Origin of the sequence: Bradyrhizobium sp. 482_C4_N1_8 (genome assembly GCF_052075965.1) — a bacterium.
Lineage (GTDB): Bacteria > Pseudomonadota > Alphaproteobacteria > Rhizobiales > Xanthobacteraceae > Bradyrhizobium > Bradyrhizobium barranii.
On the sequence record NZ_CP197231.1, the window covers coordinates 4,494,287 to 4,603,462 of the forward strand.

General features: G+C 64.2%; 114 protein-coding genes, 1 tRNA gene and 2 pseudogenes (2 of these 117 only partly in view). 52 read left to right on the forward strand and 65 right to left on the reverse strand.

What is annotated here, in order from left to right:
• Positions 1-926: the 3' portion of a DNA gyrase subunit A gene (gene gyrA, locus AB7Z56_RS21445; RefSeq protein WP_166096653.1), read on the forward strand. It extends 1,813 nt beyond the left edge of the window; only the last 926 of its 2,739 coding nucleotides appear in the window; its start codon lies off the left edge, out of view; it ends in the stop codon at positions 924-926.
• An 88-nt stretch (positions 927-1,014) separates the two neighbouring features.
• On the opposite strand, the gene AB7Z56_RS21450 is transcribed toward gyrA, so the two are convergent.
• The 5 genes from AB7Z56_RS21450 to AB7Z56_RS21470 all read right to left on the reverse strand — a co-directional run bounded on the left by AB7Z56_RS21450 (position 1,015) and on the right by AB7Z56_RS21470 (position 7,449).
• Positions 1,015-1,209, reverse strand: coding sequence for a hypothetical protein (locus AB7Z56_RS21450; RefSeq protein ID WP_071913707.1), 195 nt, complete (start codon positions 1,207-1,209; stop codon positions 1,015-1,017).
• A complete protein-coding gene (locus AB7Z56_RS21455) occupies positions 1,206-2,369 on the reverse strand; it encodes a PepSY-associated TM helix domain-containing protein (RefSeq protein ID WP_166096651.1) in 1,164 nt (387 codons plus the stop codon). The genes AB7Z56_RS21450 and AB7Z56_RS21455 overlap by 4 nt, the downstream gene beginning before the upstream one ends.
• Positions 2,370-2,373: 4 nt before the next feature.
• Positions 2,374-4,389 carry a TonB-dependent siderophore receptor gene (locus tag AB7Z56_RS21460; RefSeq protein ID WP_354123744.1) on the reverse strand — a complete coding sequence of 672 codons (2,016 nt, stop codon included), beginning with the start codon at positions 4,387-4,389 and terminating at the stop codon, positions 2,374-2,376.
• A 756-nt stretch (positions 4,390-5,145) separates the two neighbouring features.
• A complete protein-coding gene (locus AB7Z56_RS21465; RefSeq protein ID WP_166096648.1) occupies positions 5,146-6,999 on the reverse strand; it encodes a potassium transporter Kup in 1,854 nt (617 codons plus the stop codon).
• 192 nt (positions 7,000-7,191) lie between these two features.
• A complete protein-coding gene (locus AB7Z56_RS21470) occupies positions 7,192-7,449 on the reverse strand; it encodes a hypothetical protein (RefSeq protein ID WP_135213706.1) in 258 nt (85 codons plus the stop codon).
• Between the two features lie 249 nt (positions 7,450-7,698).
• Between AB7Z56_RS21470 and coaD the strand changes: the two genes are divergently transcribed.
• The 5 genes from coaD (at position 7,699) to queA (ending at position 10,907) form a co-directional block, all read left to right on the forward strand.
• Complete coding sequence (coaD, locus tag AB7Z56_RS21475; RefSeq protein ID WP_085404698.1) at positions 7,699-8,196, forward strand: pantetheine-phosphate adenylyltransferase; 498 nt, start codon at positions 7,699-7,701, stop codon at positions 8,194-8,196.
• A 37-nt stretch (positions 8,197-8,233) separates the two neighbouring features.
• Positions 8,234-8,809 (forward strand): peptidylprolyl isomerase, encoded by a 576-nt coding sequence (locus tag AB7Z56_RS21480; RefSeq protein WP_063983168.1) that lies wholly within the window; start codon positions 8,234-8,236, stop codon positions 8,807-8,809.
• 9 nt (positions 8,810-8,818) lie between these two features.
• Positions 8,819-9,229 carry a hypothetical protein gene (locus AB7Z56_RS21485; protein WP_063983169.1) on the forward strand — a complete coding sequence of 137 codons (411 nt, stop codon included), beginning with the start codon at positions 8,819-8,821 and terminating at the stop codon, positions 9,227-9,229.
• Positions 9,226-9,690: a peptidylprolyl isomerase gene (locus AB7Z56_RS21490; RefSeq protein WP_071913717.1), complete on the forward strand. Its 465-nt coding sequence runs from the start codon at positions 9,226-9,228 to the stop codon at positions 9,688-9,690. The genes AB7Z56_RS21485 and AB7Z56_RS21490 overlap by 4 nt, the downstream gene beginning before the upstream one ends.
• 143 nt (positions 9,691-9,833) lie before the next feature.
• The gene (queA, locus tag AB7Z56_RS21495; RefSeq protein ID WP_354123745.1) at positions 9,834-10,907 is read left to right on the forward strand and encodes a tRNA preQ1(34) S-adenosylmethionine ribosyltransferase-isomerase QueA; all 1,074 of its coding nucleotides are present in this window, start codon (positions 9,834-9,836) and stop codon (positions 10,905-10,907) included.
• A 96-nt stretch (positions 10,908-11,003) separates the two neighbouring features.
• Here queA and AB7Z56_RS21500 read toward each other — a convergent pair whose 3' ends face one another.
• The 4 genes from AB7Z56_RS21500 to AB7Z56_RS21515 form a co-directional block, all read right to left on the reverse strand.
• Positions 11,004-12,041 carry an aspartate-semialdehyde dehydrogenase gene (locus AB7Z56_RS21500; protein WP_208071261.1) on the reverse strand — a complete coding sequence of 346 codons (1,038 nt, stop codon included), beginning with the start codon at positions 12,039-12,041 and terminating at the stop codon, positions 11,004-11,006.
• Positions 12,042-12,259: 218 nt separating this feature from the next.
• Complete coding sequence (locus AB7Z56_RS21505) at positions 12,260-12,862, reverse strand: PepSY domain-containing protein (RefSeq protein ID WP_208073857.1); 603 nt, start codon at positions 12,860-12,862, stop codon at positions 12,260-12,262.
• A gap of 251 nt (positions 12,863-13,113) precedes the next feature.
• Positions 13,114-13,860, reverse strand: a complete 747-nt coding sequence (locus AB7Z56_RS21510) for a TetR/AcrR family transcriptional regulator (protein WP_166105815.1) — start codon at positions 13,858-13,860, stop codon at positions 13,114-13,116.
• A 135-nt stretch (positions 13,861-13,995) separates the two neighbouring features.
• Positions 13,996-15,150, reverse strand: a complete 1,155-nt coding sequence (locus AB7Z56_RS21515) for a patatin-like phospholipase family protein (RefSeq protein WP_167767903.1) — start codon at positions 15,148-15,150, stop codon at positions 13,996-13,998.
• A gap of 243 nt (positions 15,151-15,393) precedes the next feature.
• Between AB7Z56_RS21515 and tgt the strand changes: the two genes are divergently transcribed.
• Positions 15,394-16,542: a tRNA guanosine(34) transglycosylase Tgt gene (tgt, locus tag AB7Z56_RS21520; protein ID WP_038932997.1), complete on the forward strand. Its 1,149-nt coding sequence runs from the start codon at positions 15,394-15,396 to the stop codon at positions 16,540-16,542.
• Here the strand turns inward: tgt and AB7Z56_RS21525 are convergent, their stop codons facing one another.
• A complete protein-coding gene (locus AB7Z56_RS21525) occupies positions 16,543-16,761 on the reverse strand; it encodes a hypothetical protein (RefSeq protein WP_028152106.1) in 219 nt (72 codons plus the stop codon).
• A 223-nt stretch (positions 16,762-16,984) separates the two neighbouring features.
• Here AB7Z56_RS21525 and cysK point away from each other — a divergent pair, with 223 nt between their 5' ends.
• Positions 16,985-17,962 carry a cysteine synthase A gene (cysK, locus tag AB7Z56_RS21530; protein ID WP_166096645.1) on the forward strand — a complete coding sequence of 326 codons (978 nt, stop codon included), beginning with the start codon at positions 16,985-16,987 and terminating at the stop codon, positions 17,960-17,962.
• A 3-nt stretch (positions 17,963-17,965) separates the two neighbouring features.
• Positions 17,966-18,205, forward strand: coding sequence for a BrnA antitoxin family protein (locus tag AB7Z56_RS21535; RefSeq protein ID WP_028152108.1), 240 nt, complete (start codon positions 17,966-17,968; stop codon positions 18,203-18,205).
• Positions 18,206-18,248: 43 nt separating this feature from the next.
• Here the strand turns inward: AB7Z56_RS21535 and AB7Z56_RS21540 are convergent, their stop codons facing one another.
• The 5 genes from AB7Z56_RS21540 to solA all read right to left on the reverse strand — a co-directional run bounded on the left by AB7Z56_RS21540 (position 18,249) and on the right by solA (position 22,752).
• Positions 18,249-19,001, reverse strand: coding sequence for an amino acid ABC transporter ATP-binding protein (locus AB7Z56_RS21540; protein WP_038955459.1), 753 nt, complete (start codon positions 18,999-19,001; stop codon positions 18,249-18,251).
• A gap of 11 nt (positions 19,002-19,012) precedes the next feature.
• Positions 19,013-19,855, reverse strand: coding sequence for an amino acid ABC transporter permease (locus AB7Z56_RS21545; RefSeq protein ID WP_166096644.1), 843 nt, complete (start codon positions 19,853-19,855; stop codon positions 19,013-19,015).
• Positions 19,852-20,595, reverse strand: coding sequence for an amino acid ABC transporter permease (locus AB7Z56_RS21550; protein ID WP_166096643.1), 744 nt, complete (start codon positions 20,593-20,595; stop codon positions 19,852-19,854). Before AB7Z56_RS21550 ends, AB7Z56_RS21545 begins: the two co-directional genes overlap by 4 nt.
• 98 nt (positions 20,596-20,693) lie before the next feature.
• Positions 20,694-21,506, reverse strand: a complete 813-nt coding sequence (locus AB7Z56_RS21555; RefSeq protein ID WP_135213698.1) for a transporter substrate-binding domain-containing protein — start codon at positions 21,504-21,506, stop codon at positions 20,694-20,696.
• A 76-nt stretch (positions 21,507-21,582) separates the two neighbouring features.
• Positions 21,583-22,752, reverse strand: coding sequence for an N-methyl-L-tryptophan oxidase (gene solA, locus AB7Z56_RS21560; RefSeq protein ID WP_166096642.1), 1,170 nt, complete (start codon positions 22,750-22,752; stop codon positions 21,583-21,585).
• 125 nt (positions 22,753-22,877) lie between these two features.
• Between solA and AB7Z56_RS21565 the strand changes: the two genes are divergently transcribed.
• Positions 22,878-23,837 (forward strand): LysR family transcriptional regulator, encoded by a 960-nt coding sequence (locus tag AB7Z56_RS21565; protein ID WP_354123746.1) that lies wholly within the window; start codon positions 22,878-22,880, stop codon positions 23,835-23,837.
• Positions 23,838-23,904: 67 nt separating this feature from the next.
• Here the strand turns inward: AB7Z56_RS21565 and AB7Z56_RS21570 are convergent, their stop codons facing one another.
• A complete protein-coding gene (locus tag AB7Z56_RS21570) occupies positions 23,905-25,332 on the reverse strand; it encodes a caspase family protein (protein ID WP_135213696.1) in 1,428 nt (475 codons plus the stop codon).
• Between the two features lie 205 nt (positions 25,333-25,537).
• Positions 25,538-26,413: a DMT family transporter gene (locus tag AB7Z56_RS21575; RefSeq protein ID WP_135213695.1), complete on the reverse strand. Its 876-nt coding sequence runs from the start codon at positions 26,411-26,413 to the stop codon at positions 25,538-25,540.
• Between the two features lie 147 nt (positions 26,414-26,560).
• Here AB7Z56_RS21575 and AB7Z56_RS21580 point away from each other — a divergent pair, with 147 nt between their 5' ends.
• Complete coding sequence (locus AB7Z56_RS21580) at positions 26,561-26,959, forward strand: RidA family protein (protein WP_071913733.1); 399 nt, start codon at positions 26,561-26,563, stop codon at positions 26,957-26,959.
• Between the two features lie 59 nt (positions 26,960-27,018).
• Here AB7Z56_RS21580 and AB7Z56_RS21585 read toward each other — a convergent pair whose 3' ends face one another.
• From AB7Z56_RS21585 to AB7Z56_RS21595, 3 genes are all read right to left on the reverse strand, one after another.
• Complete coding sequence (locus AB7Z56_RS21585) at positions 27,019-27,564, reverse strand: hypothetical protein (protein ID WP_167767902.1); 546 nt, start codon at positions 27,562-27,564, stop codon at positions 27,019-27,021.
• On the reverse strand, positions 27,509-27,853 hold the full coding sequence (locus AB7Z56_RS21590) for a hypothetical protein (protein WP_014495138.1): 345 nt from the start codon (positions 27,851-27,853) through the stop codon (positions 27,509-27,511). The genes AB7Z56_RS21585 and AB7Z56_RS21590 overlap by 56 nt, the downstream gene beginning before the upstream one ends.
• A 208-nt stretch (positions 27,854-28,061) precedes the next feature.
• Complete coding sequence (locus AB7Z56_RS21595) at positions 28,062-28,649, reverse strand: formyltransferase family protein (protein WP_063983185.1); 588 nt, start codon at positions 28,647-28,649, stop codon at positions 28,062-28,064.
• Positions 28,650-28,838: 189 nt separating this feature from the next.
• On the opposite strand from AB7Z56_RS21595, the gene AB7Z56_RS21600 reads away from it, so the two are divergent.
• Together AB7Z56_RS21600 and AB7Z56_RS21605 are read left to right on the forward strand one after the other, a co-directional pair.
• Positions 28,839-29,123: a hypothetical protein gene (locus AB7Z56_RS21600; protein WP_354123747.1), complete on the forward strand. Its 285-nt coding sequence runs from the start codon at positions 28,839-28,841 to the stop codon at positions 29,121-29,123.
• 335 nt (positions 29,124-29,458) lie between these two features.
• Positions 29,459-29,692 carry a hypothetical protein gene (locus AB7Z56_RS21605; protein WP_071917441.1) on the forward strand — a complete coding sequence of 78 codons (234 nt, stop codon included), beginning with the start codon at positions 29,459-29,461 and terminating at the stop codon, positions 29,690-29,692.
• 5 nt (positions 29,693-29,697) lie between these two features.
• On the opposite strand, the gene AB7Z56_RS21610 is transcribed toward AB7Z56_RS21605, so the two are convergent.
• On the reverse strand, positions 29,698-30,000 hold the full coding sequence (locus tag AB7Z56_RS21610) for a hypothetical protein (protein WP_063983186.1): 303 nt from the start codon (positions 29,998-30,000) through the stop codon (positions 29,698-29,700).
• 204 nt (positions 30,001-30,204) lie between these two features.
• Here AB7Z56_RS21610 and AB7Z56_RS21615 point away from each other — a divergent pair, with 204 nt between their 5' ends.
• Positions 30,205-30,420 (forward strand): hypothetical protein, encoded by a 216-nt coding sequence (locus AB7Z56_RS21615; RefSeq protein WP_245344255.1) that lies wholly within the window; start codon positions 30,205-30,207, stop codon positions 30,418-30,420.
• 6 nt (positions 30,421-30,426) lie between these two features.
• On the opposite strand, the pseudogene AB7Z56_RS21620 reads toward AB7Z56_RS21615, so the two are convergent.
• Positions 30,427-32,471, reverse strand: a pseudogene (locus AB7Z56_RS21620) (acetoacetate--CoA ligase).
• 204 nt (positions 32,472-32,675) lie between these two features.
• Here AB7Z56_RS21620 and AB7Z56_RS21625 point away from each other — a divergent pair.
• Positions 32,676-33,176, forward strand: a complete 501-nt coding sequence (locus tag AB7Z56_RS21625) for a hypothetical protein (RefSeq protein WP_354123748.1) — start codon at positions 32,676-32,678, stop codon at positions 33,174-33,176.
• 66 nt (positions 33,177-33,242) lie between these two features.
• On the opposite strand, the gene AB7Z56_RS21630 is transcribed toward AB7Z56_RS21625, so the two are convergent.
• The 3 genes from AB7Z56_RS21630 to AB7Z56_RS21640 all read right to left on the reverse strand — a co-directional run bounded on the left by AB7Z56_RS21630 (position 33,243) and on the right by AB7Z56_RS21640 (position 34,682).
• Entirely contained in the window at positions 33,243-33,470 is a 228-nt protein-coding gene (locus tag AB7Z56_RS21630; RefSeq protein ID WP_063983188.1) for a hypothetical protein, read from the reverse strand.
• 152 nt (positions 33,471-33,622) lie between these two features.
• A complete protein-coding gene (locus AB7Z56_RS21635) occupies positions 33,623-34,288 on the reverse strand; it encodes a hypothetical protein (RefSeq protein ID WP_231142044.1) in 666 nt (221 codons plus the stop codon).
• 4 nt (positions 34,289-34,292) lie between these two features.
• Positions 34,293-34,682 (reverse strand): hypothetical protein, encoded by a 390-nt coding sequence (locus AB7Z56_RS21640; protein WP_063983190.1) that lies wholly within the window; start codon positions 34,680-34,682, stop codon positions 34,293-34,295.
• Positions 34,683-34,911: 229 nt separating this feature from the next.
• Between AB7Z56_RS21640 and AB7Z56_RS21645 the strand changes: the two genes are divergently transcribed.
• The 3 genes from AB7Z56_RS21645 (at position 34,912) to AB7Z56_RS21655 (ending at position 37,403) form a co-directional block, all read left to right on the forward strand.
• Entirely contained in the window at positions 34,912-35,637 is a 726-nt protein-coding gene (locus AB7Z56_RS21645) for an outer membrane protein (RefSeq protein ID WP_354123749.1), read from the forward strand.
• A 190-nt stretch (positions 35,638-35,827) separates the two neighbouring features.
• Positions 35,828-36,913 carry an AI-2E family transporter gene (locus AB7Z56_RS21650; protein WP_063983192.1) on the forward strand — a complete coding sequence of 362 codons (1,086 nt, stop codon included), beginning with the start codon at positions 35,828-35,830 and terminating at the stop codon, positions 36,911-36,913.
• Positions 36,914-37,010: 97 nt separating this feature from the next.
• Positions 37,011-37,403: an NUDIX hydrolase gene (locus tag AB7Z56_RS21655; RefSeq protein WP_028152127.1), complete on the forward strand. Its 393-nt coding sequence runs from the start codon at positions 37,011-37,013 to the stop codon at positions 37,401-37,403.
• Positions 37,404-37,541: 138 nt separating this feature from the next.
• Here the strand turns inward: AB7Z56_RS21655 and AB7Z56_RS21660 are convergent, their stop codons facing one another.
• From AB7Z56_RS21660 to AB7Z56_RS21670, 3 genes are all read right to left on the reverse strand, one after another.
• Positions 37,542-37,781, reverse strand: a complete 240-nt coding sequence (locus tag AB7Z56_RS21660; protein ID WP_354123750.1) for a hypothetical protein — start codon at positions 37,779-37,781, stop codon at positions 37,542-37,544.
• A gap of 177 nt (positions 37,782-37,958) precedes the next feature.
• Entirely contained in the window at positions 37,959-38,201 is a 243-nt protein-coding gene (locus AB7Z56_RS21665) for a hypothetical protein (protein ID WP_208086959.1), read from the reverse strand.
• 673 nt (positions 38,202-38,874) lie between these two features.
• Complete coding sequence (locus AB7Z56_RS21670; RefSeq protein ID WP_167541702.1) at positions 38,875-39,045, reverse strand: hypothetical protein; 171 nt, start codon at positions 39,043-39,045, stop codon at positions 38,875-38,877.
• Positions 39,046-39,262: 217 nt separating this feature from the next.
• Here AB7Z56_RS21670 and AB7Z56_RS21675 point away from each other — a divergent pair, with 217 nt between their 5' ends.
• Positions 39,263-39,631, forward strand: coding sequence for a hypothetical protein (locus AB7Z56_RS21675; RefSeq protein ID WP_354123751.1), 369 nt, complete (start codon positions 39,263-39,265; stop codon positions 39,629-39,631).
• Positions 39,632-39,732: 101 nt separating this feature from the next.
• Here the strand turns inward: AB7Z56_RS21675 and AB7Z56_RS21680 are convergent, their stop codons facing one another.
• Positions 39,733-39,903, reverse strand: a complete 171-nt coding sequence (locus tag AB7Z56_RS21680; RefSeq protein ID WP_354123752.1) for a hypothetical protein — start codon at positions 39,901-39,903, stop codon at positions 39,733-39,735.
• A 271-nt stretch (positions 39,904-40,174) separates the two neighbouring features.
• On the opposite strand from AB7Z56_RS21680, the gene AB7Z56_RS21685 reads away from it, so the two are divergent.
• A complete protein-coding gene (locus AB7Z56_RS21685; protein ID WP_354123753.1) occupies positions 40,175-40,843 on the forward strand; it encodes a hypothetical protein in 669 nt (222 codons plus the stop codon).
• 421 nt (positions 40,844-41,264) lie between these two features.
• Here the strand turns inward: AB7Z56_RS21685 and AB7Z56_RS21690 are convergent, their stop codons facing one another.
• The 3 genes from AB7Z56_RS21690 to AB7Z56_RS21700 all read right to left on the reverse strand — a co-directional run bounded on the left by AB7Z56_RS21690 (position 41,265) and on the right by AB7Z56_RS21700 (position 42,594).
• Positions 41,265-41,423 carry a hypothetical protein gene (locus AB7Z56_RS21690; protein WP_244623041.1) on the reverse strand — a complete coding sequence of 53 codons (159 nt, stop codon included), beginning with the start codon at positions 41,421-41,423 and terminating at the stop codon, positions 41,265-41,267.
• 422 nt (positions 41,424-41,845) lie between these two features.
• Complete coding sequence (locus AB7Z56_RS21695; protein WP_166096631.1) at positions 41,846-42,133, reverse strand: hypothetical protein; 288 nt, start codon at positions 42,131-42,133, stop codon at positions 41,846-41,848.
• 188 nt (positions 42,134-42,321) lie between these two features.
• The gene (locus AB7Z56_RS21700; RefSeq protein ID WP_166096630.1) at positions 42,322-42,594 is read right to left on the reverse strand and encodes a hypothetical protein; all 273 of its coding nucleotides are present in this window, start codon (positions 42,592-42,594) and stop codon (positions 42,322-42,324) included.
• Positions 42,595-43,068: 474 nt separating this feature from the next.
• On the opposite strand from AB7Z56_RS21700, the gene AB7Z56_RS21705 reads away from it, so the two are divergent.
• Complete coding sequence (locus tag AB7Z56_RS21705) at positions 43,069-43,266, forward strand: hypothetical protein (protein WP_354123754.1); 198 nt, start codon at positions 43,069-43,071, stop codon at positions 43,264-43,266.
• Between the two features lie 14 nt (positions 43,267-43,280).
• On the opposite strand, the gene AB7Z56_RS21710 is transcribed toward AB7Z56_RS21705, so the two are convergent.
• The 4 genes from AB7Z56_RS21710 to AB7Z56_RS21725 all read right to left on the reverse strand — a co-directional run bounded on the left by AB7Z56_RS21710 (position 43,281) and on the right by AB7Z56_RS21725 (position 47,514).
• Positions 43,281-43,559, reverse strand: a complete 279-nt coding sequence (locus tag AB7Z56_RS21710; RefSeq protein ID WP_354123755.1) for a hypothetical protein — start codon at positions 43,557-43,559, stop codon at positions 43,281-43,283.
• 71 nt (positions 43,560-43,630) lie between these two features.
• A tRNA-Lys gene (locus AB7Z56_RS21715) sits at positions 43,631-43,706 on the reverse strand.
• Between the two features lie 327 nt (positions 43,707-44,033).
• Positions 44,034-46,703, reverse strand: a complete 2,670-nt coding sequence (locus AB7Z56_RS21720) for a glycosyltransferase (RefSeq protein ID WP_354112882.1) — start codon at positions 46,701-46,703, stop codon at positions 44,034-44,036.
• 214 nt (positions 46,704-46,917) lie between these two features.
• Positions 46,918-47,514: a beta-1-3, beta-1-6-glucan biosynthesis protein gene (locus tag AB7Z56_RS21725; protein ID WP_354096457.1), complete on the reverse strand. Its 597-nt coding sequence runs from the start codon at positions 47,512-47,514 to the stop codon at positions 46,918-46,920.
• A gap of 222 nt (positions 47,515-47,736) precedes the next feature.
• On the opposite strand from AB7Z56_RS21725, the gene AB7Z56_RS21730 reads away from it, so the two are divergent.
• A complete protein-coding gene (locus AB7Z56_RS21730; RefSeq protein ID WP_187387696.1) occupies positions 47,737-49,401 on the forward strand; it encodes a glycoside hydrolase family 17 protein in 1,665 nt (554 codons plus the stop codon).
• Here AB7Z56_RS21730 and AB7Z56_RS21735 read toward each other — a convergent pair.
• The 3 genes from AB7Z56_RS21735 to AB7Z56_RS21745 form a co-directional block, all read right to left on the reverse strand.
• On the reverse strand, positions 49,361-49,741 hold the full coding sequence (locus AB7Z56_RS21735) for a hypothetical protein (protein WP_028147889.1): 381 nt from the start codon (positions 49,739-49,741) through the stop codon (positions 49,361-49,363). The genes AB7Z56_RS21730 and AB7Z56_RS21735 overlap by 41 nt on opposite strands.
• 109 nt (positions 49,742-49,850) lie before the next feature.
• Positions 49,851-50,726: a hypothetical protein gene (locus AB7Z56_RS21740; RefSeq protein ID WP_063983206.1), complete on the reverse strand. Its 876-nt coding sequence runs from the start codon at positions 50,724-50,726 to the stop codon at positions 49,851-49,853.
• Positions 50,727-50,767: 41 nt separating this feature from the next.
• A complete protein-coding gene (locus AB7Z56_RS21745; protein ID WP_063983207.1) occupies positions 50,768-52,138 on the reverse strand; it encodes a hypothetical protein in 1,371 nt (456 codons plus the stop codon).
• A 171-nt stretch (positions 52,139-52,309) separates the two neighbouring features.
• On the opposite strand from AB7Z56_RS21745, the gene glmU reads away from it, so the two are divergent.
• The gene (gene glmU, locus AB7Z56_RS21750; RefSeq protein ID WP_063983208.1) at positions 52,310-53,677 is read left to right on the forward strand and encodes a bifunctional UDP-N-acetylglucosamine diphosphorylase/glucosamine-1-phosphate N-acetyltransferase GlmU; all 1,368 of its coding nucleotides are present in this window, start codon (positions 52,310-52,312) and stop codon (positions 53,675-53,677) included.
• A 12-nt stretch (positions 53,678-53,689) separates the two neighbouring features.
• Entirely contained in the window at positions 53,690-53,875 is a 186-nt protein-coding gene (locus AB7Z56_RS21755) for a hypothetical protein (protein ID WP_187387697.1), read from the forward strand.
• Between the two features lie 9 nt (positions 53,876-53,884).
• Here the strand turns inward: AB7Z56_RS21755 and AB7Z56_RS21760 are convergent, their stop codons facing one another.
• Complete coding sequence (locus tag AB7Z56_RS21760; protein ID WP_441256410.1) at positions 53,885-54,103, reverse strand: hypothetical protein; 219 nt, start codon at positions 54,101-54,103, stop codon at positions 53,885-53,887.
• A 219-nt stretch (positions 54,104-54,322) separates the two neighbouring features.
• On the opposite strand from AB7Z56_RS21760, the gene glmS reads away from it, so the two are divergent.
• From glmS to AB7Z56_RS21775, 3 genes are all read left to right on the forward strand, one after another.
• A complete protein-coding gene (glmS, locus tag AB7Z56_RS21765) occupies positions 54,323-56,149 on the forward strand; it encodes a glutamine--fructose-6-phosphate transaminase (isomerizing) (RefSeq protein WP_063983209.1) in 1,827 nt (608 codons plus the stop codon).
• Between the two features lie 89 nt (positions 56,150-56,238).
• A complete protein-coding gene (locus tag AB7Z56_RS21770) occupies positions 56,239-57,009 on the forward strand; it encodes a DUF502 domain-containing protein (protein WP_354123776.1) in 771 nt (256 codons plus the stop codon).
• Positions 57,010-57,114: 105 nt separating this feature from the next.
• Entirely contained in the window at positions 57,115-57,972 is an 858-nt protein-coding gene (locus tag AB7Z56_RS21775; RefSeq protein ID WP_354123777.1) for an NAD(P)-dependent oxidoreductase, read from the forward strand.
• Positions 57,973-58,000: 28 nt separating this feature from the next.
• Here AB7Z56_RS21775 and AB7Z56_RS21780 read toward each other — a convergent pair whose 3' ends face one another.
• On the reverse strand, positions 58,001-58,522 hold the full coding sequence (locus AB7Z56_RS21780; RefSeq protein WP_085404732.1) for an AAA family ATPase: 522 nt from the start codon (positions 58,520-58,522) through the stop codon (positions 58,001-58,003).
• 215 nt (positions 58,523-58,737) lie between these two features.
• Between AB7Z56_RS21780 and panE the strand changes: the two genes are divergently transcribed.
• Positions 58,738-59,667 carry a 2-dehydropantoate 2-reductase gene (panE, locus tag AB7Z56_RS21785; RefSeq protein ID WP_354123825.1) on the forward strand — a complete coding sequence of 310 codons (930 nt, stop codon included), beginning with the start codon at positions 58,738-58,740 and terminating at the stop codon, positions 59,665-59,667.
• Here panE and recG read toward each other — a convergent pair.
• Entirely contained in the window at positions 59,664-61,772 is a 2,109-nt protein-coding gene (recG, locus tag AB7Z56_RS21790; protein ID WP_135213676.1) for an ATP-dependent DNA helicase RecG, read from the reverse strand. The genes panE and recG overlap by 4 nt on opposite strands.
• A 185-nt stretch (positions 61,773-61,957) precedes the next feature.
• Between recG and AB7Z56_RS21795 the strand changes: the two genes are divergently transcribed.
• The 3 genes from AB7Z56_RS21795 (at position 61,958) to AB7Z56_RS21805 (ending at position 67,200) form a co-directional block, all read left to right on the forward strand.
• Complete coding sequence (locus AB7Z56_RS21795; RefSeq protein ID WP_028147879.1) at positions 61,958-62,248, forward strand: FAD assembly factor SdhE; 291 nt, start codon at positions 61,958-61,960, stop codon at positions 62,246-62,248.
• A complete protein-coding gene (mfd, locus tag AB7Z56_RS21800) occupies positions 62,245-65,763 on the forward strand; it encodes a transcription-repair coupling factor (RefSeq protein ID WP_166096624.1) in 3,519 nt (1,172 codons plus the stop codon). The genes AB7Z56_RS21795 and mfd overlap by 4 nt, the downstream gene beginning before the upstream one ends.
• Positions 65,764-66,069: 306 nt before the next feature.
• Complete coding sequence (locus AB7Z56_RS21805) at positions 66,070-67,200, forward strand: acyl-CoA desaturase (protein ID WP_354123826.1); 1,131 nt, start codon at positions 66,070-66,072, stop codon at positions 67,198-67,200.
• A gap of 55 nt (positions 67,201-67,255) precedes the next feature.
• On the opposite strand, the gene AB7Z56_RS21810 is transcribed toward AB7Z56_RS21805, so the two are convergent.
• The 3 genes from AB7Z56_RS21810 to AB7Z56_RS21820 form a co-directional block, all read right to left on the reverse strand.
• A complete protein-coding gene (locus AB7Z56_RS21810) occupies positions 67,256-68,479 on the reverse strand; it encodes a GGDEF domain-containing protein (RefSeq protein ID WP_354233586.1) in 1,224 nt (407 codons plus the stop codon).
• An 84-nt stretch (positions 68,480-68,563) separates the two neighbouring features.
• On the reverse strand, positions 68,564-70,066 hold the full coding sequence (locus AB7Z56_RS21815) for a class I adenylate-forming enzyme family protein (RefSeq protein ID WP_354123779.1): 1,503 nt from the start codon (positions 70,064-70,066) through the stop codon (positions 68,564-68,566).
• A 4-nt stretch (positions 70,067-70,070) separates the two neighbouring features.
• Positions 70,071-71,918, reverse strand: a complete 1,848-nt coding sequence (locus AB7Z56_RS21820; protein ID WP_354123780.1) for an extracellular solute-binding protein — start codon at positions 71,916-71,918, stop codon at positions 70,071-70,073.
• A 272-nt stretch (positions 71,919-72,190) separates the two neighbouring features.
• On the opposite strand from AB7Z56_RS21820, the gene AB7Z56_RS21825 reads away from it, so the two are divergent.
• A complete protein-coding gene (locus AB7Z56_RS21825; RefSeq protein WP_063983219.1) occupies positions 72,191-73,015 on the forward strand; it encodes an invasion associated locus B family protein in 825 nt (274 codons plus the stop codon).
• A 97-nt stretch (positions 73,016-73,112) separates the two neighbouring features.
• On the opposite strand, the gene hspQ is transcribed toward AB7Z56_RS21825, so the two are convergent.
• Positions 73,113-73,445: a heat shock protein HspQ gene (gene hspQ / locus AB7Z56_RS21830; protein WP_014495177.1), complete on the reverse strand. Its 333-nt coding sequence runs from the start codon at positions 73,443-73,445 to the stop codon at positions 73,113-73,115.
• A gap of 106 nt (positions 73,446-73,551) precedes the next feature.
• Between hspQ and AB7Z56_RS21835 the strand changes: the two genes are divergently transcribed.
• Positions 73,552-74,505, forward strand: a complete 954-nt coding sequence (locus tag AB7Z56_RS21835; RefSeq protein ID WP_354123781.1) for an AEC family transporter — start codon at positions 73,552-73,554, stop codon at positions 74,503-74,505.
• Positions 74,506-74,511: 6 nt separating this feature from the next.
• Here AB7Z56_RS21835 and AB7Z56_RS21840 read toward each other — a convergent pair whose 3' ends face one another.
• Positions 74,512-75,696 carry a UbiH/UbiF family hydroxylase gene (locus AB7Z56_RS21840; RefSeq protein ID WP_283016530.1) on the reverse strand — a complete coding sequence of 395 codons (1,185 nt, stop codon included), beginning with the start codon at positions 75,694-75,696 and terminating at the stop codon, positions 74,512-74,514.
• Positions 75,697-75,783: 87 nt separating this feature from the next.
• On the opposite strand from AB7Z56_RS21840, the gene pcsA reads away from it, so the two are divergent.
• The 3 genes from pcsA (at position 75,784) to AB7Z56_RS21855 (ending at position 78,338) form a co-directional block, all read left to right on the forward strand.
• A complete protein-coding gene (pcsA, locus tag AB7Z56_RS21845; RefSeq protein WP_283016529.1) occupies positions 75,784-76,551 on the forward strand; it encodes a phosphatidylcholine synthase in 768 nt (255 codons plus the stop codon).
• On the forward strand, positions 76,548-77,282 hold the full coding sequence (locus AB7Z56_RS21850) for a TerC family protein (protein WP_071913788.1): 735 nt from the start codon (positions 76,548-76,550) through the stop codon (positions 77,280-77,282). Before pcsA ends, AB7Z56_RS21850 begins: the two co-directional genes overlap by 4 nt.
• An 81-nt stretch (positions 77,283-77,363) precedes the next feature.
• On the forward strand, positions 77,364-78,338 hold the full coding sequence (locus AB7Z56_RS21855; RefSeq protein ID WP_014495182.1) for a quinone oxidoreductase family protein: 975 nt from the start codon (positions 77,364-77,366) through the stop codon (positions 78,336-78,338).
• 148 nt (positions 78,339-78,486) lie between these two features.
• Here AB7Z56_RS21855 and AB7Z56_RS21860 read toward each other — a convergent pair whose 3' ends face one another.
• Positions 78,487-79,677, reverse strand: a complete 1,191-nt coding sequence (locus AB7Z56_RS21860) for an acetylornithine transaminase (protein WP_283016528.1) — start codon at positions 79,675-79,677, stop codon at positions 78,487-78,489.
• 285 nt (positions 79,678-79,962) lie between these two features.
• Entirely contained in the window at positions 79,963-81,120 is a 1,158-nt protein-coding gene (locus AB7Z56_RS21865) for a tetratricopeptide repeat protein (RefSeq protein WP_441256411.1), read from the reverse strand.
• 115 nt (positions 81,121-81,235) lie between these two features.
• Here AB7Z56_RS21865 and AB7Z56_RS21870 point away from each other — a divergent pair, with 115 nt between their 5' ends.
• The 5 genes and pseudogenes from AB7Z56_RS21870 to AB7Z56_RS21890 form a co-directional block, all read left to right on the forward strand.
• Positions 81,236-82,186 (forward strand): hypothetical protein, encoded by a 951-nt coding sequence (locus tag AB7Z56_RS21870; RefSeq protein ID WP_225048847.1) that lies wholly within the window; start codon positions 81,236-81,238, stop codon positions 82,184-82,186.
• Between the two features lie 42 nt (positions 82,187-82,228).
• Positions 82,229-82,996 (forward strand): SH3 domain-containing protein, encoded by a 768-nt coding sequence (locus AB7Z56_RS21875; protein ID WP_166096616.1) that lies wholly within the window; start codon positions 82,229-82,231, stop codon positions 82,994-82,996.
• Between the two features lie 142 nt (positions 82,997-83,138).
• A complete protein-coding gene (locus AB7Z56_RS21880) occupies positions 83,139-83,570 on the forward strand; it encodes a MerR family transcriptional regulator (protein WP_283016527.1) in 432 nt (143 codons plus the stop codon).
• Positions 83,503-83,922: a carboxymuconolactone decarboxylase family protein gene (locus tag AB7Z56_RS21885; protein WP_014495189.1), complete on the forward strand. Its 420-nt coding sequence runs from the start codon at positions 83,503-83,505 to the stop codon at positions 83,920-83,922. The genes AB7Z56_RS21880 and AB7Z56_RS21885 overlap by 68 nt, the downstream gene beginning before the upstream one ends.
• Positions 83,919-84,044 (forward strand): annotated as a pseudogene (locus AB7Z56_RS21890) (hypothetical protein); the annotation flags it as partial. The gene AB7Z56_RS21885 and the pseudogene AB7Z56_RS21890, both read left to right, overlap by 4 nt.
• 206 nt (positions 84,045-84,250) lie before the next feature.
• On the opposite strand, the gene rimO reads toward AB7Z56_RS21890, so the two are convergent.
• Entirely contained in the window at positions 84,251-85,576 is a 1,326-nt protein-coding gene (gene rimO / locus AB7Z56_RS21895) for a 30S ribosomal protein S12 methylthiotransferase RimO (protein ID WP_283016526.1), read from the reverse strand.
• Between the two features lie 111 nt (positions 85,577-85,687).
• Between rimO and AB7Z56_RS21900 the strand changes: the two genes are divergently transcribed.
• The 5 genes from AB7Z56_RS21900 to AB7Z56_RS21920 all read left to right on the forward strand — a co-directional run bounded on the left by AB7Z56_RS21900 (position 85,688) and on the right by AB7Z56_RS21920 (position 91,642).
• Positions 85,688-86,278, forward strand: coding sequence for an ANTAR domain-containing response regulator (locus AB7Z56_RS21900; RefSeq protein WP_027536156.1), 591 nt, complete (start codon positions 85,688-85,690; stop codon positions 86,276-86,278).
• On the forward strand, positions 86,275-87,438 hold the full coding sequence (locus AB7Z56_RS21905; RefSeq protein WP_166096613.1) for a CmpA/NrtA family ABC transporter substrate-binding protein: 1,164 nt from the start codon (positions 86,275-86,277) through the stop codon (positions 87,436-87,438). Before AB7Z56_RS21900 ends, AB7Z56_RS21905 begins: the two co-directional genes overlap by 4 nt.
• A 333-nt stretch (positions 87,439-87,771) precedes the next feature.
• Positions 87,772-89,553, forward strand: coding sequence for a NirA family protein (locus AB7Z56_RS21910; RefSeq protein ID WP_283016525.1), 1,782 nt, complete (start codon positions 87,772-87,774; stop codon positions 89,551-89,553).
• Positions 89,550-91,157 carry a sulfite reductase subunit alpha gene (locus AB7Z56_RS21915; RefSeq protein ID WP_247309962.1) on the forward strand — a complete coding sequence of 536 codons (1,608 nt, stop codon included), beginning with the start codon at positions 89,550-89,552 and terminating at the stop codon, positions 91,155-91,157. The genes AB7Z56_RS21910 and AB7Z56_RS21915 overlap by 4 nt, the downstream gene beginning before the upstream one ends.
• Positions 91,158-91,489: 332 nt before the next feature.
• Positions 91,490-91,642: a hypothetical protein gene (locus tag AB7Z56_RS21920; protein WP_283016524.1), complete on the forward strand. Its 153-nt coding sequence runs from the start codon at positions 91,490-91,492 to the stop codon at positions 91,640-91,642.
• Here AB7Z56_RS21920 and AB7Z56_RS21925 read toward each other — a convergent pair whose 3' ends face one another.
• From AB7Z56_RS21925 to pxpB, 3 genes are read right to left on the reverse strand one after another with little or no spacing between them, the layout of a single operon-like run.
• The gene (locus AB7Z56_RS21925; RefSeq protein WP_039148406.1) at positions 91,643-92,413 is read right to left on the reverse strand and encodes a LamB/YcsF family protein; all 771 of its coding nucleotides are present in this window, start codon (positions 92,411-92,413) and stop codon (positions 91,643-91,645) included.
• A gap of 32 nt (positions 92,414-92,445) precedes the next feature.
• On the reverse strand, positions 92,446-93,483 hold the full coding sequence (locus AB7Z56_RS21930) for a biotin-dependent carboxyltransferase family protein (protein WP_283016523.1): 1,038 nt from the start codon (positions 93,481-93,483) through the stop codon (positions 92,446-92,448).
• Complete coding sequence (gene pxpB, locus AB7Z56_RS21935; protein WP_071913808.1) at positions 93,480-94,211, reverse strand: 5-oxoprolinase subunit PxpB; 732 nt, start codon at positions 94,209-94,211, stop codon at positions 93,480-93,482. Before pxpB ends, AB7Z56_RS21930 begins: the two co-directional genes overlap by 4 nt.
• Positions 94,212-94,469: 258 nt before the next feature.
• Between pxpB and AB7Z56_RS21940 the strand changes: the two genes are divergently transcribed.
• Both AB7Z56_RS21940 and AB7Z56_RS21945 read left to right on the forward strand, forming a co-directional pair.
• The gene (locus AB7Z56_RS21940) at positions 94,470-95,168 is read left to right on the forward strand and encodes a ribonuclease activity regulator RraA (RefSeq protein ID WP_071913810.1); all 699 of its coding nucleotides are present in this window, start codon (positions 94,470-94,472) and stop codon (positions 95,166-95,168) included.
• An 18-nt stretch (positions 95,169-95,186) separates the two neighbouring features.
• The gene (locus tag AB7Z56_RS21945) at positions 95,187-95,591 is read left to right on the forward strand and encodes a (R)-mandelonitrile lyase (protein ID WP_135213661.1); all 405 of its coding nucleotides are present in this window, start codon (positions 95,187-95,189) and stop codon (positions 95,589-95,591) included.
• Positions 95,592-95,734: 143 nt separating this feature from the next.
• On the opposite strand, the gene AB7Z56_RS21950 is transcribed toward AB7Z56_RS21945, so the two are convergent.
• Positions 95,735-96,091, reverse strand: a complete 357-nt coding sequence (locus AB7Z56_RS21950; protein ID WP_283016522.1) for a hypothetical protein — start codon at positions 96,089-96,091, stop codon at positions 95,735-95,737.
• 180 nt (positions 96,092-96,271) lie between these two features.
• Complete coding sequence (locus AB7Z56_RS21955) at positions 96,272-97,159, reverse strand: DUF2147 domain-containing protein (protein ID WP_283016521.1); 888 nt, start codon at positions 97,157-97,159, stop codon at positions 96,272-96,274.
• A 317-nt stretch (positions 97,160-97,476) separates the two neighbouring features.
• Here AB7Z56_RS21955 and AB7Z56_RS21960 point away from each other — a divergent pair, with 317 nt between their 5' ends.
• Positions 97,477-98,370, forward strand: a complete 894-nt coding sequence (locus AB7Z56_RS21960) for an alpha/beta hydrolase family protein (protein ID WP_354123783.1) — start codon at positions 97,477-97,479, stop codon at positions 98,368-98,370.
• 16 nt (positions 98,371-98,386) lie between these two features.
• Here AB7Z56_RS21960 and AB7Z56_RS21965 read toward each other — a convergent pair whose 3' ends face one another.
• On the reverse strand, positions 98,387-99,169 hold the full coding sequence (locus AB7Z56_RS21965) for a transporter substrate-binding domain-containing protein (RefSeq protein ID WP_283016519.1): 783 nt from the start codon (positions 99,167-99,169) through the stop codon (positions 98,387-98,389).
• Positions 99,170-99,282: 113 nt separating this feature from the next.
• On the opposite strand from AB7Z56_RS21965, the gene AB7Z56_RS21970 reads away from it, so the two are divergent.
• Positions 99,283-99,786: a DUF1993 domain-containing protein gene (locus tag AB7Z56_RS21970; protein WP_135213857.1), complete on the forward strand. Its 504-nt coding sequence runs from the start codon at positions 99,283-99,285 to the stop codon at positions 99,784-99,786.
• Here the strand turns inward: AB7Z56_RS21970 and AB7Z56_RS21975 are convergent.
• From AB7Z56_RS21975 to AB7Z56_RS22000, 6 genes are all read right to left on the reverse strand, one after another.
• Entirely contained in the window at positions 99,783-100,283 is a 501-nt protein-coding gene (locus AB7Z56_RS21975) for a hypothetical protein (RefSeq protein WP_283016518.1), read from the reverse strand. The two genes, AB7Z56_RS21970 and AB7Z56_RS21975, sit on opposite strands and share 4 nt — an antisense overlap.
• Before the next feature lie 168 nt (positions 100,284-100,451).
• Complete coding sequence (locus tag AB7Z56_RS21980) at positions 100,452-101,441, reverse strand: hydroxyacid dehydrogenase (protein ID WP_247309946.1); 990 nt, start codon at positions 101,439-101,441, stop codon at positions 100,452-100,454.
• 34 nt (positions 101,442-101,475) lie between these two features.
• Complete coding sequence (locus AB7Z56_RS21985; protein ID WP_283016517.1) at positions 101,476-102,576, reverse strand: ABC transporter ATP-binding protein; 1,101 nt, start codon at positions 102,574-102,576, stop codon at positions 101,476-101,478.
• A 6-nt stretch (positions 102,577-102,582) separates the two neighbouring features.
• Complete coding sequence (locus tag AB7Z56_RS21990) at positions 102,583-103,494, reverse strand: carbohydrate ABC transporter permease (protein WP_063983243.1); 912 nt, start codon at positions 103,492-103,494, stop codon at positions 102,583-102,585.
• A complete protein-coding gene (locus AB7Z56_RS21995) occupies positions 103,494-104,432 on the reverse strand; it encodes a carbohydrate ABC transporter permease (RefSeq protein WP_063983244.1) in 939 nt (312 codons plus the stop codon). Before AB7Z56_RS21995 ends, AB7Z56_RS21990 begins: the two co-directional genes overlap by 1 nt.
• A gap of 148 nt (positions 104,433-104,580) precedes the next feature.
• Positions 104,581-105,921 (reverse strand): ABC transporter substrate-binding protein, encoded by a 1,341-nt coding sequence (locus AB7Z56_RS22000; protein ID WP_283016516.1) that lies wholly within the window; start codon positions 105,919-105,921, stop codon positions 104,581-104,583.
• Between the two features lie 483 nt (positions 105,922-106,404).
• Here AB7Z56_RS22000 and AB7Z56_RS22005 point away from each other — a divergent pair, with 483 nt between their 5' ends.
• Positions 106,405-107,208 (forward strand): Spy/CpxP family protein refolding chaperone, encoded by an 804-nt coding sequence (locus AB7Z56_RS22005; protein ID WP_167767897.1) that lies wholly within the window; start codon positions 106,405-106,407, stop codon positions 107,206-107,208.
• 111 nt (positions 107,209-107,319) lie between these two features.
• Complete coding sequence (locus tag AB7Z56_RS22010; RefSeq protein ID WP_014495213.1) at positions 107,320-107,697, forward strand: response regulator; 378 nt, start codon at positions 107,320-107,322, stop codon at positions 107,695-107,697.
• Positions 107,698-107,791: 94 nt separating this feature from the next.
• On the opposite strand, the gene AB7Z56_RS22015 is transcribed toward AB7Z56_RS22010, so the two are convergent.
• From AB7Z56_RS22015 to glk, 3 genes are all read right to left on the reverse strand, one after another.
• On the reverse strand, positions 107,792-107,947 hold the full coding sequence (locus AB7Z56_RS22015; protein ID WP_259257549.1) for a hypothetical protein: 156 nt from the start codon (positions 107,945-107,947) through the stop codon (positions 107,792-107,794).
• Positions 107,948-108,093: 146 nt separating this feature from the next.
• Positions 108,094-108,297 carry a hypothetical protein gene (locus AB7Z56_RS22020; protein ID WP_014495215.1) on the reverse strand — a complete coding sequence of 68 codons (204 nt, stop codon included), beginning with the start codon at positions 108,295-108,297 and terminating at the stop codon, positions 108,094-108,096.
• A 139-nt stretch (positions 108,298-108,436) separates the two neighbouring features.
• Positions 108,437-109,176 carry the 3' portion of a glucokinase gene (glk, locus tag AB7Z56_RS22025; protein WP_354123784.1) on the reverse strand. It continues 247 nt past the right edge of the window, so only the last 740 of its 987 coding nucleotides appear in the window; its start codon lies beyond the right edge, outside the window; the stop codon is at positions 108,437-108,439.

Genomic DNA, 109,176 nt, shown 5'->3' on the forward strand with positions numbered 1-109,176 from the left:
TGTGGCGCCTGCCGATGGCCGCGCCGAACGCGCGCGGCAAGGCGCTGATCAACATCCTGCCGCTGGAGCAGGGCGAGCGCATCACCACCATCATGCCGCTGCCGGAGGATGAATCGACCTGGGGCAACCTGGACGTGATGTTCGCCACCACCGGCGGCAACGTCCGGCGCAACAAGCTGTCCGACTTCGTCGACGTCCGCCGCTCCGGCATCATCGCCATGAAGCTCGATGAGAATGAAGCGATCGTGGACGTGCAGATCTGCACCGAGCACGACGACGTGCTTTTGACCGGCGCCGGCGGCCAGTGCATCCGCTTCCCCGTCACCGACGTGCGCGTCTTCACCGGGCGCACCTCGATGGGTGTGCGCGGCATTGCGCTCGGCGAGGGCGACAAAGTGATCTCGCTGGCGATCCTGCGCCATGTCGAGACCTCTTCGGACGAACGCTCGGCCTATTTGAAGATGCGCCGCGCCGTCGCCGGCGAGGCCACGACCGAGGAGCCCGCAGTGGATGCCGAGGCCGAGGAGACTTCCGGCAGCTTCCAGCTTCCGCAGGAGCGCTATATCGAGATGTCGGCGGCCGAGCAGGTCGTGCTCACCGTCTCCGTCAACGGCTACGGCAAGCGGACCTCGTCCTACGAGTACCGCACCACCGGCCGTGGCGGCAAAGGTATCGTCGCCATGAGCGTCAACAACCGCAACGGCAATCTGGTGGCCTCCTTCCCCGTGGAAGACGCCGACCAGATCATGCTGGTCACCGACAAGGGCCAGCTCATCCGCTGCCCGGTCGAAGGCATCCGCGTCGCCGGCCGCTCGACCCAGGGCGTGATCGTGTTCGACACCGCCGAGGACGAGCACGTCGTCTCGGTCGAGCACATCACGGAAGAGGCCGAGAGCGGCAATGGCGAGAACGGGAACGGTTCGTAGATCGAGCCGATCCCGTCAGGTGTCGTCCCCGTTGACGGTTGCAATCAACCGGATAGGTCCGGCACGGCACAACGCGCCGGTGTCCGGCCTATGATCCTGGAAGATGCGGCTGGCGCGATGCCTTCCAGCCGAGCACGGCCAGCGGAATTGCCAGTGCTGCCCAGGACAGCGCGTCCCAGCCATCGTCGCCGAACAGCGCCGACGCCAGCCCGACAAGGATGAGCCCCCCGAGCAGGAGCGGCCAGCGAAAGATCTCGTCCATGGTGTGGCGCTCGCGCTTCATGGACGGATCCCGGATGTCGCTACGACAGGCGGCCCGTCCTGAGCGCGCGTGGGGACGCGAGGCGATTTGCGCTTGCCGAGCCAGAGATAGACGCCGCTGGCAAGCACGACGATGGCGGCAAGATCGAACAGCGCCCAGATGATCTTCAGCGGCAGGCTGCCGTAGTCCCCGAAATGAAGCGGGCGCGATACCTGCAACGCCCTGAGATACCACGGCAGGCCACGCGCGGTGACGAGCTGCCCGGTTTCGGCGTCGAGCATCGCGGGCGTGAACAGGCGCGAGGTGATCGGCGTCGTGCCCTTGGTCCAGACGATGAAGTGCCGTGGTGTCCCGAACCGTGCGACCGTCGGAACGATGATGCTGGCCGGCGTATTGCCGTCGAGCGCCCGACGTGCTGCGGCCATGACGTCGTCGACGTCGGCCCATTTCGCAAGCGGCGGCTTGCCCAGATGCGGCGCGATCAGCTCCGGCATCACCTCCGCGCGCCAGGCGGAGAACAGCGGCAACGATATCGTGTTGATGACACCGGTGACGCCGACGGCAAGCAGCCATATGAGAGTCACTCCGCCGATCAGATTGTGCAGGTCGAGCCATTTGACCCGCGACGCGCCGATACGACGCACCGTGCCGAAGTTGAGCCGGCGCATGAAGGGCGCGTAGAGCACGATGCCGGAAACGATCGCGATGACAAACAACAGGCCCATGACGCCGAGAAACAGTTCACCCGGCAACCCCAAGAACATGTCGCGGTGGAATATGCGGATGGCGCTCATCAGGCCACCCTGCTGCGTGTCTTCGCCGATCAGTTCCGCGGTCCTGGAATCGAATGACAGCTTCAGGAAACGTTGGCCGGGGGGAGCTTCGGGCGTAGCCGAGAGGAATACGTTGACGACGTTGGCGCGATCGTCGTCCCAGCCGAGCACCTGGAGGTAGCGCTGCGGATAGCGCGCCTTGGCGGCGTCGACCAGCCGGCTTAACGGAGCCTGCGGAGTATCCGCCGGGAGCTCTCGGGCCGAGGCTTCCGACTTGAAGAGCTCGTCGATCTCGTCATGAAAGATCAGCGGCAGCCCGGTGATGCAAAGCATCAGGAGGAATAGCGTGCAGACAAGGCTGGTCCATTTGTGGACCAGCGACCACCATTTGACTGACTGTGCTGTCATCCCCTCACCACCGGTAGGTCAGCGTCGCCAGCACCGTGCGCCCCAGCGCCCAGCGGCAGCCGCCGGCCGTGCATAACGAGACATAGGTCTTGTCGAACACGTTGTTGACGTTCACCGCCGCACTGAGGCCCTTCCACTGCTGATACCGCATCCCGAAATCATAGGACAGCACCGCATCGAACACCGTGCTGGCCGGCACCGTGGCGGCGGGCAGGAAGACGCCCGGCACGATGGTCGGAACCGTCAGATTGTTGGCGTTGGTCGTGTACATGTCGTGGACGTAGCGGACGCCGCCGCCGAAGCCGAAGCCGGTGGCAGGACCGCCCTGCACCAGATAGTTGGCCCAGAGCGAGGCGGTGTGCATCGGGACGTTGGCGAGCCGCTTGCCGAAATTGACGTCCTGGGGCGAACTGATCCGGTTGTCGAGATAGGAGTACTGCCCGCGCAGGCTCAGGCCGGGCAGGGGGCTGCCGACGACGGACCCTTCGAACCCGCGCGAGCTGACCTCGCCGACCTGCGCCGTGGTGTTGGCGGGAATACCGGGGCCACTGATGACGGTTGCGACGTTTTGCTGCTTGAGGTCGTAGACCGCGGCCGTGAACATCAGATTGGTCCCGACCGGCTGATACTTCACGCCGCCTTCGTACTGTTCGCCGGTGGTCGGCTTGAACGGCTGACCGTTGAGCAGCGTGCCGACCGAGGTCGGCTGGAACGAAGTCGAGTAGCTGACATAGGGCGCAATGCCGTTGTCGAAATTGTAGATCGCGCCAATGCGGCCGGTTGGCTTCTGGTCGTCGTTCAGGACGCGAACGCCGGTGTTCTGCGCCAGGGTATTACCCTCGGCCCAGTCGTAGCGGACTCCGCCGAGCACGGTGAGCCGGCCGAGCCTGGCCTCGTCCTGGACGTAGAGGCCGCGCTGCGACAGGTGCTGGTCGAGGTTCTGGAAGAGCGCCGTGGGGACGGCGATGTTCTGCGTGTAGTTCGGCGCCAGGATGTCGAGCGTGTTGGTGGCCGCGAAGCGGGCGAGATTGTTGAAGTCGAACCGCTGGTAGTCGAGGCCGGCGAGCACCGTGTGCTGCAGCGGTCCCATGTTGAACTTGGCCTGGAGCTGGTTGTCGGCAGCGAATGTGTCGAGGTTCTCGTTGGTCGAGAAGTAGCTCCGGTTGATCGTGCGGCCGTCGACCAGCCGGAGCGTGCCGCCCGCGCCCGTCGTCGTGAACCCGCCGGGCTGCACCTCGACATAGCTGAGCTCATTGTGCAGGTAGCGTACGTTCTGGCGCACCGTGAAGACGTCGTCGAAACGATGCTCGAACTCGTAGCCGGCGGTTGCCTGCTTGTATTTGAGAGTCTCGTAGTTGAGATCGCCGGCAAAGAAATTGCGCGGGATCTGCCCGAACGTCCCCGGCACCAGCGTGCCCTGGATCGGCAAGAGCGCGAAGGCACCACCCTTCGGGTCCTGCCGGTAGCTCGTCAGGAAGGTGATGGTGGTGTCGATACTCGGACGCCACGTCCAGGCCGGCGCGATCGAAAATCTTTGCTCGCCGATATTGTCGACCTGGGTGTCGGCGTTGAGGCCGATACCGGTGACGCGGTAGAGCAGCGTCTTGTCCTTGTCGACGGGGCCGCCGACATCGAAGGCGCCCTGGATCCGGTTGAACGAGCCGGTTTGCAGGGAGACTTCTCCGAACGGATTTTCAGTCGGGCGCTTGCTGACGAGGTTGAGGATGCCGCCGGGCGAGGCGGCGCCGTAGAGAATTGACGCCGGCCCGGTGATCACCTCGGCGCGCTCGAGCAAATAGGGATCGACCCGCGGCGCACCGAACGGTCCGCCCTGGAGCCGCAGCCCGTCCAGATATGTTTCGAGGCTGAAGCCGCGCGCGCTGACGTTCTGAAAGCGGAAATCGGTATCGTTGCTGAAATAGATTCCTGGCGCGTAGCGCAAGAGGTCGCGGACGCTCTGGGCGCGCCGCACGTCCATTTCTTCCCTTGTGATGACGGTAATGGACGCTGGCGTCGACATGATCGGTGAATCCGTCTTGGTCGCGCCCGAGGCGCGCGTTGCGACGGGTCCGTTCGTCCCGGCATTGACGCGCGCTGCTGTTCCCACCAGCGCTTGAGGCTCCGGCTGTACTGTCGAACGGTTGGCCTGTTGAGCGGACCGCTGGCTCGCACTGCGCCGCGCCGATGCGTTGCGCCGGACCTGGACCGGACGTTGCGCGCGCTGAACGGGTGCGTCGACCGTCACCGGCGGCAACGCGGATGCACCGGATTGGCCAGTGTTCTGCGCGTTCACCGGCGTGACGGCCATCAGCAAGCAGCCGAGCGTGAGTGCGCTGGCTGTGCTCTTGAAAGTGTTCCTTAAAAAATAGTCCGCACGACCACGCAGTCCGTGTCCATCGCATTCCATGTCAGCGCCCCATCCGGCGATCGCCGCGCCGGCGGGATGATCCTTCTGACCTCACGCGACTTCGCACCCGCGCGCGTGTTAGATGGCGACATTGCGAGCGTCGAGTTGGACGAATTTTGAATCACTCGAAACGTCATAATTGGAGACATTCTTAGAACTTCTAAAAAAGCGAAGCTAACTGATCGACAAAACATTGGAATTTGTTGCTGCGTATGTCTGGCGATGGGCCAGACAAGATTGAGGTGCGCGCGAATGTCGCACACTCCCGGGTAAGCGGGCGTGACGAGCTCTACCTGTCGGTGATCGGCATCTCATCGAGACGCGTGGTGCGAATCCTGCCTTGCCCTGAACGGGCGATCCACACGATGATCAGATCTCCAACTCGGTCCCGAACTCAACCACCTGCCTGGTTGGCACGCCGAAGAACGCGGCGGAGCGTTCGGCGTTGCGCTGGAGGAAGGCGAACAGGCCTTCGCGCCAGACCCACATGCCCGGAATGTCCTCGCTCGGGATGATGGTTTCGCGGCCGACATAGTAGGTGATGTCGGAGAGGTCGATGCCGGGCAGCTTGCCCTGGCGGCAGGCGAGCGTTAGGCCCGCATAGATCGTCGGGTTCTGCATGAAACCGTAATGCAGGACCACGCGGGTGATGCCGGGAACGATCTCGATCACCTCGGCACGGTCTTCATCGTTGATGTGCGGGGATTCCTCGATCAGCACGGTGACGAGGACGATGCGCTCATGCAGCACGTGGTTGTGCTTGACGAATTGCGTCAGCGCCAGCGGCACGCCGCGCGGCGCGGATGCCAGGAAGACGGCGGTCCCGGGCAGTCTGGCGCGGCACTTGTTGACCGCGGTCTCGATCAGGTCCTCCTCGGGCTGGCGCAGCTTCGCGCGCGCCGCCTCGACCAGCTTCACGCCGCTGCGCCAGGTCAGCATCATGAAGGCGACGAGGGCCGCGAGCAGCAGCGGAAACCAGCCGCCCTCGAACAGCTTGATCGAATTGGCCGAGAAGAAGATCACGTCGATCACGAAGAAGAAGCCGTTGACGGCGACCACGATCCACGGCGAATAGCCCCACTGGATCGCGACCAGGGCCGCGAGCAGCGTGGTGATCGCCATCAGCAGCGACACCGCGATGCCGTAGGCGCCGGCGAGCGCTTCCGAGGTGCCGAAGCTCAGGACCGCGCCGAGCGTTGCGGCAGCGAGCAGCCAGTTCACCAGCGGCACGTAGATCTGGCCCATCGCATGGCTCGTGGTGTGGCGGATCTGCATGCGCGGCAGGAAGCCGAGCTGGATCGATTGCTGGGTCAGCGAGAACACGCCGGAGATGATCGCCTGCGAGGCGATCACGGTCGCGAGCGCCGAGAAGGCGACCAGCGGATAGTGCAGGGCGTCCGGGCAGAGCTGAAAGAAGGGGTTCTCGATCATCGCGGGATCGGTGATCAGCAGCGCGGCCTGCCCAAAATAGTTCAGCACCAACGCGGGCAGGCAGATCGCGAACCAGGCGAGCCGGATCGGGAAGCGGCCGAAATGCCCCATGTCGGCGTACATGGCTTCGCCGCCGGTCACCGCCAGGAAGGCGGCGCCGAGGATCGCGAAGGAGATGTGGAAGTCCTGGTGGATCAGGAAGTTGAAGGCATAGAGCGGGCTCAGTGCCGCGAGCACGGCCGGGGCCTTGACGATGCCGTGGACGCCGAGCGCGGCCAGCACGAAGAACCAGGCCAGCATCACCGGCCCGAAGATGCGGCCGATGAAGCCCGTGCCCTGCTTCTGGATCATGAACAGCCCGATCAGGATGGCGACGGTGATGGGCACGACGACCGGCGCGAGCGAGGGCGCATCGACCTTGAGGCCTTCGATGGCTGAGAGCACCGAGATGGCCGGGGTGATCGCGCCGTCGCCATAGAGTAGGGCGGCGCCGACGAGGCCGACCACCAGGAGATGCGCGCGCCAGGTGCCGGACTGGGCGTGGCGGGCGTGGAGCAGCGCCAGCAGCGCGACGATGCCGCCTTCGCCGCGATTGTCCGCGCGCAGGATCAGAAGCGCATATTTCAGCGAGATGATCAGCAGCAGGGCCCAGAGGATCAGCGAGGCAACGCCCAGGACAGCGTCGGGAGTCAGCGTAGCGCCATGGGCGGCCGCCTTGGCGGCTTCCTTCAGGGCGTAGAGGGGGCTGGTGCCGATATCGCCATAGACCACCCCGAGGGCGCCCATGGTCATGGCAATTGGCAGAGGGTCAGGGTGATGGCCGGAAACGACTGCGGGCGTACTGGACAAGGTCGACCCCCCGATGGGATCGCGCCCGCCGGGCCATTCCGACGGGCGCGAATATCAGACAGTCTGCGACGGGACGTCGCAAATATCCATGGGATTTATCTCGGGGTCTATATGACGCGAAGCTGACAGGTTCGACTACGGGGTCCGGTCGGCGGTCACGAGACGCGCCTCGCGGATATTGGCCTTGGTGCCGGCCTGACGCAGGCAGGACGCCTCGAAGTTTGGCCAGGCCTGCTGCGAGCAGTCCTTGCCGACGGTGCGGATATCGAGGCGGTCGCTCTTGGCCAGCGGCTGCGGGACGCTCGCTTCGACGGACGGAGCGAAACCGGGAAGGACGGTGAGAGCGGCGGCAACAAACGCGGCAATAGCGACGGCCGAGATGGTCTTGATCATTGACGGTCCCCTGTGATGCGGCCGCTACGCCCAGTTGTGCGGCCCGTCATTCGTTGGGTGGATTAGTAACCATGGCCAGTTTCCGGACGTCTTCGCGGACGCCCGAAATGGTTTCGTTCGCACTTCGTTTTGTTTCATGGCCGTCCCGAGGACGAAACAATTCGGGGAATTCCGACTCGGCGCCGCCGAAAAACCGGCAGGGAACCCGTCTGGCTTGCCGGGCCGGGCCGGGCGCGGTAGGACGGGGACATGCCGCGTATCGCCTTCTATCCGGGTTCCTTTGACCCCATCACCAACGGCCATCTGGACGTGGTCCGGAACAGTGTACCCCTGTGCGATCGGCTCGTGGTCGCGATCGGGGTCCATCCCGGCAAGAAGCCGCTGTTCTCAACCGAGGAGCGGCTCAAGATGCTCCATGACGTCTGCGGGCCGGTCGCGGCCCAGGTCGGCTGTACGCTTGAGGCCGTGACCTACGACGATCTTGCGGTCACCGCGGCACGCAGGCACGGCGCGACTGTCATGATTCGGGGTCTGCGCGATGGCACCGACCTCGACTACGAGATGCAACTCGCCGGGATGAACGGCGCCATGGCGCCCGACGTCCAAACCGTGTTCCTGCCGGCCTCTCCGGCCGTCCGCCCAATTACCGGCACGTTGGTGCGTCAAATCGCGGCCATGGGCGGAGATATCTCGACCTTCGTGCCGCCGCTCGTCGCCAACCTGCTCAAGGCCAAATTCGCCGGATAACGGCGCAATTCTTCATCCTACCTGATCCGGAGTTCTCATGATCCGTCGTCTCGCAATTCTTGCCACGATCTTTGCCGCGCTCTTCAGCGCGGTCCCGGCGGTGGCGCAGCAATTGCCGGCCAATCTCGACAAGGCCAACGCCATCGTCATCGACACCACCAAGGGCCGCATCGTCATCAAGCTGCGGACCGACATTGCGCCTCAGCATGCCGAGCGCATCAAGCAGCTCGCGCGCGAGGGCTATTACAACAACGTGCCGTTCCATCGCGTCATGGACGGCTTCATGGCCCAGACCGGCGACGGCGAGAAATTCAACGGCACCGGCGGCTCGAAATATCCGAACCTGAAACAGGAATTCTCCAAGGTTCATTTCGCCCGCGGCATCGTCGGGATGGCGCGGCGCGGCGACAGCGTCGACAGTGCCAACTCGCAGTTCTTCATCATGTTCGCGGACGGCGGCAGCCTCGACAACCAGTACACCGTGATCGGCGAGGTCGTGCAGGGCATGGACGTCGTCGACAAGCTGAAGAAGGCACCGCCCGGTTCGGCCGGCGGTGCCGTCACCGATCCCGACAAGATGGTGAAGGTCCAGGTCGCTTCCGACATCAAATAGGATGGGGCCATGGCGCGCTATGGCAATAGGCTTCTGCTGGCTGCCGCGCTGCTGCTTTCAGGCGTTTCCGGCGCGGCCGCCGGAGACGCAGAGGTCAACACCATCCAGGACATCTTCCAGCACTTGCGGACCTGCTGGAAGCCGCCGCCGCCCAGCAAGGCTCGCCCTATCGACATCACCGTCGTCGTGAGCTTTAACCGGGCCGGAAACATTTTGGGCCATCCGAGGATTACCTATGAATCCGCGGAGGCCTCCGACAATGACCGGCTGCAATACCGGGTCGCCGTGATGGAGGCGCTGCAACGCTGCACGCCGATGCCATTTACCGATGCAATGGCCGGCGCCGCCGCGGGACGTCCATTCGCGATCCAGTTCCGTAACCGGAAGACTTCACCCCCAACGCAAGAGAGACGAGCATGAGCGTCACCGAAAACACCCTGATCCTCGAGACCACGCAGGGCCCCGTCACCATCGAGATGCGGCCCGATCTCGCGCCCGGCCACGTCGCGCGCATCAAGGAACTGGTCCGCGAGGGCTTTTACGACGGCATCGTGTTCCACCGCGTGATCGAGGGCTTCATGGCGCAGACCGGCTGCCCGCAGGGCACCGGCACCGGCGGCTCCGGCAAGAAGCTGAAGGCGGAATTCAACAAGGAACCGCATGTGCGCGGCACCACCTCGATGGCCCGCGCCGCCAGCCCCGATTCCGGCGACAGCCAGTTCTTCATCGTCTTCGACGACGCCCGCTTCCTCGACAACCAGTACACGGTGTGGGGCAAGGTCACCGAGGGCATGGAGAACGTCGACAAGATCAAGCGCGGCGAGCCCGTCCAGAACCCCGACAAGATCGTCAAGGCGCGGATGGCCGCGGACGCGGAGTAACCGCTCAACCCTCATCCTGAGGAGCGCGGAACGCGCGCCTCGAAGGATGAAGGCCCCGCTGTTGCAGCTCGGCCTTCATGGTTCGAGACGGCGCGACGCGCCTCCTCACCATGAGGGTCTGACTGCGTGGCGCTGAGCCCGACATGCGCACTGATCTCTTCGATTTCGATCTGCCCGCCGAGCGCATCGCGTTGCGCCCGGCGAGCCCGCGCGACTCCGCGAAGATGCTGGTCGTGGAAGGCGGCGCGCTGCGCGACCAGCTCATTTCCGAGCTGCCGCAATGGCTGAAGGCGGGCGACCAGCTCGTCGTCAACGACACCAAGGTGATTGCGGCGCAGCTCAAGGGCCGCCGCATCGGCCGCGAGACCGAGCCCAAGATCGAGGCGACGCTGATCAAGCGCCTCGACGGCTCGCGCTGGCAGGCACTGGTGAAGCCGGCAAAAAAGCTCGTGGCAGGCGACCGCATCCGCTTCGGCAACGAGGGCAAGGTTTGCCTGCTCGGCCATCTCGACGCCGAGGTCGAGGCCAAGGGCACCGATGGTGAAGTGACACTGTCATTCTCGTTTCACGGCCCGGCGCTGGATCAGGCGATCGAAGATCTCGGCAGCCCGCCGCTGCCGCCCTATATCGCCTCGAAGCGCACGCCCGACGATCAGGACCTCGCGGACTACCAGACCATGTTTGCTGCGAACGAAGGCGCCGTCGCGGCTCCCACCGCGGGCCTGCATTTCACCCCGGCGCTGGAGCAGGCGCTGCGCGACCGCGGCGTCGGCATCAATCGCGTCACGCTGCACGTCGGGGCAGGGACGTTCCTGCCGGTGAAGGTGGACGACACCGAAGGCCACAAGATGCATGCCGAGTGGGGGACGATCTCGGCCGAGACGGCGGAGCGGCTCAACACCGCACGGCAGAATGGCGGGCGCATCATCGCCGTCGGCACGACGTCACTGCGGCTGCTCGAAAGCGCGGCCAGCGAGGACGGCACCATCCAGCCGTTTGCGGCCCAGACGTCGATCTTCATCACCCCCGGCTATCGCTTCCGTGCCGTCGATGTCCTGCTGACCAATTTCCATTTGCCGAAGTCGACGCTGTTCATGCTGGTGTCGGCGTTCTCCGGGCTCGAAGCGATGCAGCAGGCGTATGCGCACGCGATCGCGAGTGGCTATCGGTTCTATTCGTACGGGGATGCGTGCTTGTTGTTTCGCGCCGAGCCGTAGGGTGGGCAAAGGCGCGTAGCGCCGTGCCCACCATCTATCCGCATATTTCAGGTCGATTGGTGGGCACGCTTCGCTTTGCCCACCCTACGACACCGGTTACGCCATCACACGCTGCGGCAACAGCTCCGCGATCTGCACCGCGTTCAGCGCGGCGCCCTTGAGCAGCTGGTCCGCTGCCACGAACATCGAGATCGAATGCCCTGAGGGATCGCTGAGATCCTTGCGGATGCGGCCGACCAGGACGTCGTCCTGGCCCGACGCGTCGATCGGCATCGGGAAGTAGTTCTTCACGCGGTCGTCGACGAGCTTCACGCCGGGCGCCTGCGCCATGATGGCACGGACCTGGTCCTCGCTGATCGGCTTCTCGCATTCGAAGGTGATGGCCTCGCAATGGGCGCGCAGCACCGGTACGCGGACGCAGGTGACGCCGATCGCGATCTTCTCGTCCTCGAAGATCTTGCGGGTTTCCTTGATGACCTTGGTCTCTTCGTCGTTGTAGCCGGTTTCAGGGTCGACGGCCGTGTTGTGATTGAAGAGATTGAAGGCGTAGGGGTGCGGCATCACCTTGGGCGTATAGACCTGCCCGTTGAGATTGGCGCGGGTGGACTCGACGAGCTCGTCCATCGCGGCGGCGCCGGCGCCCGAGGCCGCCTGGTAGGTCGAGATGATGACGCGCTTGATGCGGTTCTTCTGGTGGATCGGCCAGAGCGGCACCAGCGCGGTGATGGCGGCGCAATTCGGGTTCGCGATGATGCCCTTGTGGTCGCGGATGCGGTTCGCGTTGATCTCGGGGATCACCAGCGGCACGTTCGGGTCCATGCGGAAGGCGGAGGAGTTGTCGACCACGACGGCGCCGGCCTTGACCGCTACAGGCGCGAACTTCTTGGAGATGCTGCCGCCGGCGGAGAACAGCGCGATGTCGACGCCCTCGAAGGCGCGCTCGGTAAGCTCCTCGATGACGACGTCCTGCCCGCGGAACGATACCGTCTTGCCGGCCGAGCGGGCGCTTGCGAGCGCCTTGAGCTTACCGACGCGAAAGCCGCGCTTGTCCATGGTGGCGATGAATTCGGCGCCCACCGCACCGGTGACGCCGACAATCGCGACGACGGGATCGTTACTCACATTCTCCTCCATTGCATTGAGCTGAAGACAACAAAAAAGCCCCGGACCAGAGGTCGGAGCTTCGGTAGAGTGGATTGCGTTTAAGTCGACGACCTACGCGCGCACGCCTCCCCGGGCCCCGAAGGCCGTGGTGGTTTTAGTCGTGCGTTTGGTGGTCGTGAACATGGCGGCGACTTATGCGGGAGAGTTTCGCGCCCGTCAATGGCTTTTCGGCGGGATTGTGGCCGCCGCTATTTCGCCCGGGCGCCCGGCGGCTCCAGGATGACCTCCTTGAGGTTGTCGCCGCTGATGACGACGATCGCGAAATTCAGCCGGCCGCGTTCGCGCACCAGTCCGCCGCTGATCGCCTTGCCCGATGCCGCACGTTCGGCGACGTGCACGGCATCCGCAAGGCGGTGCTTGATGGCACCGAGCGCTGCGAGGTTGCTGCGGTCGTCGAGATCGAGTTCGGCGAGGGGGAGGGCGGCTTCGCCGCCGACGAACTCGCCGGTTGCGGCGTTGATGGTGTGGCGCCAGATGCGGTCGTTGTGCAGGGTCTTCACCCGGTAGACCGGCACGCCGGAGGCTCCGTCGAAACTCACATCCGCCGTCGTGGCACCGGCATGACGGGCTTCCGCAATCGCCATGGCCTGGCCGATCGAGATCGACGAGCTGCGGAATCGTTCGATTTCGCGGCTGACCGCTTGGCGGTCTGCTTCGGCATCACCATCTGTGTCGCCGTGAAGCGCGGTCGGCGTGCCCGTGGTGACGATCGCCCGCGCCGGCGCGGCAAGAAGCAGCGCGGGCAAGGCGATCGCAAGTAATCGCAAGGTCAATCGTTTGGCTGTCGTCATGCTCGAAACCCTCGGCCAGCGAGTGTGCCGGATGATCGTAAAGAATTCGCGGCCGACCTTGGGCATCGGCCGGCCGCGGAGCGTCGCAGCGGGCTGGACCCGGCACGGCGATCTTGGGCGGTACGGACCCCTTTGGGGCTGGTGAAAAAGCGGTCCGTATCGCTTATAACTAAACCATACCGTATCGTTTTGTTTTGGTCAACGACGCGGGCGTAACGTCGAAGGGGAAACGTCGCGACCTCACGGAATTGTCAGCGGGACGGGCGCCGCCGCTGTGTGCCCTTTGCGGGGCTCTGGATGCGGTCTGCTGGTCCCAGCGCACCGGCCAGGAACAGCTTGATCGCCGCGCGCATGCGCTTCTCGGCGGCCTTCAATTCCAGCGCCGTGCCGAACGTCGCCAGGCGGTGGGTGTGACCGACGACGACGTCGAGGAACACCTCTGCCGCGATCGTGGTGTCGTCGACGTCGAGTGCGCCCTGCGCCACCAGACGGTCGAAGAAGCGGGCCGTGGTGGCGACGGCCTTCAGCCAGCCTTCCTCCTTGCCGAGCTTGGCGATGTCGGGGAAGTTGATGGCCTGCGACGTCATCATACGGCTGAATGCGACGGCATCGGGCCCGCAGGTGAAGGTCAGCATCTCGCGCCCGATCTCGACCAGCCGCTGCTCGACGGAAATGTCCGAGGCGCTGGAGAGCTGCGTCTCGGCGGCTGCCGATAGCGGCGCAAGCCAGCGCGCGATTTCGCGCCTCAGCACGGCGGCAAACAGGCCGCGCTTGTCCCCGTAACGGGAATAGACGGTGGGTTTGCTGACCCGAGCGGCTTCCGCGACCGCGTCGAGCGAGGTCGCGTCGAAGCCGCGATCCAGGAACAGGCGGGTGGCGACCTCGATCAGCCGCTGATCGCGCTCGATCGCAGCGGTTTTCGTCGGGCGGCCGCCGCGTGATTTCGGCACCTCGCGCCGTGGCGTTGCCGGCTTTGTCCTGGTCGCAGTCAATCCCATGCCCAATGATTCCTGCGCGCTTCTAATCGTCGTCATTCGCTCTATATCGCGCAGGAGCGGGGGCGTCATCGCGAATCTGGCCGAATTGGCCGTATCGTCAACGGTTTCGGCACGGTCTCGTTCCGTCACGAGAGATCACGGCAGCTTCGAAGTCCAGGCCTGGCCGGAGGCAGCCTTCTCGTATCCGTACTGATACAGCGCCCGCATATAGGCGGTGTCGAACCCTTCCGAAGGCGGCGCGGGGTAATCGCGCGCGATGTAGGAGAGGTGGAAGCCGAGATTGTTGCGCTTGGCGAAATCATAGGTCGAGAAGATGATCGAGCGCGTCTGCGACTGGGTGATCGACGACAGGCTGCGCGAGGCGACGTCGATGGTGCTGTTGGACACGAGCTCGAAATTGCGTTCGATCTTCTTGTTGACGAGGATGTAGATGTTCATCCGCGCGTTGCCGGGCAGGCGGTCCTGGGAGAGCAGGGCTTCCGGCAGCGTCAGCACCGGCGCGGTCACGCCGCCGTCGACATGCATCTCCTGAAATCTGCGGCCCTGGCCTTCGGCGTCGATCATGATGGGCGGAAACACCAGGGGAATGCTGGCGGAAGCCGCCATCACGTCGCGAAACAGTTTTAGCGCCTCGGGTGTTCCGACCGCTGCGATCTTGCCCATGTCCCAGATGGCGGTCCGCTGGGTGTCGAGATCGGTGGTCACCACCAGCAGCTTTCGGCCCTTGGCATTTTCACGCGCGACCTGCGCCATGATCTCCGGCCCGACATAGCGGGCGACGAGCTCGCGCAGCCGCGTGTTGCCGAACAGGCCGGACCCGAACAGCACACGCATGATGCTGGGATCGTTCAGGAGGCTCTCCGCGATGCCGCTGGTGTAGACCTCCCTCAGCGTGTCATCATACTGCGAGCCGAGGAACGCAAAGGGCGCGATCAGGCCGCCGGTGCTCACGCCCGAGACGACCGAGAAGGTGGGACGGGTTCTGGCAGCGGTCCAGCCGCTCAGCACGCCGACGCCATAGGCGCCATCGGCGCCGCCGCCGGAAAGCGCCAGATAGGACTTCGTCGCGGTGCTGGTGTCCTTCTCGAAGCTGAATTTCGTGACGGGCTCGTCGGCGTAGCGGCGCAAGCCGTCGATATCGAGCACGCGCGACGTGCTGGCCTCAGCGGCCGTATAGGGCGTGCGGGGCAGGGAGGTGCAGGCGCCGAGTGCCAAGCTGCATACCAGAACCAGGAATCCGGTCAGGCGGACGCCTGTCTGTCTGATCCAGCCGCGCGAGGGGCCGGACATTTCGGTCGAACATGAAGCGGAGGGCATTGTCGGTGGCTGGCGATCACACAAATACTGCCGCCGGCAAAATTCACCGCGGCATCTCGTCCAGCCCCGCGCAAAAACTACACTGTATCGTTTTGTTTGGCAAGCGCGCCGGGCGATCAAGTCGGCGTCAAATGTGTCCCGCTCTGAGCCACAAGCCGGCTCTGGCGTGGTCCGAGCGGGTTGATCAGCCTCTTCCGACACGCAATAAGCACGACCATGAATCTTCCTGACACCGGTCTACCCAATCACTTCGAGCTGCTCGCCACCGATGGCGCCGCGCGCACCGGGCGCCTGACCACGCCGCATGGCGTGGTGCGGACGCCGGCCTTCATGCCGGTCGGAACCGCCGGCGCCATGAAGGGCATGCACTGGCGCGAGGTGCGCGAGGCCGGCGCCGACATCGTGCTCGGCAACACCTATCATCTGATGCTGCGTCCCGGCGCCGAGCGGATCTCGGCGCTCGGCGGCCTGCAGCGGTTCACCGGCTGGAACGGGCCGATGCTGACGGATTCCGGCGGCTTCCAGGTGATGTCGCTGTCGGACCTGCGCAAGGTCACCGAGAACGCCGTCACATTCCGTTCGCATATCGACGGCGCCAAGGTCGAGCTGTCACCGGAGCGCTCGATCGAGGTGCAGCGCTTCCTAGGCTCCGACATTGCCATGCAGATGGACGAATGCGTGCGGCTGCCGGCCGAGCGGGACGACATCGAACGGGCGATGCGGCTGTCGCTGCGCTGGGCCGAGCGAAGCAAGCGCGCCTTCGAGAGTGCGCCGGACGGCTACATGCTGTTCGGTATCGTGCAGGGCGGCGACGTGCCGCAGCTTCGTCACGCCAGCGCCGAAGGCCTCGTTGCAATCGGTTTCCACGGCTATGCGATCGGCGGTCTTGCCGTCGGCGAGCCACAGGCGGTCATGCTGGCGATGATCGACGAGACCGCACCGATGCTGCCGAGAGAGCGGCCGCGCTACCTGATGGGCGTCGGCACGCCCGATGACATCCTCGAAGCGGTCAAGCGCGGCATCGACATGTTCGATTGCGTGATGCCGACGCGCAATGGCCGTCATGGCGTTGCCTTCACGCGCTTCGGCCAGGTCAATTTGCGCAACGCGCGCCACGCCGACGATCCGCGTCCGCTCGACGAAGAGAGTTCCTGGCCGTCGGCGCGCAACTACGCGCGCGCCTACCTGCATCATCTCGTCAAGGCGGGCGAGACGCTGGGAGCCATGCTGCTCTCCGAGATCAATATCGCCTACTACCAGTTCCTGATGCAGGGCATCAGGGACGCGATCGCACACGGGACGTTCGACGAGTTCTACCAGCGTACGCGCCAGGACTGGGCGAGGGGCGACATCGCCCCGCGCTAGTCAGTTGCAGACGATCCGCTGCTTGACGGCGTGCTTGGTCACGAAGCCGTAGCCGCAATTGTCGCAGGTCCAGAGATAGCTGATCATATGGTCGGAGATGTAGGCGGATGCTTCGGCGGCGACCATCGAGTCGGCGCAGACGGCGCAGGTCGGCAACTCGCTGCAACGCGGGGCGCGGTGATGTGCGACGGTCGACAACACTTCAGCGACTGCTGACATCGTGGTGACCTCTCTGCTTTGAGACCTAAGTCTAACATAGACCGAATCAGTTGACGAGGTCGCAACACAAATGCGTTGGTTTTCTGATAATTACAGCTCACGCGATTTTGCGATGCAGCGTATTTAACATGTGCCGCATTGTCGCTTGCGTGTCGTCCCAAGCTGTCCGTTACTGCGCAAGAGACGCTGCAGAAACAGAAATTGTCGTCACAGGGAGTTCATCATGGACGCATCGTCCAACACGGGTGCAGCGCACCAGCCCGGCCGCGGCCGGATCTACTCTTCGATCGTCGAGGCCTTTGGCGACACGCCGATCGTGCGCTTGCAGCGGCTGCCGGGCATGCACGGCGTCAACGCGACGATTTTGGCAAAACTTGAATATTTCAATCCCGCCGCGAGCGTGAAGGATCGCATCGGCGCGGCCATGATCATCGCGATGGAGAAGGCCGGCATCGTCAAGCCTGACACCGTGCTGATCGAGCCGACCTCGGGTAACACCGGCATCGCGCTCGCCTTTGTCGCGGCCTCGCGCGGTTACCGGCTCAAGCTGGTGATGCCGGAATCGATGTCGATCGAGCGGCGCAAGATGCTCGCCTTTCTCGGCGCAGAGCTGGTGCTGACGCCGGCGGCACAGGGCATGAAGGGCGCGATCGCGACCGCCGAGGAGCTCCTGAAGACGACACCGAATTCGGTCATGCCGCAGCAGTTCAAGAACCTCGCCAATCCCGAGGTGCACCGCCGTACCACCGCCGAGGAGATCTGGAACGACACCGGCGGCAACGTCGATATCTTCGTCGCCGGCGTCGGCACCGGCGGTACCATCACCGGCGTCGGCCAGGTGCTCAAGCCACGCAAGCCGTCCTTGCGGGTGGTGGCGGTCGAGCCGGAGGAAAGCCCGGTGCTCTCAGGCGGCCAGCACACGCCGCACAAGATCCAGGGCATCGGCGCCGGCTTCGTGCCCGACATCCTCGACCGCTCGGTGATTGACGAGATCGTGAAGATCAACTCGACGACCGCGATCGAGACCACCCGGGCGCTGGCGCGGCATGAGGGCATTCCCGGCGGCATCTCCTCGGGCGCGGCGATCGCAGCTGCGCTCCAGATCGGCAAGCGGCCGGAAGCTGCGGGAAAAACCATTCTGGCTATAGTGCCGTCCTTCTCCGAGCGGTATCTTTCGACGGCTCTGTTTGAGGGAATCTAGGACATGACGGATCAACCGAGGCGGCCGCGCACGCTTGGCGATGCGCGGTCGGAGGCCGAGGCGGCGTTCAAGAAGGTGACCGCCAAGGTCGCCGTGGCGCCACCGAAGCCGAACGTGGCGCCGGGAATCAAGGAGCAGGTCACGCTGCGCATCGACCAGGACGTGCTGGAGTTCTTCCAGCAGGGCGGTCCCGGCTGGCAGGACCGCATCAACGAGGCGCTGCGCAAGGCGGCGGGGAAGTAGCGCCTCCTGCCCAGGGGCGCCGAAGGGCGGCGCGCCGGCGAACTCAGAGGACCTGCGACAGAAACCGCTGCGTTCGCTCGTCCTTGGCCGCCGTAAACAAGGCTTCCGGCGGCCCGTGCTCGACGATCACACCGCGGTCGGTGAAGTAGACGTGATCGGCGACCTCACGCGCGAAGTTCATCTCATGGGTGACGAGGAGGCATGTCATGCCATCCTCGGCAAGCTCCCGGATGGTGACCAGGACCTCCTTGACCGTTTCCGGATCGAGGGCGGCCGTAACTTCGTCGAACAGCATGATGTCCGGTCGCATCGCCAGCGAGCGGGCGATGGCCACGCGCTGCTGCTGTCCGCCGGAGAGCTCGCCGGGATAGGTATCCTCCTTCCCCGCGAGCCGAACCTTGGCAAGCAGCGCCCGGGCGCGCGCTTCGACCTCGGCACGCTTCTGGCCGAGAACATGGATCGGCGCCATCATCACGTTCTGGAGCGCGGTCTTGTGCGGGAAAAGATTGTACTGCTGGAAGACCATCCCGACCTTGCGGCGCAGCGCCAGCTTGTCGAGCCTGGGATCGGACACCTCGATGCCTTCGATCTGAATGCTGCCGGACGAGATCGGCTGAAGGGCATTGATGCAGCGGATCAGCGTGGATTTCCCTGATCCGGACGGGCCGATGATACAGATCACCTCGCTCTTTTTGACCGACAGGCTGATGCCTTTCAGGACCTCGAGAGCTCCGAACGACTTTCTGACGTCGACGCATTGGACGATGGGCTGATCCGGAGTCCAGCTCGTGGCCATGCACTGCTCCCTCAGCGTATGCGGAACCGACGCTCGAGACGCGCGGTCCAGAGGTTGATCGGATAACAGTAGAGAAAGAAACACAGCAGCGCGAAACCGTAGAGCGGAGCGAACAGCTCCGGCCTGCCGCCTTCGGCGGCATGCACCTGCGCAGTCAGGGTGAGCATTTCCGAAACACCGACGATCGATGCCAGCACCGTCGACATCGCGACCAGCGCATAGACGTTCATCCAGGGCGGCAGCATGCGCTTGATGCACTGTGGCAGCATGATCAGCCACATCGTCTGGCGCCGCGTGAACGAGAGCGATTCCGCCGCCTCCCATTGCGTCGACGGAATGGAGCGGACGGCACCGCGCACGACCTCGGCGACGTTCGCCATGACCGGCAATGCGAAGCCCACCGTCGCCTTGATCCAGTCCGGCAAGGGGATGGTCGTCTTGAAGAGGGTGACCTGGAAGGGCACCAGAAACATGACGAAGAACAGCAGCACCAGCCAGGGTGCGTTGCGGAAGAATTGAGTCAGGAGCCAGCTGACGGCGGCGAGCGGTCGAAACTCCGACAACAACCCCAGACCCAGGCCAAGCCCGGCGATGGTCCCCAGCAGCATGGCCAGCAGGGAGATCAGGATGTTGAAGGCGAACCCGCGCAGCAGCAGCGGCGACCACTTCACAATGACTTGCAGCGGGGACAGCACCGCCGGTCCGGTCTGCGCCCACGCGGTGGACGCGGCCATGATGGCGCAGAAACCGAGGATCGCGGCGGCCAGCGGGCCGATCCGAACGGACATCCGGGTCGGCACGGGACGATACGGCAGAAGGACGGCAAGCCTGTGCTCGGGCTGGGCGCCTTTCATCGGGCGTATCCCGGGATGCGCATCGCCCGCTCCCAGCGATGCATCAGCCAGACGAGGACGCCGACAAGGATGCCGTAGGTCGCCAGCAATACGACCATCATTTCGAAGACGTTCTGCGATTCCGACCAGACCTGCTTGACCGCATACAGCGTCTCGGGAACGGCGATCGCGTAGGCGAGGGTGGTCGTCTTGAGCAGGTTGACGAGGTTGTTGTTCAGTGCGGGAAGGCAGACGCGAATGGCCAGCGGAAGGACGATATGGACGTAAGCCTTAAGGCGCGTGTATCCGAGCGCCTCCGCGGCTTCCAGCGTCGTCCTCGGCACCGCCTCGATGCCTGAGCGGAAGATTTCGACGTTGAAGGCGCCCGCGAACAGCGACAGAGAAATGATGGCCCATTGGACGTTGCTCAGCAGCGGAACGCGCATGCCTGCCGCCTCGACGGCCGGGAGCATGGTGCCGAGGCCGAAATAGAAAAAGAAGATCTGGACCAGCGGCGGCGTGTTGCGGAACACCACCACGAAAGCATTGACGGGCAACCGCAGCAGCATGGACGGACTGCCTTGCAGCAAGGCGCCGACCGCGCCGATGATCAGGCTCAGCAGGATGGTCGTGACACTCAGAAGCAACGTCATCTTGAGCCCGCCGAAATAGCGGTCCCAATCGTAGGCATCGTAGAATACGGAGAAATTCAGCCCCGTCGTTTCGTAGAGCCGTTGAAACCAGTCGCCGATTTCGTGCATTTTGCGCGACACCAAACTGTTGAGGCGATGCCTCGTATCAGTGCATTGGCTCGACCTGTTCGGAGCGCAAGACGGATCTGGCGCTCCGCTCTGCGCGTCTATTTGTCCTTGTATTGCTCGTGCATGAGCAGCGAATACTCGGTCGGCGTAATGCCCCACTTCTTTTCCGCTGCCACGATGAAGCCGGTCTTCATCCAGTCCTTTGTCATATCTTCGAGCAGCTTCTGAAGGCTGGAATTATCGAGCGCGACAGCGATCATCCATGGCGATGGCAAAATACCTTTCAGGGGCAAGTCGTAGTCCGCCTTCCACTCGTCCTCGAGCAGCTTGCCTTGCAGGAAGGTCTGATCGTAGACATAGCCGATGCAGTTGCCCTGCTTCATGGCGAACAGAGGCTTCTCCGAGCCGTCAAACGCAACGATTTCGGGGCCGTAGGATTTGGCAACGTCCTTGTTGTACCAGGCCCCCGACGTTGCACAGACGGGTTTTCCCTTGAGCTCGGCCCAGTCCTTGATGCCGGACTTCTTGTTGAGAAGGATGTTCACATAGTCCGAATAGTACAGCGGCTCGATGGCTTGAACCACGCGACGGCGTTCCGGCCTGTCCGACATGGTCGCGATCAGCAGGTCGACCTTTCCCTGCTGAAGAAATTCGATCCTGTTGGAGGCCGCGACCGGAACGAGTTCGAGTTTGACGCCGAGGCGTTTGGCAATGTCTGCGGCGAGATCCGGCTCGATGCCGACCACGTTTCCCGTGGGATCGCGGAAGCCGAAGGGCTTGTAGTCAGCCTTGACGCCGACATTCAACGTGCCGCGCTGCTTGATGGCATCGACGCCATCGGCGGCTTGGGCACTGCCAAGCATCAGCAGCGCCGCGATGCCTGTCATCATGGAACGGACAATGTCTCTCATCGGATGACGCCTCCAGGATTGTGATCACGACGCGCGTTGAGCGCGCTTGTTCAAGATACAAGGCTCGTGCCAAACGTCACGAAAAACGGGAGATGGAGAATGGGCTGAGGTCGATCGCGCTTCGACCGCCGGTCACCATCCCGGCGACGACGTTGCCGATACCTGCCGAGTGCTTGAAGCCGTGGCCCGAGCACGCCGAGACGACACAAATCCGGTCCTGGTCGGGATGGCGGTCGATGATGAAGCCCCGATCGGGCGTCACCGTGTAGATGCAGGCAGCCGCCTGCGCGACGCGCGGCGTGGCGCCGGCGAGCCGCCCCGCGACGTGCTTCCGGTACATTTCAGCCGATTCCGCGGGATCGACGGTGCGGTCGATGGCGTCGGCCGTCGTGTTGGTCTCGTACTGCTCGGTCGCGACCTTGAGACGACGATCGCCAGGCAGCGGCGGGAAGCCGTAGAGGTAGTCGACATCCGTCGCGCCATGCATCCAGATGAACACAGGGGCGTCGGCGCGATACGCGCTGGTATCGTCGAGCTCGTACCAATGCAGCACCTGCCGCTTCACCGTGAGCACGCGATCAAACGGCGCGCCGAGCAGGTGGGAATTCCAGCCGCCTGCCGACACCACCACCTGGTCCGCCTCGAATGTGCCCGAGGACGTTTCCACCCGAACGGCGGGGCCGCGCTGCGCGATCGAGAGAACCTCGACTCCCGTGCGGATCGTTGCGCCGAGCTGCTCCGCGCGCGTCAGCTGCGCCTTGATGCAGCGCTCCGGAAAAACGTACCCTCCGCCGGGTTCGTAATAGGCCTTCTCGTTGCCCTGGAGATTCAGGAACTGCGGGAAGCGATGAGCCACCTCTCGCCCGTCGATCACTTCATGCGCGATGCCGAAGTCACGCGCGGCCCCAATCGAGCGCGCGACGAAATCCGGCTTGCCGTGGTGCGACGTCTCGCCGACACCGGGCGCTATGACGACGAGGCCGCATGGGTTCAGCAGCTCGGCAGACGTCTCGGCTTCGAGCTCACGCCAGATCCGGTGCGTATCCAGCACCAGGGGCACGTAATCGCGGCCTTCGCCGACCGCCTGCCGGGTGATGCGGGTTTCGCCGTGGCTGGATCCCATCGTGTGGGGCGGGGCAAAGCGATCGAGGCCAACCGCCTTTACCCCTCGCTTGGCCAGTTGATAGAGGGCCGCGCTGCCCATGGCACCGAGGCCGATCACCAGAATATCCGCTTGCTCGCTCATGGATCGGGACTGCTCAATTGTTAGGACGATCCGAAGTCTGCTTTCGGATGCGGCTCTCCTACAAGGATAATTCATATAATGAAGGCAATTTGCATGTTAATATGACTTCTGCTTAAGCTATGGATATGACGCCACCTGTTCCAGACTTGCGAAGCTTGCAGATTGTCGCTGCCGTCGCGGAGTCCGGCAGCATGCTTCAGGCGTCCCGTCAGTTCGGGATGACGCAATCAGCGGTTTCTCAGGCTGTGCGGCGGGCCGAGGCCTCGATCGGCGTCGCGTTCTTCAACCGTAGCCGGAGGCCGCTTACATTGACGCGGGCGGGTCGCATCCTTGCTGGCCGTGTTCGCGATCTGAATCGCGACTTTGACACGTTACTCAGCGCACTCCGGGACGCAGCGAAACTGCCTGAGCGTGTCGATCTGAGGCTCGGCCTCATCGACTCCTATGCCGCCACGGTCGGCGCACACCTCGTCAAGGAGCTCATGACGGGCGAGGTCGCACTGAGTCTGTCCGTTTGGTCGGGCCTTGCTCACTCGCATGCCGAGGCGCTGGTCCACCGAACGATCGACGCGGCGATCACATGCGATGCGATGGATGACCTGTATGATATCGAGCGCTTCCCGTTTTTCCGCGAGCCAAATCTGCTGGTGGTGCCGCGCGGATTGGAAGCCGAATTTGCTGACCTTGATTTGCGGGAGATCCTGACCCGGCATCGCCTGGTCCGGTACAGCGAACGCTCCTATGCAGGCGCTCAGGTCGAGCGCCACCTGAGCCGTTTGGGCATTCGCCCACCGCGGGCCTTTGAGTTTGACACCTCGGACAGCCTGGTCGCCATGGTCGCCACCGGGATGGGCGTAGCGATCACCACGCCGCTGTGTCTGTTGCAGGGGCTCGCTCACGCTGGTCAAGTCAGCGCTCTCCCTCTGCCGGGCCCCGGATTTTTTCGTGAGCTGCTTCTGGTGACCCGCCGTGGCGATCTCTCATCACTGGCGCCGCGCATCGCGGAGATGGCTCGGACGAGCATTACGATGCAGGCGATGCCGCGGATCCGGACGCTAGTGCCTTGGTTCACCCAAGATTACTAGCCATTGCCACCACGAAAAAGGCCCGGCTTTCGCCGGGCCTTTTTGCGTTTTGGAGCCGGGTCCCGCCTCAGCGGCGGAACATGCCGCCCATCATGCCGCCGACGACACCGCCGACGAAGGCCGCGCCGGCATCGCCGCCGCCGCTGTTGCGATGCTGAACCGGTGCGCCGCTCTGGGCCTGGGCCGGGGCAGCACGCCGGGCCGGCTTCGCGCTGTCGTCGCTCGCGGTGGCCGGCGCGGCCGCCACGATCTCGGACAGCAGGGCCTTGTGCTGGAGCTTGTTGAGGTAGCCGGTCGACGGATAGCCGCGGGCGGCCTGCCAGCGCTTCAGCACCGAGCGGGTCTCGTCGGTGAAGGCACCGGTCACCTTGGTGTCGAAGCCGAGCCCGGTCAGGCGGCGCTGCACGTCGCGGCGCTGGCCCTTGTCGAGGCCGATCTGGTCCTCGGTGAGCTGGGTGGAGTCGTCGGTGAAGGTGGCGGGATCGATCCCGGAGTTCAGATTGCGGGTCGCCGTGGACGGGCCGCTCTTGATCGCCGCAAGCCGCGCCAGCGCCAGCGCCTTGAACTGGCCGTTCGGATAGGCCGAGAGATAGGCGTTGAGCTCTTCCGGCTTGTTGGATTCCTTGACCGAGCGCCAGTACTCGAGCTCGACACCGTCGGAGCTGCTCGCTGCCGCCGGCACGTTTCCGGAAGCGGTCGGGGCTGCGTTGGCAACCTGCGTCTGCTGCGACGGGTTGAGATAGACCGCGCCGATCAGGTTGGTGTGGCCCCAGGGAAGCTGGCCCTTACGGGTCTCTTCGTTGACCTGGGCGCGCACCGACGTCATCGCCTGCTGGATCTCGACGCCGGGCTTGGTGATGTTGTCGATCAGTGCGCGTGTGAACGGGCTGTTGTTGCCCTCCTGGCCGTCGAGCGCGGTCTGGCCCGGGCCGGTGGCGAACGCGATCAGCGTGCCTTCGCCCGACTTCATCTCGGCAAGACCGCTCTGCACGTTGACGCTGCGCGTTGCCGAGTTCGACTTGATCTTGGCGGCGAACGGATTGTCGCGGCAGGCATCGAGGAAGACGAGCTTGACCTTGGCGTCGCCCATGGTCTGCTCGAGCGTCAGGTCGATATTGATGGCTGCGCCGAGCTTGACGTCCATCTCCGACTTGATGTCGGCGTCGACGGGCAGGAGGTAGTTGCTGCCGCTGACGGCGATGCCGTGGCCGGCGTAATAGAACACTGCGACATCGGAGCCTTGCGCCTTGCGGCCGAAGTCCAGGAGCTTCTCCGTCATCTGGTCGCGGGTGAGGTTGGATCCTTCGATCACCTCGAAGCCGACATTGCGCAGGGTCGCCGCCATCGCCTTGGCGTCGATCGGCGGGTTCGGCAATTGTGCGACGTTCTTGTAGGAGCCGTTGCCGACGACGAAGGCGACACGGCGGTCGGCCTTCGCGGCACTGACCGACAGTGCCATGCACATCAGCGAAACGAGCAGGGTGAGAGTGCGCATCTGAAATCCCCAACAGAATCGAATTGCAGGCAGCAACAAATTGGCAACGAACCTACACGAAGTGCCCGACTTCGCGCCACCAAAACGGCAGTACGTCGTATTCAACCCGCTGCTGTGTGGCCGAATGTGCACGATGGAAAGACCCTCCAACGTGATCCAGATCACACGGCCACTTCGTTTTTGTCGCGTGAGGCTGCGCGCGGGTTCACTGCGCGCGGGCGGGAACCGGGGCAGTCGGCTTCAGGTTCAGGAGATTGCCGCACAGGATCAGCGTCGCGCCGAGCACGGTCCAGGCGTCGAGCCGCTCCGAATACAGCAGCCAGCCGACAGTCGCGGTGAGCGGCACCCGCAGGAAGTCCATCGGCACCACGATGGTTGCATCCGCGTAGCGGAGCGCGCTGGCGAGGCAATAGTGCGAGAATGTGCCGCAGACCCCGATGACGAAGAGCCATCCCCAGAGAGTGGTTGACGGCCAGGTCCAGACATAGAGCGTCGGCAGCAGGCCCACGACCATCTGCACGACGATCATCCAGAACAGGATCGACAATGCGCTCTCGGTCCGGGTCAGCGATTTCGCCAAGATCATGGAAATGCTGAAGCCGATCGCGGCTCCGAGTGCGATCAACTGGCCCGGATTGATCTCGCCGGTGGCGGGCCGCACGATCATGACGACGCCGACGATGCCGAGCGCGATGGCGGCGATCTTCCAAACGGTCATGCGCTCGGACAGAAACGTTGCGGCCAGCACCGCAGTCCAGATCGGCATGGTGAATTCGATCGCGACGACCTGACCGATCCCGATCAGCGTCAGTGCGTAGAACCAGCCGAGCTGCGCGAAATAATGGACCCCGTTGCGCGCGAGGTGCTGGGGCAGGCGTTTGGTCGCGACCGCCTTGAAACCGCCGGCCCGGTAGATGATCGGCAGCAGCAGCGTGAAGCCGATCACCGAGCGCACTTCCATGATCTGGAAGACGTTCAGCTCGCGCGTGGTCTCGCGGCCGGCAACCGCCATGACCAGCATCAGCGCCAGCCAGCCGGCCATCCACAGTGCAGCCATCGTTTTGGACGGTGTCGCGGTCATCGTTGCTGGTGCGGGTGATCGAGCCCGAGGGGAGGGCCGGTATCGGCGACATCGCCGGCGTTTGCAACGGCCAAAACTGCGGATGCAGCGATGCAGGGCGGCGTGCTAAGGCATCATTGAACAACAAGAAAAGGGAGATCTTCGCTCATGCAAATCTTGCAGCCGGCCGAATGGAAGAAACCGCGGGGCTTTTCTCACGGCGTGGTGGCCGAAGGGCCGGGCCGCTGGGTGGTGCTGGCCGGGCAGACCGGCGGCGACGAGACCGGCAATTACGCGCCTGACATGGCGGCGCAGGTCGCAACCGCGCTGAAGCGGATCATCAAGCTCCTTGGCGAGGCCGGAGCCGGTCCGGAGCACATCGTCCGCCTGACCTGGTACCTGACCAGCCGCAGCGAATATGAGGCCGCGGGCGCCGGCATCGGCGCGGCCTGGAAGGAAACGCTGGGGCGCAATTTTCCGCCCTCGACGCTGCTCTACATCGGCGGTCTCGTGGACGAGCGCGCCAAGGTCGAAATCGAGGTCACGGCGTTCGTGCCGAACGTATAAAACGGATAAAAAAAGCCCCGGCGGAATCGCCGGGGCTTTTGGCTTGAACGCGGTCCGCCTTAGCGCGACAGCGAGATGTTGGCGCCGCGGAACTGGCTGTCCGCGCGCATCGTGACGCTCTGCTTGTTGCCGGACGTCTTCAGCGAGATGTTGGCGTTGAAGCCGGCGGTCGAGGCGACCAGGTCGTAGTTTCCGCCGGCGCCGCGGCCCTGGAGCGAGCCGGAGATGTTGCGGCTGGCCTCGGACCAGCTGCCGGCGATGGTGCCGCCTTCAGCCCTGACGTTGGCGCCGAGATTGAACTTGTAGGCGTCGCTGGCGCAGGTCAGCGACATCTCCATCGTCGGTCCGATCGGGGCGTATCTGGCCCGGCAGCGGATCCGCTCGGTCGAGCCGTCATCGAGCGTGACGGTGCCGGCACCGCTCCAGCTCCCCGCCAGCGGGGCGAACGGGCCGGACTGGGCCTTGCTCTCAGAGTTGGCGATCCCCGCCGCAAACAAAACGGCGGCCGCGATCAGCAGCCGCCGGCTTACGACGCTGATCCCGAATTTCTTACTGGCGCGATGCTTCCCACCGCCCGCTGCACGGTATGCCTGCAGATGCTCCATTCCACTTCCCCGATCCGGCGTTGCCGCTGAGTTGACCGTTGGCATATGCACCATTGATCGAAACTTTCACAAGTCCCCCGCTGCCGATGGTGCCGGAAACGTTAGCGCCGGGCGCGGTGATCTTGCCGTCGGCAACCGTCAGCATGGAGCTCGCGGTCGGCTCGCAGGTACCGCTCTTGGTCACGATGGTGACATGCCAGTTGCCGTCATAGGGGGTCTGGGCGAAAGCGGGAGCGGCGAGGGTGATAACTGAAGCGGCACAGAATGCCGTAATGCGACCAAAACGCATGAATTCCGTCCTTGAATCTGTCTGATATGCTGACGCTTATTCGGCCCAAATGTGACGGAAATTTGTTGCATTGCCAAAGCGAAAATTGTTCCAGTGGAAACAATAGTTTATTTGTGTTTCCGGCTCCAATTTTCGAAGCAGAATCAACGCGCCTTCACGTTAAGGGTAAACGTCAGGAGAGACTCAGGGGAAGGACTGCGGAAGGGACTCACGAAAGACTTGGCGCCAAGGTGGCGAACTGCTCGTCCTGAACCTTGGAGGGCAGCGCCTTGTGGACCTTGACGTAGTCGATCACGTCGGCCAGCAGCTTGAGGCCGAGCGGAGCGAGCGCACGCTCCCAGAGCTCGCGAGCCGTCTCGCCCTTCCTGACGAAGCACCAGTCCTGGGCGGCGATGGCGCCGGCGTCCATGCGGTCGGCAAGATGATAGATCGTGCCGCCGGCGATCGGATCGCCTTCCTTGATGGTCCATTCCACGGCGGCTTTGCCCCGATGACGCGGAAGCAGCGAGGGATGATAGCCGATCCCGCCGTACTTCGCGGCGGCCAGGGCGTCCTTGCCGATCCGGGCGTGGCTGTGGGCGGTGATGATCAGGTCGGTGTCGGGGCCGATTTCGGAGGCGACCACCAGCTTCGGATTGGCCTGGACTGTCACCTCGATGCCGGCCGCCTTGGCGCTCGCGGCGAGGCGATCCTCGGCGTCGGCCACGACGACCCGCACGATCGGGACGCCGTGCTCCCGGAGCATGTTCAGGGTGGTCACGCCGAAATGGCGGGAGCCGACGAGGGTAATGCGCATGGGTGTCCGATCCGTCTCGCAACTGCGTCATCCCCCGATAACACGTCGGTGCGTCCTGTCACCAGCCGCGGGCGGTTTGTGCCGGTTATCAACAATGCACCGGGCGCGGGGCGCGACGGACTCCGCGATTGCGCAGCCGGCCGTTCCGGTGCTTCCATGCGCGTATTGCACCGTTTCAGGAGCGAGCGCATGCGAAGTGCGTGGTTTTTCCTTCTCGCGGCACTGAGCGTAGCCACGCCCGCGCGCGCCGGCGGGCCGTACCCGGCGGTCCCGCCCGAGGTCGGAGTGGCGCCGTTCATCGGTCCGACGTGGGATGCCTATCGTTGCGCCGAAGGGCCGGTCTATAATTTCTACCACGGCGCCTATTACGGCGAGGAGCCGCCCGCGCTCTATCGCGGTTACGCCTACAGGTCGTACTACCGCTACAGCGCCTACCGCAGGCTGCCGCGCAAGTATTTTTGCGTCACGGACTAGCGTTGCCGGGCGGCCACATCGATAGCAAATGATGTATCCGCCGGTTCCTCTGTTTCATTTCTAACATAAGCAGCCCCCGTGTGCCGCTAGAATGCACCAACCGGGGCTGGCCAAATTTGATTCCGAATCCGTTTTCGAACCCGGCTTTGGCCGCTGGCGAGTGATCGCCAGCGGCTTTTCATGCCGGCGCCATCACGAAATCATCAAACGGTAACGCGTTCTCAACCTGCCTGTCGTATCGACGAATCCGTCGCGGATTTGTATTGCGTACCGCGACACCAAAAATGTCCCGCCGGCGTGGGTGCGCCGCGGGCTTTTTTGCCGGGACCGATTTCATGCCGAGCGCAATTGAGCAGATCGTGGACGCCTATGTGCGGCTGAAGAACCGCCGTGGGCTGGACGAGCTGATGATGCACAGGCAGCGGCTCGCGGTCGATCTGAAGAGCAGGTCCGGCTATGATTTCAGCCTGCCGATCGGCAAGATCGACGAGGAGATCGCGATCATCGAGGAGGGGCTCAGCCGGCTGAAGGCTCAGTCTCCGGATCCCCGCGGGATACGTCCGATCTGACGCGCTCAGTCGCGCCGGCCACCGTCGATGACGGTGAACAGCGGCCGTGCCTGGGTCGGCTCGACCAGCAGTTCCTCCACCAGCGCGGTTGCCGCATCGACATATTTGCGCGTCGGTTTGTCGAGCTCACGTTTGGCCTCGTCGTCGAGCGCGACCTTTGCGGCCTCGACCAGCTTGCGCATGCGCGCCGCATGGTCGTCGCCCGCCGTCAGCGTCGCGCGCGCCAGCGAGCGCAGCACGAACAGCTCGCCTTCGAGGCGGAGCAGGCGGTCGTTGAGCCTGGAGAGGACTGCGTTGAGATCGGCCATAGCTGCTGTTCGTCGCGGAGGATCCATCCTGATCTAGCGGCGATCGGTGAACGGAATCCAAACGCCATTGGCGCAATTGGGTTGATCTCCGGCGTCTCCCGGCAGCAGCGATGCCGCCGATGTGAGACATCGTGACGGTGCGATGCGTCGTCCCAGCGTGGTTCCCGCACCACATGGAGCTCCGGGTGGACGTCTGGAGCACGTATGATGCGGTCTATCCTGGCTTTGGTCCTCCTGATTGCAACATGCGCGTCGGCGGCTGCCGCGCCGGCGCATCATGCCCGCCCGCGCCATCACGTCGCCGTCCGACTGCCCGAGGACGCGCCGGTCCCGCCCGGCTGGTACAAATTTCCCGGGTGGCCGCCGATCCCGCCGTCGGAGAACAGGAATCTCGATCCCTCCAATTTCGGCGGCGGTTGATCGAAGCTACGCCGCGGTTCGGGCGAGATAATCGCGGGCGAAGGCGAGATACCAGTCGAGGCAGGCGGGATTGGCCATCGCCTTCTTGTTGATGACCTTTTCGACGGGCTGGCCCAGCAGCAGCTTCTTGATCGGCAGCTCCTGCTTCTTGCCCGAGAGCGTGCGCGGGATCTCGGCGACGGCAAAGATCTCGTTCGGCAGGAATCGCCGGGACAGGCCGGCCTCGATCGCCTTGTTGATCCTGGCCTGCATTGCAGCGTCGAAGGCTGTCCCCTCGCGCAGCACCACGAACAGCGGCATGTAGCTGTCGCGGCCGAGATATTCGAGGTCGACGACGAGGCTATCCAGCACCTCCGGCAGCGCTTCGATCGCGGAATAGAGCTCGCTCGTGCCCATGCGCAGGCCGTGCCGGTTGATGGTCGCATCGCTGCGGCCATAGATGATGCAGGAGCCGTCCGGATTGACCTTGAGCCAGTCGCCGTGCCGCCACACCGGCCCGCGGCCGCTGCCGTCGAAATTGTCCGGATAGGTCTCGAAATAGCTGGAGCGATAGCGCGCATCGCCCTTGTCGTTCCAGAAACGGAGCGGCATCGAGGGCATCGGCTCGGTACAGACGAGCTCACCGACTTCGTCGATGACGGCGCGGCCCTGCTCGCTGAAGGCTTCGACCGCCGCGCCGAGCAGGCGGCATTGCATCGCGCCCGGCGTCTGCGGCAATTCGCGGTTGCCGCCGATGAAGGCGCCGGCGAAATCAGTGCCGCCGGAGATGTTCGCCCACCAGATGTCGGCCTGCGCCTTGCTGCCGTTGATTTTCGACAACGCCGCGAAGCGATCGTTGAACCAGGCTTGCGTATCGGCGCTGAGCGGCGAGCCGGTCGAGCCGAGGCAACGCAGCCGCGACAGATCGCCGGCCGCAGTGAGATCGATCTCGGCCTTGGCGCAGTTGGCGAAGAACGCCGCGCCGGCGCCGAAGAAGGTCGCTTTCGACTGTGACACGAACCGCCACAGCGTGGTCCAGTCCGGCTTGTCCTTGGTGCCGCCCGGGCTGCCGTCGAAGATGCAGCAGGTGGTGTCGCTGAGCAGGCCGCCGACCTGCGAATTCCACATGATCCAGCCGGTCGAAGAGTACCAGTGATAGCGCTCGCCGAACGAGTTCGCGTGGTAGGAGCAGCCGAGGTCGTTGTGCAGGCCCAGCAGCGCCAGCACCACGATGACGATCCCGCCATGACCGTGCACGATCGGTTTCGGCAGGCCGGTGGTGCCGCTGGAATAGACAATCCAGAGCGGATGATCGAACGGCAGCCAGGCCGGCTCGAACGCGTCGATCGCGGCGCCTGTCCTTGCGACGATGTCGACGAGCAGGGCGTCCGGTGCTGCGGGCGCGGTCTCGCTGTGCAGGATGACGTGCTCGACCGTCGGCAGCGATCGCCGCAGCTCGGCGACGACGTCCTTGCGATCATGCCGGCGGCCGGCATAGGTGACGGCATCGCAGGCGATCAGCACCTTCGGCTCGATCTGCTTGAAGCGGTCGATCACGGCGGGCGCAGCCATGTCGGGCGCGCAGACGCTCCAGACCGCGCCGATGCTGGCGCTCGCCAGAAACGCGATGATGGTTTCGGGGATGTTGGGCAGGTAGGCCGCGATCCGGTCGCCGGGCTTGATACCCCGATCCTTCAGATGCAGCGCGAGCGCCGCCGCCTTGCGCCGCAGCTCCGGCCAGCTCGTTTCGTTGAGCTTGCCGTCCTCGCCGCTACTGACGACCGCGGGCAGGCCGGCGGCGTCGGGGCCTCGACATGCCGGAACACCTGCCGCGCATAGTTGACCTGCGCACCGGGAAACCACACCGCGCCCGGCATCTTGCGCTCGGTGATCACGGCCGCAAACGGCGTCGGCGATTGCAGATCGTAATAGTCCCAGATGCTGCGCCAGAAGCCGTCGAGATCGCGCACCGACCACTGCCGCATCTCCTCGTAATTCGCGAAGGAAAGGCCACGCTGCTCGGCGAGCCAGTTGCGGTAGAGAGCGATCTGGGGAACGAAGGGTGCGGTCATTGCGTGTCGGATTCTGTTGCGGGGAGGGGAGTCTAACCGGTGTCGCGGCTGAGCAGAAGCGTCAGTTCCTCATCCCTGCGTCACGGCAAAGCGCTCGCCGCCGATCCCGGCCTGATGCCGCGCGGCCGGCGCTGAAGCTGGCGTTCAAACGCCCTCAAAGCAAAAGCTGAAAAACAACCCCATACACAGTAGCGGAGCTATTGAATGCATTCGTCGTTTTCAGTTGGTGCCAAGCAGGTCCTTTTCGGACTTGTCCAACGCGAACAGCCTACCGATATCTCGATGGCGCGACGCATCGCCTCGTCCGGATTTGACACGTCGGGCAAAACTCTGGCAGAGTGGCATCATCGGAAATTCGTAACACCCGCGCGGGGAAACCTGCCGCGGGTTTTTTATGTCGCAGCAGTTGCCATGATCAAAGGATCGCTATTGTTCCGCACAGCGGCAGGGCTGACAATCGCAGTGGGAATTTTGCGTGAAGTGTTTTGCCCGACGACGGGCAAGGTGTCACTGCGAACTCCGTCGATGCATTGTGCGTCGTTGCTTCAACATTGTCATTGCGAGCGCAGCGAAGCAATCCAGAATCCCTCCGCGGAGGCGCTCTGGATTGCTTCGTCGCAAGAGCTCCTCGCAATGACGGCGAGAGTGGCGATGGGGTTTCGTAGCCCGGATGGAGCGAAGCGCAATCCGGGGTTCGTGCAATAGAGCGACACTGGTCCCGGATTTCGCTTCGCTCCATCCAGGCGACGGCAGTGAGAACCTTGCCTCGGCCTACCAACCCACTCCCGCCCACCGTCTCCCGAACACCGGCGGCTTGGTCTTCACCGCGGACCAGCCGAAGAAGTGATGCTTCCCCGACCAGGAGTGCACCACGCCACTGCAGATGCTGCATTTGAAGTGGCCCGAATGCGGCTCGGCGTGCTCTTCCCTTGTCGCAATGTAGTTCATGCTGCAACCGGGGCAGGTGAATTCTTCGATCGTCCAGATGCTGTTGGCCATTGCACCGCAATCACAGGTTAGGTCACGCTGACCAGCGTAGGATTCAGCATTTGCTTCGAAGTAAACCGAATGACGCAAAATCCGTTAATTCCGATTAGCCAAGTTGGCGACTTGCCGTCTGCCACGGAAATAGGACTGGCACGATGGCAAGGCTATTTGCAGTTGATCGCGAGCGGGCCGCTAGTTGGTGAGTTCGGCGGCAGTTTTAGCTCTTGGTTTCCTGCCGTTTTTAGGCGCAGTTCGGTCCATGTTCCGTCGATCATGAGGGGGCCCGCTGGCAGCGCGGACTGTGGAGTGCCGGGGATCGTGAGGCTCAGTCCCGGTGTTTGTGTACTGTGCGCCGAAAGTCCTAGCCCGATCAGCAAGGCTAGAAGAGCAAAAACCCCCGTTAGAGACTGCACGTTCAAGCGTTTCGAGACGGGGAGCGTTGACCAAGCGGTTTCGGTTGGGAACGTTCGTCCGTCGGCACGCTTATAGACCCCGCTGATTGCAGAGAGGCCGGCGCTCATGCTGATGAACAAGAGGATCACGCTGAAGGTGAAGAAGGCGACGGTCCAAGACAGCCACGGAACGCCATTAGAGCGCGTGAACTGAAGCAATGTCCCTGAAGCAACCAGAAGCGCGACAGCAATTGTGAGAAGCGTCTTAGCAGTCTCGACCGCCAGCTTCGTCGCTTCCTTCTTGTCGTCCGAACTTCGGCCGCCAAGGCGAGCCTTCGCCTCCGATAGAAAGGCATCTTGCGTCGTGACGTCGGGCCAAATCGTCGCTTTGTTGGCCTCCAAATGTGCAATTGCAGTCAGAGGATCGAAAGCTGGCACGGCGTCACCCCCACAAAAGATAAGTTGAGATGGTACCCCAGGCTGCGTCGATCGCTTTGATGACGTCGTGGGAAGATGCAAGTGACTCGCGCTTGTTGTTGTTCGTTGTTTTTACCAACTCATAGAAGCTATCCATCACCTGGGCATCCAGGTTCTGTGCTGTGAGAACGACGGTGCTATTTGGAGACGAGAGATTCCCCTGGCTCAATCGATCCTGGTAGGGTTGAACGATCATCTGGTCGAAAAGCGACAGCACGCAGAGCAAAGCGTCAGATCGAAATGTGGACATTTGGTTTTGCAGTAGGGCGGCTTTGATTTGATCGAGAACAGCTATGTTCCTCGTGTCGTAATTCATGAACAATTTGAAGTATGACTGCGCGAGTAAAGGATCCACGGTATCCTCCCCTTTGGAAATGTCCGAGTATAATATTTACCTTTAGTTGTATCAATGGCGTCTATCCCGCGCGAAGGCCTGGCCCCCCAGTGGAGCCGGTTAAGCTTGCGACGAGCGCCCGTCAGTCCAAATCGCGCCGCCGGTCGGTCCAAGCGCCCCCTTGATCGGACAGCTAGATTTCACCCCATCGCCCTGGTCGAGCAGGGCAAAAGTCATTGGGGGTGGGATCATGAGCAAGAAACTGATTTTGACAGCTGCGCTGTTGTCGCTGGCAACTCCGGCCTTTGCGGCCGACATCATCGAACCTGCGCCGGTGGTGAAGGCGCCGATCGTGCCGGCCCAGATCTTCAGCTGGACCGGCTTCTACATCGGCGCGCATGGCGGCGGCGCCTGGAGCAAATGGACCGGCATCGACCCGACCGATCCGACGGCGACCTGGAGCTCGGCCACGGCCAGCGGCGGCATCGTCGGGGGCCAGATCGGCGGCAACTACCAGATCAGCAATTTCGTGATCGGTCTCGAAGGCACCGGCGCCTGGTCCAGCGTCACACTCAATGCCGGCGGCCCGTTCGGTGGCGGTGCCGGCTTCAACCTGTCGCTGAAGAACGATTACATCGCCACGGTCGCCGGCCGTTTCGGCGTCGCCTTCGACCGCGTGCTGCTCTACGCCAAGGGTGGCGCGGCCTTCACCCGCGACAAGTATAGCGTCAACAACGGCCTTGCCGGCCCGCTCGCCGGTTCCGCCTCGGGCAGCTTCAATCGCACCGGCTGGCTTGCCGGCGGCGGCATCGAGTGGATGTTCATGCCGAACTGGTCGGTGCGGGCCGAGTACAACTATATGGGCTTCGGCACGATCACCGAGCAGCTGGTGACGACAGGCAATCTGGTGGCGACTCCAGCCAATGTGAAGCTGAACATCCAGACCGGCACGGTGGGCGTGAACTATCACTTCTGAGCGGACGGAGCGCCACCGCTCGGCCGACTGGACCAACCCGTTCGGCGACAGCTGATGCCGCGCCGGGCGGCGCAGCGGTCCGATCCCTTGGGCCGCCGCAGGCCCGGTCGTCTTGACGCCGGATGCGCGGCTGGCAATAACGCTTTGCCGCGCAAGTGCCGGAACCCGCGTCAATGCCGCAAGGAAAGGCGTGCCCGTGAAAAGTCTCCGTCAGCTCCTGACGGGAGAGGACATCATCCAGCTCCTGATCCGGGTCGGCCTGCTTGGCCTGCTGATCATCTGGACCTTCCTGATCATCCGCCCGTTCGTGCCGATCCTGGCCTGGAGCGCCGTGCTCGCGGTCGCGTTCTATCCGGCCTTCAGCTGGGTCGCCAAGATCCTCGGCGGCCGCCCGAAGACCGCGGCCGCGATCCTCACCCTGATCACGCTCGGCATCGTCATTGGCCCGGCGACCTGGCTCGGCCTCAGCGCGGTGGACGGTGCGCGCGAGCTGGCGAAGCAGCTCGGCACCGGCGATCTCGCGCTGCAGTCGGCGCCGGAGCAGCTCAAGTCGTGGCCGGTGGTCGGCCCTTGGCTCTACGATCTCTGGGATCAGGCTTATAACAACATCCGTGCGGTGCTGCGCGAGGTCGCGCCCTATCTCCAGCCGCTGGCGGGACCCCTGTTGTCGCTTGCGGGCGATGCGAGCCTCGGCACGCTCCAGTTTCTGGTCTCGGTGTTCGTCGCCGGCTTCCTGTTTCCGCATGGGCCGCGGCTGGTTGCGGCCGGGCGCGGCTTCCTGTTTCGCATCGTGCCCGAGCAGAGCGAGCATTTTCTCGAGCTTGGGGGCGCCACCATCCGCGCCGTGGCGCAAGGCGTGATCGGCGTCGCCATCGTGCAGGCGCTGCTCGCCGGCATCGGCTTCAAGATGGCAGCCGTGCCGAGCGCCGGCCTGCTCGCCTTCATCGTGCTATTGCTGTCGATCGTGCAGATCGGCGCGTTCCTGGTGATCCTGCCGGTGATCATCTGGATCTGGACCGCCAAGGACGTCACCACGGCGCTGCTGCTCACCGTGTTTCTCGTCCTCGTCGGCTTCATCGACACCATGTTGAAGCCGCTGGTGATGGGGCGCGGCCTCACCACGCCGACCATCGTGATCTTCGTCGGCGTGATCGGCGGCACGCTCGCCCACGGTATCGTCGGCCTGTTCATCGGGCCGATCATCCTGTCGGTGGCCTGGGAGTTGATGATGGCCTGGATCAGGACCGAGGACCGGGCGGCGGCGAGCGAAAGCTGAGCTGCTCGCACGGGCTGTGGTCAAAGCGCCCCGCGAACTTGTCTATTCAACTAGACAAGTTACGATAGGGCGATTCTGTTTTCGATCTACGGCAGTAATGGCGAAGTCTTCCAAGCTGGTTGCCGCAAAACGCGGCAAGGTATTGTTGGTCAGACGGCGGTCGGACGGCCTGTGGATGTTCCCGGGCGGCCGCAAGCGTTCGCGCGAGTCCGACAAGGACTGCTTGCGGCGGGAGATCAAGGAGGAGCTGCCCAAGCTGAAGCTCGGCCGGATCAGCCTGTGGAAGGAAGTGACGGCCAGGAATAAGCGCTCCGGTCGCAAGATGAGCGACGCGATCTTCATCGCCAAGGGTGCCAAGGGCAGGCTCGAGATCGGCGACAAGAAGGAGATCGACCGCGCCGCCTGGCAGAAGCCGCGCGGCATCCGCCTGACGCCGACCTCGCGCTACATCCGCGATCGGCTGTTTCCGAGCAAGCCGCGGCGCCAGTGAGGAGGGGGGGCCGCGTCTTCGCGGCGCCGGTGCGACAAATCGCCCGCTGGTCCACAACACGAGCCCGAAATCGACAGATCATCGTGCGGTCAGGTCGGCCTACGGTCGTGGTCTGATCGAGACGGCCCCAGCTCGCTGCTATTGCTTGACCGCCAGCGTGTCCAGGCAGTGGTTGAGATAGACGGTGCGATCCCTGGGCAGCACCTTGTCGAGATCCGCCTTCAGTGCGCATTCGCGTTGCCGCATCTGCTCGGCCCGGCGCTTCTCGGCCGCCTCGCGATATTCGGGGGCAACCTTGTTGGGATCGACCAGCGCCTGCGCGCGGGCGGGAGCGGTCACGGCGAGCGCGATGGCGGCGATGATAATGAGCTGCTTCAAATGAGCCTCCGTAAAAGGGCTCATGCTAGCGCGAGGGTAGCGAGGGCTCAAACGGCAAGTACGGTGAGGCGACAGATCGCGCAGCCTGCGTCCGAGAGGCTGTCGGCGGAGTCGGTTTCGACGACCTGAAGTCGGCTATGTGAAATCGGCCAAGCGAAATCGGCCAGTGAAGTCCATTCACTTCGAGGCGTGGTCGATCTTGTGCACGAGATGCCCGGTGTCGTGATCGCGACGCAATTGGCTCAGCGAGGTCTCGTTCAATTGATGCAAGACCTCGCTGAGCGGCGTCGCATCGGGATAACCGGCCGCAAATGCCTTTCCGTAGATCTTCCGCAACGTACCGACCAGCGTGTTGCCATGCTTCTTGCTGATCGCGCCATCCTTGTCCCGATGGCGGCCGTCCAGGCCCGGTTCCTTCATGTGGTTCTCCCTGTGCGGCGTCTTGAGCGCCTGGAGAGAGCGTGCTCCCAAACGAATTGGTTGGCAACGGTGCGGCGCGCGGGAGTTGAGCGGCGGTTCGCTCCATCGCAAGAGCGTCGCGTTCGCGCTTCGCTCTCCTAGCTGTGAAGCCGCGTCAGATCGCGGTGGGACGGTCGGCGTACTACATCAGCGGAAGCGGACTCGATTGGAGCCGATATGATGCGTCTAGTTTTGGCCCTGGGCCTCTTGATCGTCTTGTGCACGTCTGCAGACGCCGCGCACCACGCTCGTGCGCACAGTCCTGCGACACGCCATCCTCCGGTCGATCGTTTCGGCACGGAAGCGAATCCTCGCGTGCGCTTCGCGGTCCCCGGCTGGAGCGATGAAGCAACGGCGCGCTGGCTCAATAATGCCTCGTCCAACGTCGGCCGAGGCGGATAGCTATACCCGGACGCGGTACGCGAAGATCGGCGGAGCCGTGTGAACCAGTTCACACTCGCGCTTCGAGACCGGTGCTATGAAGGCCTCATTGCTTTTACCGATTGATATTTTGAAAACGCCCCAGCGCTCCCTACCAGGCGCTGGGGTTTTCATTTCGATCGCGGTCACGGCCACGGCTCGCGAAGCGTGATCGGGCGGATGATTTCTGAAAAGTGCCGAGGGGCGGGCGCGACTAAGCGGCTTGCTCCTCGAACGAGGTGTAGACCTGCCCAGCCGGATCGACGATCTGAACGTCCCAGCACCCGTCTTCGACGAGCTCTCTGGCCTTCTTGAGGGCGGCCGCGAGTGACAGCCGCTTGAGGCTGACGACGCCTGCCGTGTCGAAACCGCTGATTTCAAACATGCCGTTCCTCCGGTTTTCCTGAATCTTACACCTTTCGAGGGCGTTGTCTCCCGGCTTTTGTGGCAAGGCCCTTGGAACTGCAGACAGCTGCAGCGTCCAGTGCAGCGCGGTGGCCGCCGTCGTGCCATCGGCCGACCCTGATGGTCGTGGCGCTCTCGTCGCGTTCAGGCGTCATTCCGAGGGGTTGTCTATCTTGCGGCCTTGGAGGACCGCTTCGATGTTGATCACCACTATTGCGACAATCCTTGCTCTTCATGGCGGTGCAACGGCGCCTGCCGCAGCTGTCGAACGCCCGCTCGAGGTGCAGTATCGCGGCGTACCGAGGCATCCGCCGCCGTGCGGCGATCATTGGGATCAGAGCGCCCGCGACGGGATGTGCTATCCCAACGGCTATCTCCGTCCCGAAGACCAGGCGGCGCTGCAGGGATACTATCAGGGCCCGCGGCCTTACTATGGAATGCGCCGGCGTCCGGTGCCATGCGGCCACCGCGCTGACGTCGATATCCGCGACGGTGTCTGCTACCCCAACGGCACGGTTCCACTACAATTCCAGGACCGGCCAGAGAATTATTATCGGCGGTACTGAGAGACGGGCCGTCAGGCGTGAGACCGGGTGTGCTCCGGATCAGTGTGCTCCTGATCAGCGTGCTCTTGATGAGCTAGCCGCGGAGCCGGTCCAGCGCTACGCTAAGCGGCCTGCTCCTCAAACGAGGTGTGTACGCGCCCGGTTGGATCGACGATCTGAACGTCCCAGCACCCGTCTTCGACAAGCTCTCGGGCCTTCTTGAGGGCGACCGCGAGTGACAGCCGCTTGAGGCTGACGACGCCTGCCGTGTCGAAACCGCTGATTTCAAACATGCCGTTCCTCCGGTTCTCGTGAATCTTACACCTTTCAGGGGCCTTGTCTCTCGGCTTTGGTGCTTCGAAGCAGGCTGCCGCGTGACTCATTCCGTCCCTTCGCCCCCCGTAATCGGCCGGGGCGGCCGGGCCTGCCAGGCGGCCATGTCGCTAACGTGGAATTAATCCAAAATGCCCACAATTTTAGGCAGTTGTAGGTGGGTGCTGCGTAGAGGAGCCGTCGCGAGGACGTTCCGGCGTCGGCTTCCTGTTGCTCGCTCATTTGAGGTCAATGGACATGACCACGACATCCGAGGCGCAAGGCCTCGTCGAACAACTCGACCCCGCGGCGCTCGCGCTCGCAGTCGCAGCACTCGAGCCCGCAGCCCCGGAAGCTCCGGCATCGAGCAAGCGGTCCAGCCGGAAATCGGTCCTGGCACTGTCGGTGTGTGCCTTGGCCATCAATGGTGCGGCGGCGATCTATACATTGCCGGCCGATCTTCCGTCGCCGAATCTCAGCAGTCTGGCTGAACTGCTTCCGCGCCGGGAAGCTTCCGCGCCAAAGGCGGATCCGGTTGTCGCTGCCTTGAAGGACATTCAGTCGGCCCAGCAGCAACACACGGCTTCGCTGCAGGAGAACAACCACGCCTTGCAGCAAAATGCAGCCCTGCTGCAGCAGGATTCAATGGTGCTGTTGTCTCTGCGACAGAGCATCACGGACGAACGGGTGGATGTGAGGAAGATATCTTCACAGCTGTCCACGCTCATCGCGAAGGTCGACACGCTGCAGAATGCAATGATGTCGGACGTCACGTCCTCGATCCGAAAAGCGAACGCGCGCTATGGACTGTCGGCCGCGATGCGGAAGCGGATGGTTCGGCAGTCGAAGTCTGTCGGGCCGGTTTCAGTTGGGGGAGCGCCGCTGAGTGTGCCGGCTGCGACGTCGGCTCCGGAAAGCTGAAGATAGTTCAAACGAAGCAGTTGGCAGTACTGGCCCTCGAGTTCACGTTGGCCGGTCTTCTTGTCATGCCAAGCAGGACACGATGGCAAGCACGACGTCTGCGCTTAGCTCCCCTGAGTACATCGTGAAAAGGATGCCAGCGCCAAGAACAACAGCAGAGACCTTGAGAATAATCATTTTGAGATCCCCTCGTGGGTGACGAGACACTGGACCCGGATTGTTTCCTGAGTGCTTCGCGTGATGCGGCGAACGGTTTCATTCACCGAGACGTTATCCGTGAGGGGCCGCTCCACTTAGAGGCCGCAACAGGGGCTGCTGCGCCCCGATGCATTTTCGAGATCAAGCCCGGGGGGCATCGCAATCGAGCTGGCGCGCGCCAACGGTGACTTCAAAACTCTCTCGCGAGAGCGAGCGCGGGGTCTCAGTTGCTCCGTTCCGACCTCCAGCCGGTTTCCCGATGTGAAATGGTGGCGGTGATATCGACGTCTCTGCCGGCGGACTGGCGCCAGGCCGCCACGCCGAAACACACCGTCAGCGTCAATGTCGTCAGCAATAGCAGCACCGACAGAAACTGGCTCACGCATACCCCCAAGCAAGATCACACACGAGGGCGCGCACATCTGGTTGATTCGGAAAATGCAGTCCGACTGACCTAGGGAGCGTTTTCCCCAAGGTTGCAGACCCGTGGACCAACACTCGTAGCCCTTGAGCCACCGCGCTCAGGATCCGGCTCCGCACGCACCAGGCTTCTGCGCTTCACAAGAATTGGCCGGCTATTGCCGTCGCCACGGCATAAGCTTTGGCTGGATGCTCGATGGCAGCCTCGCCGGCCGTCGCTCTATGATAGAGGCGATTGTTGGAGGCGGTGACTTTACAGCGCTGTAGATCCCGTCCGACCGACCAAATTGGAATCGCAGCCCTAGATCTCGCGATGGAATTAGCTGGCAACGCAGCGAAGCGCTGACCCGCCGGTTCGCGCTGGCGGCCCCCCTTTAGAATTCGCTAGTTGGGGGGGCTGCCGCTCTTGGCCTTGGACGAATGTTTCACTACCGGTTTGGCCGGCGTGGCCGGCTTCTTCGCTTCGTCGCCGCGGGCAGTTCCCCACGGATCGACTGCCTTCTGGTTGGGAACATTGCCGAGGGAGCGTTGATAGGCGCGCTCGGCCCGAATGTCGTCCGCCTTCTCGGCCTCCGTCTTGTCCTTGGACTCGCCGTACATTGGAACATGGTCCTGAGCCAATGCGGTCTGTGCGATCAGGGCGAACATGACAGCGACGGCGATTTTGCGCATCGAGAAACTCCCGGTTCTGTGACTAGCATAACATCGCGCCGATTGCGGCATCAATGCATCGGAGCGGCGTCCGGTAACGGCTGATGACGCATCGCCGCCGGTTGAAGCGGTAGAGATAAGCCCGCCGACTCACAAGGTCGGCGGGGTTCTCTTGCGGGGCAGGCTAGTCATCATCCGCCGACGAGCCGTTAGTTCGCTAGTTGAGCGCGCGCCTGTTTGACATTGCGTGAGACGACACGATCGTAGGCCGATAAAGCGGCATCGGTCGCTAACTCAACCATTTCTCGATAGGCGCCGTCGTTCGTTTGAGTGAAGCTTTCGTGGATTGCTCTGGCAAGCTGTTCGTCTGAAACGGCGTCTCCCGGGGCCGCTCGTCCGGTGAGTCGGCTATACAGATTCAAGCGATACACGTCGGCGGCGATTTGCCAGGCCCAATCCTCCAGTCCCAGTTGTTGAACCACCCGGTCGACCCCTTGCTCTACGCGCAGAAAAATTGGGGTAGTCGACGCTGGGCATAGAAAAAACTAACTCAGGTTAGAAAAAAATCTGCCCTACAAATTCAGGTGGAAGCCGCCGCTCGAGGCGCGCGCCGGTTCAGGCGCTAACAAATACGCCGCCGGGCTCTAATACATTGTCCCGGCGGCGGTGTTCATTTCCAGCCCCGAGATGGGAACTAACAAAAACCTCGGATAGAGATTTTACGTACGAAACCTGGGAAGGTTTCAGGCTGCCGGTTCACGCTGGCGGGCCTTGGCAGGCCCTGCAAACTCCTGTTGATGTGGCCGAGGAAGCTGTCACATTACTTTGACAGACAGGTGCCAATTTGGAAGGCGCTGGGATTTCAGAGCCCAGACCGGAATACGCGGCGAACGCTGCCAAGCGAATATATTCCGCTTGTGCAGCGTTCAGTATCCTCTCAATTTCGGGAGTTCGGCGTGTTTGATGCTGAAATGACTGCGCTGCTCAGGGCGGTGCTCGATGAAGTTTGCGAAAATATTCCTGTAAGCGAGACGGGCGCCAGAGCGTACGTTGCTTCGAAGCTGCTCGATGCCGCGGCACATGGACAGTTCTCAACCGACGCGTTGAAAGCAGCGGGTCGCAAGGCCCTGAGCCCACCAACGATGTGGCGCTGATTATCCGCTCCACATCACTCGATCACATCGTATTCGAAGGCGACGCCCTCCGGGTCGTTCTCCTCAAACCATCGTTCCGCGGCGCCCACCGTCGCGAAGACCTTGATGTGATCGATGTCGCCGACCTGCTTGGGGTGTTGCGCCGGCCCTAGTGGGGCTCTTTCGCGCGCATGGAGCGCATCTGCCCGGATCTGGCGGACGGGGAGGGCGCGCTGCCGCTTGAGCGCGCCGGCCTCATGGCGATCGCGCGCAATTGCCGCGCTGCCATCCTCGACGCTCTGATCGGCAATCAATTTGCCAACACAGTGCCCTCACACGGCTTTTTCGGTCGGCTTGTGATTTCGCTTAAGTTATTGTTTCGGCTTGGTGAGCGCGCTGGGGCTCGAACCCAGGACCCCGTGATTAAAAGTCACGTGCTCTACCGGCTGAGCTACGCGCTCCCATGGCCGCTGATGGCTTTCAAGATCGATCGCCATCGTCTTCGGACATTCGAGAAGCATGTCTTGCCGCTGCCTCAACTGGCGTCGCGGGGAAAAACCGGCTGTTTCCGGATCATGCTTTCGGCCCGCGCTGTGTAGGGGGACGGGGCGCTGAGGTCAATAGTGCGAGTGGCGGCCCAAACTCTTGGCGGAGGCGGGGATTCGCTCGCGCTTTCCGCCGCTTAGGCCAGAATTTTCAACTCGATTGGCGGCCCGCTATCCACGCCGAACAGCGCCGGTGGCTTGCCGGCGCGGAGGTTTCACCCGCGCCGAGAGGCCGTTCGTTCGTCAGTTCGCTTCCCGCCGGACCTCGCTCGGCACCGGTTGCGGCGTGCCGGCGGGGGTCGGCAGCGCAACCGGGCGCAGGCCGATCAGCTCGGCGGTGCGGATCGCGCTGTCGCGCCAGAACTGGAACGAGTTGATGCGGCTGAGCTCGAGGATCGCGATCGCGACCGCGGCCAGGAACGGCAGGCTTTGCAGCACCAGGACGCCGGCGAAGATGTAGATCTCGGTGATCTGGCGATAGCTGTTGGAGGCGATCAGCACGCCGGCGCCGATCACCAGCAGGGTGCCGATGACGGCCTCCCAGAACGCCTGGAACTCGATCGACATCCTGGACAGGCCGCCCTTGGAGGTGCGCGCGAACGCGATGTGCTCGGTGATGAGACCTTGTGCCACCGCGCGCGACACCGTCCATTGCACGCTCATCGCGGCGATCATCGCGCCCATCATCTGGCCGGGTTTGATCGCGACGCGCGCGCGGTACATCGACAGGAAGTGCGCGAGCGAGACGATGAAGGCGCCGATGATCGGCAGGGTCAGGATCTTGTCGGGGATGGCGATGTCGGCGAAAGCGACGATCGGCACCCAGATGAGGTTGAGCAGCGCCACCACCACGCCGAGGCTTTCGGCGCCGAGCCAGTTCAGCCAGCCCAAGCCATATTCGCGCTTCTGGTCGGGCGTCAGCCGGCTGCGGCCGGGCAGGAAGTGCCGCCAGTGCTTCTTCACGATCTGGAGGCCGCCATAGGCCCAGCGGTGACGCTGCTTCTTGAAGGCCTCGTAGGTGTCGGGGAGCAGGCCCTGGCCGTAGCGGTGATTGGTGTAGTGGGTGGTCCAGCCGAGCTCCTGGATCGCAAGGCCGAGATCGCTGTCCTCGCAGATCGTGTCGGACGACCAGCCGCCGGCCATGTCCATCGCGGCGCGGCGGATCAGGCACATCGTGCCGTGCACGATGATGGCGTTGGCTTCGTTGCGCTGGACCATGCCGATGTCGAAGAAGCCGGCATATTCGCCGTTCATGATGTAGTGCATGATCGACAGGTCGCCGTCGCGATGCTCCTGCGGCGCCTGCACGAGGCCGACGCGCGGGTCGGCGAAAGCCGGCACGAGGTCCTTCAGCCAGTCGGGATCGACGACATAGTCGGCATCGAGGATGCCGATGATCTCGGCATCGACGGCGGTGCGGTCCATCGCGATCCGCAGCGCGCCGGCCTTGAAGCCCTGCACCTTCTCGGCGTTGATGAACTTGAAGCGTTCACCGAGCGCGCGGCAATGGTCCTGGATCGGCTGCCAGAACGCGGGATCGGGCGTGTTGTTGATGATGACGACGCATTCGTAGTTCGGATAGTTCAGCCGCGACAGCGCATCGAGCGTCTGCTTCAGCATCTCGACCGGCTCGAAATAGGCGGGGATGTGGATCGAGACCTTCGGGTAGTAATTCTCGGGAACGTTCTCGACCGGCTTGGTCTTGGAGAGCAGCCGCTGCGGCGGCCGGCCCAAGGCCACCGCCGCGATCTCGTCGACGCGCGCCATCGCGATGAGGACCAGGGGAACAAGCAGGATCATGCCGAGCGTGAGCGCGAAGGCCGAGCCGAAGATGAAATAGTGGTCGTTCCAGAACGCGAACACCGTCGCGGCCCAGGCGCCGACGCCGTTGGCGGTCGCCGACAGCAGGAACGCCTGCCTGGCGGTCGGTTGCTCCAGCCGCAGGATCGGCAGCGACAGGAGGATGCCGACCAGCAGCGCAATTCCCATCAGCTTCCAGTAGTCGGGATTCTCGACCGGGCCGGTCCAGGCGAATTTCGGCTCGCGGCTGGCGTTGAGGATGCCCCAGTACGGGCCGACGCCGCCCTCGAAATATTTCCAGGGCTGATCGATGGCTTCGACGATGTTATATTCCATGCCGATGGCTTCGGCGCGGCTGACGAAGTTGCGCAGGGTCAGCGCCTGCTGGAACGGACCGGGGTCGGCGTTGCGAAGGTTGTAGCCCTGGCTCGGCCAGCCGAATTCGGCGATCACGATGCGCTTGCCCGGGAACAGGTTGCGCAGCAGGTTGTAGCGATCGACGGCCTGGTCGACGGCCTGGTCCGAGCGGAAGTTTTCCCAATAGGGCAGCACGTGGGCGGCGATGAAGTCGACGTTGGAGGCAAGGTCGGGATTGTCGCGCCAGATGTTCCAGATCTCGCCGGTCGTGACGGGCACGCGGACCGAGCCCTTCACCTTCTTGATCATGTCGATGAGGTCTTCGACCTTCTGCTCGCCGCGGTAGATCACCTCGTTGCCGACCACGACGCCGACGACGTTGCTGTTCTTGCGGGCGAGTTCGATGGCGGCCTTGATCTCGCGCTCGTTGCGATCCTTGTCCTTGTCGATCCAGGCGCCGACGGTGACCTTGAGGCCGAACTCGGCCGCGATCGGCGGCACCAGCTCGACGCCGCCGGTGGACGAATAGAGACGGATCGCGCGCGTCATCGTCGACAGCGTCTTCAGGTCGGCGCGGATTTTCTCGACGGTGGGGATGTTGTCGATGTCGGGGTGCGCCGCGCCTTCGAACGGGGCGTAGGAGACGCTGGGCAGCAGGCCCTTGAAGTCGGGCGCGGGTTCCTTGTCGCGCAGGACTCCCCAGATGCCGGCGTGAAGCACGGACACAAGCAACAGAACGGCGGCGACAACGCGCATCGCGGCTAAACCAAAAGGGGCTGAGGTGGCAGGGAAGCGGATCCGACCCCGAGATCCGACCGAGTCCGCGGCAAATGGAGCATACCTCTGCCGCGCGGTTTCACAACTGTCATGGCCTCATGACCGTATGAGGGCATGACAGTTTTGGAATGTGCGGCAGTGCCAACCGCTTCTATCGCCGATCGTTCCTGAACGGCGGCTGAAACGATCGCGGCTATTTCGAGGGCGCCGGTGTCGGGCTTGCCGCAGGCGCGGGGCTCGCGGCCGGCTGCGGGGCCTGCGAATTGCCCGTGGCTGGCGCCGCCGGCTGGGAGGCGCTGGCTGACGCCTGCTGCGGCTGGGATGCCGGGTTGATCCAGCAGGCGTGCACGCGGCTGTCCAGGGTCTCGGCGACCTTGGGATCGATCTGGCCGCCAAAGCGGGTCAGGCAGCGGAAGGCGGCCTGGATGTGGCCGCCGGGGCAGCCGAAGCGGTCGTAGAGGTCGAGATGGCGGAACGCGGTATCGAGGTCGTCGCGCCACATCAGCCGCACCACGCGCCGGCCGAGCCAGACGCATTCGGGGTTGCCGGCCGGGCCGTTGATGACCTGGGCTGCTTCGGCGAATTCGTCGGTGCGGCGCTGGTTCTGGGCGGCGTCCTTGGCGGCGGCATCGGCGGGCTGGGCGGCTGCCTTGCCCTGGTCCGGGGCGGGCGTGCCGCTCTGGGCGGAGGCGCCACCGAGACCGACCATCACGACCAGGGAGGCGACGGCCAAGGTGGCGGCGAACTGCCGCAGGACCGCATTTCGTAACTCGAACACCCGTTGCCGCATGAATTCCCCAATATATCAGCTGACCGCCCGCGCCAGGACCTCGCGGACTCGCCGGTGATGGCGTCCAAATGGGTCCCCAATGCGGCGGCAAAGTCCTGCCGAGTCCATGACCTGAATTTGAAATTTTGTCCAGCAAAGTCACGATCCTAGGCCTCTGTCGAACGGCCGCAGGTAAATTCCTCGGGGGAGGGAAGGATCCATCCCGGACACACCCCTTGGCAGATGGCGCGTGAGCAGGTAATCGACGGCACCTCGCGGAGGACGGAACCGATTTCTCTTCGTACGCCACTGGCGCTTCTGCTCGTTTCACTGGGTGCGATTGCTGCCGTGTGGTGGTGGCTGGCCACGCCAATCACGCTCGCGCGCGCCCCGATCGACCCGGCCGACAAGGTCCAATGCGTCTCCTATGCGCCGTTCCGCGGGGAACAGTCGCCGCTGAACGCGTGGACCCATATCGAAGCCGACCAGATCGAGCAGGATTTGCGACAGCTCAAGGAGATCACCGACTGCGTCCGCACCTATTCGATGGAGAACGGGCTCGACCAGGTGCCGGCGATCGCCGCCAAGGTCGGCGGGCTGAAGGTGCTCCAGGGCATCTGGCTCTCCAGCAACCGCGCCAAGAATTTTGAGCAGGCCGCGCTCGCCGTCCGCCTTTCCAAGGAATTCCCCGGCATCATCACCAGCGTCATCGTCGGCAACGAGGTGCTGCTGCGCGGCGAGATGACGACGGCGGACCTCGTCTCCATCATCCGCTCGGTGAAGGCGCAGGTCAGCGTGCCCGTCACCTATGCCGACGTCTGGGAGTTCTGGCTCAGGAATCGCGAGGTCTATGACGCCGTCGACTTCGTCACGATCCACATCCTGCCTTATTGGGAGGATGTTCCGGTGAAGGCGAAGTTCGCAGCGAGCCATGTCGAGGCGATCCGCGAGCGCATGGCGGTCGCGTTCCCCGGCAAGGAAATCCTGATCGGCGAGACCGGCTGGCCCAGCGAAGGGCGCATGCGCGAGGGCGCGCTGCCGTCGCGCACCAACCAGGCGCGCGTCGTCTCGGAAATCCTGGGCCTGGCGAAAGCGAACAAGTTTCGCGTCAATCTGATCGAGTCCTATGACCAGCCCTGGAAGCGCAAGCTGGAAGGCACCGTCGGCGGCTATTGGGGCCTGTACGACTCGGTGCGCCGGAACCTGAAATATCCGCCGGGCCAGCCGATCAGCAATTTCCCGTACTGGAAATGGTACATGGGCGCCGGCATGGGCCTCTGCGTGCTGGTGTTCGCGGTCGCCGGCCTCACGCTGCGCAGGCGGCCGTGGACGCCGCGCTTCTCGGCCTGGCTCGGCGTCGCGATCTCGGCGACGTCAGCGGGCACCCTGCTCGGGATCGGCGTCGACAAGATGTATTATGAGAGCTACGGCATCGGCGGCTGGCTGCACTGGGGCGCGCTGCTTCTGGCCGGCATCCTGTCGCCGATCTTCTGCGCGCAGGCGATGGTGATCGGCCGCAGCCTTCCGACCTTCCTCGATCTGCTCGGCCCGCGCGAGGGCCGCAAATGGTCGAAGCTCACCGCCGTGCTCGGCCTGACGCTGGCGGTGACCGCGGTGATCGCGGCGCAGACCGCGCTCGCCTTCGTGTTCGACTCGCGCTACCACGACTTCCCCTACGCCTCGCTGACGATGGCGGTGGTGCCGTTCGCGGTGCTGATGCTGAACCGGCCGCAGATCGGCCAGCGTCCGATTGCGGAATCGGTATTCGCGGGCCTGCTCACGCTGGCGGCCGCCTATGTGCTGTTCAACGAGGGCCGCGAGAACTGGCAGTCGCTGTGGACCTGCGCGATCTACTTGCTGTTCGCGTTCACGCTGTGGCGGGCGCGGGCCGAGCAAATCCAAGAATGAACAGGCCGATCGCAAGGCCCGACAGCACGACATTGTAGAGCACGATGCCGAGGCCGGCGGCGACGATGCCGACGGTCAGCAGCACGATCGACGGCCGCATCAGGTTCAGCGTCGCAACCACCAGCGCGACGATGCCGAACACCGAATTCTTGAACAGCACCGTCGAGACTGTGCGCGCCTTGCAGATTAGAGTCTGCAGGCCGGCGTCACAGGCGAGGCCAACGGTCGAGTTCTCGATGCCGAGATAGCGCAGATAGATCGCGTAGCCGACGGACACGAAGCCGACGACGATCAGGAACTGCACCTGGTAGGGCGTGAGGCGGAAGGGCTTTTTTGTCATGGGCGCAATATGGTCGGGATGACGGGAGGGGGCAACAGGCGAGGTGGATATTTCTGCCCATTGCATAATCGCCAATTAGGCGATGAGACCGAGCTCGCGCGCGCTGTGGCTAACCCAAGCGACACAGGAGACCATTGGGCCTCAATTCCAGCTCGAATGCCCAAGGTTGTGGTGCGTTAATCAGGTCCTCCTCCATATTGCCCTGAGGCGAAAGCTCAGTCTTGTACATCGCCGTCGCGATGGCCAGTGGGACTCCCCCTGGATTGGGCACTGGAATTCCGGCATCAACGCTGATTGGGCCGCCATTTATTGGATCGGATGCCATCAGAGTCGTGTTCAAGCCGTCTCCTAGATCGACAGCGCAACCGTGCATGAGCGTTACCGCGAAGAGCTCAGTCAGGCGCTTTTGTTGATCGAAAGCGTTGCTTTCCTTGGGTTCGAGCACTCCGCTGCTTCTCAGGGTTGCCTTCAGATCGGTGAACAGTCGATCAGACGTAAATGCAGGCCGGACGACGAAGCTACTCGTCAATTTGTCAATATAATCCAGCTCTTCCGCGTTGAGCCGTTCCACGCTTATCGTTCCGAAGTTAGTGCGGACGATCTTTTGTTCGATCGTCTCGACTAGCTTTTTTGCCTTCGCCATCGGGAATTTTCGGAGGCGCGGCGGAGCGCGTCTGAGGGTCGCGTGCAGCCAAGGCACGAACTGGGATGGCAGTGATCTGTTCGTGATGTACGGATTGGCCCCAGGCGGGTGTCTATTGAAGAAAGACATGAAGAAGGCGATCAGAGCCCAATCGCGCACTTCCCGAGTAACTATCCCTTTGTTGCGTTCGGCCTTATGAGCGACGAAGTCGCCGATTTCCTGAACAGGTTCTCTTCCATCGCAGCGATCTCTGGCAAATAGAAAAATACGCGCCAGATCCTCCGGCACAAAGTCTCCGTTCAGGAAACGAACAACGCGCGCTCGGATTCCAGCATCAACCATTGTCGATCACCCCTGCGTTGATGCTTGTTATTTGAGCGTTCCTACCGCCTGAAGAACGACGACAGCGTCGATCCCGTCGAGGCCGTCTCCGGCTTCGCCGGTGCGGCCGGCGGCTGAGGCGCGGGGGCAGGCGCGGGCTCCTCGCGCTTCGACGAGCGTTTTGAGGAGTAGCTGCGGCGGCGCTTCTCCGGTTTGGCGGCCGGAGCGGGCGCCGGCGCAGTCTCGGCTTGCGGGACGGAGTCCTGGTTCTTGTCCGCGTTCTTCTCCTGAACCCGGTCCTGAGTCTTCTCTTGTCCCTTCTCCGATCCGCCGCGCATCGACAGCCGCTGGCCGTCGAACACGGTGGTCTCGCAATGGCGGTCGTTCTCGGCGAGGCCCGCGCAGAGCTTTGCGGCGGCGGCGGCATTGATCAGCGGGCCGGCCCCCAAGCGGAGCTGCATGCCGAGGCCGGCATTGCCTTCCTTGATCATGATGATCGGCCGCAGCGCCGCGATCTCGGGATTGGACTTGGTCAGGCCGCGCCAGAGCGCGCGCAGGCCGTCGAGCGAGTTGGCGCCGCCAAGGTCGATGGCGAAGCGCGTCTGCTGGACCGCGATTGCAGGGGCCTCGCTCTCGGCCGTCTCCGGCGGCTTGGCTGGCGCCGCGGCGACCTCGGTCGGGGCGGGCGCCTGTTCGGGCTTCTTCTCGGCGGCCTTCTCCGTCGTCTCGGGCTGCGTCAGCTTCGATGCGGCGGGATCGGGTGGCGCCATGATCGACTTGGATGGCACCAGCGGAAGCATGGGCAGTGCCGACGTTGTCAGCGGCGACTGCGATACCAGCGAGGCCATGGCGGCGTTCTGCGGCGGCGGGATCAACTGATCCTTTGCGGCCTCCTTCAGGGCGTCTTTTGTCGGCTCCTTCGCCTGGTCCTTCGCGGCTGCCGCGCGCGGCTTGTCACTTGGGGGAGCCGGCGTCGAGGCGACCGGCGCGACGGTCGGCGCCGCGGGCTGGGTGTCAGGCGCCGGCGCGTCCTGCGGCTTCGCGCTCTGCTTGGCGATGGCGCCGGTGACGGAATCCATCCCTTGCTCGAGCACGGTGACGCGCGAATAGAGCCGGTCACGATCGGTGTTCAGCGTCTCGATGGCGGAGGCGAGGCGGCGGGCCTCGTTCTGGCTCTCCTTGGTCAGCATCTGGAGCCGGTCGGCCTGGCGCGACAGATCGGCCGACGCAACCTGGTCACGGCGCCAGCCGAGCTGGGCCTGATTGGCCATCACGGCCATCACGACGGCGCCGACGGCAACCACGCCCCACGCGCCCAGCCGCCACATCGTGCTGCGGTCGACCGCGCTTTCCTCGGCCAGAAGTCCGGAGAACAGCCCGCCGGTCTCCTTGGCCCCGAAGGCGTCCGCCAGTGGGTCGGAATCCTTTGCCATGAACGTTAAGTGCCCAGCCCCGAACTGCTTCCCCGAATCAATCAGGGAACATTAACAGGAAAACCCCGTCGCACTTGAATTCCGGGCGTTTGCGGGGGTAGCAAGGCGACAGCTCATGACGGCGTCGGCCTGCCGCCGCCCGTTGATTCGGCCATGTTTGACAGGATTTCGATGACCGCCCGTTCCAGCCTCACGATCGTACTCGCCGCCGGCGAAGGCACGCGCATGCGATCGAACCTGCCGAAAGTGCTGCATCCGGTCGCCCACCAGAGCCTGCTCGCGCACGTGCTCGCCGCCACACCGAAGGGAACCGGCACCTCGCTCGCCGTCGTGATCGGCCCCGACCATCAGGCGGTCGCGGACGAGGCGAAACGCATCCGTCCCGATGCGCTCACCTTCGTGCAGGCAGAACGGCTCGGCACCGCGCATGCGGTGCTGGCGGCGCGCGAGGCGATTGCGCGGGGCGCGGACGATCTGCTGATTGCCTTCGGCGACACGCCGCTGATCTCAGCCGAGACCTTTGCGCGGCTGCGCGCGCCGCTCGCGAAGGGCGCAGCAATCGCCGCGCTCGGCTTTCGCGCCGCCGATCCCACCGGCTATGGCCGCTTCATCGTCGAGGGCGACCGTCTGGTCGCGATCCGCGAGCATGCCGATGCCAGCGCGGACGAGCGCAAGATCGATCTGTGCAATGCCGGCCTGATGGCGATCGACGGGCGCCGTGCACTCGCGATCCTCGACAAGATCGGCAATGCGAATTCGAAGGGCGAATATTATCTGACTGACGCGGTCGGCGTCGTTCGTGAACAGGGATGGGAGTCCGTCGTGATCGAGACCAGCGAGGACGAGGTGCGCGGCATCAACACCAAGGCGCAGCTCGCGGAGGCCGAAGGCGTGATGCAGGCGCGCTTGCGCAAAGCGGCGATGGAAGCAGGCGTCACGCTGATCGCGCCCGAGACCGTTTATCTGTCCGCCGATACCGTGTTCGGCAATGACGTCACCATCGAGCCGTTCGTGGTGATCGGTGCGGGCGTGTCGATCGCCGACGGCACGGTGATCCATTCCTTCTCGCATATCGTGCAGACCACGCTCGGCAAGAACGTCTCGATCGGCCCCTATGCGCGACTGCGACCCGGCACCTCGCTCGGCGACGGCGCGCGCATCGGCAATTTCGTCGAGACCAAGGCCGCGACGCTGGAGGCCGGCGTCAAGGTCAACCATCTCTCCTACATCGGAGACGCCACCATCGGCGCCAATTCCAACATCGGCGCCGGCACCATCACCTGCAACTACGACGGCTTCAAGAAGCACAAGACGATCATCGGGCAGGGTGCCTTCGTGGGCACCAACTCCTCTCTCGTCGCGCCGGTGAAGATCGGCAACGGCGCCTATATCGGCTCAGGCTCGGTGATCACGCGCGATGTGCCCGACGACGCCATGGCGCTGGAGCGCAATCAGCAGACCATCCGGGAAGGCGGCGCTGCGCGCTATCGCGAGATGAAGACCGGCGGCAAGAAGCCGGAAAAGAAGCCGGAGAACTGAGCGCCAACTGCGGTGTCCTCTCGCTTTGTGCGCGATCTGAGCAGTTTTCTGATTGACACATTCGTCACGGGGATGGGGCGACTGCTGCTGCGGGAAATGAACGAGTACGATCCGCCCGAGATTTTGGCCCTCGTCATCGGGCTAGCGTTCTGGGCGCTCCTCATTTTCCTCGTCTGGGCCGTGATGCTGGGGTGGTAGGGCGCGCCGCTATTCGTCGTCGGAGAATTCCGAGAAGATCGCGCGCGTCAGGCGCCAGCCGCGCAGCTTGGCCCGTTTCGCAGGTTCTCCGGCAGCGTGCTTGACGAAGACGGGTTTGCTTTCCTTGCCGCGCTGGGGCGGCGGCCAATGCGCAAGGTGCGTGCCAGTGGTCTCGCTGGCGTGGGCATACATCGATGACAGGCCTTTGCGGCCGGACGAGCTTTTCATGACCTTACTCCCTGGCCGGGAATCGTTGGTCAAACTTATTGACAACAAGTTAATTCGCGCGGTTTAAGGCCGGCCAATTCGACGCAGTCGAAATCGGAAGCGAACCGGCGCTGTCTCAATCCGCAATAATTATTGAGTATCTGGTTCCTTAGGAACTTCGCTAAAGACCGAGCGGATCGTTTAGGCGATTTTTCGACGATTTGGGGGATATTGATCCGCATGTGCGGGATTGTCGGCATTCTCGGGCGCACGCCGGTTGCAGAGCAATTGGTGGATTCGCTCAAACGTCTTGAATATCGCGGCTACGACTCCGCTGGCGTCGCCACGCTCGAAGGCAAGCATCTCGCGCGCCGCCGCGCCGAGGGCAAGCTGAAGAACCTGGAGAAGCGGCTGGAAGCCGAGCCGTTGAAGGGCACGACCGGCATCGGCCACACCCGCTGGGCCACCCACGGCAAGCCGACCGTCAACAATGCCCATCCGCACGCGACCGAACGCGTTGCCGTGGTCCATAACGGCATCATCGAGAATTTCCGCGAGCTGCGCGAGGAGCTCGAGAAAAAGGGCACGGTGTTCCACACCGAGACCGACACCGAGATCGTGCTGCATCTCGTGGACGATCTGCTCACGCGCGGCAACAAGCCCGTGGAAGCGGTGAAGCTGACGCTGGCGCGGCTGCGCGGCGCCTTCGCGCTCGGCTTCATCTTCGCCGGTGACGACGATCTCATGATCGGCGCCCGCAATGGCCCGCCGCTCGCGATCGGATATGGCGACGGCGAGATGTATCTCGGCTCCGACGCCATCGCGCTCGGCCCCTTCACCGACACGATCAGCTATCTCGAAGACGGCGACTGGGTCGTGCTGACGCGCAAGGGCGCCACGGTCTTCGACAAGGACGGCCACGCCGTCCAGCGCGAGAAGATCAAGCACGCCGCCTCGACCTCGCTGGTCGACAAGGCCAATTACCGCCACTTCATGGCGAAGGAAATTCACGAGCAGCCGGAAGTGGTCGGCCACACGCTGGCGCGCTATGTCGACATGGCGACCGAGCGCGTCTCGCTGCCGGTCAAGCTGCCCTTCGACTTCAAGAGCATCCAGCGCATCAACATCACCGCCTGCGGCACCGCGAGCTATGCCGGCTTCGTCGCGAAATACTGGTTCGAACGCTTTGCGCGCGTGCCGGTCGAGGTCGATGTCGCCTCCGAATTCCGCTACCGCGAGGCGCCGTTGCGCAAGGGCGATCTCGCCATCTTCATCTCGCAGTCGGGCGAGACCGCCGACACGCTGGCCGCGCTGCGTTATGCCAAGGCCGAGGGTGTGCACACGGTGGCCGTCGTCAACGTGCCGACCTCGACGATCGCGCGCGAGAGCGAGACCGTGCTGCAGACGCTGGCCGGTCCCGAGATCGGCGTCGCCTCGACCAAGGCCTTCACCTGCCAGCTCATGGTGCTGGCAAACCTAGCGATCGCGGCCGGCAAGGCCCGCGGCGAATTGTCCGACGAGGACGAGACCAAGCTCGTTCATGGCCTCGTCGAGATCCCGCGCCTGATGTCGGACGCGCTCACCACCGAGCTCCAGATCGAGAAGCTCGCGCGTGAGATCGCCAAATCGCGCGACGTGCTCTATCTCGGCCGCGGCACCAGCTTTCCGCTCGCGCTCGAAGGCGCGCTGAAGCTGAAGGAGATCTCCTATATCCATGCCGAGGGCTATGCCGCCGGCGAGCTGAAGCACGGGCCGATCGCGCTGATCGACGAGACCATGCCGGTCGTCGTCATCGCCCCCTACGACCGCGTGTTCGAAAAGACCGTCTCCAACATGCAGGAGGTTGCCGCCCGCGGCGGCAGGATCATCCTGATGACCGACGCCAAGGGCGCGGAGGAGGCGACCGTCGAGTCCCTCGTCACCATCGTCATGCCCGACATGGCGGCGGCGTTCACGCCGATGGTCTATGCCGTCCCCGTGCAACTGCTCGCCTATCATACGGCGGTCATCATGGGCACCGATGTCGACCAGCCGCGCAACCTCGCGAAATCGGTGACCGTGGAATAGGCAGAAGGGATCAGGCCGGAACGCTAGGTAGTCTTCCAAAACCTGCTAGAAGACCCTAGCTTGAGTGCAGCGACCGACCTGGAACCCGAATGACCCCCCGCGACGACGCGCCTGCGCCGCTTGATCCCATCCCGGAACCGCATACCGGCCTGATGGGCCGCTTCCGCAATTATTTTCTGACCGGCCTCGTCGTGACGGGGCCAATTGCCATCACGCTGTATCTGGTCTGGTGGTTCGTCACCTGGGTTGACGGCGTGGTGCGGCCGTTCGTGCCGCTGGCCTACCGGCCCGAAACCTATCTGCCGTATGTCGTTCCAGGTTGGGGACTGATTGTCGCATTCTTCACGCTGACGCTGGTCGGCTTCCTCGCCGCCAATCTGATCGGCCGGACGCTGGTCGATATCGGCGAGACCTTCCTCGGCCGGATTCCGGCGGTGCGCGCCATCTATCGCGGCCTGAAGCAGGTGTTCGAGACGCTGTTCTCGGGCAAGGGCTCGAGCTTCCGCAAAGTCGGCCTGGTCGAGTTTCCGTCGCCGGGAATGTGGTCGATCGTGCTGATCTCGCAGTCGCCGAACGAAGAGGTCGCGCGCAGCCTGCCGGGGCAGGAGGAGCACGTCTCCGTGTTCCTGCCGTGCTCGCCGAACCCGACCACGGGCTTCTTCTTCTACGTGCCCAAGAGCAAGATCGTCGAGGTTGACGTGAGCACCGAAGATGCCGCGACCCTGATCATGTCGGCCGGCGTTGTGCAGCCGGGCTCGGCGCCCGACCCGAAAAAGGCCGCCGCGCTCACGGGCATGGCGAACGCCGCGCGCATTGCCAACGCGTCCGCGCTCCAGCCCCAGCCTGCGAAGGTGGAGTAGGGCCATTCCCGTTTCGGATGGCCGCATTCACGCAAGCACTTTCGTCCTCTGCTAGTCTTCCGGTTGAATCGAGCACCTCGCTCGGAATTCGACCTGGAGTGCATGATGACGAAGACCATTGCGATCCTCGCGCCCGGCGCCATGGGCAGCGCCGTGGCCCGCCGCCTCGGCGAAAACGGTGCGCGCGTGCTGACGTCGTTGAAGGGGCGCAGCGAGGCGACGCAAAAGCGCGCCGCGGATGCCGGCATGATCGGCGCCGAGGACGACGCGATCGCGGAGGCCGACATCATCCTTTCGATCGTGCCGCCGGGCGAAGCCGTGGCTTTGGCCGAACGCCTGGCGGCGCTGATCGTCCGGCGCGAGAAGAAACCCATCGTCGTCGACTGCAACGCGGTCAATGTCGATACCGTTCAAAGAATCGAGGAGATCATCGGCTCGGCGCAGGCGCCGTTCGTCGATGGCGGCATCATCGGCTTCCCGCCGCAGCCCGGCAGCAAGAGCCCGGCCTTCTACCTGTCCGGCGAGTACGCTGGGGATCTCGCGGTGCTGAAGGATCTCGGGCTCGACGTGCGGATTGTCGAGGGACCCGTCGGCGCGGCCTCCGCGCTGAAGATGTCCTATGCCGGCATCGTCAAGGGCCTGGCCGGCATCGGCTCGGCCATGGTGGTCGCGGCCACGAAAGCGGGCGCGGCCGACGCGCTGCGCGACGAGCTCGCGCTGAGCCAGCCCGCGGTCCTGGCCCGGCTCGAAGTCGCGCTGCCGGACATGATCCCGAAGGCCTATCGCTGGGTCGCGGAGATGCGGGAGATCTCGGGTTTCCTCGGGCCCGACCATCCGGCGAGCCAGATCTACGAAGGCTTTGCACGCTGGTTCGAGCACCTCGCCGCGGATGCGAATGGCGAAGCGGTGGATGCGGCACTGCTGAAGGCCTTCGCAGCGCGTGTCGCGCAGAAGAAGGCCTGACCGTCCAGTCCGACGTCACGGCGATGGATCACTCGCCGTGCACTGAAACCGACTCCAGAAAACCCTGGATGTCCCGGTCGCGTCTCAGGCGCACGACCGGGACATCGGGGCCATATTGAAGGCGCTCGGCCTCGATGACGGGCACGCGCTCGGTGTCGTAGCGCCACGCCTCCTTCATCAGTTTCCAGTCGAACTGTTCCGGACATCCCTCGGGCAGATCGGGTCGCGTCGTGTCGCGATCGAACGCGGAGCGCCAGAGAATGCGCCACTGGCAGAGCCAGCGTGGGCGGTCGATGACGACCAGGGTGTCGGCACGCGCAAGCGTGAGATCGAAGGCGAGCCCCGAGAAGCTGCCGTCGATGACCCATGCGTCGCCCGCGATCTCCTCCGCGACGCGTAGACGGAAGCTGGCCTTGTCGGATGGCTTCCATCCCGGCCGCCAGTAGAGCACGTCGAGATGCACCACGGGCAGTCCAAGCTTCCGCCCGAGACTTCGGGAGAGGCTCGTCTTTCCGCTTCCCTGAGAACCGACGACGATGACCCTGCGCATGAGCGCAAGGTTTCATAAAGTCGACCGCGGCGAAAGGGTGAGTCTTCTGAAGCGGCTCTATCCACTTCGTCATTGCGAGCGCAGCGAAGCAATCCAGCCTGTCTCCGTGGGAAGATTCTGGATTGCTTCGCTGCGCTCGCAATGACGGGGAGGAGACGCCGCACGCCCCGTCTGCTATCGTTTCTGCGGAGACAGATGGATGCATCGGAGTTCGAATGAGAGTGCTGGTGATCGGCGCAGGCGCGCTTGGAGGCTATTACGGAGCTCGCCTGGTCCGAGCGGGCGGCGACGTGACCTTTCTGGTGCGAGCGAAGCGTGCCGAGCAATTGCGGCGGAATGGATTGCAGGTCGCGAGTCCGCATGGCGACTTTGCCGTACAGCCGAAGATCATCTTGGCAGACGATCTCAAGGAGACATTCGACGTCGTGCTCGTCGGGGTGAAATCCTACTCGCTCGACGATGCGATGGCCCAGTTTGCCCCGGCAGTTGGCGCCGATACGATGATCCTGCCGATCCTCAACGGGTTGAAACATATCGACACCTTGACCGCGAAGTTCGGTGCAGCGCGCGTCCTCGGCGGGTTGGCGAACGTCAGCGCCGGCCTCGATGCGGATGGTCGTGTCGTTCAGTTCATGGCCAATCAGACCATCGTCTTCGGCGAGACCAACGGGGCGCTGAGCGAGCGTGCGCTCGCGCTGGAAACATTGCTCCATGTCCCCGGCATCGACGTGCGCGCCAGCGAAGCGATCATGCAGGACATGTGGGAAAAGTTCGTCCAGCTCAGCACGCTCGCTGGCATCACTTGCCTGATGCGCGCAAGTATCGGCGACATCCTGGCGGTGCCGAACGGCGAGCAGTCCATTTTCCGGCTGTTCGCGGAATGCTGTGCCGTTGCAACGGCGTCGGGTTTTGAGCCGCGCGCTCCGTTCATCGAGTTTGACCGAAAGCTCTTCACCACCTTGGACTCGCCGCTCAAGGCCTCGATGTTGCGCGATATCGAGCGTGGTTCGGTTACCGAAGCGGAGCATATCCTGGGCGATATGGCCAATCGCGCCCGCACGCTCGGTATCGATACGCCGCTGCTGGATCTGGCCCGCGCGCATGTGGCGGCTTATGAGGTCGGACGCCGAAGAGCAGCAGGCTAACCCGCCCCGATCAGCGGGATCGCTTCGTCCCGCTCGTAGAGATACAGCAGGCACCGTAGCGCCTCGCCGCGCTCGCCCTTCAGCTTCGGATCGTCTTTGAGGATCCGCAGCGCCTCGTCTCTAGCCTGGGTGATGAGCTGGCCGTGCACCTCCGACCGCGCGATGCGGTAGCCCGGCAGGCCGCTCTGGCGCACGCCGAGCACATCGCCTTCGCCGCGCAGCTTCAAATCTTCCTCGGCGATGCGAAAACCGTCGGTGGTCTCGCGGATCACCTTCAGACGTGCCTTCGACATCTCGCCAAGCGGCTCCGAGTAGAGAAGGAGGCAGGTCGAGGCTTCCGAGCCGCGACCGATGCGGCCGCGCAACTGGTGCAGCTGGGCAAGGCCAAACCGTTCGGCGTTCTCGATCACCATGATGGTCGCGGCCGGCACGTCGACGCCGACCTCGACCACGGTGGTCGCAACCAGAAGGCCGATCTCATGGGCGGCGAACTGGCCCATCACGCGGTCCTTCTCGGTGCCCTTCATCTGGCCGTGGACGAGGCCGACGCGGTCGCCGAAACGCTTTTGCAAGCTCTCGAAGCGTTTGGTCGCATTGGTCAGGTGCTCGGTGCCTTCGGCCTCGGATTCCTCGACCAGCGGGCAGATCCAGTAGACCAGCTTGCCCGCCTCCAAGGCCCGGCCGATGCTGTCCGTGACCTCATTGAGGCGGCTCATCGATATGGTGCGGGTCTCGATCGGCTGGCGGCCGGCGGGCTTCTCGCGCAACTCGGAGATGTCCATGTCGCCGAAATAGGTTAGCACCAGCGTGCGCGGGATCGGCGTCGCACTCAGCACCAGCACATCGACGGCGGCGCCCTTCGAGGTCAGCGCGAGGCGTTCGCGCACCCCGAACCGATGCTGCTCGTCGACGACGGCCAGGGCGAGATCGTTGAAGATCACGTCGTCCTGGATCAGCGCATGGGTGCCGACGAGGAGATTGATCTCGCCGGCTTCGAGTTGTGCCAACAGCTCGCGCCGCTCCTTGCCCTTCTCGCGGCCGGTGAGGATGGCCACGCGCAGCCCTGCGCGCTCCGCGAGCGGGGCGATGGTCTTGATGTGCTGCCGCGCCAAAATTTCCGTCGGCGCCATCAGCGCGGCCTGCTTGCCGACTTCGGCGACGGCGGCGGCCGCCAGCAGCGCCACCACGGTTTTGCCCGAGCCGACATCGCCCTGAAGCAGGCGCAGCATGCGCACGGGTTGTTGCAGATCGTTCGCGATCGCGGCGGTCGCTTCTCGCTGCGACGACGTCAATGCATAGGGCAGGGCGTCGATGATCTTGTTGCGCAAGTGACCGTCGCCGGCGTTGCGGACGCCGGCCGGGCGGCGCAATTGCGCGCGGATCAGGGCCAGCGCGAGCTGGCCGGCCAAAAGCTCGTCGAAGGCGAGGCGCGACCAGTAGGGCTTTTCGGGCAGGATGTCGGTGAGCTCGACCGGCTGATGCACGCGGCTGAGCGCCTCGGTGACCGTCGGAAAACTGCAGCGGCGCATCACCTCCGGGCTGATCCATTCCGGCAGGGCGGGCAGCTTCTGCAGCGCTTGCGCGACCGCGCGTCGCAGCGAGCCGAGCGCCAGACCCGTGGTCAGCGGATAGACCGGGTCGATGCCCGAGAGCTTCGAGATCGCCTCTTCGTCGAGCACGCGGTCGGGATGCACGATCTGCGGGATGCCGTCATACATCTGCAGTGTGCCCGAGACGTAGCGCTTCTCGCCCATCGGCAGCAGCTTTTCGACATAGCCGGGCTTGGCGCGGAAGAAGGTCAGCACGACGTCGCCGGTGTCGTCGCTGGCGTAGACGAGATAGGGCGCCCGGGCGTTGCGCGGCGGAGGCGGGCGATGGCGATCGACGGTGACCTCCAGCGTCACCATGGTTCCCTGGACGGCGTCGCGGATCTTTGGCCGCGCACGGCGGTCGATGACCTGGCTCGGCAAATGCAGCAGCAGGTCAATCAGGCGCGGCGTCTCATTGCGGCTGAGCAGGTACTGCAGCAGCTTGTCCTGCTTCGGACCGACGCCGGGCAGGCTGGTCACGGGAGCAAACAGCGGATTGAGCAGGCTGGGGCGCATCAGGCGAATCTAGGATCGTTTCGGCCCGTCATGCCCGGCTTTATGCCGGGCATCCACGGCTTTTTTCGCGGCGCCCGCGCGGGCAGCGGGCCATGCCAAATCGAGGGCTGACAGGGGCGGTCCGAGTGGCTATATCACCCCGGCCCGGCACGTCCGGGCTTTCTGCGTTTGACTGGATCTGAGACATGACGGGAACGACACGATCGAGCAACGGGCTGGACGATCGCCGCAAGCGGCTTCTGTTCCGCTGCTGGCACCGCGGCACGCGCGAGATGGACCTGATCCTGGGCCGCTTCGCGGATGCCGAGATCGGCAATCTGTCCGATGACGAGCTGACCGAGCTCGAGACCCTGCTCGAGGAGTCCGATCCCGATCTCTATGCCGCCATCACCGGTGACAAGGTGCTGCCAGCTGATGTCACCGGCGCGCTGTTTGCCCGCATCAAGGCGTTCCCGATTACGGACGGCGATTTATGAAACAGGGGATGAAGTCGCCGGCCGAGCTGCTCACGCCCGGCCGCGCGCTGACGCTTGCCAATGTTGCCGAGGGCGCCGAGGGCCTCGTCATCTCCGATCTGGCCCGCGCCATCGCGGCGCGGCCGAAGAAACCGGCCGTCAGCCTCGCCGTGGTCTGCCGCGACGGTGCGCGAATGCAGCAGCTCGAGCGCGCGCTGCAATTCTTCGCGCCCGATTTGCCGGTGCTGACCTTTCCGGCCTGGGACTGCCAGCCCTATGACCGCGTCTCGCCGCATGGCGGCATCCTGGCGCAGCGCCTGACCACACTGGCGCGGCTTGCGCCGCTGACCGGCAGCGACAAGCCGCTGATCGTGCTGACCACGGTGAACGCAATCGTGCAGCGCGTCCCTGCGCGCGAACTCGTCGCCGCGCAGGCACTGTCGGTTGCGCCGGGCAATGTGGTGCCGATGGACACCATCATCGCCTGGCTCGAGCACAACGGCTACAACCGCTCCTCGACCGTGCGCGAGCCCGGCGAATATGCCGTGCGCGGCGGTATCCTGGATCTGTTTCCGGCCGGCCTCGACCAGCCGGTCCGCTTCGACTTCTTCGGCGACAGCCTGGAATCGATCCGCTCCTTCGACGCCGAGACCCAGCGCACGATGCTCGACATGCGCTCGCTCGACCTCGTGCCGATCTCGGAATTCCAGCTCGTCACCGACACCATCCGCCGCTTCCGCATGGGCTATGTCGCCGAGTTCGGCGCGCCCGAGCGCGACGACGCGCTGTACGAGGCCGTCAGCGAGGGCCGCCGCCATCCCGGCATGGAGCACTGGCTGCCGCTGTTCCAGGACCGGATGGACACGCTGTTCGACTATCTGCAAGGCGCAGCCATAGCGATCGAGCCGCAGGCCGAGGACGCCGTTCGCGAGCGTTTCAAGCAGATCCAGGATTACTACGAAGCCCGCCGCGATGCGATGGAGCATCCCGGCGGCGGTGCCATCTACAAGCCGCTGCCGCCCGACAGGCTCTATCTCACCGACGAGGAATGGACCAGGCGCGAAAGCGAGATGTCGCTGGTGCGGCTGACGCAGTTTTCGGTTCCGGCCGATGGTGCGTCGATCGTCGATGCCGGCGCGCGCAAGGGCCGCGACTTCGCACCCGAACGCAACGACGCCACCGTCAACGTGTTCGAGTCCGTCGTCGGCCACGTGATGGCGCTGCATGCCCAGCGCAAGAAGGTCGTGATCGCACTCTGGAGCGAGGGATCGCGCGACCGCATGACCTCGATGCTGCGCGACCACAAGCTGACCCATACCACCAGCGTCAACGCCTGGCGGACGGTGCAGGCGACCCCGCGCAACGAGACCATGCTCGCCGTGCTCGGCCTGGAGGCCGGGTTCGAGACCGATGAGATCGCGCTGATCAGCGAGCAGGACATCCTCGGCGACCGCCTGGTGCGGCCGCGCAAGGCCAGCCGCAAGCTCGACAATTTCATCTCGGAGGTGACGAGCCTCACCGCCGGCGACATCGTCGTCCATGCCGACCACGGCATCGGCCGCTTCATCGGCTTGCAAACCCTCGACGTCGCCGGCGCGCCGCATGACTGTCTTGAGCTGCATTACGCCGCCGACGCAAAACTGTTTCTGCCGGTCGAGAACATCGAGCTGCTGTCGCGCTACGGCTCCGACCAGACCGCGGTCGAGCTGGATCGTCTGGGCGGCAGCGGCTGGCAGACCCGCAAGGCGAAGCTCAAGAATCGCATCCGCGAGATCGCGGGCGAATTGATCAAGATCGCCGCCGCGCGCCATTTGCACGAGGCGCCAAAGCTGCCGGTGCAGCCGGGCCTCTATGACGAGTTCTGCGCGCGCTTCCCCTACGACGAGACCGAGGACCAGTTAGGGGCCATCGAATCCACGCTGAAGGACCTCGAGCTCGGCCGTCCGATGGACCGGCTGATCTGCGGCGACGTCGGCTTCGGTAAGACCGAGGTGGCCTTGCGCGCGGCCTTTGCCGTCGCGCTCGAAGGCAAGCAGGTCGCGGTCGTGGTGCCGACCACGCTGCTCGCCCGCCAGCACCACAAGACCTTCACCGACCGCTTCAAGGGCTTTCCAGTGAACGTGGCGCAGGCCTCGCGCCTGGTCCCGACCAAAGAGCTGAACCTGGTCAAGAAGGGCATTGCCGACGGCTCGGTCGACATCGTCGTCGGCACCCACGCGCTGCTCGGCAAGGCGATCAAGTTCCGCGATCTCGGCCTCGTCATCGTCGACGAGGAGCAGCATTTTGGCGTCACCCACAAGGAACGGCTGAAGGCGCTTCGCTCCGAGGTGCACGTGCTGACGCTGTCGGCGACGCCGATCCCGCGCACGCTGCAACTGGCGTTGACCGGCGTCCGCGAGCTCTCGATCATCGCATCGCCCCCGGTCGATCGCCTCGCGGTCCGCACCTTCGTTGCCCCGCACGATCCGCTAATGATCCGCGAGGCGCTGCTGCGCGAACGCTATCGCGGCGGCCAGGCGTTCTACGTGGTGCCGCGCATCGACGACCTCGCCGAGGTCAAGGACTTCCTCGACAAGAACGTGCCGGAGATGAAGGTCGCGGTCGCGCACGGCCAGATGCCGCCCGCGGTGATCGAGGACATCATGACCGCCTTCTACGACGGCAAGTTCGACATCCTGCTGTCGACCACCATCGTGGAATCCGGCCTCGACATTCCCAACGCCAACACCCTGATCGTGCACCGGGCCGACATGTTCGGCCTGGCGCAGCTGTATCAGCTCCGCGGCCGCGTCGGCCGCTCCAAGCTGCGAGCCTATGCGCTGTTCACGCTGCCGGCGCAGCAGAAGATCACCGCGCAGGCCGAGCGCCGGCTCACCGTGTTGCAATCGCTGGAGACGCTGGGCGCGGGCTTCCAGCTCGCTTCGCACGATCTCGACATCCGCGGCGCCGGCAACCTGCTCGGCGAGGAGCAGTCCGGCCACATCAAGGAGGTCGGCTTCGAGCTCTACCAGTCGATGCTGGAGGAGGCGATCGTCAATCTCAAGGCCGGCGTGTCCGAGCCTGCCGCCGACCGCTGGTCGCCCTCGATCACCATCGGCATGCCCGTGCTCATTCCGGAAGACTATGTCGGCGACCTCTCGGTACGGCTGTCGCTGTACCGGCGGCTCGCCGATCTCGACACTGAGGAGGAGATCGAGAACTTTGGCGCCGAGATGCGCGACCGTTTCGGCGTGTTACCGGACGAGGTGCGCTATCTGTTCAAGGTCGCCGCGATCAAGGCGTTCTGCCGCACGGCCAATGTCGGGAAGATCGACGCCGGCCCGAAGGGTGCCGTCATCGCCTTCCGCGATAATTCGTTCGCCCATCCCGACCGCCTGGTGTCGTTCATCCGCAGCTACGGCCAGGCCGCCAAGGTGCGGCCCGACATGAAGGTGGTGTTCCTGCAAGACTGGGAGACGCCGGAAGAGCGGCTCGCCGGCACCACGGAGATCATGCGCCAGCTGGCACAGCTCGCGCAGAGCAAGAAGGCGGCGTAATTGTTCCGAGCGCCACCGAGCGGTACTTGGATACAAAACAGCGGCATATGGCCACTTGCGGAATGATCGAACGACAGCCATGTTCGATTCGTCGAGTTGGGCCGACGACTTGGCCTCCGACTTGGCCTCGCCGCTGATAGCGTGCCTGACTAATGACCTGATTCGTGTGACCCGCGACTGGTTTACCGGCCGCGGGTTTTTTGTACCGCAAAGCGGGGCTGCCCGCCCATTGGAACTTCTGAGGTCGCGAGCGTGTCTATCAATATCGATTCAGGCCAGGAACACGGTGACGAACACGACGACGTCATGTATCCGCAGGTCCTGCCGTTCATATTGGTCCACGCGGGATGCTTCGCGGCGATCTGGTCGGGCGTCTCGTGGCAAGCCGTTACCATTTGCGCGGTTCTGTACTGGTTGCGCATGTTTGCGATCACCGCCGGCTATCACCGGTATTTCTCGCATCGGGCTTACGCGACCAGCCGGGTGTTTCAGTTCATCCTGGCCTTCCTGGCCCAGAGCAGCGCTCAGAAAAGCGTCCTCTGGTGGGCTGCCAAACATCGCCATCATCATCTTCACTCGGATACGGCGCAGGATGTGCATTCGCCCCGGCACAAGGGCTTCCTCTACAGTCATCTCGGCTGGATCTTCTACCGGCAGCACGATGCAACCGACCTGGTGAAAGTATCGGATCTGGCGTCGTATCCCGAATTGATGTGGCTGCACAAACTGGAACTTCTGCCGGCGTTCGTGCTCGCGGGCCTCTGCTTCCTCATTGCGGGGTGGTCAGGGCTCGTGGTCGGCTTCCTCTGGAGCACGGTGCTCGTGTATCACGGCACGTTCTGCATCAACTCCCTTGCACATGTTCACGGCCGCAGGCGGTATGTGACCGGCGACGATTCCCGCAACAACTGGCTGCTCGCGCTCGTCACGATGGGTGAGGGGTGGCACAACAATCACCACGCCTATCAGGCCAGTGCTCGACAGGGCTTCCACTGGTACGAGATTGATCTCACCTATTATATCCTGGTGGCCTTGTCCTGGCTCGGGATTGTCCGGGATCTGAAGATGCCGCCCAAGCAGGTCCTGCGCAATGAGCATCGGTTGGGATCACGCGCGATCAAGCAAGCGGCCGAGCAGCTCGCCGCTCGCTTCAATCCTGAACACATCGCACAGGCGATCAAGACGTCGATCCATGAGACCGAATTGTCGGTCCGGGACGCGATCATTCTGTTGCAGCAGCGTGCCGATTTGCGTCTGTCCAGCATGCCGACTCGCGACCAGTTGCTGGCCGAAGCGCAGCGCATGTTCGCAAAGACGATGTCGCTGGACGACATCGTCGACCGGGCCCACGAGCTCCTGAACGAGACTGTCGGCTTTCTCCTGGCCACTCCCGCTCTGGCGACCGCCCCGAAATCGGGCGCGAATGGCGGCGCTTAGCGCGACGATCCCCGTACAAGGGGCGCGCTCGTGATAGGGGATTGCTGACGCGCGACTACGACGCCGCGCGCGACGCGTCGGCTGAGAGACGCCCGAGCAGCGACCGCGCCGTATCCGACGGCGACAGCGAGTCCACGCTGACGACGGGATCGCTGCGCATCTCGTGCTTGCCATTGGAGGTGTGCCGCATCACCGCCGACAGGCGGCGGGCGATCATGTGGGCGGTGCGGAAGTCGGTCTCCGCGAACACGACGACGACGGAGCCGTCTTTCTGCGCCACGCCAAAATCCATCTGCCGCATCAGGCGGCTCAGGATCCGCGCGGCGTCGAGCTGGGCACGGGAATTGCCGGGCTCGAAGGCGAAGCGCGCCACGGAGAGGCCGCCGCCGCGGGCAAGAGCCTGCTCGACCGCCTTGGCGAAATCGCGGGCAAAAGCTTCCACCGTGAGCAGGCCGCTGCGCGGGTCGAGCCAGCCGCCGGCATCGATCGAGCGCAGCGTGCGGCTCAGTTGCGCTTCCATCGCGTGCTGGCGGATTAGCGGCAGCGCGTTGGCGGCGACCATCGCCGGCTCGCCCGGGATCAGCTCGAGATTGGGCAGGTCGTAAGTCTGCGCGAGCTGGTGCGCGGTGACGGCCACTGGCAGGCTGCGGAATCGGGTGTCTTCCGCGAGCACCGTGAGGAAGGCGTCGGTGACGCGCGCGGTAAAACCTTCGGCGAGCACGACGCCATCGATATCGCGGGTGTTGAGATGCTTGGCCGCGGCCTCGATCGAGAGCGCGCCGACGACCCCGACGCGTTCGCCGAACGCGACGGAGAGCGCAGGATAAGCTGCGCCGCGGCCGATCAGGAGCACCGTTGCATCGCGTGCCGGATCCCCCTCCGGCAAACCGACTTTCGCGTCCGGCAGCCGGCGCAGAACCGTCGCATGGAGAGTCCGTACGCGCAGCGCCGCGCGGAGCCGCGCGACGAGGCGGTCGGAATTGCCGCCGCGCGAGGAGAAGGGCAGGGCGTTCTGCGGCAGCGTGCCCGCAGCATCGAGCGCCACGAACGGCAGGTAGGGCGATTGGTCCGCGATCTTCCTGGCGAGCGTCGCCAGATGGGGCTCGTGCCCGACATGCATCGCGGCGAGAACCGCGGACGGCTGCACCTGCTCGACCGCGCGCGCCGCGCTGGCCCAGTCGGTGTCGACGACGGGAAACAGACGGGCCTCGTCCAGTGCCGCAATGAAAGGCGGCCGCTGGGCGTTGGACACAAACAGGATCGGGCCCGCCTGGGACATCGCAAACTCTGATCACGCAACAGATGCTGCGCAATCTAGTCCGGTTGCCTTAATGCAGCGTCAATGGATGGGTCGAAACTGGGCTTAAACCGGCCCGGAGCGGTCGCGAAAAGCCTCGACCATCAGGGGGTTAAGCCCGAGTTCATTGAGCGCTTCGCGGGCGCGGGCATTGTCTTGCGCCCGTCCTGCGAGCCGGTGACCCGAGAGCCGGTCGGGCAGTGCGGTGAGCAGGGCGCCCTGGCCGAGCCGGCGCGCCCATTCCTGGAGGTCGTTGGACAGGAAGCGGTAGCCGCCGACGGCCATGATGCCGGAGGGCGGTGCGGTGATGCAGATCGCGCCGCTCGGACGGTCGAGCCGCGCGGCATAGCCGGTGTCGACATAATCGCGCGGCGGCTGCGCCGTCAGCGTGTCGCCGACCGGCTGCGGCGGCGCGTAGGCCGCGATCGGCACCATCGCTCCGCGCAGGCCGAGCGTGCCCCTGGGCGTCAGCAGGATCTCGCCGGCGATGGAGGAACCGGACTGCTCGCGCGGGGCGCCGTGCGGTCCGGGCATCACCGCAACAGGCATGCCGTCCTCGCCGCGGCGGGCGCCGAACAGCCCGGCCTCGCCGAACAGATAGACGTCGGTCAGCGGTGCATGCGGCGCGATCCAGGCATCGCTCGCCGCCACCTGCTCGGGCGCGCGCCAGAGGCCGATGACGTTGCGCAAGCTCGGCATCCGCGCCGCGAGATCGGCATCGCCGAGCCGCAGCGCGAGCTGCGCGGGGGCGATCAGCACCTCGCATTCGTGCGCGTTGATTTGCTGTTCCAGCACGTCATTCTCGAAGGGATGATGCAGCGCCAGCGTGCCGCCGCAGAGCAGCCACACCGCGAGCGAGGAGGCGAGGCCCGCGAACGACATCGGCGTGAACGCTGCCATCACGGTCGCGCCCTGCTTGATGTCGGCTTCCAGCGACATCGCGAGCCCGCCGGCGATCAGGCTGAAATGCGGCCGCGGCACCGGGCGAAAGCCTTCCGCGGTGACGTCGAAGGAGATCATCGCCGCCTTGCGGCCGTCCTGGATCACGGCGCGCGTGGTGCCCGGCGGGCGGGCCAGCACGTCGTCGAGCGAGGCCATGCCCTCGGGCAGGTCGGCGCCGAAACCGCAGACGTAGCGGATCGAGAAGGCCTCCGCGGCGGCGTGCATTGCGAGGTCGGAATAGCTGACGCCGTCGACCTTGCTCATGGTGACGATGGCGCGCGCGGCGGTGCGGTTCAGCGCGGCGGTCAGTTCCGCATGGCGCCAGAGCAGCGGCAGCACGGCGACGACGAGCCCGGCGCGATGCGCGGCGAGCACTGTCAGCACGAACTCGACCGTAGCAGGCAGCTGGATCGCGATGACGGAATTGGCCGGCAGGCCCGATTCGACGAAATGCGCCGACAGGGCCTCGATGGTGGTGTCGGCCTCGGCATAGGTCATCCGCCGCGGCTGGTGGCCGGTCACGCGGGCCTTGTTGAGGGGATCGAGCAGAGCGGGCGCGTGCGGTTGCCGCATCAGCGTGCGCTGAAACAGCGTGTCGAGCGTCGGCGATACGGCTGGCTGATTCACGGCGTCACTTCGCTTGCGGCTGCCCCTTCGACCACCAGGTCTCCGGCAGGTATCCGGACAGCGCGGTGGCCTTTGGCCGTTCTATCCGATTCCAGCGCGCGATCCATTGCTCGGATACGTTAAACAGGGGGATTGTATAGAAACCGGAGATCAAGGCGCGGTCGAGCGCCCGCACCGCCGAGACGAAGGCCGTGTGATCACGGGCCTCGAGGAGGGCGTCGATCATGGCGTCGACGGCGGGATCTTTGGCGCCCATGTAGTTGCGGGTGCCCGGATTGTCGGCGGCCGCACTCCCCCAATAGAAATACTGCTCGTTGCCGGGCGACAGCGACTGGTCCCAGCGGTTCTGGATCATGTGGAACTCGTAGCCGAGCCGGCGCTGGTCGAACTGCACGGGATCGACCGCGCGAACGCTCGGCTCGATGCCGGCGCGCTTGAGGTCGCGCTGGAACGCGAGCGCGATGCGCTCCTGGTCGCGGGTCGTCACCAGCATCTCGAAGGTGAAGGGGGCCTTTGTCGCGCGGTTACGCAGCACGGTGCCGTCGAGATCGTAGCCGGCGTCCGACAGGAGCTTGAGTGCCGCGCGCAGCGTCGTCCGGTCGCGCCCCGAGCCGTCGGTGACGGGCAGGCGGTAGCTGCCGTCCATGACGTCGGGCGGGATCTGCGCGGCGAAGGGCTTCAGCAGCTCGCGTTCGCGCGCGTCCGCAGGCCGGCCATAGGCCGACAGGTCGGAGCCGGCGAAATAGCCGGCAACGCGCGAATAGAGTCCGAAGAAGTAGTTGCGGTTGACCAGCTCGAAATCGAACAGCAGCGTCAGTGCCCGGCGCACGCGGATGTCGGCGAAGATCGGACGGCGCGTGTTGAACACCAGGAATTCGGAAGGCTGCGGCACGCCGGGCTTGATGGTGTCGCGGATCACTTCGCCGCTTTTGGCGGCTGGAAAGTCGTAACCGTCGTGCCAGCGCAGCGGCTCGTGCTCGACGCGGAAATCATAGAGGCCGCGCTTGAAGGCTTCGAACTGGCCGTTGGCCTCGCGAAAATAGTCGAGCCTGATCTCGTCGAAATTGTAGAGCCCGCGATTGATGGGCAGGTCGCGGCCCCAATAGTCGGGATTGCGGGTCAAGGTCACGCTGGCGCCGGGCTTTACCGCCATGATCCGATACGGGCCCGAGCCGATCGGGCCGGTCAGCGTCGTCTCCTCAAAGGTCGCGACATCCACTGCATGCTTCGCCAGGATCGGCATCAGGCCGAGGATCAGCGGCAATTCCCGGTCGTTGGCGCCAGCCAGGTCGAAGCGGACGGTGAGAGGGTCGGGCGCCTCGGCCTTGGCGACCTTGGCGTAATATTGCCGATGGTTGGGGCGGCCGTGATCGCGCAGCAGCTGCCAGGAGAACAGCACATCCTCCGCCAGGACCGGCTTGCCGTCGGAGAAGCGGGCGCGGGGATCGAGGCGGAACGTGACAAAGCTCCGCGCGTCATCGGTCTCGACCGATCTGGCGAGCAGGCCGTAGAGCGTGAACGGCTCGTCATTGCCGCGTGCGAGCAGGCTCTCGACCACGTAGTTCCGCACCGGCTGCACGGCCAATCCCCTGACGATGAAGGGATTGAGGCTGTCGAAGGTGCCGAGAATGCCCCAGGTGAGCCGGCCGCCCTTGGGGGCATCAGGGTTGGCGTAGGGCATGTGGGTGAAATCGGCCGGCATCGCCGGCTTGCCGTGCATCGCGATGGCATGGGCTTCCCCAGCCCGTGCGCCGCTTGCGGAGAGCGCGGAGGCGACGACGAAGGCAAGAAGACAGAGGCGGGTGTCAAGGCCCTCACGAAGGCCCTCGAGAAGGCGCTGGAACATGGACATCGGCACACGTTGATTCGAGGACCTGCGGGCCTGAATCCTATCACAAGGAATTTCACGGATCGCAGGCCAGGGAGCGGTTCAAGGCGTGGTCAAAGACGCTTGTCGGCATTGATCTTTTCGTCGGCCACGTTAAGAAGGCACGCAATCGCGCAAGAGCGTCGAGCCCGTCACTTATCCGCCTCAATTGACGGGGAGAGAGCCGCGCCCAACGCGGCCAGGTTCGTCGCTTCGGAGCGGTTCGGGCACTTCCCGTTCAGAAAGGGTTTTCCGCAATGAATTTCCGTTACTTGGCCGCGTCCGTCCGGCCGCGCGGGCGACTTCTCGCCTTGTTGACGGCGACGGCATTGGCCGTTCCGTTTGCCGCTGAGGCCCAGACCCCGGCGCCGGCCCCCGGTGCCCCCGCCGCGCCCAAGGCGGCCCCGAAAGCCGCTCCGAAGGCTGCCCCCAAGGCTCCGGCGCCGGCTGCCCAGGCTCCCGCCCAGCCGGCTCCCGCGCAGGGCGCTCCGGCGCAGCAGGGCGCCGCGGCCCAGCCGGCCGATCAGCAGATCCAGCTGATCTACGCCCCCTGGACCAAGTTCTGCCTCAAGGGCCAGGACGCCAACGCCAAGCAGGTCTGCTTCACCGGCAAGGACGGCCGCATCGAGTCGGGCCAGCCGGTCATCGCGGCCGTGATCATCGAGCCCGAAGGTGAGCCCAAGAAGATCCTGCGCGTGACGCTGCCGCTCGGCATGCAGCTCGTGCACGGCACCCGCATCATCGTGGACAACAATGCGCCGTTGCAGAGCCCCTACGTGATCTGCTTCCAGAATGGCTGCATGTCCGACTACGAGGCCACGCCCGAGCTCATCGGCAACATGAAGAAGGGCCAGAACCTCGTTGTCCAGGCGATCAATGCCAACGGTGCGCCCTTGACGCTGCCGCTGCCGCTCGCTGGCGAATTCCAGAAGGCCTATGACGGTCCGCCGACTGATCCGAAGGTGTTCGAGGAAACCCAGAAGAAGCTTCAGGAAGAGCTTCAGAAGAAGGCCGACGAGCAGCGCAAGAAGCTCGAGCAGAACGGTGGCGCGCCCGGCGCGGCTCCGACCGGTCAGAAGTAAGCGGGCTAAAATCCCGGACATGAAAAAGGCGCTCGGTTCGAGCGCCTTTTTTGCTGGCCGCTTGATGGCGGCAAAACTCACTTCAAGCGCGGTCGGCTCAGTTCAGCGACGGATTGCGCGGGCGATAGCCGCCGGTTTTGTCCTTGATGAAGATCTCGGCGACCTGGGAATGGCGGATCGGCTCGCCGGAATCGTCAGGCACCAGATTCTGCTCGGAGACATAGGCGACGTATTCCGACTCCGCGTTCTCCGCGAGCAGGTGGTAGAACGGCTGGTCCTTGTGAGGCCGCACCTCTTCGGGAATCGACAGCCACCACTCCTCGGTGTTGTTGAATTCCGGATCGATGTCGAAAATCACCCCCCGGAACGAGAAGATCCGGTGGCGAACGACCTGTCCGATCTGGAATTTGGCGGTCCTCGCTTTAATCATTCCCCGTCGATAGACCAGGATTGTGGCCGATGCTAGTGCCCTGACCTGGAATTGACCTTCGACTAAGGGGTGGATAGCCCCCAAATCTTCAGAAAACACTTCATCAATGATCGATATCCTCAATCTGGCGCTACCTTATTTCGGCTTGATCTTTGTTGGATTCGCTTGCGGCAAGGCCAAGTCCCTGCCGGAATCAGGCCTCGCCTGGATGAACTTCTTCCTGCTCTACGTGTCGCTGCCGGCGCTGCTGTTTGCGATCATGTCGAAGACGCCGTTTGCGGAATTGAACAACCCGCCGTTCCTGGTCGCGACCACGCTGTCCACGGTTGCGGCGTTCACCCTGGCGCTGGTCGTCGGCAAGGTTTTGGGACGGCTGACGCTGCGCGAGGCGACGCTTGCGGGCCTCTCCGGCGGCTATGGCAATATCGGCTACATGGGGCCGGGGCTGGCGCTCGCCGTGCTTGGGCCGAAGGCCTCGGCGCCGACCGCGCTGATCTTCTGCTGCGACAGCATCTTCCTGTTCACGATCGTGCCGCTGCTGATCGAGCTCTCCGACCGCGACCATCCCTCGCTGGTCCATGCCTTCGGCGTCGTGCTGAAACAGATCGTGCTCAACCCGCTGATCATGTCGGCCTGCTTTGGCGCGGCCGTGGCGGCGCTTCATATCGAGCTACCGGTCGCACTCGATCGCACCATCACGTTCCTTCAGAACGCAGCCGCACCGACCGCGCTGTTCGTGCTCGGCGTGACCGTGGCGCTCCGCCCGTTCAACCGGGTGCCGTGGGAGGTGCCGGGCGTGATCGCAGTGAAGCTCTTGATTCACCCGCTCGCCGCGTTCGGCCTGATGCTGGCGTTCGGACCGTTCGCGCAGCCCTGGGCCGCGACCGCCGTGCTGATGGCCTCGCTGCCGCCGGCGCTCAACGTGTTCGTGATCGCGCGGCAGAACGACGCGTGGATCGAATCCGCCTCTGTCGCGGTGCTGCTCGGGACCTTCGCGTCGGTGGTCACGCTGACCGGCGTGATGTGGGCGATCCAGACCGGCCGGCTGGCGTTTCCGTAAGCGAGCCTACCGCCGCCACGTCGGGGTCAGGCCCTCGCGCATGGCGAAGCGCCGCAGCGGGCCGATGGCGCCGAGCAGGTGCATGCCGACCGCGCGGACCGGCTGGAGCGGCAGGAAATCGTTGAGCAGGGAGCGGTTGGCGATGTCGATCGCAAACGTGCGGCTCAGAATGTCCGGACGCCGCGCCCGGTCGTAGCGCTTGAGCACGTCGGGTGCGCCGGGATCCTGGCCCGCGGCGATGGCTTCGCCCGCGAGCCTGGCGATGTCAGCGGCATCGCGCAGACCAAGGTTGAGGCCCTGGGCGCCGATCGGCGGGACCACATGGGCGGCTTCGCCGACCAGCGCGATGCGGTCGCGCCCGAAGGATTTTGGACGTTCGATCGTCAGCGGGAATAGGTTGCGGCCCGGCTCGACAGTCATGCGTCCCAAAATGGAATGCGACTGCTTCTCGATCGCGGCGGACAGCTCCGCGTCGCTCAATCCGCGAAGCCGCTCGGCCTCGGCGGGGGCCGAGACCCAGACGATGCTGGAGCGGTCGCCGGGCAGGGGCACGAACACGCAAGGGCCATGCGGCGTGTGGAACTCGGTCGAGACGTTGCGATGCGGGCGCGCGTGGCCGACGTTGAAGGTCAGCGCGGTCTGCGTCAGGTCGCGTCGCGTCACCGCGATGCCGGCGGCTTCCCGGCACAGCGAGTGCCGGCCGTCGGCGCCGACCACGAGCTGGGCCGTGAGGAATTGAGCGGACGCCGTGCGGATCGCGACGTCGTCGGCTTCGATGACGACGCTTTCGGCCTCGTCATCGCAACGGACGAGGTTAGGCAACTCGGCCGCGCGTTCTTCCATCGCCAGCATCAGCGAGCGGTTGTCGATATTGTAGCCGAAGGCGTCGAGCGCGATTTCGTGGCAGGAGAACCGGACCTCCGGCGCCCGGAACAGCCGGCCGGTGTCGTCGACGAGGCGCATGATTTCGAGCGCGGCCGCCTTGCCCTTGCAGCGCGGCCAGACGTCGAGGCTCTCCAGGAGATCGATGGAGGCGCCGAGCAGGGCGGTGGTGCGGTTGTCGGCGTAGGGCATGCGCCGCGCCACCAGCGCGGTCCGCGCGCCGGCCTGCGCCAGTGCGATGGCGGCCGCCAGTCCCGCCGGTCCGCCGCCGATCACGGCCGCGTCATGGAGTGTCGATGCATCTGTCATGGAACGACAATTGACATGCTGCGCGGCAAATTCAAGCCCGGCTATATTTCCTTGATTTTGTGGCGAATTGTGCGACCGCGCGCCGCAATGGCGGATGTGCAAACCGGTCCCATTCTGATAGCAGAAGCCATGGATACCCAAGAGGATTCCCTGAAGCCGAGACCGGCGATCCGCGCCGCGGCCTTCTCGGTGCACATCTTCACCGCATTCGGCGCGGCCATCGCGCTGCTGGCGATGCTGGAGGCCGTGCGCGAGCATTGGGCGGCGATGTTTCAGTGGCTGGGCGTTGCCCTGATCATCGATGCGATCGACGGGCCGATCGCCCGCCTGCTGAAGGTCAAGGATGTGCAGCCGAACTGGTCGGGAGACGTGCTCGATCTCGTGGTCGACTTCGTCACCTATGTGTTCGTGCCGGCCTATGCGATCGTGGCGAGCGGGCTGTTGCTGCCGGTGGCCGCGCCGCTGCTCGGCATCGCCATCATCGTCACCAGCGCGTTATATTTCGCCGATCTGCGCATGAAGGCGGACGACAATCATTTCCGCGGCTTTCCGGCGCTGTGGAATGCGGCGGCGTTCTATCTGTTCCTGCTGCACTGGCCGCCGCTAGTATCGACGCTGCTGGTCGCGGCGCTTGTCGTGCTGACCTTCGTGCCGTTCCACGTGCTGCATCCGGTGCGGGTGGTTCGGCTGCGCTGGCTGACGATGTCGCTGATCGCGATCTGGGCCGTGCTCGGCCTCTATGTGCTGGAGATGGATTTTCGCGTCGGCACCGGCGTGACAATCGTGCTCTGCGCCATCGCGCTCTGGATCAGCTTCAGCGACGCCTTGATCCGCCTGGCAAGATCCTTCGCATGATGCACCTCCTCACTAGTCCTGAAGCCTGGGCCGCGCTGCTCACCTTGACCGCGCTCGAGATCGTGCTCGGCATCGACAACGTCATCTTCCTGTCGGTGATCGTCTCGCGCATCCCCGAGAAGCAGGCCCACCGCGCCCGCCAGATCGGGCTCGCGCTGGCGCTGATCTTCCGCATCATCCTGCTCAGCCTGCTGGTCTGGCTGATCGGCCTGACCGCGCCGGTGTTTTCATTTTCAGGTTACGGCTTCTCCTGGCGCGATCTCATCCTGATCGGCGGCGGCCTGTTCCTGATCGCCAAGGCGACGCATGAGATCCACGCCGAGGTCGAAGCCGATGACGGCGGGGGTGACCGGGAGTCCGGCGGCAGCGCGTTCTTCTGGGTGATCGTCCAGATCATCGTCATCGACATCGTGTTCTCGCTGGACTCGATCATCACCGCGATCGGCATGGCGCAGGACATCGAGATCATGATCGCGGCGGTCGTGATCGCCTGCCTGATCATGTACATTTCGTCGGGGCCGGTGTCGCGATTCGTCGCCGAGCATCCGACCACCAAGATGCTGGCGCTGGCGTTCCTGGTGCTGATCGGCGTCGCCCTGGTCGCGGACGGATTCCAATTCCACATTCCGCGCGGCTACATCTACTTCGCAATTGCGTTCTCGGCGGCGGTGGAATTCTTCAACGTGCTGGCGAAGCGCAACCGCAGGAAAGTCCGCAAGTCGTCCGTTTAGCCGTTCCAATCTGGGTCGAGTTGACAAGGCGGGCGCGATGTCTTTCGCTCAGCGGCGAGAAGACCGAGAGGAGGTCAGGTGATGACCAAAGCCGTCCGAGTGCACAAGGTCGGAGGCCCCGAAGCCCTGGTCTATGAGAGCGTCGATGTCCCGGCGCCGGCTTCCGGCGAGGTGCGCATCCGCCAGCATGCGGTCGGGTTGAACTTCATCGACGTCTACTATCGCACCGGCCTCTACAAGGCGCCGGGGCTGCCCTTCATCGCCGGCAACGAGGCGTCGGGCGAGGTCATCGCCGTCGGGCCCGGCGTGACGCATTTCCATCCCGGCGATCGCGTGGCCTACTACCACAATCTCGGCGCCTATACCGGCGAGCGCAACATCCCCTGGGAGAAGCTGGTCAAGCTGCCCGACCACATCACGCACGAGCAGGGCGCCGTGCTGATGCTGAAGGGGCTGACGGTCTGGTATCTCCTGCACAAGACCTTCAAGGTCGAGCCGCATCATCGCGTGCTGATCCATGCCGCGGCCGGCGGCATCGGCTTGCTCGCCTGCCAATGGGCGAGGGCGCTCGGCGCCCACGTCATCGGCACCGTCGGCTCGCGCGAGAAGGCGGAGCTTGCAGAGGCAAATGGCTGCGACCACGTCATCCTCTACAACGAGGAGGATTTCGTCGCCCGCGTGAAGCAGATCAGCCGCAACGAGGGCTGCGACGTCGTCTATGACGGCGTCGGCAAGGCGACCTTCCCGGGCTCGCTGTCCTGCCTGAAGCCGCGCGGCATGTTCGTCTCGTTCGGCAATGCCTCGGGGCCCGTGCCGCCGTTCTCGATCGCCGAGCTCAACAATCACGGCTCGCTGTTTGCGACGCGGCCGAAGCTCAATGACTACGTCGGAACGCGCAAGGAGCTGCTGGAAGGCGCCGACACGCTGTTCGCCGCCGTCATCAACGGCAAGCTGCACGTGCCGATCAACCACGCCTACGCGCTCAAGGACGCCGCCAAGGCGCATATCGATCTCGAAAGCCGCAAGACCACCGGCGCGTCGATTCTGAAGCCGTAGTCTTCGTCATCCTCTGCTCCCGTGTCCCGCACGCGCCGCAGCGTGAAACGCTGCTGCGCAGGGCCGGGACCATCTCCCCGGCTGGGCCCCGGCTCTGCAGCGCACCGCCGAAGGGGCGCTGCGCTGCGTCCGGGGCACGAGACTGGCCTCACGCGACGCGTCTTGCCGCGCCGGCCCTGGTCAAAATCCCGTCGAGACAATCGATCATCTCGACGATCTCGGCCCGCGTGACGTTCAGCGCCGGCATGAAGCGCAGCGTGTCGAGCTGCGGCGCGTTCAGGAGCACGCCGGCCTCGAACGCCTGCGCGACGATGCCTGGCGCGATCGGCAGCTTGAGGTCGAGCGCGAGCAGGAGGCCGCGTCCCCGCACGCCGCCGAGGCCGTGCCGGGCCGAGACCTTCTGCAACTCGCTTTCGAGCAGCAGGCCGGTCTCGGTGACCGTCTTCAGGAAGTCGGGCTTGCTGATCTCTTCCAGCACCGCGAGCCCCGCCGCGCACATGATCGGGTTGCCGTTGAAGGTCCCGCCCTGATCGCCGTGCTCGAAGCAGGAGGCACGTTCGGTTGCGAGCAGGGCTGCGAGCGGCACGCCACCGCCGATGCCTTTGCCGAGCGTCATGATGTCGGGCGCGATGCCTGTGTGCTCGTAGTGGAAGAGTTTTCCGGTCCGGCCCATGCCGGTCTGGATCTCGTCAAAAATGAGCAGCAGGCCGTGCGCGTCGGTGAGCGCGCGCAGTTCCTTCAGGAACTGATCGGTCGCGGGCCACACGCCGGACTCGCCTTGGATCGGCTCCAGCATCACCGCGACGGTGTTGTCGTTGATCAGCTCTTCGACCGAGGCGATGTCGTTCAGCTTCGCCTTCTTGAAGCCGGCGACCTTCGGCTCGAACAGCGGCTCGAACGCCTTCTTGCCCGAGGCTGACATCGTCGCCAGCGTCCGGCCGTGGAAGCCGCCTGCGAAGCTGATGATCTCGAACGCGCCGTTCCTGTGCAGGCTGCCGTATTTACGCGCGAGCTTGATCGCGCCCTCGTTGGCTTCCGCGCCCGAGTTGGCAAAGAACACCTGGTCGAACGCGCTGTTTGCGACCAGCCGCTCGGCAAGCTTCAGGCTCGGCTCGTTGTAGAACGCCGGGCTCGGCGTCAGCAGCCGCTTGGCCTGCGCGGAAAGCGCATCGGCGATCGCGGGCGGGGAGTGACCGAGGCAGTTCACGGCCCAGCCCTGCACGAAATCGAGATAGCGCTTGCGGCTGTCGTCCCAGAGGTAGGAGCCCGCGCCGCGGACGAACACCGCCTTGGGCCGTGCGGTGATGTCCATCAGCGCGTCAAACGGATGCGTGGTCATGTCGAACTCCTCTGGAGGCGGGTGGAAATGGAGCGCAAAAAGCAGAAAGGCCGCACCTTGCGGGTGCGGCCTTTCTCGAAAACTCAGCTGAATTCAGTGGTTCAGCGGCGTCGTCGGACATGGCGCACCCTCTCGTCGTCGCGGAAGCGACGGCGGAGCATTTCGGTGCGCTGATGGGTCCGAGCGTTGATCATGGGGCGGGTCCCTACAGCCGAAGGGCAGGGCTTGTCAAGCGGGCGTTTTGAAGAACACCCGTCCGGCGTGCATCGGCGAGATGGGAGCACGTCACTGAACGCAGTAGCGCGCAAAACTGTCCGCGATGCCGGCGTTGATTGCCTTGGCGGCCGCGATGTCTTGCTCAGCGCCTTCGCTGTCGCCCTTCTTTCGCTTCGCCAGTCCGCGGCCGTAGAGGGAGCCGTCGAGCTCAGGCTTTGCGCTGAGCGCCGCGTCGTAATCCGCAATCGCCGCGTCGAGATTGCCGAGCTTCAGATACGTGAGGGCGCGGCTGTCCAGCGTATAGGGGTCGTTGGGAGCCATCCGCAGCGACTGCTCGCAATCGGCCAGCGCCTCCTGCAGGCGGCCAAGGATCGCACGCGTCATGCAACGCGAATTGAACACGCCCGGATAGCTCGCATTGGCCTTGATCGAGCGATCGTAATCCTCCAGCGCCTGCGCATAGTCGTGGGTGTCGAAATACATGTTCGCGCGCGCAAAGAAATCGCGATCGTTGTTCGGACTGAGCTGAAGCGATTTTGCGAAGTCGGCCAGCGCACGCGCACGGTCGCCGCGGTCGCGGAAGACTCGTGCGCGGTTGCCGTAGGCCTGGCCGTAATTCGGGTCGAGCTTGATCGAGAGATCGAAATCCGCCAGTGCGCGAGCGTCGTCGCCATGGTTGCGATAGGCAGTGCCGCGATTGAAATAGGCCAGCGCAAATTTAGGGTCGAGCTTGATGGCCTGATCGTAGTCGGCCATCGCATGCTCGTAGTCGTTCTTGTGGATGTGGGAATTGCCGCGGTTGTTGTAGTAGAGCGCGTCGCGGGAATTCAGCCGAATCGCGCGCGTGTAGTCGGCAATGGCGTGGTCGGTGTCGCCGAGATCGTCATGGGCGATGCCGCGATTGTACCAGAGGTCGGCGTCTTTCGGATCGAGATCGATGGCACGGTTGAAGTCCGCCAGGGCACGCTCCGTGTCGCCTTTTCGCCGAAACATCTCGCCGCGATTGGCCAGCGCCCGCACATTCGAGGGATCGGCCTTGAGCACGGCCGAGCAGCCGGCGATGCGCTGGTCCTCGCGGTCCCCGTCGTCGTCGCTATAGCACCATTGGCGTGCCTGCGCGGCTGACGGCGATCGCGCGGTGGCGGGGGCGGACAGGGCGAACACGGCCATTGCGATGCCGATCGCAGACAGCTTGAAGAGAATCCTTGACGTTTCAGTGTGTTTCATTGTTTTCCACATCGAAACCATTGCGCCTCTAGCGCGTTTGTGATCGAAGGACGCGACTTGGTTCGAACCGAATGCATCACGGGTCAGACCAAGAAGGCGGGACCAACCAGATAGTTTGAAGACCTTGTCCGATACGCCTTACCCGATCGACCTCGACAGCATTCGCGGCGCGTTTCCGCCGGGCATCGAGGCGCCATCCCTGCTGGTCGACTTTGCCGATTGGCTGAACGGGCGCCCCTGGGGCAGCGTCGGCCGTTTCTCCCTGCAAGGCCAGTTCTCCGATCAGGCGCCGATCTTCGACGGCAGTCCCTTGCGCGACAGGTTTTCACTGTTCATGCGGCTGCCGGATGGCTCGGCCGTCGGCGGCTGGTATGGCGCGGGTCTTGATCGCGACAATCCGCCGATCGTGGGGCTGGGCTCCGAGGGCGATTACGAGCTGCTCGCGCCGAGCCTCGACGGCTTGCTGGCGAAGCTGACGTCGCAGCAATTTGACAAGGCCTGGAGCGATCTCAAGCCGCATGACGAGGTCGAGTGCCAGACCGACGAGCTCGCGAAATGGCTTGCCGGGCAGCCGATCGGCGACAAGGCGGCATGTGACGACGGCGCCGCGGAGCTTCCCGATTTCCGCGGCTTCGTGGAAAAATGGAGCCGGGATCGCGAAGACTATTGGGCCAATCATCGCTTGATGGCCGAGCTCGGCTGGCGGCTCGCCGCGCATCTGCCCAAGGGCAAGAAGCCCTGGGACAAGACCCGCTTCGAGGTCGCGATCGTCGGCAAGCAGTACGAGGCCCGCGTCCTGACCCTCGGCCCGCAGCCGTTCGAGGAGGCCGCCTCGATCGAATCGCTGCTGCGCGATCTGCGCGAGGAGATGCGCAAGGCACAGCCCGAACTCGGGCTGTGGCACGCGATGAAATTCGGCCTCTATGTCGACGGCCGCGTCATGCCGAACTTCGAATACGATGTGCGTCCGATCATCGGCGGCGAGCCGGCGCAGCTCTCCGAAGCAAAGGCCGATCTCGCGCGCGCCCCGCGCCCGGAGCGGTGGGTGCCGAAATGGCTGGCGTGACGGAACACCGTCAGAATCCCGTCACGGAGCCGTGCAATCAGGTTGCTGATTGAATTAGCTTCTCGTCGGGGTAGTTCGCTGATGCGCGGCCTTTGTCACCGGTTGATTGTCGCGATCCTGCTGATGTCAGCGGCCTCGGCCGCGGACGCGCAAACCGAGCTCGTGGAAAGCGCCGTTGCCGACCTTCCGATCGTGCTGGCCACCGATCCCGCGCTCACGCGGCCCCACGTGATCACACCGGACGAAAAGAAAAACAGCGATGAGGCCGATGCTGGCGGCGTTATTCTCACCTACGTTTTTGAAACGAAGCTTCGCCTTCGGTCGGAGAGGTACTTCCTGGTTGTCTGCAGCTCCGGCGGTAGTGCCGACTACAATTGCGTATTTAACCTGATTGGAGGCGCGGGCGATCTCTATCAAGACCAGATCGAAGGCCTCCGATTCGAGATACCCGGCGACGGTTGCGTCTACGCCTCCGGTCACGTCAATACGATGTTCGACCATCGACGCAAGTACTGCCTTGACGACGACCGGTTGAAGGAGGTTAACCAGCCGTTTCATTACGTCGGCCTCAAGTCAAAGACGCTGCATGACTTGACGTTCTATTTCGATAAGGCTGCGACGAATGCGGTCGGCACCATTCCGAAGGGTGAGTTCGTTGAGGTGCTCGTCGCAAGCGACCGACGTGAGGAGGACTCGTCCGAGCGCTACCATTTCCTCGTTCGGAACAAGAATGGACTGACTGGTTGGGTCAGTCTGGCCGGAGGTCAGCAAGCGGAAGACATCGAGGGAATCTTTTTTGCCGGCGACTAGTCGCGTCGAACCGGTATTCTTCTGCTGTCGTGCCATCTTGACCTCGCGGGAACGGCACCTTCGATCCCCCTTGCGATCCCCCTTGACTTAGAGTGCGCTCGAAGGGGTATCTGTACGTGCGTCAGTACGAGAACGGGCAAACATGAAGATCGGCGACCTCGCAAAACGAACCGGCTTGTCGACGCACACGTTGCGTTATTATGAGCGCGTCGGGCTGCTGCCATACGCAGACCGGGATCGTTCCGGCCAGCGTTACTTTGACGCATCGATCCTCACATGGATCGCATTCCTCGGTCGGCTCAAGACCACGGGAATGCCGATCCGGGACATGTTGCGTTATGCGGCGCTTCGTGATGAAGGCGATGCCACCGGGCCAGCCCGGCGGCAGATGCTGGAAATTCACCGGGAACAGGTTCGCACGCAGATTGCCGAACTCCAGGAATGCCTGCTCGTCCTTGATACCAAGATCTCCGGTTATGCCGGCGATGAACAGAGGACGAAGGAAAATGACGCACGCCCAAACACAAGCCGAAAGCCGCTTCGATCGCGGCCAGCGGGCCCTGTCACGCATTGACGGCCGAGCCGGCGAAAAGGTCGTCGCCTCACTCGCCGACATCGCTCCGGATTTCGCACGATACGTGATCGAGTTTCCTTTCGGCGACATTTACAGCCGCCCGGACCTCGGCCTGCGCGATCGAGAGATCGCGACGATCGCCGCGCTGACGGCGCTCGGAAATGCCGCGCCTCAGCTCAAAGTGCATATCGAGGCGGGTCTGAACGTCGGGCTGTCTCGCGACGAAATCGTGGAGATCATCATGCAGATGGCCGTCTATGCGGGCTTCCCGGCGGCGGTGAACGGGCTGTTCGCAGCCAAGGAGGTGTTTTCCGCGCATGACGGACGGCAGGCATCGGGAGAAGCGACATGACGAACTTCGAATACGTTGTGCGCCCGACCATCGACGGCGAGCCCGCCAAGCTGACCGAAGCCCAGGCCGATCTCGCCCGCGCCCGACGCCCGGAGCGCTGGGTGCCGAAATGGCTGGTTTGACGGAGCTGTAGCCCAGCGACGGTCTGCTCCCTGCAAGCTTGAGGCACAGAGGCTTCCACAGCGTCATGGCCGGGCTTGTCCCGGCCATCCACGCATTGCCCAGTGGCACGAAGAACGTGGATGCCCGGGACAAGCCCGGGCATGACGACCTTCTTCATATCCGGTTGCAGCGACCCGCAAGAGAGGTGACGCGATCGTTGGCGCCGTCAGAACCCCGCGACGCTGCCGTGCAGGTCGTATTGGTCGGCGCGCTCGATCTTTGCGGTGACGATCTCGCCGACGCGCAACGGGCGGCGGCTGGAGAGATAGACCGCTCCGTCAATCTCGGGCGCGTCGGCCTTGGAGCGGCCTTTTGAAACCGTCGGGCCGACCTCGTCGATGATGATCTGCTGGCGCGTGCCGACCTTGCGCTTCAGCCGGCGCGCGGAGATCTTCTGCTGGCGGGCCATCAGCGCGTTGTAGCGCTCCTGCTTGATCTCTTCGGGCACGGGGTTCTCGATCGCATTCGACGTCGCACCGGCAACCGGCTCGTATTTGAAGCAGCCGAGGCGATCGATCTCGGCCTCATCCAGCCAGTCGAGCAGATAGGCGAAATCGGCATCGGTCTCACCGGGGAAGCCGACGATGAAGGTCGAACGCAAAGCGAGATCGGGACATTCCTCGCGCCAGCGCTTGATCCGCGCCAGCGTCTTGTCCTGTGCTGCGGGGCGCTTCATCGCCTTCAGCACCTCGGGGCTTGCATGTTGGAACGGGATGTCGAGATAGGGCAGCACCTTGCCCTCGTTCATCAGCGCGATGACTTCGTCGACATGAGGGTAGGGGTAGACATATTGCAGCCGGACCCACGCGCCGAGTTCGCCGAGCTCGCGCGCGAGGTCGAGGAATTTGGCGCGGACCTGGCGATCCCTCCACGGGCTCTCGGCGTATTTGAGATCGACGCCGTAGGCCGAGGTGTCCTGCGAGATCACCAGCAGCTCCTTGACGCCGGCACCGACGAGGCGCTCGGCCTCGCGCAGCACGTCATTGGCCGGACGCGAGACGAGATCGCCGCGCAGCTTCGGGATGATGCAGAAGGTGCAGCGGTTGTTGCAGCCCTCGGAGATCTTCAGATAGGCATAGTGGCGCGGCGTCAGCTTGATGCCCTGCGGCGGCACCAGATCGAGATGCGGATTGTGGGCGGGCGGCAGCGCGCGATGCACGGCGTCCAGCACGCTCTCATATTGCTGCGGGCCGGTGATGGAGAGCACGCCGGGATAGGCTTGCTCGATCTGCTCGGGTTCCGCGCCCATGCAACCGGTCACGATCACTTTGCCGTTCTCGGCCATGGCCTCGCCGATCGCCGAAAGCGATTCCTGCTTGGCACTGTCGAGGAAGCCGCACGTATTGACGATGACGATGTCAGCCCCGTCATGCTTGCGGGCGAGCTCGTAGCCCTCGGCGCGCAGGCGCGTGATGATGCGCTCGGAATCCACCAATGCTTTGGGACACCCGAGCGACACGAAGCTGACCTTGGGCGCAGCCGTCTGATCCATATCCAAATCTGCCTGATTGACAGGCCTGAGCTAGTCCCAATTGCCCATAATTACAACCCTTTGCATCGCCCTCCGGCATGCTATGGATGAATCGCTTGACGTGAGTGGGACATGAGCGCCGAACAGTCGCCTAAAATCGTGATTGTCGACGAAAGCCCGATCCGGGCTGCGATCCTCGAGGAGGGGTTGCGCGAGGCCGGATTCACGCAGATTGTCCATATCCGCGAGATGCAGAGCCTGCTTGCCCGTATTTATGCGGTGGACCCTGATATCATCCTGATCGATCTGGAGAACCCCAGTCGCGACGTGCTGGAGGCGATGTTCCAGGTCAGCCGCGCCGTGAAGCGGCCGATCGCCATGTTCGTGGACCAGAGTGATTCATCCTCGATCCAGGCCTCTGTGGAAGCGGGGGTCTCCGCCTACATCGTCGACGGGCTGAAGAAGGAGCGCATCAAGCCGATCCTCGACCTCTGCGTGTCCCGCTTCAACGCCTTCGCAAAACTCCAGGAGGAGCTGGAGCGCACCAAGTCGCAGCTCGAGGACCGCAAGATCATCGAGAAGGCGAAGGGAATTTTGATGAAGGTCAAGGGCCTCACCGAGGACGAGGCCTACGTGCTGCTGCGCTCCACGGCGATGCGCGAGAAGAAGAAAATCGGCGAGATCGCGCAGTCGATCATCACCGCGTCGGAGATGCTGAAATGACCGGTCCCCTCCGCATCGGGTTCATCCCGCTGGTCGACGCCGCCGCCCTGATCGTCGCCGTCGACAAGGGCTTTGCCGCCGCCGAAGGGCTCGAGGTCGAGCTGGTGCGCGAGGTCTCCTGGTCCAACGTGCGCGACAAGCTCAATATCGGCCTGTTCGACGCCGCGCATCTGCTGGCGCCGGTGGCGATCGCGTCCTCGCTTGGGCTCGGCCACGTCAAGGTGCCGATCGCGGCGCCCTTCAACCTCGGTATCAACGGCAACGCGATCACGGTCTCGCCGGCGCTCCATGCCGCGCTGATGGAGGAGATCGACGGTGACCGCTTCGATCCGCTTGTCACGGCGAAAGCGCTGGCGAAGGTCGTCGCGAAGCGTCGCAAGCTAGGTGCCGATCCGCTGACCTTCGGCATGACCTTCCCGTTCTCGACCCACAATTACCAGCTGCGGTTCTGGATGGCGGCGGCCGGCGTCGATCCGGATGAGGATGTGCGTCTCGTGGTGCTGCCGCCGCCCTACATGGTCGATAGCCTCGCCAATGGCCATGTCGATGCGTTCTGCGTCGGCGCGCCCTGGAACTCGGTCGCGGTCGATCTCGGCATCGGTCACATCCTGCATTTCGTCTCCGACATTCTCGTGCGCGCGGCTGAGAAGGTGCTGGCGGTTCGCCAGGTCTGGGCCGACAAGCATCCGGATGTGGTGGCAGCGCTGGTGCGCGCGGCCGTGAAGGGCGCCGAGTTCATCGAGAACCCCGCGAACCTGTCTGAGGCGGCGCGGATCCTGGCGCAGCCGGAACGGATCGGCGTCGATGCCGAAGTTATCCAGCGAACCCTCACGGGGCGCCTGAAGATTTCTCCCGACGGCACCCTCCGCGAGAGCGGTCGCTATCTCCTGGTCGGACGCGAAGGGGCAGGGCGCCCCGATCCGGTTCAGGCGGCCTGGCTCTATGCGCAGATGGTGCGCTGGGGGCAAACGGCGTTGACGCCTGACGGCGTCAAGACGGCGATGGCCGTGTTCAGGCCCGACCTCTACGACGCAGCCCTCGGTCAGCAATCGCCCGCTGAAGCCCCCGCGGCGTTCGGGGCATTTGCGGGCCCGGCCTTCGATCCCGGCAACATCCGGGGGCATCTGGAGGCCTTCGAGGTCGGACGCTGGAAGGCCTGATTCGGTCCTGCATCGTTTTTGGGCGGAAGAGATCATCGGCTAAACTTTGGGCTGCCTGCTCGAATTTCATGAGAGTTCCGGACCGCGATTTTCCGGGCTCGTCTGTATCCATCTGAAATCAAAGAAATTTTCATTTCATTGAAGCTGGCACGCAACTTGTATGTTGCAGTGCGGCCAGCTTGTCACAGACGCCTGCTGAGCCAAGTCCCGCAGCAACGAAGCTGACCGGACCGTTGGGTGCGCAGCCGGCTTCTTGAGCCAGCCGAGTTCCTCGCGGGTCGCGCAATTTTCCGTCGATGCCACCCGGTGGCTGCAGGAGCTTCGTTACCGACCATGAAAATCGATACGCTCTCAGTCGACTTCTCCGACGAGCAGAAACGCTATCTCGAAGGCTTCACGACCGGTTTGCAGATCAGCCGGGTCGGTCGCGGTCTCGGCGGCAGCGCCAGCAAGGCCAATACCGAGGCCACGGGCCCCGACGCCGTCCACATCAAGGCGCAGGACAAGGTCATCGCAGCTGGCAAGAAGCTCGCCGACCAGGAGAAGTTCAAGCGCGACGAGCATCCCTTCGATGCCTATCCGCGACTGCGGCAGCAGGCGCTCGACAACGCGCCGCCGAGCCCGGCGGACAATTTCCGCTGGCGCTATTACGGCATCTTCTACGTCGCGCCGACGCAGGACTCCTACATGTGCCGGCTGCGCATCCCGAACGGCATCATGAAGCACTGGCAGCTGTCCGGCCTTGCCGATCTCGCCGACGATCTCTGCGGCCCGTACAGTCACGTCACGACGCGGGCCAATCTCCAGCTCCGCGAGATCCCGCCGAAGAACGCGATCAAGCTGATCGAGGGCATCCAGGACCTCGGCCTGTCCTCGCGCGGCTCTGGCGCCGACAACATCCGCAACGTGACGGGGACGCCGACGGCCGGCATCGACCCGCAGGAACTGATCGACACGCGCCCCTATGCGCGTGAGTGGCACTACCACATCCTCAACGACCGCTCGCTCTACGGGCTGCCGCGCAAGTTCAACGTCGCCTTCGACGGCGCCGGCAGGATCGCGGTGCTGGAGGAAACCAACGACATCGCCTTCACCGCGTTCGAGGTGAAGGACGGTTTTGGCGTCGAGCCCGGTGTCTGGTTCCGCCTCGGCCTCGGCGGCATCACCGGCCACAAGGACTTTGCAAAATACTCCAGCATCATCGTCAAGCCGGAGCAGGCCACCGCCGTCGCCGACGCCATCGTGCGCGTGTTCATCGATCACGGTGACCGCACCAACCGCAACAAGGCGCGTTTGAAATACGTGCTCGATGCCATGGGCCACGACGGTTTCCTTAAACTCGTCGAGGAGCGGCTGAAGACGCCGTTCACGCGCGTGCCGGAAGAGGCGTTTGCGCCGCGGCCAGCCGCGGACCGCATGGCGCATATCGGCGTGCACAAGCAGAAGCAGGACGGCTTGAACTGGATCGGCGTCTCGCTGACGCTCGGCAAGATCAGCTGCGATCAGATGCGGGGTTTGGCCAAAGTGGCGCAGGACCTCGGCGACGGCGAGATCCGCCTGACCGTCTGGCAGAACCTGCTGATATCGGGCGTGCGCGACGAGAATGTCGAGCTCGCCATTGCAGCGATCAAGCAGATCGGGCTCGCGGTCGAGGCCTCGCACATCCGCGCCGGCCTGATCGCCTGCACCGGCAGTGCCGGCTGCCGTTTCGCGGCTTCCAATACCAAGCGCAATGCCGCCGAGATCGGCGACTGGTGCGAGCCGCGCGTCGCCATGGACAAGCCGGTCAACATCCACGTCACCGGCTGCCATCATTCCTGCGCGCAGCATTACATCAGCGACATCGGCCTGATCGGAGCGCGCGTGCCGATCAACGACGAAGACACGGTGGACGGCTATCACCTCTTCACCGGCGGCGGGTTCGGTCCCGATGCGGATGTCGGGCAGGAGGTTTATCACGACCTCAAGGCCGAGGACGCGCCGAAGACGGTCGAGGGACTGCTCAAGGCCTATATCGCCCACCGCTCGTCGCCCGACGAGACCTTCCTGTCCTTTGCGCGCCGCCATGACGGCGAAACGCTGCGTAAGCTTGCCGATGCACAGGTGTCCGCATGAACCAGATCACGCCTCCGCCGAAACTCGACATCATTCCCGCCAGCGCCCCGTTCTCCGACGCGCAGCGCTCCTGGCTCAACGGCTTCTTCGCCGGGCTGTTGTCGCCTGATGTGGCCACGCCGCTGTCGGCGGAGCAGGGCGCAGCCGTCATGCAAGCCGGCGACGGCGACGACGGTGAAGCGCCGTGGCACGACCAGACCATGCCGATTGCGGACCGGATGAAGCTCGCCGAAGGCCGTCCCGTGCGCCGCAAGATGATGGCCGCGATGGCGCAGCAGGATTGCGGGCAGTGCGGCTACAATTGTCACGACTATTCGGAGGCGATCGCCACCCGTAGCGAAGCACGGCTCAATCTCTGCGTCCCCGGCGGCAAGGAAACCGCGCGGATGCTGAAGTCGCTGTACGAGGAGCTGGACAAGGCGCCGGCGGCCAAGGCGGCCGACAAGGTGGATGCGGTGGCGGCGCCGGCCGTGACGGTGACGATCGCCGAGCCCGGCCGCTCGCGCGACAATCCGATCGCGGCGACATTCCTGTCGCGGCGCCTGCTCAACAAGGGGAAGTCGGAGAAAGAGACCTATCACGTCGAGTTCGATCTCGCCGAGAGCAAGCTCGACTATGTCGTCGGCGATAGTTTTGGCGTGTTCGCACGCAACGAGGTCGGCCTCGTCGATCAGATCATCGCGCTGCTGGGCGCCTCCCACACCACCAAGGTCAACGGCAAGACGTTGCGCGAGGTGCTGATCGACGACGTCTCGCTGTCGCCGGCGCCCGACACGCTGTTCGAGCTGATCTCCTTCATCACCGGCGGCGCGCAGCGCGAGAAGGCGCGGGCGCTGGCACAGGGCGAGGATCCCGATGGCGACGCCGCCACGCTCGACGTCATGGCGGCGCTCCAGAAGTTTTCGGGCACGCGGCCGCATCCCGAAGCCTTCGTCGAGGCGCTGGAGCCGCTCCAGCCGCGGCTCTACTCGATCTCGTCCTCGCACAATGCGACGCCGGGAAAACTGTCGCTGACGGTAGACTCCGTGCGTTACGTCATCGGCAAGCGCAAGCGGATCGGCGTGGCCTCGACCTTCCTCGGCGAACGCATCGCCGAGGGCGAGAAGCTCAAGGTCTATGTGCAGAAGGCGCATGGTTTCGGCCTGCCGCAGGATCCGAAGACACCTGTCATCATGATCGGCCCCGGCACCGGCATCGCGCCGTTCCGCGCCTTCCTGCTCGACCGCAAGGCAACCGGCGCGCCCGGCAAGAACTGGCTGTTCTTCGGCCACCAGCGCAGCGATTGCGATTTCTTCTACCAGGAAGAGCTCAACGCGATGAAGACCTCGGGGCTGCTGACGCGCATGTCGCTGGCCTGGTCGCGCGACGGCGAGAAGAAGTTCTACGTGCAGGATCGCATGCGTGAGGTCGGCCGCGAGGTGTGGACCTGGCTCGCCGAAGGCGCGCATCTCTACATCTGCGGCGATGCCAAGCGCATGGCCAAGGACGTCGAGCGCGCACTGGTCGACATCGTCGCGCAGTTCGGGGCGCGTTCGACGGATGAGGCCGTCAGTTTTGTCGCCGAGCTCAAGAAGACGGGCCGCTTCCAGGCTGACGTCTACTAAGGCGCGAGCCGATCAGCGCAAATCGTCCCGGCGGCGCAACCGCCGGGCGTCGCGCCGCTGGGCCGTTTCTACTGTGCATGGGGTTGTTTTCGAGAATTTTGTTTGGAAGGGGGTCTGAATGCCTCCGCCCGGCTGTCATCCCAGCGTCATCCGGGCCGGTTCCAGCTGGCTCGGATCTTAACGAATAAGATTCTCGGAACCCTTGGGTGCAGAGAATTTGCACCTGCGACGGGGCGCCTTCAGAGAACCTCCATCGCTATTTTCTCCGCCATCTTGCCTCCCGCCAGGGTTGATCCTTCATACTCCCACAAATGGGGCGTTGGAGATCGACCATGCGCGAACTATCGGCGGAAGCCAGGCTGCACTTCTACGCGCGCTCAATCTCGCGTCGGACCGGGGCGAGCATGCACCACGTTGGGCTCTACAGCGCCTTCGCGGTCATCGCGGCCATCGTGTTCGGCACGCTCTCGGTGCACCCGTTCTGATTACGCCCCGCGCTTGAACGGCGCGACCTCGATCCCCGCATCCTTCAACGCCTGACGCAGCGTGCGCGCGATCTCGACGGCGCCGTGCGTGTCACCGTGAATGCACACCGTGTCCGTGCGCATCTTGATCACCTTGCCCGTCACCGAAACCACTGCGCCATCCTGCACCATGCGCACCACGCGATCGGCGATTGCCTTGGCATCGTGTAGCACCGCGCCGGGCTTCTTGCGCGAGACGAGGTTGCCGTCGTCCTCATAGGCGCGGTCAGCAAATACCTCGTGCACCATCGGCAGATTGGCGTCTTCGCCGGCCTTCACCAGTTTTGAGTTGGCGAGCACGACGAAGATGAGATTGGGATCGACCGCCCTGATGCCGGCGGCGATCGCCTTGGCCGTCATGTCGTCCTCGCAGGCGACGTTGGAGAGCGCGCCATGCGCCTTCACATGCGTGACCTTGTGGCCGGCTGCGGTCGCGATCGCCTGCAACGCGCCGATCTGGTAGGCGACGAGGTTCTCGATCTCGGAGGCCTTCAGGCCCGCGATCGGATGGCGGCCGAAACCGTGCAGGTCGCGGTAGCCGGGATGGGCGCCGACCGAGACGCCGCGCGCCTTCGCCAGCTCGACCGTCCGGCGCATGATGTCGGGGTCGCCGGCATGGAAGCCGCAGGCGACGTTGACCGAGCTGGCAAGGTCGATCATCGCGGCGTCGTTGCCCATCTCCCACGCGCCAAAACCTTCGCCGAGGTCGCAATTGAGATCGATCGTCTTCATGGGGTGCTCTCCGCCTCTGGTCGTCTTGTCGCTTACGGCTCCGCCGTGACCTGCCAGGTCCCGGCATCCATGGCGCTCACCGCATAGCCCGCGACATTAGCATCGCTGAGCGCCTCGATGTTCAGCTCGACGGTGTCGGAAGAGCGCAGGCGATCGGGCAGGTTGCGGATGAGTTGCGCGAACTTGCGCGCCTCCTCCTGCGCCTCGGCCATGGTGACCTCGAGGAAGCGGAACGCGGTTCCCGCCGAGGTCTGCGCGAGGCGGCCGACGTCGGCCGTGATCACGGTTGCGATCTTCGGATAGCCGCCGGACGTGCCGCGATCCATCATCAGCGCGATCGGCGAGCCGTTGCCGGGGACCTGGATGCTGCCGTTGACGGTGCCGTCGGAGACGATGTTGTGGCCATGCAGATGCTTGATCGCCGGGCCCTCGAGCCGGTAGCCCATGCGGTCGGAGGTCGCCGAGATCTTCCACTCGCTATCGAGGAACAGCGCCTTGTTGGCGTCGTCGAACTCGTCGTCCTGCGGGCCGAGCAGGACGCGGATCGGGCCTGTTGCAGGCTTCGGCAACTCGATGCGCAGCTCGGGCGCGCCGCGCGCGGCATCGACCGTGAACTCGTCGCCGGCCTGCAGCGGGCGCGGGTAGGGGCTGCCGAGGCCCGCGCGGGCGTTCACCGCAAGGCTGCCGAACACCAGTTCGCCTTTGATCCCGCCTTCGATCGCCAGATAAGTGAACGCGCCGCCGCGGGCAAAGCCCAGCGTCAGCGTCTCGCCGTCCTTGAGCGTCACTGACGTGTCCATGGCCACCGGCTTACCGGCGACGTCCGCATTGCGCGGCGCGCCTGATATCGCGACGCGCACGGCGCCGTCTTTGGCAGTGAACGTGGCGCCGAAAGGGCCGATCTCGACCACGGCCGCGAACGGCTCATTGCCGACCAGCGTGTTCGCTGCCGCCAGCGACAGACGGTCCATCGCCCCGCTGACCGTCAGGCCGTAGCGCTGCGCGCCGTGGCGGCCGCCGTCCTGAACGGAGCTTGCGGGACCGATGCTGGCGATCACGAGCCGGCTCATGCGACCACCTGCTCGGCGATGATCTCGCCAGCCTCGGCGGCGCGATCCTGTTCCTCGAAGGTCTTGTGGTCGATGGCGAAAAACGTCACGCGATCACCGGGTTCGGTGAGAAAGGTCGGATTCCGGTGGAGTTGATAGGTTCTGACCGGCGTGCGGCCGAGCAGGTGCCAGCCGCTTGGCGCGGCCAGGCACTGGATTCCGGCCTGGATACCGCCGATCGAGATCGTGCCGGCGGGCGTGAACAGCCGCGGGCTCTGCCGCCGCGACATGTGCAGGGATTTGTCGAGGCCGCTGAGATAGGACCAGCCCGGGGTGAAACCGATCATGGCGACACGGTAGTCGCCGGCGACGTGACGGGCGACGATGTCGTCGGGCGTTGTGTTCAGCGCCTTCGCGACATCCTCGAGGTCGATGCCGTGTTCGCCGCCATAGGCGACGGGAATGCGCCAGCGCCGCGCCTTCGCGGCCGGCGGCAGCGGCTGGCTGGCGAGCGCAAGCAGCTTTTCGCCGAGCGCGTCGAAGCCGATCTTGCCGGGATCGTAATGCACCAGCAGCGAGCGATAGGTCGGAACGGTCTCGGTGATGCCGTCGATGGGGCTTGCTGCGAGCGCCTTGTCCAGCGCGAGCACGCGCTCGTTGGCGGCGTCATCGATGGTGCGGCTGAATTCGACCGTGACGGCGCTGTCGCCACTGGGCAGAAGGCGGGGCGGGGGAAGCGTCGCGGCCATGAGCTGTCGAAGGGCTGTCGAAATCGGGCTTCTCAGGAAATGCGGGCTCAGCCTTGAGTTCCGCTTTTCCTTGCTTCGCGTAAATGCGCCCGCAAGTCCAATAAATTAATGCAAGGGGAAACGATAAAGCGTTGTTATCGCGTCGCATAACAGCCCAGCGGCCCTGCGTTCTTGCCGGCTCTTTGGCCCTTGACGCAAGGGCTGCGGCTCGCAAGATGCGCGCGTTCTTTCCCGCCCATCCGGAGCTCGTTCTCGTCCATGTCGCTGTCCCCCGAAGCCCGCAAGACCCTCGCCGGCATCACCACTGCCACCATCACCACGGTCCTGCTGAAGAAGGGCCTGCGCAACGTCTGGATGCGCGGCGCGCGTCCGCTGCGTCCGGGCTTGCCGCGCCTGGTCGGGCCGGCCTTCACGCTGCGCTTCGTGCCGGCGCGCGAGGATCTGGCGACGCCGGAATCCTGGTCGTCGCCGATCTCGACCCGCACCGCGATCGAGGCGATGCCGGATGGCTGCATCGCCGTGGTCGATGCCATGGGCATCACCGATGCCGGCATCTTCGGCGACATTCTTTGCGCGCGCATGATGAAGCGCGGCGTGACCGCACTCGTCACCGATGGCGTGGTGCGGGACGTCGAGGGCGTGCTCGGCACCAATCTTCCGGTGTGGTGCGACGGCTATGCCGCGCCGCCGTCGGTTGCAGGCCTCACCTTCGTCGGCTGGGGCGAGCCGATCGGCTGCGGCGGCGTTGCGGTGTTCCCGAACGACATCGTGGTCGCCGACCAGGACGGCTGCGTGCTGATCCCGCAGGCGATGCTCGATCACGTGCTCAATGAGAGCGTCGAGCAGGAGCGGATGGAAGCCTGGATCGTCAACGAGGTGAACAACGGCGCGGTGCTGCCGGGCCTCTATCCCATGAACGCCGAAACCAAGGCGCGCTACGCCGCCAGCAAGAAGTAACAGGAAACGAGGTATCCCATGGAAATCACCGTCGCAGGCACGCGGCCGACCCGCCGCGCGCCCAAGGAAAATTTTACGGGCACCGTGTTGCAGGACCCCGTGATCATGGCGCCGGCGCCGGCGCGGCTGAACTGCTCGCGCGTCACCTTTGAGCCGGGCGCGCGCACCAACTGGCACCACCATCCGCTTGGGCAGACGCTCTACGTGATTTCGGGCGTCGGCCGCGTCCAGACCAAGGGTGGCCCTGTCAAGGAGATCCGTCCCGGTGACACCGTCTGGATTCCGCCGGGTGAACTGCACTGGCACGGCGCCTCGCCAAACAACAGCATGTGCCACATCGCCATGCAGGAGGCGCTCGACGGCGTCTATTCGACCTGGCTGGAGCCGGTGACCGACACGGAGTACGGCGCGCCGCTCGGCTAATCTCTCGTGCCCCGGATACAATGCAGCGCGTAAGCGCTGCGTTGCCGATCCGGGGGCCCACAAGCTTCCTCAAAGCAAGTGCCCTTGGGTCCCGGCTCAGTGCAGCAACGCTGCGCGTTGCAGCGCGTCCGGGACGCGGCAAATCACATCCGCTCCGCCGTCCACGTGCCCGTGCACAGGGGGCCGCGCCATGTGCCGGAGCCTGAAGTGCCGCTGAGCCGGCCGAAGCCGACGGCGCGTTTGATCCCGGTGCTCAAGGTGACGTTGATGCTGCCGGCATCGGCCACGCGGCCGGATGCTGAAACCACAGCGCTGCTCGATGCGATCTGACCGTTGCTGATGCCGATCGAGACCGTTGCGCCGTTACCGCAAGTCTCGCTCGTTGATGAGATGCGGACATTCCATGCGCCGTCGAAGGTGGAGGTCGCCGCGCCCGCCTGCGTCAGCGGGACCGCGATGGCGACAATGCTGGCGAAGAGACCTTTGCGAAATCCGTTCATGACACGCCCCGTTGGTTGACCATGGGGGGATCGTGGCATGAGCGCGGAACCCGCGATGTGAGGGCTGTCACGTGCGCAAGGGGCTCCGTGAGGTGGCGCACTCCGCAAAGAGATCGCGGACAAAAGCAAAGGGGCCCGGATCGCGGGCCCCTCGTCTCGGTTCGAACGTCGAAGTCGGACTCAGTTCACGCGCGTCCAGGTCTGGCCGCCGCAGAACATGCCGCCGAAGGCGCAGCCCTGCACGCGCAGGCGGTCGGTGCCCTTCATCGCGATCGTGGAATCGTAGGTCGAGCCGGAGTTGAGATCGAGGATGCGACCGGACCATTTCTGATCCTTGTTCTGGTCCTTGGCGGGTTTCATGTTGATGAGGACCTGTTCGCCGTTCTGGTTCGATTTGCTGTCGACCGAATAGCCGCAGAGATTGCTGCCGCATTGCTCGATGCGGACCTTGCCTTCCTTCTCCTCGGTCAGCCAGATGCCGAGTGGTGAATTGAGATCGCGCGCGGGCGCGGCTGCAGGAGCCGGCGGTGCGACGGCAGCCGCCTGAACGGGTGCGGGGGCCGGAGCGGGGGCTGGAGGCGGCGCCGGGGGTACAGCGGCCACAGTCGGGGCCGGCGGCGGCGCCACGGCGGGGGCTGCCTGCTGCTCGACCGGAGCGGGCGCCGGAGGCGGTGCAGGTGGCGGCAACACGGCCGCCTCAGCCGGCGCGTTGCTGGCGGTTGCAGACGGCGGCGGAGCGGGCGGGGGCGGAACTGGCGGCGGCGCTGCAGCGGCTGGCGCCTGTTCGGTTGCGGGCGGCGCTGCGACAGGGGCGGGAGCTGGCGCCGGAGCGGCCGGCGGTTGCGGATCAACCTTGGCCTGTTGCGGCGCCTGCTGGCCCGGGGTCGTCTCGTTCTTCTTGGCTTTCTTCGCCTTGCCCTGGCCGGTGTTGTCGTAGACGCCGGGGATCTGCACCGTGCCGCGGTCCGGATCGATGCGGATGGTGCGCCCGCCATACTCGAAAGTGTACTGCGCCTGAGCAGCGGTGCTCGCCAAAAGGAATGCGGCCGTGGCCAACAGCTTCCTCATTTCCGTCTCCTGAACAGCTGGTCCCCGTACCAACGCTTACGCGTCGGTTCGATCGCAAAAAGTGATCTAGATCACTGTCACCGTATGAGTCGTGGTCCGGCGGTTGCGGGTTCAATAACGCTGAACTCCGTCCAGAGTTGGACGGCGGCGCGGCGCAGCTCTGGACGGGGTATGGGATGGGCAAGTAAAACCGTTGTGGTTGAAGCTTCCGAAAGCACACGCAAATGCTATGGCCGCGCCTTGGCGAACTTGTTCTGATCGTAGTCGCTTGCCTTGCTGCGACACTGGCGCACGCGGCCGGGCTCGGATTTATCGAAGTGCCGGCGGACGCCGGCCGCTCCGCGCTCACTGGCATGGTGTGGACACCTTGTGCGGCGGCGCCCTCCGAGGTCGCTTTGGGCGGCGGTGTCTTCCTGCCGGGTGTGAAGGACTGTCCGGTAGCGGGCAATCGACTGCCGCTGATCGTCGTGTCGCACGGACGGCGCGGCTCGTTTTTGGGCCACGTCGACACGGCGACCGCATTGGCCGATGCCGGCTTCGTGGTCGCCGCGATCAATCACCCAGGCGACACTGCCAGAGACAGCAGCCGGACCGATGAATTCTCCGTCCTGGTCGAGCGCCCCGCCGACATGAAGCGGCTTACGGATTTCATGCTCGGCGCCTGGAAGGAAGCGGCGGTCCTGGACCCCAAGCGGGTTGGCTTGTTCGGGTTCTCGCGCGGCGCCTATACCGGTCTCGTCGTGATCGGCGGCAATCCCGATTTCGGAGCGCTCGCTCCGCTCTGCGATAGAGATGGAGCCACGACGCCAAAATGCCAGGCCATTCGCGATGGCCTTGTGCCAACAGAGGCGGCCGTACACGACCCCCGCATCAGAGCTGCCGTGCTGGCGGATCCGCCCCTTTATGAAGGCCTTTTCAACCGGGAGCGCCTCGCCAATGTGACGATCCCAATTCTCTTATGGCGTTCGGCGCTCGGCGGCGACGGTGTCGTGCCCGCTTCAGTCGATACGCTGGAACAAATGCTTCCCGCGCGCCCTGACTTCCGGATCGTGCCGAACTCGTCGCACTTTTCCTTTCTTGCGCCATGTCCGCCCAAGCTGGCCGAAGCCGCGCCGATCCTGTGCACTGATCCGCCCGGGTTCGACAGGGAAGCGTTTCACAGCGCCTTCAACGACGCGGCTGTGAGCTTCTTCCGCAAGCATCTGGAGTGACGGACAAGATCGGTCGCTAGTCGAACCAGGCGGCGTAGATCTTCCTGTAGCTGCCGTCCTCCATCGAGATGTGCAGCCACTGGTCGACGAAAGCCTTCAGCGCCATGTCGCGCTGGAGCCAGTAGGCCTTCTCCGAGAAGTCGAACGGCTTTTCGGGATGCACCGCGCAGAGCACGCCGGAATGCTGCTTCTGCTGGTAGCGGGTCTCGGAGGCGTCCGTCATCATCAAATCGGCGTTGCCCTTGGCGATCTCGTCGAAGATCACGGTGTTGTCGGGGAAGACGTTGATCTCGGCGTCCTTGATGTTGGCGCGCGCGAACCGCTCATTGGTGCCGCCGGGATTGACGATGACGCGGGTGCCCTTCTTGTCGATGTCGGAGATGGTCTGGTACTTGCCGACATCGGCGCAGCGCGCGATCGGCGTCTTGCCTTCGCGCATGATCGGCATCGAGAAGAAGCCCTTCTTCTGCCGATCGAGCGTGACCGAGACGCCGCCCATGGCGATGTCGAACTGGTCGGCCTCGAAGTCCTTCATGAGCTTCGGCCAGGCCGTCGGCACGAATTCGACCTTGACGCCGAGCGCCTTGCCGAGCGCCTCCGCCATGTCGACGTCGAAGCCGCTGAACTGCTGCGTCGCCTTGTCCAGGTAGGTGAAAGGCTTGTAGTCGCCGGTCATACCGACGCGCAAAGTGTCGCGCTTGACGATCTCGTCGAGGCGCGACGGCGCCGGCTGCTGCGCATATGCCGAAAAGTTCGCCAGCAGGACCGCGGTCAAAGCCGCCACGATTCGAACGATCATCTCTTTTCCACCCATGCCCGAGCTGTCATTGTGCAGCTCTTGAAACTTGGATTTAGACCAGATGCCCGTCACTGGCGAGGCGGAATTGAAGGGAAATTAGGGTGACGATCTCGATGTACGACGCCTCGGTCGGCGTCTTCGTGCCATATCTGCGCAACCTGTCGGCACTGCTGGACAAGGGCGTCGCCTATGCCGAAAGCCGGAAGTTCAATCCGGCCGTCCTGCTCGGCATGCGCATGGCGCCGAATATGTACGATCTGGCGCAGCAGATAGGGGAGGCGTGCCGCCATGCCACGGTCGCGCCGGCCTTGCTGGCCGACCAGGAGCCGGTGACGCTGCCGGCGCTGGAGCACGACATCGCCGGGCTTCAGGCGCGCATTGCGACGTCAATCGAGTTCATCGAAAGCCTGTCGCGCGCCGAGATCGATAGTGCGGCGGAACGGAATGTCTTCTTCAGGCTGAAAAACGGGACCGAGCTGCCCTTCACCGGGCGGACGCTGCTGCTGACGTTCAGCGTCCCGCAATTCTTCTTTCACGTCACGACGTCCTACGACCTGCTCCGGCATGCCGGGGTCGAGCTCGTGAAGCGGGATTTTCTCGGCCCCCGCGAGCGCTAGGCTTCGCCCTTGCGCTCGTAATCGGCGAGCGAGCTGCGGCCGGCGATCTCGCTGCGCAGCTCCTCGAAGCGCCGATGTGCCTCGTCCTCGTGCGCGTCGACGAAATGCACCGCGGCTTCGCTCGTCATCGGGCCGCTGACCACGGGCGCGGACTGCTCGCCGATGGTCTCGTGGACGTAGAACTGGCCGTCATCGCCGCGATGGACCGTCCATTTCAGACGGATCGCCACCATCGGCCCCGGACCGACCTTGCTGTAGCCATCGGCATCGGTGTGCTCCGGCACCAGCGGCTGCTCCTCGACCAGAGGATGCTCGTGCTCGTCGACCATCGCATGCTCGTCGACCACCACATGCTCGTCGGCGATCGGATGCTCGTCGGCGACGACCTGCTCACCGTCGACCACCATTTCGGTCTCGGTCTCGCGGACGGGCTCGGGGTGCTCCAAAATGCTGGCGATGGTTGCCAGCGCGTGGTCGGTCGGGTCGATCTCTGACAAGGGTTCATCCTCCAGCTCGACGCGGCCGGCAAGTCTGTCCCACTGCCGCCGCGGCCGGACTTATTACGCGGGTTTGATTAAGGCTGAGTTGGGGCTCGATCTGCACCAAAATGGGACGCATTCTGGCGTTCCGGAGGCGGGCGGATAACCGCCCGCCCGGAGGTCGGCTCAGCCGAGCACGTCCTGGTTGATGATGTTCTGCCGGATGGGATCGCCGTCCAGCACACTCAGGATATTGCGAGCGGTCTGCTCGCTCATGCGGCTCACCGCCTCGACGGTGACGCCGGCGACGTGCGGGGCCATGATGACGTTGGGCAGCGCGAACAGCGCGTTGCTGACCGGCGGCGGCTCCACCTCGAACACGTCGATCCCGGCACCGGCAATCCTGCCGGAGACCAGGGCGTCGTATAGCGCGGCCTCCTTCACGATGCCGCCGCGTGCAGTGTTGATGAGATAGGATTTCGGCTTCATCCGGCCGATCCGCGCCGCATCGAACAGCCCGACGGTTTCCGGCGTCTTCGGGCAATGGATGGTGACGAAGTCGGCGTTGGGCAGCGCTGCGTCGAGATCGGCGACGGGCTCGCAGCCCGCGGCCTTGATCTCGGCGGCAGGCTTGTAGGGATCGTAGACCTGCACCTTCATTTCCATCGCTTGGCAGCGCTTGGCGGTGCGACTGCCGATGCGGCCGAAGCCGATGATCAGCACGGTCTTGCCGTAGAGGTCGAACGGCAGCATGCCGAGCCGGTTGGCCCATTGGCCATCCTTGACGCAGGCGTGCATCTCATTGGCGCGCTTGGCCAGCGTCAGCATCATGAACAGCGCCTGCTCGGCGACCGAGGGCGAGTTGGCGCTGCCCGCCACCATCAGCGGCACCTTGCGGCGGGAGAGGGCGGGCACGTCGACGGCGTCGTAACCGACGCCGATGCGGGTCACCACCTTCATGTCCTTCGAGGCCTCAAGCTCGGTCTCACCGAAGGCGGTGGCACCCAGCGCCACGCCGTGAACCGGCGCGTGGTTCTTCAGCAAGGCTTCGAAATCCTTGGCCGAGATCAGGTTCGGAAACTCGACGAGCTCGATATCGTCCCGCTGGGTGAGGAGGGCGCGTGCCCCTTGCGACAAAGTTTGTGTAACGAAAATCTTCTTCTTGTTGGTCGCCATCGCTCCCCGCCTGCTTGCGTTTCTTGAGACGGCGTCACAGCACGACGCCGGTGTCTTCGTTTAGCAGGTGCATATTGTTGAGGTCCATCGCCAAACGCATGGGTGCCCCGTCCTTGGCGCCGGCGTTGGGATCGACGCGGCCGCAGATCGGCGTGCCGTCGAGGCCGAAATAGACCAGGGTCTCCATCCCCATCGGCTCGGTGACGTCGAGCACGGTGTCGAAGGTCTCGACGCCGGGCCCGAGATGCGCATGCGACTCGGTGAGGTGCTCCGGCCGGAGGCCGAGCAGCAGCTTGTCGGTGCGCGGCAGCGCGTTGTAGCGCGCGGCGCGAGCCTGTGGCAGCGCAAAGGCGATGCGGTCGGTCAAACGGATCTGGAGCGCGCCGCCGACATCCTCCAGCCGGCACGGGATGAAATTCATCGCGGGCGAGCCGATGAAGCCGGCGACGAAGCGCGTCGCCGGCTTGTGGTAGAGCTCGTTGGGCGTGCCGATCTGCTCGATGCGGCCCTTGTTCATCACAACGACGCGGTCAGCCAACGTCATCGCCTCGACCTGGTCGTGGGTGACGTAGACCGTGGTGGTGCGTACCTTCTGGTGCACCTTCTTGATCTCGATCCGCATCTGCACGCGCAGCTTGGCGTCGAGATTGGACAGCGGCTCATCGAACAGGAACACTTTCGGATTGCGCACGATGGCGCGGCCCATCGCGACACGCTGGCGCTGGCCGCCGGAGAGCTGCTTCGGCTTGCGGTCGATCAGGTCGGTGATGTCGAGGAGGCGGGCGGCTTCCGTGACCCGCGCCTTGATCTCGGCCTTGGGAAAGTGCTTCAGGCGCAGCCCGAACGACATGTTCTCCGCGACCGTCATGTGCGGGTAGAGCGCGTAGTTCTGGAACACCATGGCGATATCGCGATCCTTCGGCGGTACGTCATTGACGACGTCGCCGCCGATCATGATGTCGCCGTCGCTGATGTCCTCGAGGCCCGCGATCATGCGCAGCGTCGTCGACTTGCCGCAGCCCGAAGGCCCGACCAGCACGATGAACTCATGGTCGGCGATGTCCAAGTCGATGCCGCGCACGGCTTCGACATCATCGTAACGCTTGACCACCTTCCGCAATGCAACGTCAGCCATGAGACATCAACCCTTTGTCGCGCCGGCGGTCAGGCCGGCGATGTAGTAGTCCATCAGGAAGGCGTAGATGACCAGCGGCGGAGCTGCGCCGAGCAGCGCGCCGGTCATGATCTGGCCCCAGTTGAAGACGTCGCCCTTGATCAGGGTGGTGGTGATGCCGACCGGGAGCACGAGCTGGTCGATGGACGTCGTGAACACCAGGGGATAGAGGAACTGCGCCCAGGACACCGTGAAGGCGAAGATGGTCGCGGCAATCAGGCCCGGCAGCGCGACCGGAATAAAGATCCGCGTCAGGGTCTGAAGCCACGAGGCGCCGTCGATGATCGCGGCCTCGTCGAGCTCCTTCGGGATCGAGGCGAAATAGCCGATCATGATCCAGGTACAGAACGGCACCGTCAGCGTCGGATAGACGAATAGCAGCACGTACCATCGGTTCAGGAGCGTGATGCCGGTGATGTCCTGAACCAGCGCCAGCATCTTGAACAGCGGGATGAAGAGGAGGCTGTCCGGAACCAGGTAGGTCAGGAACACGCCGGTGGCGAGCGTCGTCGAGCCCCAGAACTTCATCCGCGCGAGCGCGAAGGCGGCAGGGATGCTGATCAGCATCGTGACGAGCACAACCACCAGCGACACGATGGTCGAATTCCAGAAGAACCGGAGGAATTGGTTCGACGTCAGTAGTTCGACATAGTTCGCCAGCGTCGGGTGGAACACCCACCACGGATTGGTCGCAGCCGAGATCTCCGCGCTGCTCTTGAGCGAGGTGATCACCATGTAGAGCGGCGGCGTCAGAAAGAAGATCGCAAACAGCACCAGGAAGAAATAGGACCAGCGCAGCGCCCAGGTACGGTCGCGGCTCATGCTGCCATATTTAACCTTGCGCCGGGGGCCGGCCTTGTCGATCGCTATTGTGCTCATCAGGATTCGTTCCCGCGTTTATTGACGTCGCGCAGGATGAAGATCGCTGCGACGGCGAGGATCGGGACCATGAACAGCGAGACGCTGGCGCCGAGCGGAATGTCGTTGCTCTCGATGCCGACCCGGAACGCATAGGTGGCAAAGATCTGGGTCTGGTCGAGAGGCCCGCCTGAGGTCAGGATGCGGACGATGTCGAAATTAGCGAAGGTGACGATCAGCGAGAACAGCGTCGTGATCGCGATGATGTTGCGCATCATCGGCAGCGTCACGTACCACATCTTCTGCCACCAATTGGCGCCGTCGATTGCGGCGGCCTCGTAGAGCTGGTCCGGCACCGATTTCAGCGCCGCCAGGTACATGATCAGGAAGAACGGCGCGCCGTACCAGACGTTGACGAGGATGACGGAAAAGCGCGCCCAGGCGGCATTGCCGAGCCAGTTGATGGGACCGATGCCGAAGAAGGAGAGCGTGTAGTTGAAGGCGCTGTAGGAGGGGTCGAACAGCCACAGCCAGGCGAGCGTGCTCATCGCCGGCGGGATCACCCAGGGCACCAGCAGCATGCCGCGCCATTTGCGCTGGCCCTTGGCCGGTATGTTGTGCACCAAATGCGCGACGATGAAGCCGATCAGCGCCTTGAAGAACACGGCGGTGATCGCGAAGATGCAGGACTGCTCCACCACCATCCAGAACGTCTCGCGCTTGAACAGGAAGGTGAAGTTGCCGAAGCCGACGAATTTTTGCATCGACTTGTTCAGCGTCGCGAGGTGGATCGAGAACAGGGCAGGGTAAAGCACGAACAGCGCGATCAGCAGGATCAGCGGCAGCGTCAGGAAGAACGCCACGGTCGATTTCCGCTTCAACGCATTGTGCAGGCCCGTCCGTTTGCGCGCGCTCGCCGTGCGGGCGACGCGACCGTCCTCAACGACGACATCGGCCATGTCAGTGTCCTTGGGTCAAGCTTCCTTGCGGAATGTCCAACGGCGGAGCCGGCACCCGCGTGTCGGCTCGATCTGCTCATTCCATCGAACGGTGGGGTGCCCTAGCGGCTCACGCGGGGATGCGTGAACCGCCGTGGCACACCCCGGCTTAGGTTCGCATGAAGCCTTCACACTCGCCTTCGCCCCAGGCGAGTGCGGTCTCCAACTTTTCGCCCTGCGCAAAGCGCAGCGCCATCTTGGTCAGCGTGGCCTGCGCGTAGATCTGCTGGGCGATCTTCGGCGGCGCCGGAGAGGCCGCAATCGACAGTGTCTGATGATTGTAGGGATTTGGATAGTGATAGAGCGTGCCCTTCGGCGGGCCTACCTCGGCCCAGGTCTTCAGGGTCGTCATCTTCGAATAGGCCGGCAAATCGTAGCCGCCGCTCGCCGCGACGAACTTTTCGATCGATGACGGCTGTGACAGAAAAGCCAGAAGGCTCTTGGCCGATGCCTTGTTCTTGGAGAAATTCCAGAGACCCCAGAAATAGGGCAGGAACGGCGCATACCGGCCTTTAGGACCGGAGGGGAAGCCGTGCGTCCAGCATTGCTCGGCGACCTGCGGCGCGTCGCGCTTGGCGACCGCCCAGGCGCTCGGCGGATTCATGATGAGGGCGCCGCGGCCGGAGATCAGCCATTTGTTGTTCGACGCATCATCCCAGGACGGCGCGTCCGGTGGCAGGAAGGCGATCAGCTTCTTGTAATATTCGAGCGCCTGGCGAACCTCATCGGTCTTCACCGTGACATCGCCCTTGGCGTTGACGAGTTCGGCGCCGAACGACTGGAAGATGGCGCCCGCGGTATCGACGCTGTCGGTGGTCTCGCCGAGACCGATTCCGAATGGGAAACCGGCCTTCTGGCAGGCTTCCGCCGCCTTCAGGAATGTATCCATATTCCAGCTATCGGCCTTGGGCGGCGCGCCGACGGGGTACAGTTCCTGGACGTCGATCCCCGCATGCTTCTTCATGAGGTCGATGCGCGAGCAGGGCCCCTTGATCTGGCTCCCCGGGGTTGCCGGGACCGCAAGCCATTTGCCGTTGGCCTTGCCGAGATATTTGACCGTGTCGTTGACCTCACCGTTCTGCTTGATCGCCTCCTCGACCACGTCGTTCACCGGTTCAAACTGCTCGGCATACGCATGCGGCCACCAGGTGTACATCTGAAGAATGTCGTGGCCGGATTTGGCCTGCGCTTCGGCCGCGACCGTCAACTCGATCTTCTTGTTGTTGCTGGTGATGTAATCGATGGAAACTTCGACCTTCTCCTTTTCAGCCCATTCCTTGACCATGGCGGTGGAGGCGTCGTTGGCACCGGGCACCCAGTGGTCCCAGAAGCCGATCGAGAGTTTGCCGGCGGCGTAAGCGCCGCGGACATAGGGCGCTGTGATCAGCGCGGCGGAGGACATTGCAGTGGCGGCTACAAATTGACGTCGCGTCAGTGTCTTGCGTGACATCTCGTTTCCTCACCTGGATGTTTTATTGTTTTCGCGTTTCCTCTGGCATTCCGAGTTTTGTTTTTGATTTTTGTTCGCGTTTCTTGGTGCTACCGCCTCGCCGTGAAATCGCGCGAAGCGCAGCAAATTGGTAGCGCGATCAGATCATGATTGATCCCGTCTGTCGAGGAAGCCGAACGACTCGCCGTCTAGAACTAACGTTGCGTCCGGGAACGCGGCGGCGCCGTCGCGCGACGCGCGCCAGCGGTGAACCTCGGAGGCGCATTTTGCGACGCACACTTCGGGTCAAGGACCGCAGGACATCTCGTGCGCAATTACGCCGCAGTTTCGAATAAGCCTTCATAACCGCTTCGCGCCAAACAGTTTTCGGGCGTGGACAGCAATTGGCTGCGGCTGGACCGCGAAGCGGCGAAAACGATAGAGTTGCAACCGGCGGGTGGCCCCCACCCGGACAGGACAATCGGATCGACGATGGAGACCAGAATGATCAACCCGGCGCCGCCTGCGCGGCTTCACCTGCGGCGATGGTTCGCGCTGGGCTCCGTGCTCGCGGTGCTGCTGGGCGCCGCCGCCGTTGCGCAGGCGCAAGGCCTGGTCAAGGGCGTTCAGGATGGAGCTGCGGCCGGCAACAAGGCGGCCGGACCCGTTGGCGGCGTGCTGGGCGGTGCGATCGGCGGCGTGGTCGGTGTCTTCACCGGCGTGCTCGGCGTCAACAACCAGCCGGCTCCGGCTGCCAAGGACGCGAGCAAGGATGCCAGCAAGGACGCGAGCAAGGATTCCAAGCAGCCGGGCGCCGGCAAGGACAAGGGCGCCAAGGAGACCGCCAAGGCGGGCAAGGGCGCCAAGGCGAGCAAGGAAGCCAGGAATGCGCCGCAGGACAACAAGGACAATAAGGACGTCACCGTCCTCACCCAGCCCGGCGCGCCGCAACAGTCCGCCGAGCAGATCGTCGCCAACAGCGATTCCTATATCGAGCGGATCAAGACCGAGTTGAACCTGACGCCCGATCAGGAGAAGCACTGGTTCGGCTTCTCGAGCGCAATGCACTATCTGGGGCATAATGGCGCGGAGCGGCTCAACCTGCGGATCGCCCGCGCCAAGCGGGATCCGCCTGACGACATCATCGAGCAGATGCGCAACGAATCGCAATTCCTGATCGACCGCGCCGCCGACCAGCGCAATGTCGCCGATGCCGCCGAGCCGCTTTATTCGAGCCTCGACGACAAGCAGAAGCAGGTCTTCATCCAGGAGATGGTGCGCCTCAGCCACGAGCGCGGGCTGGATTAATCAAGTTGAATCCGATCGCGGGCGTCTGAATTAACGGCGCCCGCCACGAATTCGTGAATCCTCTCCGCATTTCGGGTATGGTTAGCTTCGTAAGCTGACTGCGGGGTTGATATGGCGGACGGACTCTCCGTTTTCCTGGTCGAAGACGAGGCGTTGATCCGGATGATGATCGCCGACATGGTGGAGGAACTCGGCCATCATGTCGTCGCGGAAGCGGACAATGTCCGGGACGCGAGCGCCTTTGCGATGACCGCGCAATACGATTTCGCCATCCTCGACATCAACCTGAAGGGCCTCTACGTCGATCCAGTCGCCGACCTGATCGAGCGCCGCGGCAAGCCGTTTCTGTTCGCCACCGGCTACGGGCCGGAGCTGCTGCCGTCCTTGCTCCGGCGGCGGCCTATCCTGCGCAAGCCGATTTCCCTCGACCAGCTCAAGGTGATGATCGATTCGCTGTTTCCGGACGCGGTCGCCAAAACTCCTCACTGAGAAGGCTCCTCACTGAGAAGCGCCGTACTGAGATCGCCAACGAAAATGGCCGCCCGTGAGGGGCGGCCATTTGGCGAAAGAATGTCTCGTCGTCTCAGATCAGGCCGGCGCTGAGGTCGATGCCGCGCGCCATCACGCCGAACGAGGCGACCAGGCCCATGCAGCAGAACAGCAAGATGATCTTGAACGAAGAATCGGCAAAACGGGTTTCGACGGCGGCCGGGATCGCGGCAAGCGAAATCATGCTCATGTTCATTCCCCCCTTTGTTGACCCCTGAATTGCATCAGGTAGGGGAAGCTCTTAGAGCAAAAAGTTTGACGCGAGCTTGCGAGGGATCGTTAACGGAATCGCCATCGCTCGCGTGTTTGCGCGAGTAGCAAGCGGTCCCGCAAGTCTCAGTTGCGGCCGTTCTTCAGCACAGTGGCGATGGTATGGGCCGTCATGGCGGCGCGATCAGAGGCGCGTTGCGCGGCCAGCCGGTCGCGCGCCTTTTCCTCGATCAGGAGCTCGATCAGGGCCAGCCGCTTGTCATCGTCGTCCGCCTCGGTCAGCAGGCGGTGATAGCGGTGATAGTCGAAACCGAAGTCCTGCTTACGCATGTCACGCCCCCGCAACTACGGGAATTGTTTCCCATCGGACACAGTCGGGCAAGCACGATCCTGCGTGGAACCGCGCCTTGGCTGCAATCAGCTGTGTATAGTTAACGGACTGGACGGCGTCGGAGCCGATCGCGGCTCATCAATCCGGATTGTGGTCGGCGAACATCTTCAGGCCGACGAAGCTCGCGTCGGGTTTCGTCACCAGCCTGGTCGGGATATTGCGCAAATAGTCCTGGAAGCGTCCCTTGGCTTCGAAGCGTGCCCGGAACGCGGAAGCGGCAAGGAACTCCGGAAAGCGCGGCACGATCCCGCCGGCGATGTAGACGCCGCCGCGGGCGCCGAAGGTCACCGCGAGATTGCCCGTGACCGAGCCGAGGATGGCGCAAAACATCTCCAGCGTCGCGCGGCTCAGTTCGCAACTGCCCTCCAGGGCGGCCTTGGTGATGGCGGCGGCGTCGCGGTGCGGCACTTGGGCGCCGTCGACCTCCGCCAGCGCCTCGTAGAGGTTTTGCAGGCCGGAGCCCGAAAGCGCGCCGCGCTCGATGGAGACATGACCGAGACGTCGGCGCATGGCCGCGATCACGCGCTCCTCGCGCTCGGTCTCCGCCGGCAAAGTCGCGTGGCCTGCCTCGGTGACGACCGCCAGCCGGGCGCCGTGGCGTTCGACCAGACAGGAGACGCCAAAGCCGGTTCCAGGCCCAACCACCAGCAGCGGTTCTCCGGGGAGGCCGTCCTGGCCCCCGAGCGGGATCAAATCGTCAGGCTTCAAGGCGGGCAGGGACCAGGCCACGACCTCGAAATCATTGAGCACATGCACGCTCTCGAAGCCGAGGGCCGGCTGGAGCTCGTTGCCGTCGATGACCCACGGACTGTTGGTCA

What these genes read in the sequence shown, in the direction of transcription:
- AB7Z56_RS21450 (WP_071913707.1), bottom strand. Translation starts at nt 1,209, where the DNA reads ATGAAGCGCGAGCGCCACACCATGGACGAGATCTTTCGCTGGCCGCTC.
- AB7Z56_RS21455 (WP_166096651.1), bottom strand. Translation starts at nt 2,369, where the DNA reads ATGACAGCACAGTCAGTCAAATGGTGGTCGCTGGTCCACAAATGGACC.
- AB7Z56_RS21460 (WP_354123744.1), bottom strand. Translation starts at nt 4,389, where the DNA reads ATGTCGACGCCAGCGTCCATTACCGTCATCACAAGGGAAGAAATGGAC.
- AB7Z56_RS21465 (WP_166096648.1), bottom strand. Translation starts at nt 6,999, where the DNA reads ATGACCATGGGCGCCCTCGGGGTGGTCTATGGCGATATCGGCACCAGC.
- AB7Z56_RS21470 (WP_135213706.1), bottom strand. Translation starts at nt 7,449, where the DNA reads ATGATCAAGACCATCTCGGCCGTCGCTATTGCCGCGTTTGTTGCCGCC.
- coaD (WP_085404698.1), top strand. Translation starts at nt 7,699, where the DNA reads ATGCCGCGTATCGCCTTCTATCCGGGTTCCTTTGACCCCATCACCAAC.
- AB7Z56_RS21480 (WP_063983168.1), top strand. Translation starts at nt 8,234, where the DNA reads ATGATCCGTCGTCTCGCAATTCTTGCCACGATCTTTGCCGCGCTCTTC.
- AB7Z56_RS21485 (WP_063983169.1), top strand. Translation starts at nt 8,819, where the DNA reads ATGGCGCGCTATGGCAATAGGCTTCTGCTGGCTGCCGCGCTGCTGCTT.
- AB7Z56_RS21490 (WP_071913717.1), top strand. Translation starts at nt 9,226, where the DNA reads ATGAGCGTCACCGAAAACACCCTGATCCTCGAGACCACGCAGGGCCCC.
- queA (WP_354123745.1), top strand. Translation starts at nt 9,834, where the DNA reads ATGCGCACTGATCTCTTCGATTTCGATCTGCCCGCCGAGCGCATCGCG.
- AB7Z56_RS21500 (WP_208071261.1), bottom strand. Translation starts at nt 12,041, where the DNA reads ATGGAGGAGAATGTGAGTAACGATCCCGTCGTCGCGATTGTCGGCGTC.
- AB7Z56_RS21505 (WP_208073857.1), bottom strand. Translation starts at nt 12,862, where the DNA reads ATGACGACAGCCAAACGATTGACCTTGCGATTACTTGCGATCGCCTTG.
- AB7Z56_RS21510 (WP_166105815.1), bottom strand. Translation starts at nt 13,860, where the DNA reads ATGGGATTGACTGCGACCAGGACAAAGCCGGCAACGCCACGGCGCGAG.
- AB7Z56_RS21515 (WP_167767903.1), bottom strand. Translation starts at nt 15,150, where the DNA reads ATGTCCGGCCCCTCGCGCGGCTGGATCAGACAGACAGGCGTCCGCCTG.
- tgt (WP_038932997.1), top strand. Translation starts at nt 15,394, where the DNA reads ATGAATCTTCCTGACACCGGTCTACCCAATCACTTCGAGCTGCTCGCC.
- AB7Z56_RS21525 (WP_028152106.1), bottom strand. Translation starts at nt 16,761, where the DNA reads ATGTCAGCAGTCGCTGAAGTGTTGTCGACCGTCGCACATCACCGCGCC.
- cysK (WP_166096645.1), top strand. Translation starts at nt 16,985, where the DNA reads ATGGACGCATCGTCCAACACGGGTGCAGCGCACCAGCCCGGCCGCGGC.
- AB7Z56_RS21535 (WP_028152108.1), top strand. Translation starts at nt 17,966, where the DNA reads ATGACGGATCAACCGAGGCGGCCGCGCACGCTTGGCGATGCGCGGTCG.
- AB7Z56_RS21540 (WP_038955459.1), bottom strand. Translation starts at nt 19,001, where the DNA reads ATGGCCACGAGCTGGACTCCGGATCAGCCCATCGTCCAATGCGTCGAC.
- AB7Z56_RS21545 (WP_166096644.1), bottom strand. Translation starts at nt 19,855, where the DNA reads ATGAAAGGCGCCCAGCCCGAGCACAGGCTTGCCGTCCTTCTGCCGTAT.
- AB7Z56_RS21550 (WP_166096643.1), bottom strand. Translation starts at nt 20,595, where the DNA reads ATGCACGAAATCGGCGACTGGTTTCAACGGCTCTACGAAACGACGGGG.
- AB7Z56_RS21555 (WP_135213698.1), bottom strand. Translation starts at nt 21,506, where the DNA reads ATGAGAGACATTGTCCGTTCCATGATGACAGGCATCGCGGCGCTGCTG.
- solA (WP_166096642.1), bottom strand. Translation starts at nt 22,752, where the DNA reads ATGAGCGAGCAAGCGGATATTCTGGTGATCGGCCTCGGTGCCATGGGC.
- AB7Z56_RS21565 (WP_354123746.1), top strand. Translation starts at nt 22,878, where the DNA reads ATGACGCCACCTGTTCCAGACTTGCGAAGCTTGCAGATTGTCGCTGCC.
- AB7Z56_RS21570 (WP_135213696.1), bottom strand. Translation starts at nt 25,332, where the DNA reads ATGCGCACTCTCACCCTGCTCGTTTCGCTGATGTGCATGGCACTGTCG.
- AB7Z56_RS21575 (WP_135213695.1), bottom strand. Translation starts at nt 26,413, where the DNA reads ATGACCGCGACACCGTCCAAAACGATGGCTGCACTGTGGATGGCCGGC.
- AB7Z56_RS21580 (WP_071913733.1), top strand. Translation starts at nt 26,561, where the DNA reads ATGCAAATCTTGCAGCCGGCCGAATGGAAGAAACCGCGGGGCTTTTCT.
- AB7Z56_RS21585 (WP_167767902.1), bottom strand. Translation starts at nt 27,564, where the DNA reads ATGGAGCATCTGCAGGCATACCGTGCAGCGGGCGGTGGGAAGCATCGC.
- AB7Z56_RS21590 (WP_014495138.1), bottom strand. Translation starts at nt 27,853, where the DNA reads ATGCGTTTTGGTCGCATTACGGCATTCTGTGCCGCTTCAGTTATCACC.
- AB7Z56_RS21595 (WP_063983185.1), bottom strand. Translation starts at nt 28,649, where the DNA reads ATGCGCATTACCCTCGTCGGCTCCCGCCATTTCGGCGTGACCACCCTG.
- AB7Z56_RS21600 (WP_354123747.1), top strand. Translation starts at nt 28,839, where the DNA reads ATGCGAAGTGCGTGGTTTTTCCTTCTCGCGGCACTGAGCGTAGCCACG.
- AB7Z56_RS21605 (WP_071917441.1), top strand. Translation starts at nt 29,459, where the DNA reads ATGCCGAGCGCAATTGAGCAGATCGTGGACGCCTATGTGCGGCTGAAG.
- AB7Z56_RS21610 (WP_063983186.1), bottom strand. Translation starts at nt 30,000, where the DNA reads ATGGCCGATCTCAACGCAGTCCTCTCCAGGCTCAACGACCGCCTGCTC.
- AB7Z56_RS21615 (WP_245344255.1), top strand. Translation starts at nt 30,205, where the DNA reads ATGATGCGGTCTATCCTGGCTTTGGTCCTCCTGATTGCAACATGCGCG.
- AB7Z56_RS21625 (WP_354123748.1), top strand. Translation starts at nt 32,676, where the DNA reads ATGCATTCGTCGTTTTCAGTTGGTGCCAAGCAGGTCCTTTTCGGACTT.
- AB7Z56_RS21630 (WP_063983188.1), bottom strand. Translation starts at nt 33,470, where the DNA reads ATGGCCAACAGCATCTGGACGATCGAAGAATTCACCTGCCCCGGTTGC.
- AB7Z56_RS21645 (WP_354123749.1), top strand. Translation starts at nt 34,912, where the DNA reads ATGAGCAAGAAACTGATTTTGACAGCTGCGCTGTTGTCGCTGGCAACT.
- AB7Z56_RS21655 (WP_028152127.1), top strand. Translation starts at nt 37,011, where the DNA reads ATGGCGAAGTCTTCCAAGCTGGTTGCCGCAAAACGCGGCAAGGTATTG.
- AB7Z56_RS21665 (WP_208086959.1), bottom strand. Translation starts at nt 38,201, where the DNA reads ATGAAGGAACCGGGCCTGGACGGCCGCCATCGGGACAAGGATGGCGCG.
- AB7Z56_RS21670 (WP_167541702.1), bottom strand. Translation starts at nt 39,045, where the DNA reads ATGTTTGAAATCAGCGGTTTCGACACGGCAGGCGTCGTCAGCCTCAAG.
- AB7Z56_RS21675 (WP_354123751.1), top strand. Translation starts at nt 39,263, where the DNA reads ATGTTGATCACCACTATTGCGACAATCCTTGCTCTTCATGGCGGTGCA.
- AB7Z56_RS21680 (WP_354123752.1), bottom strand. Translation starts at nt 39,903, where the DNA reads ATGTTTGAAATCAGCGGTTTCGACACGGCAGGCGTCGTCAGCCTCAAG.
- AB7Z56_RS21685 (WP_354123753.1), top strand. Translation starts at nt 40,175, where the DNA reads ATGGACATGACCACGACATCCGAGGCGCAAGGCCTCGTCGAACAACTC.
- AB7Z56_RS21695 (WP_166096631.1), bottom strand. Translation starts at nt 42,133, where the DNA reads ATGCGCAAAATCGCCGTCGCTGTCATGTTCGCCCTGATCGCACAGACC.
- AB7Z56_RS21720 (WP_354112882.1), bottom strand. Translation starts at nt 46,703, where the DNA reads ATGCGCGTTGTCGCCGCCGTTCTGTTGCTTGTGTCCGTGCTTCACGCC.
- AB7Z56_RS21725 (WP_354096457.1), bottom strand. Translation starts at nt 47,514, where the DNA reads ATGCGGCAACGGGTGTTCGAGTTACGAAATGCGGTCCTGCGGCAGTTC.
- AB7Z56_RS21730 (WP_187387696.1), top strand. Translation starts at nt 47,737, where the DNA reads ATGGCGCGTGAGCAGGTAATCGACGGCACCTCGCGGAGGACGGAACCG.
- AB7Z56_RS21735 (WP_028147889.1), bottom strand. Translation starts at nt 49,741, where the DNA reads ATGACAAAAAAGCCCTTCCGCCTCACGCCCTACCAGGTGCAGTTCCTG.
- AB7Z56_RS21740 (WP_063983206.1), bottom strand. Translation starts at nt 50,726, where the DNA reads ATGGTTGATGCTGGAATCCGAGCGCGCGTTGTTCGTTTCCTGAACGGA.
- AB7Z56_RS21745 (WP_063983207.1), bottom strand. Translation starts at nt 52,138, where the DNA reads ATGGCAAAGGATTCCGACCCACTGGCGGACGCCTTCGGGGCCAAGGAG.
- glmU (WP_063983208.1), top strand. Translation starts at nt 52,310, where the DNA reads ATGACCGCCCGTTCCAGCCTCACGATCGTACTCGCCGCCGGCGAAGGC.
- AB7Z56_RS21760 (WP_441256410.1), bottom strand. Translation starts at nt 54,103, where the DNA reads ATGAAAAGCTCGTCCGGCCGCAAAGGCCTGTCATCGATGTATGCCCAC.
- glmS (WP_063983209.1), top strand. Translation starts at nt 54,323, where the DNA reads ATGTGCGGGATTGTCGGCATTCTCGGGCGCACGCCGGTTGCAGAGCAA.
- AB7Z56_RS21770 (WP_354123776.1), top strand. Translation starts at nt 56,239, where the DNA reads ATGACCCCCCGCGACGACGCGCCTGCGCCGCTTGATCCCATCCCGGAA.
- AB7Z56_RS21775 (WP_354123777.1), top strand. Translation starts at nt 57,115, where the DNA reads ATGACGAAGACCATTGCGATCCTCGCGCCCGGCGCCATGGGCAGCGCC.
- AB7Z56_RS21780 (WP_085404732.1), bottom strand. Translation starts at nt 58,522, where the DNA reads ATGCGCAGGGTCATCGTCGTCGGTTCTCAGGGAAGCGGAAAGACGAGC.
- panE (WP_354123825.1), top strand. Translation starts at nt 58,738, where the DNA reads ATGAGAGTGCTGGTGATCGGCGCAGGCGCGCTTGGAGGCTATTACGGA.
- recG (WP_135213676.1), bottom strand. Translation starts at nt 61,772, where the DNA reads ATGCGCCCCAGCCTGCTCAATCCGCTGTTTGCTCCCGTGACCAGCCTG.
- AB7Z56_RS21795 (WP_028147879.1), top strand. Translation starts at nt 61,958, where the DNA reads ATGACGGGAACGACACGATCGAGCAACGGGCTGGACGATCGCCGCAAG.
- mfd (WP_166096624.1), top strand. Translation starts at nt 62,245, where the DNA reads ATGAAACAGGGGATGAAGTCGCCGGCCGAGCTGCTCACGCCCGGCCGC.
- AB7Z56_RS21805 (WP_354123826.1), top strand. Translation starts at nt 66,070, where the DNA reads ATGTATCCGCAGGTCCTGCCGTTCATATTGGTCCACGCGGGATGCTTC.
- AB7Z56_RS21810 (WP_354233586.1), bottom strand. Translation starts at nt 68,479, where the DNA reads ATGTCCCAGGCGGGCCCGATCCTGTTTGTGTCCAACGCCCAGCGGCCG.
- AB7Z56_RS21820 (WP_354123780.1), bottom strand. Translation starts at nt 71,918, where the DNA reads ATGTCCATGTTCCAGCGCCTTCTCGAGGGCCTTCGTGAGGGCCTTGAC.
- AB7Z56_RS21825 (WP_063983219.1), top strand. Translation starts at nt 72,191, where the DNA reads ATGAATTTCCGTTACTTGGCCGCGTCCGTCCGGCCGCGCGGGCGACTT.
- hspQ (WP_014495177.1), bottom strand. Translation starts at nt 73,445, where the DNA reads ATGATTAAAGCGAGGACCGCCAAATTCCAGATCGGACAGGTCGTTCGC.
- AB7Z56_RS21835 (WP_354123781.1), top strand. Translation starts at nt 73,552, where the DNA reads ATGATCGATATCCTCAATCTGGCGCTACCTTATTTCGGCTTGATCTTT.
- AB7Z56_RS21840 (WP_283016530.1), bottom strand. Translation starts at nt 75,696, where the DNA reads ATGACAGATGCATCGACACTCCATGACGCGGCCGTGATCGGCGGCGGA.
- pcsA (WP_283016529.1), top strand. Translation starts at nt 75,784, where the DNA reads ATGGCGGATGTGCAAACCGGTCCCATTCTGATAGCAGAAGCCATGGAT.
- AB7Z56_RS21850 (WP_071913788.1), top strand. Translation starts at nt 76,548, where the DNA reads ATGATGCACCTCCTCACTAGTCCTGAAGCCTGGGCCGCGCTGCTCACC.
- AB7Z56_RS21855 (WP_014495182.1), top strand. Translation starts at nt 77,364, where the DNA reads ATGACCAAAGCCGTCCGAGTGCACAAGGTCGGAGGCCCCGAAGCCCTG.
- AB7Z56_RS21860 (WP_283016528.1), bottom strand. Translation starts at nt 79,677, where the DNA reads ATGACCACGCATCCGTTTGACGCGCTGATGGACATCACCGCACGGCCC.
- AB7Z56_RS21865 (WP_441256411.1), bottom strand. Translation starts at nt 81,120, where the DNA reads ATGAAACACACTGAAACGTCAAGGATTCTCTTCAAGCTGTCTGCGATC.
- AB7Z56_RS21880 (WP_283016527.1), top strand. Translation starts at nt 83,139, where the DNA reads ATGAAGATCGGCGACCTCGCAAAACGAACCGGCTTGTCGACGCACACG.
- AB7Z56_RS21885 (WP_014495189.1), top strand. Translation starts at nt 83,503, where the DNA reads ATGACGCACGCCCAAACACAAGCCGAAAGCCGCTTCGATCGCGGCCAG.
- rimO (WP_283016526.1), bottom strand. Translation starts at nt 85,576, where the DNA reads ATGGATCAGACGGCTGCGCCCAAGGTCAGCTTCGTGTCGCTCGGGTGT.
- AB7Z56_RS21900 (WP_027536156.1), top strand. Translation starts at nt 85,688, where the DNA reads ATGAGCGCCGAACAGTCGCCTAAAATCGTGATTGTCGACGAAAGCCCG.
- AB7Z56_RS21905 (WP_166096613.1), top strand. Translation starts at nt 86,275, where the DNA reads ATGACCGGTCCCCTCCGCATCGGGTTCATCCCGCTGGTCGACGCCGCC.
- AB7Z56_RS21910 (WP_283016525.1), top strand. Translation starts at nt 87,772, where the DNA reads ATGAAAATCGATACGCTCTCAGTCGACTTCTCCGACGAGCAGAAACGC.
- AB7Z56_RS21915 (WP_247309962.1), top strand. Translation starts at nt 89,550, where the DNA reads ATGAACCAGATCACGCCTCCGCCGAAACTCGACATCATTCCCGCCAGC.
- AB7Z56_RS21920 (WP_283016524.1), top strand. Translation starts at nt 91,490, where the DNA reads ATGCGCGAACTATCGGCGGAAGCCAGGCTGCACTTCTACGCGCGCTCA.
- AB7Z56_RS21925 (WP_039148406.1), bottom strand. Translation starts at nt 92,413, where the DNA reads ATGAAGACGATCGATCTCAATTGCGACCTCGGCGAAGGTTTTGGCGCG.
- AB7Z56_RS21930 (WP_283016523.1), bottom strand. Translation starts at nt 93,483, where the DNA reads ATGAGCCGGCTCGTGATCGCCAGCATCGGTCCCGCAAGCTCCGTTCAG.
- pxpB (WP_071913808.1), bottom strand. Translation starts at nt 94,211, where the DNA reads ATGGCCGCGACGCTTCCCCCGCCCCGCCTTCTGCCCAGTGGCGACAGC.
- AB7Z56_RS21940 (WP_071913810.1), top strand. Translation starts at nt 94,470, where the DNA reads ATGTCGCTGTCCCCCGAAGCCCGCAAGACCCTCGCCGGCATCACCACT.
- AB7Z56_RS21945 (WP_135213661.1), top strand. Translation starts at nt 95,187, where the DNA reads ATGGAAATCACCGTCGCAGGCACGCGGCCGACCCGCCGCGCGCCCAAG.
- AB7Z56_RS21950 (WP_283016522.1), bottom strand. Translation starts at nt 96,091, where the DNA reads ATGAACGGATTTCGCAAAGGTCTCTTCGCCAGCATTGTCGCCATCGCG.
- AB7Z56_RS21955 (WP_283016521.1), bottom strand. Translation starts at nt 97,159, where the DNA reads ATGAGGAAGCTGTTGGCCACGGCCGCATTCCTTTTGGCGAGCACCGCT.
- AB7Z56_RS21965 (WP_283016519.1), bottom strand. Translation starts at nt 99,169, where the DNA reads ATGATCGTTCGAATCGTGGCGGCTTTGACCGCGGTCCTGCTGGCGAAC.
- AB7Z56_RS21970 (WP_135213857.1), top strand. Translation starts at nt 99,283, where the DNA reads ATGTACGACGCCTCGGTCGGCGTCTTCGTGCCATATCTGCGCAACCTG.
- AB7Z56_RS21980 (WP_247309946.1), bottom strand. Translation starts at nt 101,441, where the DNA reads ATGGCGACCAACAAGAAGAAGATTTTCGTTACACAAACTTTGTCGCAA.
- AB7Z56_RS21985 (WP_283016517.1), bottom strand. Translation starts at nt 102,576, where the DNA reads ATGGCTGACGTTGCATTGCGGAAGGTGGTCAAGCGTTACGATGATGTC.
- AB7Z56_RS21990 (WP_063983243.1), bottom strand. Translation starts at nt 103,494, where the DNA reads ATGAGCACAATAGCGATCGACAAGGCCGGCCCCCGGCGCAAGGTTAAA.
- AB7Z56_RS21995 (WP_063983244.1), bottom strand. Translation starts at nt 104,432, where the DNA reads ATGGCCGATGTCGTCGTTGAGGACGGTCGCGTCGCCCGCACGGCGAGC.
- AB7Z56_RS22000 (WP_283016516.1), bottom strand. Translation starts at nt 105,921, where the DNA reads ATGTCACGCAAGACACTGACGCGACGTCAATTTGTAGCCGCCACTGCA.
- AB7Z56_RS22005 (WP_167767897.1), top strand. Translation starts at nt 106,405, where the DNA reads ATGATCAACCCGGCGCCGCCTGCGCGGCTTCACCTGCGGCGATGGTTC.
- AB7Z56_RS22010 (WP_014495213.1), top strand. Translation starts at nt 107,320, where the DNA reads ATGGCGGACGGACTCTCCGTTTTCCTGGTCGAAGACGAGGCGTTGATC.
- AB7Z56_RS22015 (WP_259257549.1), bottom strand. Translation starts at nt 107,947, where the DNA reads ATGAGCATGATTTCGCTTGCCGCGATCCCGGCCGCCGTCGAAACCCGT.
- AB7Z56_RS22020 (WP_014495215.1), bottom strand. Translation starts at nt 108,297, where the DNA reads ATGCGTAAGCAGGACTTCGGTTTCGACTATCACCGCTATCACCGCCTG.